104 protein-coding genes (2 of these 104 cut by a window edge) are annotated in these 113,468 nt (G+C 73.0%); 52 read left to right on the forward strand and 52 right to left on the reverse strand.

Annotation, left to right across the window (positions count from 1 at the left end; genetic code table 11):
- The 5 genes in view from ACN265_RS26960 to eno are tightly spaced (at most 46 nt apart) and all read right to left on the reverse strand, a layout consistent with a single transcriptional unit that may run on beyond the window.
- Positions 1-729 carry the 5' portion of a hypothetical protein gene (locus tag ACN265_RS26960; RefSeq protein ID WP_421410417.1) on the reverse strand. Its footprint begins 513 nt before the window's first position, so 729 of the gene's 1,242 nt are visible here — the first part of the coding sequence; its start codon is at positions 727-729; the stop codon falls past the left edge of the window.
- A gap of 46 nt (positions 730-775) precedes the next feature.
- Positions 776-1,282, reverse strand: coding sequence for an amino-acid N-acetyltransferase (locus ACN265_RS26965; RefSeq protein WP_302740766.1), 507 nt, complete (start codon positions 1,280-1,282; stop codon positions 776-778).
- Position 1,283: 1 nt separating this feature from the next.
- Positions 1,284-1,841 (reverse strand): DUF501 domain-containing protein, encoded by a 558-nt coding sequence (locus ACN265_RS26970; RefSeq protein WP_204927538.1) that lies wholly within the window; start codon positions 1,839-1,841, stop codon positions 1,284-1,286.
- A 34-nt stretch (positions 1,842-1,875) separates the two neighbouring features.
- Entirely contained in the window at positions 1,876-2,499 is a 624-nt protein-coding gene (locus ACN265_RS26975) for a septum formation initiator family protein (RefSeq protein ID WP_363654176.1), read from the reverse strand.
- A 32-nt stretch (positions 2,500-2,531) separates the two neighbouring features.
- Positions 2,532-3,815, reverse strand: a complete 1,284-nt coding sequence (gene eno / locus ACN265_RS26980; protein WP_194821928.1) for a phosphopyruvate hydratase — start codon at positions 3,813-3,815, stop codon at positions 2,532-2,534.
- Positions 3,816-4,038: 223 nt separating this feature from the next.
- Between eno and ACN265_RS26985 the strand changes: the two genes are divergently transcribed.
- Entirely contained in the window at positions 4,039-4,731 is a 693-nt protein-coding gene (locus ACN265_RS26985) for a hypothetical protein (protein ID WP_421410422.1), read from the forward strand.
- The gene (gene nudC / locus ACN265_RS26990; protein WP_420115702.1) at positions 4,728-5,552 is read left to right on the forward strand and encodes an NAD(+) diphosphatase; all 825 of its coding nucleotides are present in this window, start codon (positions 4,728-4,730) and stop codon (positions 5,550-5,552) included. The genes ACN265_RS26985 and nudC overlap by 4 nt, the downstream gene beginning before the upstream one ends.
- A gap of 16 nt (positions 5,553-5,568) precedes the next feature.
- Here nudC and ACN265_RS26995 read toward each other — a convergent pair whose 3' ends face one another.
- The 4 genes from ACN265_RS26995 to mfd all read right to left on the reverse strand — a co-directional run bounded on the left by ACN265_RS26995 (position 5,569) and on the right by mfd (position 12,850).
- Complete coding sequence (locus ACN265_RS26995) at positions 5,569-7,188, reverse strand: DUF885 domain-containing protein (protein ID WP_421410425.1); 1,620 nt, start codon at positions 7,186-7,188, stop codon at positions 5,569-5,571.
- A gap of 135 nt (positions 7,189-7,323) precedes the next feature.
- Positions 7,324-8,307 carry a nucleoside triphosphate pyrophosphohydrolase gene (locus tag ACN265_RS27000; protein ID WP_421410427.1) on the reverse strand — a complete coding sequence of 328 codons (984 nt, stop codon included), beginning with the start codon at positions 8,305-8,307 and terminating at the stop codon, positions 7,324-7,326.
- 2 nt (positions 8,308-8,309) lie between these two features.
- Positions 8,310-9,095, reverse strand: a complete 786-nt coding sequence (locus ACN265_RS27005; RefSeq protein WP_420115693.1) for a hypothetical protein — start codon at positions 9,093-9,095, stop codon at positions 8,310-8,312.
- Positions 9,096-9,190: 95 nt separating this feature from the next.
- The gene (gene mfd / locus ACN265_RS27010; protein WP_421410429.1) at positions 9,191-12,850 is read right to left on the reverse strand and encodes a transcription-repair coupling factor; all 3,660 of its coding nucleotides are present in this window, start codon (positions 12,848-12,850) and stop codon (positions 9,191-9,193) included.
- 151 nt (positions 12,851-13,001) lie between these two features.
- Here mfd and ACN265_RS27015 point away from each other — a divergent pair, with 151 nt between their 5' ends.
- Entirely contained in the window at positions 13,002-13,898 is an 897-nt protein-coding gene (locus ACN265_RS27015) for a helix-turn-helix domain-containing protein (protein ID WP_204927508.1), read from the forward strand.
- A gap of 300 nt (positions 13,899-14,198) precedes the next feature.
- On the opposite strand, the gene ACN265_RS27020 is transcribed toward ACN265_RS27015, so the two are convergent.
- Positions 14,199-15,239, reverse strand: a complete 1,041-nt coding sequence (locus tag ACN265_RS27020) for a S66 family peptidase (RefSeq protein WP_421410432.1) — start codon at positions 15,237-15,239, stop codon at positions 14,199-14,201.
- A gap of 82 nt (positions 15,240-15,321) precedes the next feature.
- Between ACN265_RS27020 and ACN265_RS27025 the strand changes: the two genes are divergently transcribed.
- Together ACN265_RS27025 and ppc are read left to right on the forward strand one after the other, a co-directional pair.
- Positions 15,322-16,341: a hypothetical protein gene (locus ACN265_RS27025; RefSeq protein WP_421410434.1), complete on the forward strand. Its 1,020-nt coding sequence runs from the start codon at positions 15,322-15,324 to the stop codon at positions 16,339-16,341.
- A gap of 108 nt (positions 16,342-16,449) precedes the next feature.
- Positions 16,450-19,236, forward strand: a complete 2,787-nt coding sequence (ppc, locus tag ACN265_RS27030) for a phosphoenolpyruvate carboxylase (RefSeq protein ID WP_357929195.1) — start codon at positions 16,450-16,452, stop codon at positions 19,234-19,236.
- Positions 19,237-19,326: 90 nt separating this feature from the next.
- Here the strand turns inward: ppc and ACN265_RS27035 are convergent, their stop codons facing one another.
- A complete protein-coding gene (locus ACN265_RS27035; RefSeq protein WP_204927504.1) occupies positions 19,327-20,121 on the reverse strand; it encodes a hypothetical protein in 795 nt (264 codons plus the stop codon).
- Positions 20,122-20,174: 53 nt separating this feature from the next.
- On the opposite strand from ACN265_RS27035, the gene ACN265_RS27040 reads away from it, so the two are divergent.
- Complete coding sequence (locus ACN265_RS27040) at positions 20,175-21,326, forward strand: DNA recombination protein RmuC (RefSeq protein WP_421410437.1); 1,152 nt, start codon at positions 20,175-20,177, stop codon at positions 21,324-21,326.
- 278 nt (positions 21,327-21,604) lie between these two features.
- Here ACN265_RS27040 and ACN265_RS27045 read toward each other — a convergent pair whose 3' ends face one another.
- Together ACN265_RS27045 and ACN265_RS27050 are read right to left on the reverse strand one after the other, a co-directional pair.
- Positions 21,605-22,066, reverse strand: a complete 462-nt coding sequence (locus ACN265_RS27045) for a hypothetical protein (RefSeq protein WP_421410439.1) — start codon at positions 22,064-22,066, stop codon at positions 21,605-21,607.
- A 290-nt stretch (positions 22,067-22,356) separates the two neighbouring features.
- Positions 22,357-23,340: a 4-hydroxy-3-methylbut-2-enyl diphosphate reductase gene (locus ACN265_RS27050; RefSeq protein WP_357929190.1), complete on the reverse strand. Its 984-nt coding sequence runs from the start codon at positions 23,338-23,340 to the stop codon at positions 22,357-22,359.
- A 125-nt stretch (positions 23,341-23,465) separates the two neighbouring features.
- Here ACN265_RS27050 and xseA point away from each other — a divergent pair, with 125 nt between their 5' ends.
- Complete coding sequence (gene xseA, locus ACN265_RS27055) at positions 23,466-24,680, forward strand: exodeoxyribonuclease VII large subunit (protein WP_421410440.1); 1,215 nt, start codon at positions 23,466-23,468, stop codon at positions 24,678-24,680.
- Between the two features lie 10 nt (positions 24,681-24,690).
- Positions 24,691-24,903 (forward strand): exodeoxyribonuclease VII small subunit, encoded by a 213-nt coding sequence (locus ACN265_RS27060; protein WP_420117580.1) that lies wholly within the window; start codon positions 24,691-24,693, stop codon positions 24,901-24,903.
- Positions 24,904-24,910: 7 nt separating this feature from the next.
- Here ACN265_RS27060 and ACN265_RS27065 read toward each other — a convergent pair whose 3' ends face one another.
- Complete coding sequence (locus ACN265_RS27065) at positions 24,911-25,648, reverse strand: alanyl-tRNA editing protein (protein WP_088642862.1); 738 nt, start codon at positions 25,646-25,648, stop codon at positions 24,911-24,913.
- Positions 25,649-25,687: 39 nt separating this feature from the next.
- Positions 25,688-27,106 carry a PLP-dependent aminotransferase family protein gene (locus ACN265_RS27070; RefSeq protein WP_420117579.1) on the reverse strand — a complete coding sequence of 473 codons (1,419 nt, stop codon included), beginning with the start codon at positions 27,104-27,106 and terminating at the stop codon, positions 25,688-25,690.
- Positions 27,107-27,337: 231 nt separating this feature from the next.
- Here ACN265_RS27070 and ACN265_RS27075 point away from each other — a divergent pair, with 231 nt between their 5' ends.
- From ACN265_RS27075 to ACN265_RS27085, 3 genes are read left to right on the forward strand one after another with little or no spacing between them, the layout of a single operon-like run.
- A complete protein-coding gene (locus tag ACN265_RS27075) occupies positions 27,338-28,387 on the forward strand; it encodes a serine O-acetyltransferase (RefSeq protein WP_377683424.1) in 1,050 nt (349 codons plus the stop codon).
- A 12-nt stretch (positions 28,388-28,399) separates the two neighbouring features.
- Positions 28,400-29,803 carry an EamA family transporter gene (locus ACN265_RS27080; RefSeq protein WP_421410444.1) on the forward strand — a complete coding sequence of 468 codons (1,404 nt, stop codon included), beginning with the start codon at positions 28,400-28,402 and terminating at the stop codon, positions 29,801-29,803.
- 1 nt (position 29,804) lies between these two features.
- Positions 29,805-30,719: a PLP-dependent cysteine synthase family protein gene (locus ACN265_RS27085; protein WP_204927495.1), complete on the forward strand. Its 915-nt coding sequence runs from the start codon at positions 29,805-29,807 to the stop codon at positions 30,717-30,719.
- Between the two features lie 86 nt (positions 30,720-30,805).
- Here ACN265_RS27085 and ACN265_RS27090 read toward each other — a convergent pair whose 3' ends face one another.
- Both ACN265_RS27090 and ACN265_RS27095 read right to left on the reverse strand, forming a co-directional pair.
- Positions 30,806-31,651 (reverse strand): hypothetical protein, encoded by an 846-nt coding sequence (locus tag ACN265_RS27090; RefSeq protein WP_204927494.1) that lies wholly within the window; start codon positions 31,649-31,651, stop codon positions 30,806-30,808.
- A 187-nt stretch (positions 31,652-31,838) separates the two neighbouring features.
- The gene (locus ACN265_RS27095; protein WP_421410448.1) at positions 31,839-32,621 is read right to left on the reverse strand and encodes a DUF4245 domain-containing protein; all 783 of its coding nucleotides are present in this window, start codon (positions 32,619-32,621) and stop codon (positions 31,839-31,841) included.
- 158 nt (positions 32,622-32,779) lie between these two features.
- Between ACN265_RS27095 and glpX the strand changes: the two genes are divergently transcribed.
- Positions 32,780-33,811, forward strand: a complete 1,032-nt coding sequence (gene glpX, locus ACN265_RS27100; protein ID WP_088643985.1) for a class II fructose-bisphosphatase — start codon at positions 32,780-32,782, stop codon at positions 33,809-33,811.
- Complete coding sequence (locus tag ACN265_RS27105; RefSeq protein ID WP_204927492.1) at positions 33,808-34,779, forward strand: DMT family transporter; 972 nt, start codon at positions 33,808-33,810, stop codon at positions 34,777-34,779. The genes glpX and ACN265_RS27105 overlap by 4 nt, the downstream gene beginning before the upstream one ends.
- Before the next feature lie 42 nt (positions 34,780-34,821).
- Here the strand turns inward: ACN265_RS27105 and ACN265_RS27110 are convergent, their stop codons facing one another.
- Entirely contained in the window at positions 34,822-35,775 is a 954-nt protein-coding gene (locus ACN265_RS27110) for an NAD-dependent epimerase/dehydratase family protein (RefSeq protein WP_421410451.1), read from the reverse strand.
- Between the two features lie 142 nt (positions 35,776-35,917).
- Between ACN265_RS27110 and ACN265_RS27115 the strand changes: the two genes are divergently transcribed.
- Positions 35,918-36,604 carry a TetR/AcrR family transcriptional regulator gene (locus ACN265_RS27115; RefSeq protein WP_088643982.1) on the forward strand — a complete coding sequence of 229 codons (687 nt, stop codon included), beginning with the start codon at positions 35,918-35,920 and terminating at the stop codon, positions 36,602-36,604.
- Positions 36,605-36,668: 64 nt separating this feature from the next.
- On the opposite strand, the gene ACN265_RS27120 is transcribed toward ACN265_RS27115, so the two are convergent.
- The 6 genes from ACN265_RS27120 to ACN265_RS27145 all read right to left on the reverse strand — a co-directional run bounded on the left by ACN265_RS27120 (position 36,669) and on the right by ACN265_RS27145 (position 41,992).
- The gene (locus ACN265_RS27120) at positions 36,669-37,637 is read right to left on the reverse strand and encodes an NAD(P)/FAD-dependent oxidoreductase (RefSeq protein WP_088643981.1); all 969 of its coding nucleotides are present in this window, start codon (positions 37,635-37,637) and stop codon (positions 36,669-36,671) included.
- A gap of 132 nt (positions 37,638-37,769) precedes the next feature.
- Complete coding sequence (locus ACN265_RS27125; protein ID WP_088643980.1) at positions 37,770-38,423, reverse strand: rhomboid family intramembrane serine protease; 654 nt, start codon at positions 38,421-38,423, stop codon at positions 37,770-37,772.
- A 114-nt stretch (positions 38,424-38,537) separates the two neighbouring features.
- Complete coding sequence (locus tag ACN265_RS27130; protein WP_204927488.1) at positions 38,538-39,233, reverse strand: transglycosylase SLT domain-containing protein; 696 nt, start codon at positions 39,231-39,233, stop codon at positions 38,538-38,540.
- A 285-nt stretch (positions 39,234-39,518) separates the two neighbouring features.
- Positions 39,519-40,934, reverse strand: coding sequence for a PhoH family protein (locus tag ACN265_RS27135; protein WP_421410454.1), 1,416 nt, complete (start codon positions 40,932-40,934; stop codon positions 39,519-39,521).
- 340 nt (positions 40,935-41,274) lie between these two features.
- Positions 41,275-41,616, reverse strand: a complete 342-nt coding sequence (locus ACN265_RS27140; protein WP_204927486.1) for a hypothetical protein — start codon at positions 41,614-41,616, stop codon at positions 41,275-41,277.
- Positions 41,617-41,647: 31 nt separating this feature from the next.
- Entirely contained in the window at positions 41,648-41,992 is a 345-nt protein-coding gene (locus ACN265_RS27145) for a hypothetical protein (protein WP_088643976.1), read from the reverse strand.
- Positions 41,993-42,257: 265 nt separating this feature from the next.
- Between ACN265_RS27145 and ACN265_RS27150 the strand changes: the two genes are divergently transcribed.
- The 3 genes from ACN265_RS27150 to otsB all read left to right on the forward strand — a co-directional run bounded on the left by ACN265_RS27150 (position 42,258) and on the right by otsB (position 44,129).
- Positions 42,258-42,698, forward strand: a complete 441-nt coding sequence (locus ACN265_RS27150) for an XRE family transcriptional regulator (protein WP_204927485.1) — start codon at positions 42,258-42,260, stop codon at positions 42,696-42,698.
- Between the two features lie 162 nt (positions 42,699-42,860).
- Positions 42,861-43,214 carry a hypothetical protein gene (locus ACN265_RS27155; protein WP_204927484.1) on the forward strand — a complete coding sequence of 118 codons (354 nt, stop codon included), beginning with the start codon at positions 42,861-42,863 and terminating at the stop codon, positions 43,212-43,214.
- A 90-nt stretch (positions 43,215-43,304) separates the two neighbouring features.
- Complete coding sequence (otsB, locus tag ACN265_RS27160; RefSeq protein ID WP_204927483.1) at positions 43,305-44,129, forward strand: trehalose-phosphatase; 825 nt, start codon at positions 43,305-43,307, stop codon at positions 44,127-44,129.
- Positions 44,130-44,182: 53 nt separating this feature from the next.
- Here the strand turns inward: otsB and ACN265_RS27165 are convergent, their stop codons facing one another.
- The 3 genes from ACN265_RS27165 to ACN265_RS27175 form a co-directional block, all read right to left on the reverse strand.
- Positions 44,183-44,953 carry an isoprenyl transferase gene (locus ACN265_RS27165; RefSeq protein ID WP_363654124.1) on the reverse strand — a complete coding sequence of 257 codons (771 nt, stop codon included), beginning with the start codon at positions 44,951-44,953 and terminating at the stop codon, positions 44,183-44,185.
- A 147-nt stretch (positions 44,954-45,100) separates the two neighbouring features.
- The gene (locus ACN265_RS27170) at positions 45,101-45,961 is read right to left on the reverse strand and encodes a hypothetical protein (protein WP_421410459.1); all 861 of its coding nucleotides are present in this window, start codon (positions 45,959-45,961) and stop codon (positions 45,101-45,103) included.
- A gap of 40 nt (positions 45,962-46,001) precedes the next feature.
- Entirely contained in the window at positions 46,002-47,843 is a 1,842-nt protein-coding gene (locus ACN265_RS27175; protein ID WP_204927480.1) for a phosphoenolpyruvate carboxykinase (GTP), read from the reverse strand.
- A gap of 358 nt (positions 47,844-48,201) precedes the next feature.
- Here ACN265_RS27175 and ACN265_RS27180 point away from each other — a divergent pair, with 358 nt between their 5' ends.
- The gene (locus ACN265_RS27180) at positions 48,202-48,738 is read left to right on the forward strand and encodes a GtrA family protein (RefSeq protein ID WP_232378585.1); all 537 of its coding nucleotides are present in this window, start codon (positions 48,202-48,204) and stop codon (positions 48,736-48,738) included.
- A 62-nt stretch (positions 48,739-48,800) separates the two neighbouring features.
- Positions 48,801-49,526 (forward strand): GtrA family protein, encoded by a 726-nt coding sequence (locus tag ACN265_RS27185; RefSeq protein WP_420119444.1) that lies wholly within the window; start codon positions 48,801-48,803, stop codon positions 49,524-49,526.
- Positions 49,527-49,564: 38 nt separating this feature from the next.
- Here the strand turns inward: ACN265_RS27185 and ACN265_RS27190 are convergent, their stop codons facing one another.
- Both ACN265_RS27190 and ACN265_RS27195 read right to left on the reverse strand, forming a co-directional pair.
- A complete protein-coding gene (locus ACN265_RS27190; protein WP_420119445.1) occupies positions 49,565-50,137 on the reverse strand; it encodes a PH domain-containing protein in 573 nt (190 codons plus the stop codon).
- Between the two features lie 115 nt (positions 50,138-50,252).
- The gene (locus ACN265_RS27195; RefSeq protein ID WP_421410463.1) at positions 50,253-51,128 is read right to left on the reverse strand and encodes a biotin--[acetyl-CoA-carboxylase] ligase; all 876 of its coding nucleotides are present in this window, start codon (positions 51,126-51,128) and stop codon (positions 50,253-50,255) included.
- A 110-nt stretch (positions 51,129-51,238) separates the two neighbouring features.
- Here ACN265_RS27195 and ACN265_RS27200 point away from each other — a divergent pair, with 110 nt between their 5' ends.
- On the forward strand, positions 51,239-52,819 hold the full coding sequence (locus tag ACN265_RS27200) for an acyl-CoA carboxylase subunit beta (protein ID WP_421410465.1): 1,581 nt from the start codon (positions 51,239-51,241) through the stop codon (positions 52,817-52,819).
- A 36-nt stretch (positions 52,820-52,855) separates the two neighbouring features.
- Here the strand turns inward: ACN265_RS27200 and ACN265_RS27205 are convergent, their stop codons facing one another.
- The 4 genes from ACN265_RS27205 to ACN265_RS27220 all read right to left on the reverse strand — a co-directional run bounded on the left by ACN265_RS27205 (position 52,856) and on the right by ACN265_RS27220 (position 56,154).
- The gene (locus tag ACN265_RS27205) at positions 52,856-53,758 is read right to left on the reverse strand and encodes a hypothetical protein (protein ID WP_421410467.1); all 903 of its coding nucleotides are present in this window, start codon (positions 53,756-53,758) and stop codon (positions 52,856-52,858) included.
- Positions 53,755-54,252 (reverse strand): SigE family RNA polymerase sigma factor, encoded by a 498-nt coding sequence (locus ACN265_RS27210; protein ID WP_204927473.1) that lies wholly within the window; start codon positions 54,250-54,252, stop codon positions 53,755-53,757. Before ACN265_RS27210 ends, ACN265_RS27205 begins: the two co-directional genes overlap by 4 nt.
- A gap of 72 nt (positions 54,253-54,324) precedes the next feature.
- Complete coding sequence (locus ACN265_RS27215) at positions 54,325-55,317, reverse strand: ketopantoate reductase family protein (protein WP_421410470.1); 993 nt, start codon at positions 55,315-55,317, stop codon at positions 54,325-54,327.
- A 93-nt stretch (positions 55,318-55,410) separates the two neighbouring features.
- Complete coding sequence (locus ACN265_RS27220; protein ID WP_357929141.1) at positions 55,411-56,154, reverse strand: M50 family metallopeptidase; 744 nt, start codon at positions 56,152-56,154, stop codon at positions 55,411-55,413.
- Between the two features lie 360 nt (positions 56,155-56,514).
- On the opposite strand from ACN265_RS27220, the gene ACN265_RS27225 reads away from it, so the two are divergent.
- Positions 56,515-57,267, forward strand: a complete 753-nt coding sequence (locus ACN265_RS27225; protein ID WP_421410472.1) for a GH25 family lysozyme — start codon at positions 56,515-56,517, stop codon at positions 57,265-57,267.
- Between the two features lie 99 nt (positions 57,268-57,366).
- Here the strand turns inward: ACN265_RS27225 and ACN265_RS27230 are convergent, their stop codons facing one another.
- Together ACN265_RS27230 and ACN265_RS27235 are read right to left on the reverse strand one after the other, a co-directional pair.
- Positions 57,367-57,600 (reverse strand): hypothetical protein, encoded by a 234-nt coding sequence (locus tag ACN265_RS27230; protein ID WP_088643959.1) that lies wholly within the window; start codon positions 57,598-57,600, stop codon positions 57,367-57,369.
- A gap of 91 nt (positions 57,601-57,691) precedes the next feature.
- Positions 57,692-59,779, reverse strand: a complete 2,088-nt coding sequence (locus ACN265_RS27235) for a protein kinase domain-containing protein (RefSeq protein ID WP_420119451.1) — start codon at positions 59,777-59,779, stop codon at positions 57,692-57,694.
- Positions 59,780-59,870: 91 nt separating this feature from the next.
- On the opposite strand from ACN265_RS27235, the gene ACN265_RS27240 reads away from it, so the two are divergent.
- The 5 genes from ACN265_RS27240 to ACN265_RS27260 all read left to right on the forward strand — a co-directional run bounded on the left by ACN265_RS27240 (position 59,871) and on the right by ACN265_RS27260 (position 64,501).
- A complete protein-coding gene (locus tag ACN265_RS27240; RefSeq protein ID WP_420119452.1) occupies positions 59,871-60,083 on the forward strand; it encodes an acyl-CoA carboxylase subunit epsilon in 213 nt (70 codons plus the stop codon).
- Positions 60,084-60,209: 126 nt separating this feature from the next.
- Positions 60,210-60,680, forward strand: coding sequence for a hypothetical protein (locus ACN265_RS27245; RefSeq protein WP_421410474.1), 471 nt, complete (start codon positions 60,210-60,212; stop codon positions 60,678-60,680).
- A gap of 1,519 nt (positions 60,681-62,199) precedes the next feature.
- Positions 62,200-63,171: a S8 family serine peptidase gene (locus ACN265_RS27250; RefSeq protein WP_421410476.1), complete on the forward strand. Its 972-nt coding sequence runs from the start codon at positions 62,200-62,202 to the stop codon at positions 63,169-63,171.
- Positions 63,172-63,181: 10 nt separating this feature from the next.
- Positions 63,182-63,838, forward strand: a complete 657-nt coding sequence (locus tag ACN265_RS27255; RefSeq protein ID WP_421410478.1) for a Maf family protein — start codon at positions 63,182-63,184, stop codon at positions 63,836-63,838.
- Positions 63,839-63,847: 9 nt separating this feature from the next.
- Positions 63,848-64,501 carry an O-methyltransferase gene (locus tag ACN265_RS27260; RefSeq protein ID WP_145917890.1) on the forward strand — a complete coding sequence of 218 codons (654 nt, stop codon included), beginning with the start codon at positions 63,848-63,850 and terminating at the stop codon, positions 64,499-64,501.
- Positions 64,502-64,671: 170 nt separating this feature from the next.
- On the opposite strand, the gene ACN265_RS27265 is transcribed toward ACN265_RS27260, so the two are convergent.
- From ACN265_RS27265 to ACN265_RS27275, 3 genes are all read right to left on the reverse strand, one after another.
- On the reverse strand, positions 64,672-65,427 hold the full coding sequence (locus ACN265_RS27265) for an ABC transporter permease (protein WP_145917889.1): 756 nt from the start codon (positions 65,425-65,427) through the stop codon (positions 64,672-64,674).
- A 17-nt stretch (positions 65,428-65,444) separates the two neighbouring features.
- Positions 65,445-66,404, reverse strand: coding sequence for an ATP-binding cassette domain-containing protein (locus ACN265_RS27270; protein ID WP_204927463.1), 960 nt, complete (start codon positions 66,402-66,404; stop codon positions 65,445-65,447).
- A 116-nt stretch (positions 66,405-66,520) separates the two neighbouring features.
- Positions 66,521-67,183: a PadR family transcriptional regulator gene (locus ACN265_RS27275; protein WP_421410480.1), complete on the reverse strand. Its 663-nt coding sequence runs from the start codon at positions 67,181-67,183 to the stop codon at positions 66,521-66,523.
- Between the two features lie 130 nt (positions 67,184-67,313).
- On the opposite strand from ACN265_RS27275, the gene ACN265_RS27280 reads away from it, so the two are divergent.
- Both ACN265_RS27280 and ACN265_RS27285 read left to right on the forward strand, forming a co-directional pair.
- Positions 67,314-69,065 carry an acetyl/propionyl/methylcrotonyl-CoA carboxylase subunit alpha gene (locus ACN265_RS27280; protein ID WP_421410482.1) on the forward strand — a complete coding sequence of 584 codons (1,752 nt, stop codon included), beginning with the start codon at positions 67,314-67,316 and terminating at the stop codon, positions 69,063-69,065.
- Between the two features lie 80 nt (positions 69,066-69,145).
- Entirely contained in the window at positions 69,146-70,585 is a 1,440-nt protein-coding gene (locus ACN265_RS27285; protein ID WP_204927461.1) for a GuaB1 family IMP dehydrogenase-related protein, read from the forward strand.
- 278 nt (positions 70,586-70,863) lie between these two features.
- Here ACN265_RS27285 and ACN265_RS27290 read toward each other — a convergent pair whose 3' ends face one another.
- A complete protein-coding gene (locus ACN265_RS27290) occupies positions 70,864-71,433 on the reverse strand; it encodes a TetR/AcrR family transcriptional regulator (RefSeq protein WP_204927460.1) in 570 nt (189 codons plus the stop codon).
- 85 nt (positions 71,434-71,518) lie between these two features.
- Here ACN265_RS27290 and ACN265_RS27295 point away from each other — a divergent pair, with 85 nt between their 5' ends.
- The 4 genes from ACN265_RS27295 to ACN265_RS27310 are packed head-to-tail and all read left to right on the forward strand — an operon-like array spanning position 71,519 to position 76,278.
- Positions 71,519-71,965 (forward strand): DoxX family protein, encoded by a 447-nt coding sequence (locus tag ACN265_RS27295; RefSeq protein WP_421410484.1) that lies wholly within the window; start codon positions 71,519-71,521, stop codon positions 71,963-71,965.
- Between the two features lie 25 nt (positions 71,966-71,990).
- Positions 71,991-72,521 carry a MarR family winged helix-turn-helix transcriptional regulator gene (locus tag ACN265_RS27300; protein WP_421410486.1) on the forward strand — a complete coding sequence of 177 codons (531 nt, stop codon included), beginning with the start codon at positions 71,991-71,993 and terminating at the stop codon, positions 72,519-72,521.
- Positions 72,515-74,248, forward strand: coding sequence for an ABC transporter ATP-binding protein (locus ACN265_RS27305; RefSeq protein WP_421410487.1), 1,734 nt, complete (start codon positions 72,515-72,517; stop codon positions 74,246-74,248). The genes ACN265_RS27300 and ACN265_RS27305 overlap by 7 nt, the downstream gene beginning before the upstream one ends.
- Positions 74,245-76,278: an ABC transporter ATP-binding protein gene (locus tag ACN265_RS27310; protein WP_421410489.1), complete on the forward strand. Its 2,034-nt coding sequence runs from the start codon at positions 74,245-74,247 to the stop codon at positions 76,276-76,278. Before ACN265_RS27305 ends, ACN265_RS27310 begins: the two co-directional genes overlap by 4 nt.
- Positions 76,279-76,329: 51 nt before the next feature.
- Here ACN265_RS27310 and thrS read toward each other — a convergent pair whose 3' ends face one another.
- Positions 76,330-77,544 (reverse strand): threonine--tRNA ligase, encoded by a 1,215-nt coding sequence (thrS, locus tag ACN265_RS27315; RefSeq protein WP_421410491.1) that lies wholly within the window; start codon positions 77,542-77,544, stop codon positions 76,330-76,332.
- Between the two features lie 195 nt (positions 77,545-77,739).
- Complete coding sequence (locus tag ACN265_RS27320) at positions 77,740-78,018, reverse strand: excalibur calcium-binding domain-containing protein (protein ID WP_421410493.1); 279 nt, start codon at positions 78,016-78,018, stop codon at positions 77,740-77,742.
- Between the two features lie 478 nt (positions 78,019-78,496).
- On the opposite strand from ACN265_RS27320, the gene ACN265_RS27325 reads away from it, so the two are divergent.
- From ACN265_RS27325 to ACN265_RS27335, 3 genes are read left to right on the forward strand one after another with little or no spacing between them, the layout of a single operon-like run.
- On the forward strand, positions 78,497-78,670 hold the full coding sequence (locus ACN265_RS27325; RefSeq protein WP_421410495.1) for a hypothetical protein: 174 nt from the start codon (positions 78,497-78,499) through the stop codon (positions 78,668-78,670).
- Positions 78,634-78,864 (forward strand): type II toxin-antitoxin system RelE/ParE family toxin, encoded by a 231-nt coding sequence (locus tag ACN265_RS27330; RefSeq protein WP_421410497.1) that lies wholly within the window; start codon positions 78,634-78,636, stop codon positions 78,862-78,864. Before ACN265_RS27325 ends, ACN265_RS27330 begins: the two co-directional genes overlap by 37 nt.
- Positions 78,861-79,193, forward strand: a complete 333-nt coding sequence (locus ACN265_RS27335) for a helix-turn-helix domain-containing protein (RefSeq protein WP_421410499.1) — start codon at positions 78,861-78,863, stop codon at positions 79,191-79,193. The genes ACN265_RS27330 and ACN265_RS27335 overlap by 4 nt, the downstream gene beginning before the upstream one ends.
- Before the next feature lie 69 nt (positions 79,194-79,262).
- On the opposite strand, the gene ACN265_RS27340 is transcribed toward ACN265_RS27335, so the two are convergent.
- On the reverse strand, positions 79,263-80,666 hold the full coding sequence (locus ACN265_RS27340) for an NAD(P)H-quinone dehydrogenase (RefSeq protein WP_204927453.1): 1,404 nt from the start codon (positions 80,664-80,666) through the stop codon (positions 79,263-79,265).
- Positions 80,667-80,772: 106 nt separating this feature from the next.
- Here ACN265_RS27340 and ACN265_RS27345 point away from each other — a divergent pair, with 106 nt between their 5' ends.
- Positions 80,773-81,228, forward strand: coding sequence for a gamma-glutamylcyclotransferase (locus ACN265_RS27345; protein ID WP_067304651.1), 456 nt, complete (start codon positions 80,773-80,775; stop codon positions 81,226-81,228).
- Between the two features lie 123 nt (positions 81,229-81,351).
- Here ACN265_RS27345 and ACN265_RS27350 read toward each other — a convergent pair whose 3' ends face one another.
- The 4 genes from ACN265_RS27350 to ACN265_RS27365 form a co-directional block, all read right to left on the reverse strand.
- Positions 81,352-82,308 carry a GNAT family N-acetyltransferase gene (locus ACN265_RS27350; protein WP_421410502.1) on the reverse strand — a complete coding sequence of 319 codons (957 nt, stop codon included), beginning with the start codon at positions 82,306-82,308 and terminating at the stop codon, positions 81,352-81,354.
- 166 nt (positions 82,309-82,474) lie between these two features.
- Positions 82,475-83,224, reverse strand: a complete 750-nt coding sequence (locus ACN265_RS27355) for an SCO6745 family protein (RefSeq protein WP_204927451.1) — start codon at positions 83,222-83,224, stop codon at positions 82,475-82,477.
- 31 nt (positions 83,225-83,255) lie between these two features.
- A complete protein-coding gene (locus tag ACN265_RS27360) occupies positions 83,256-84,236 on the reverse strand; it encodes a hypothetical protein (RefSeq protein WP_421410503.1) in 981 nt (326 codons plus the stop codon).
- Between the two features lie 3 nt (positions 84,237-84,239).
- Positions 84,240-84,869, reverse strand: coding sequence for an MBL fold metallo-hydrolase (locus ACN265_RS27365; protein WP_204927449.1), 630 nt, complete (start codon positions 84,867-84,869; stop codon positions 84,240-84,242).
- A gap of 122 nt (positions 84,870-84,991) precedes the next feature.
- Between ACN265_RS27365 and ACN265_RS27370 the strand changes: the two genes are divergently transcribed.
- Positions 84,992-86,011: a DUF4349 domain-containing protein gene (locus ACN265_RS27370; protein ID WP_421410504.1), complete on the forward strand. Its 1,020-nt coding sequence runs from the start codon at positions 84,992-84,994 to the stop codon at positions 86,009-86,011.
- Here the strand turns inward: ACN265_RS27370 and ACN265_RS27375 are convergent.
- Both ACN265_RS27375 and ACN265_RS27380 read right to left on the reverse strand, forming a co-directional pair.
- Positions 85,968-87,230: an amidohydrolase gene (locus ACN265_RS27375; protein WP_363654064.1), complete on the reverse strand. Its 1,263-nt coding sequence runs from the start codon at positions 87,228-87,230 to the stop codon at positions 85,968-85,970. The genes ACN265_RS27370 and ACN265_RS27375 overlap by 44 nt on opposite strands.
- A 671-nt stretch (positions 87,231-87,901) precedes the next feature.
- Positions 87,902-89,485 carry an acyl-CoA mutase large subunit family protein gene (locus tag ACN265_RS27380; protein WP_204927446.1) on the reverse strand — a complete coding sequence of 528 codons (1,584 nt, stop codon included), beginning with the start codon at positions 89,483-89,485 and terminating at the stop codon, positions 87,902-87,904.
- 230 nt (positions 89,486-89,715) lie between these two features.
- On the opposite strand from ACN265_RS27380, the gene ACN265_RS27385 reads away from it, so the two are divergent.
- From ACN265_RS27385 to ACN265_RS27400, 4 genes are all read left to right on the forward strand, one after another.
- Positions 89,716-91,872, forward strand: a complete 2,157-nt coding sequence (locus ACN265_RS27385) for a protein kinase domain-containing protein (protein WP_421411646.1) — start codon at positions 89,716-89,718, stop codon at positions 91,870-91,872.
- A 91-nt stretch (positions 91,873-91,963) separates the two neighbouring features.
- Entirely contained in the window at positions 91,964-93,640 is a 1,677-nt protein-coding gene (locus ACN265_RS27390; protein ID WP_421410506.1) for a phospho-sugar mutase, read from the forward strand.
- Between the two features lie 635 nt (positions 93,641-94,275).
- Entirely contained in the window at positions 94,276-95,136 is an 861-nt protein-coding gene (locus ACN265_RS27395; protein WP_421410508.1) for a helix-turn-helix domain-containing protein, read from the forward strand.
- Positions 95,129-95,332, forward strand: a complete 204-nt coding sequence (locus ACN265_RS27400; protein WP_357929077.1) for a DUF397 domain-containing protein — start codon at positions 95,129-95,131, stop codon at positions 95,330-95,332. The genes ACN265_RS27395 and ACN265_RS27400 overlap by 8 nt, the downstream gene beginning before the upstream one ends.
- An 87-nt stretch (positions 95,333-95,419) precedes the next feature.
- Here the strand turns inward: ACN265_RS27400 and ACN265_RS27405 are convergent, their stop codons facing one another.
- Both ACN265_RS27405 and upp read right to left on the reverse strand, forming a co-directional pair.
- The gene (locus tag ACN265_RS27405; RefSeq protein WP_204927441.1) at positions 95,420-96,103 is read right to left on the reverse strand and encodes a GOLPH3/VPS74 family protein; all 684 of its coding nucleotides are present in this window, start codon (positions 96,101-96,103) and stop codon (positions 95,420-95,422) included.
- Between the two features lie 193 nt (positions 96,104-96,296).
- Entirely contained in the window at positions 96,297-96,929 is a 633-nt protein-coding gene (upp, locus tag ACN265_RS27410; protein ID WP_088643926.1) for a uracil phosphoribosyltransferase, read from the reverse strand.
- A gap of 150 nt (positions 96,930-97,079) precedes the next feature.
- On the opposite strand from upp, the gene deoC reads away from it, so the two are divergent.
- Genes deoC through ACN265_RS27425 form a run of 3 tightly spaced genes read left to right on the forward strand, consistent with a single transcriptional unit; the run spans position 97,080 to position 100,286 of the window.
- On the forward strand, positions 97,080-98,039 hold the full coding sequence (deoC, locus tag ACN265_RS27415; protein WP_377682699.1) for a deoxyribose-phosphate aldolase: 960 nt from the start codon (positions 97,080-97,082) through the stop codon (positions 98,037-98,039).
- Between the two features lie 5 nt (positions 98,040-98,044).
- On the forward strand, positions 98,045-99,469 hold the full coding sequence (locus ACN265_RS27420; protein ID WP_421411648.1) for an aldehyde dehydrogenase family protein: 1,425 nt from the start codon (positions 98,045-98,047) through the stop codon (positions 99,467-99,469).
- The gene (locus ACN265_RS27425; RefSeq protein WP_421410510.1) at positions 99,462-100,286 is read left to right on the forward strand and encodes an aldehyde dehydrogenase family protein; all 825 of its coding nucleotides are present in this window, start codon (positions 99,462-99,464) and stop codon (positions 100,284-100,286) included. The genes ACN265_RS27420 and ACN265_RS27425 overlap by 8 nt, the downstream gene beginning before the upstream one ends.
- 21 nt (positions 100,287-100,307) lie before the next feature.
- Here ACN265_RS27425 and ACN265_RS27430 read toward each other — a convergent pair whose 3' ends face one another.
- The gene (locus tag ACN265_RS27430) at positions 100,308-103,748 is read right to left on the reverse strand and encodes a fibronectin type III domain-containing protein (protein WP_421410512.1); all 3,441 of its coding nucleotides are present in this window, start codon (positions 103,746-103,748) and stop codon (positions 100,308-100,310) included.
- 214 nt (positions 103,749-103,962) lie between these two features.
- Here ACN265_RS27430 and ACN265_RS27435 point away from each other — a divergent pair, with 214 nt between their 5' ends.
- The 7 genes from ACN265_RS27435 (at position 103,963) to ACN265_RS27465 (ending at position 111,997) form a co-directional block, all read left to right on the forward strand.
- A complete protein-coding gene (locus ACN265_RS27435; RefSeq protein ID WP_204927437.1) occupies positions 103,963-104,445 on the forward strand; it encodes a BlaI/MecI/CopY family transcriptional regulator in 483 nt (160 codons plus the stop codon).
- Between the two features lie 10 nt (positions 104,446-104,455).
- Positions 104,456-105,361, forward strand: coding sequence for a M56 family metallopeptidase (locus ACN265_RS27440; protein WP_421410513.1), 906 nt, complete (start codon positions 104,456-104,458; stop codon positions 105,359-105,361).
- A 97-nt stretch (positions 105,362-105,458) separates the two neighbouring features.
- Positions 105,459-106,709, forward strand: a complete 1,251-nt coding sequence (locus tag ACN265_RS27445) for a cytochrome ubiquinol oxidase subunit I (protein WP_421410514.1) — start codon at positions 105,459-105,461, stop codon at positions 106,707-106,709.
- 12 nt (positions 106,710-106,721) lie between these two features.
- The gene (locus ACN265_RS27450; protein ID WP_421410515.1) at positions 106,722-107,729 is read left to right on the forward strand and encodes a cytochrome d ubiquinol oxidase subunit II; all 1,008 of its coding nucleotides are present in this window, start codon (positions 106,722-106,724) and stop codon (positions 107,727-107,729) included.
- Positions 107,726-109,402 carry a thiol reductant ABC exporter subunit CydD gene (gene cydD, locus ACN265_RS27455; protein ID WP_421410516.1) on the forward strand — a complete coding sequence of 559 codons (1,677 nt, stop codon included), beginning with the start codon at positions 107,726-107,728 and terminating at the stop codon, positions 109,400-109,402. The genes ACN265_RS27450 and cydD overlap by 4 nt, the downstream gene beginning before the upstream one ends.
- Positions 109,399-111,237 carry a thiol reductant ABC exporter subunit CydC gene (cydC, locus tag ACN265_RS27460; protein WP_421410518.1) on the forward strand — a complete coding sequence of 613 codons (1,839 nt, stop codon included), beginning with the start codon at positions 109,399-109,401 and terminating at the stop codon, positions 111,235-111,237. The genes cydD and cydC overlap by 4 nt, the downstream gene beginning before the upstream one ends.
- A gap of 91 nt (positions 111,238-111,328) precedes the next feature.
- Positions 111,329-111,997, forward strand: coding sequence for a permease prefix domain 1-containing protein (locus tag ACN265_RS27465; RefSeq protein WP_357929047.1), 669 nt, complete (start codon positions 111,329-111,331; stop codon positions 111,995-111,997).
- 54 nt (positions 111,998-112,051) lie between these two features.
- Here the strand turns inward: ACN265_RS27465 and ACN265_RS27470 are convergent, their stop codons facing one another.
- A complete protein-coding gene (locus ACN265_RS27470; RefSeq protein WP_204927430.1) occupies positions 112,052-112,393 on the reverse strand; it encodes a PadR family transcriptional regulator in 342 nt (113 codons plus the stop codon).
- 151 nt (positions 112,394-112,544) lie between these two features.
- On the opposite strand from ACN265_RS27470, the gene ACN265_RS27475 reads away from it, so the two are divergent.
- Positions 112,545-113,468: the 5' portion of a DNA primase gene (locus ACN265_RS27475; RefSeq protein WP_421410520.1), read on the forward strand. It continues 132 nt past the right edge of the window; the window shows 924 of its 1,056 coding nt (coding positions 1-924); its start codon is at positions 112,545-112,547; the stop codon falls past the right edge of the window.

Genomic DNA, 113,468 nt, shown 5'->3' on the forward strand with positions numbered 1-113,468 from the left:
GGTGCCCCGGGCCACCTCGGCCGGTGCGCCGGTGCCCGGGTCGACCCGGTGCGGCAGCAGGCCGGTACGCGGGTCGAGCCGCTGGCGTACGCCGTCCAGCCAGCGTGCCACGGTCCGGTCGAACCGGGGCGGCAGCAGGTGGTCGTGCAGCCGCAGCGAGGCCACCGCCACCGTCGAGTCGACCGGCCACGCCTGCCCCGGGTAGGCGGCGAGGTACGGCGTGGCCGAGGCGTCGAACGCGGCGGCCAGCGTGGTCGACGCCTCGGTGAACCGGCGTACCTCGTCCGGGTCCCGCTCCGACACCGGTTGCAGGGCGAGCACCCCGCCGCGCAGCCAGTTGGTCCAGCCGGCGTGGAAGACGCCGTACGCCGGGGTCAGGTCGGCGCTGAACGGGGCCGTGCCGGCCGGGGACTCCAGCCGGGCCAGCGCCCACCGGGCCTCCCGTAGCGCCTCGTCGCGCCCCTGCGGTGGTTGCCGCAGGCCGGTCTCCACCCGGGCCAGCCCGTACAGCGCGTGGGCGAAGAACCAGCCCTCCGGGAACATCGCCTGGGCGTCCTCGCCGGCACCGTCGTCCAGTTCGGTCCGCAGGTAGTCGAGTTGCCGGTCCACCCCGGGCGGTTGGCGGTCGACGCCGCCGGTCGCGGGGGCGATCAGCCGGGCCACACTGACCAGCGCGAACAGGGTCACCAGGGCGGCGGGGACGGCAACCAACCGGCGCAGGATCGTCACCGGCCCAGGGTGCCGGGCCGGGTCAAGACACCGCGACCGTCACGGGCTAGAGGCGCAGCAGCATCCGGGTGTTGCCCAGGGTGTTCGGCTTGACGCGTTCCAGGTCGAGGAACTCGGCGACGCCCTCGTCGTAGGAGCGCAGCAGCTGCTCGTAGACGGGCTGCGGTACCGGGGCGCCGTCGATCTCGGTGAACCCGAACGCGCCGAAGAACGCCGTCTCGAAGGTGAGCACGAAGATCCGGGCGATGCCGAGTTCCCGGGCGGCGTCGATCAGCTCGGTGACGATCCGGTGGCCGAGCCGCCGCCCCCGGCAGGCCGGGTCGACGGCCACGGTACGGATCTCGGCGAGGTCCTCCCACATCACGTGCAGCGCCCCGCAGCCGACCACCCGCCCGTCGCCGGTGACCGCGACCCGGAACTCCTGCACGTCCTCGTAGAGGGTGACGGTGGCCTTGCTGAGCAGCCGTCGGTCGTCGGTGTAGGTGTCGACCAGCCGGCGGATGCCGCGTACGTCGCCGGTGCGGGCCCGGCGTACCACGATCTCGTCGGTCATCTCACCCGGCCGTCGGCACGTCCACGCAGGGCCCGGCCGCCCACCACTTCTCCACCAGGGCGAGCGTCTCGTCGCCGAACGGGTTGACCCCGGGGCCGGCACCGAGCGCGTGGCCCAGGTGCACGTGCAGGCACTTCACCCGGCCGGGCATCCCACCGGCGGAGATGCCGGCGATCTCCGGCACCTCGCCGATCGCGGCCCGGCGGGCCAGGTAGTCCTCGTGCGCGGCCCGGTAGCTGTCGGCCAGCTCCGGGTCCTCGGCGAGCCGCTCGGCCATCTCCTTCATCAGCCCGGCCGACTCCAGCCGGCTGCACGCCGCCGTCGCCTTGGGGCAGGTCAGGTAGAACAGCGTCGGGAAGGGGGTGCCGTCGGCGAGCCGGGGGGTGGTCTCCACCACGTCGGGCAGGCCGCACGGGCAGCGGTGGGCCACCGCCCGGGTGCCGCGGGGCGGGCGTCCGAGCTGCGCGGCCACCGCGGCCAGGTCGGCCTCGGTGGCCGGCTGGTGCTCCGGCGGGGGTACGGAGTCCGCCGCCGGCTCCTGCGGTGGTACGACAGTCACGGTGCCCATCTCTCGTTCGGTACGCGGGTGCTGCTCACTGGTCGGCGGCTTCGCCGTTCGCCGCCCGGACGCTCGACCACAGGGTGTCGTACCAGGGGGCGGGGGCCTTGGGTGCGGCCGGCGGCCGACCGCCGTTGGCGTCGCGGGCCGCGCCGTCGGCGTCGTTGAGCACGATCACCGGGGTCTCGCCCGGGGCCACCATGTAGAACCGTTCCCGCGCCTTGATCTTGATGTATTCGGGGTCCTGCCACTTCGCCGCCTGGGCGGACAGCTCGGCGATCTGCTCGCGCTGGGCGGCCTGGCTGGCCTCCATCCGCTCGATGTCGACCTGCTGGTCGAGGTAGACCCGGACCGGATAGGTGTAGGCCAGGGCGAGCGCGAGCAGCACCGCGAACAGGACGGTGGCCCGCCCGGTGAACCGTCGGGGGTGGGGTGCGGCGAGCCGGCGGATGGTGCCGCCGGCCGCCGTGCGGCGCGCCGCAGCCGGGCGGTTGGCCGACCGGACGCCGTCGACACCGCGCGAGCGGGCCGCGGTGGTCCGCGTCTCGGCGCGGACCCCGCCGTCGCGCAGCGGTGTGCGGGCGCCCCGGGCCCCGCCCGGCCGGCCGGTCGGCCGGCGGGCCGGGCGTTGGCCACCCGGTGTGCGGCGCTGCTGCATCGTCACACCCCTCCCCCCGAGGTTCGCCCGGGTCAGGCCGAACGGTAACGCGGGAACGCGCCGACGCCGGCGTACCGCGCCGCGTCGCCCAGCTCCTCCTCGATCCGCAGGAGCTGGTTGTACTTGGCGACCCGGTCGGACCGGGCCGGGGCACCGGTCTTGATCTGGCCGCAGCCGGTGGCGACGGCCAGGTCGGCGATGGTGGTGTCCTCGGTCTCGCCGGAGCGGTGGCTCATCATGCACTTGAAGCCGGCCCGGTGGGCCAGGTCCACGGCGTCCAGCGTCTCGGTCAGCGAGCCGATCTGGTTGACCTTGACGAGCACCGCGTTGGCGGCCTTCTCGGTGATGCCCCGGGCGATGCGCTGCGGGTTGGTGACGAACAGGTCGTCGCCGACGATCTGGATCCGGTCGCCGACGGCGGCGGTCAGGGTGGCCCAGCCGCTCCAGTCGTCCTCGGCCAGCGGGTCCTCGATGGAGACGATCGGGTAGTCGCCGATGAGCTTGGTGTAGTAGTTGCTCATCTCCTCGGCGCTCTTGGCCGCGCTCTCGAACGTGTAGGTGCCGTTGTCGAAGAACTCGGTGGCGGCCACGTCGAGGGCGAAGACGATGTCGGTGCCCAGCCGGTAGCCGGCCTTCTCGACCGCCTCGGCGATCAGGTCCAGCGCGGCGGCGTTGCTGGGCAGGTTGGGGGCGAAGCCGCCCTCGTCGCCCAGGCCGGTGGAGAGGTCCTTCTTCTTGAGCACCGACTTCAGCGCGTGGTAGACCTCGGCCCCGGAACGCAGCGCCTCGCGGAAGCTGGACGCCCCGATCGGCGCGATCATGAATTCCTGCACGTCGACGTTCGAGTCGGCGTGCGCCCCACCGTTGAGGATGTTCATCATCGGCACCGGCAGCAGGTGGGCGTTCGGGCCGCCGAGGTAGCGGAACAGGCTCAGCTCGGCGCTGCCGGCCGCGGCCTTGGCCACCGCCAGCGAGACCCCGAGGATCGCGTTCGCGCCCAGCTCGCCCTTGTTGTCGGAGCCGTCGAGGTCGAGCATCTTCTGGTCGATCAGCCGCTGCTCGCTGGCTTCGTAGCCGATGAGCTGGTCGACGATCTTGTCCTCGATGTTGGCGACCGCGTTCTCGACGCCCTTGCCCAGGTAGCGGCCCTTGTCACCGTCGCGCAGTTCGACCGCTTCGAAGGCGCCGGTGGAGGCGCCGGAGGGTACGGCGGCGCGGGCGATCGTGCCGTCGTCCAGCCCTACCTCGACCTCGACCGTGGGGTTGCCCCGCGAGTCGAGAATCTCCCGGGCGACGATTCCCTCGATGGTTGCCACTGAGTCGCTCCTCGTTCGTGTGTGCGAATCCGGTTCGGGCCGCGACGGTGCGGCTGAGGCAGGTGTGTTGAACGCAGCGTATCGGGCGACGCCGGACGGCACGGCGTCCGGGGACACGTAGCCCACCCCTAATCGGTACGCCGGGACGGACATTCCCGGATTCTCACCCCTGAACCGGCAACCGGTTTGCGCCGGGTGGACCCGATCGACCACGCTGGTCGCCATGCCCGCCGTCTCGACCACCCTCCGCGTGCTCGCCGTGTCGGTCATCGCGTCGCTCACCGTCACCGGCTGTCAGACCCTCGACGACGCCGGTCGCACCCTCGGCCGCGCCGATCTGATCAACGATCTCGCCACCCGGCTCGACGAGTCGCTGGTGCGGACCTGGACCGCCGAGTACCGGCTCGCCGGTGGCCGGGACTTCACCATCGCCCAGACGAAGGAGCCGGCCCGCTCCGCGTACACCTGGACCGCCGGCAAGATCACCGTCTCCGAGCAGGCCATCACCAGGTGCGGGACCACCGCCGGGCGGACCACCTGCACGGTCGAGCCGCCGGTGCTGATGTCCGGCAAGGCCGCCGTGCCGCTGTTCACCGAGGCCCGCAAGGCCGGCCTGGTCACCCCGCCGGCGGTGATCGGCCTGCTCACCGAGGCCGCCCTCGACCCGGCGGCCCAGGTCAAGCAGACCGACACCACGATCACCGGGCACCACGCCACCTGCGTCGAGGTCCGCCGGGCCGCCGGCGACTTCGACACCTGCGTCACCAGCGAGGGTGTGCTCGGCAGCTTCACCGGGATCCTCGACGGTCAGCCCGTCGAGTTGACCCTGGACCGCTACACCGACTCGGTGACACCGACAGCGTTCGACCTGCCCGCCGGAGCCGGGGTGACCGACCGCCGGCCGGCGACGCCGTGACCGTCCCCCCGCCCGCAGACCCCACCCCCGACCCGTCGCCCGCGCCCGGCGACCTGGGCCTGCTGGTGGCCGGCCACCGGCTCCTCACCACCCCCGGCGGGGGCCTGCCGCGGGTCGGCGAGCTGCCGGCCGGGACCGACTGGGTGCCGGTGGGCACGCTCGACGGCGTGCCGGCCTGGGCGGCGGCACCGGACGGGGCGACCCGACCGGCCGGGCGCTGGCGCAGTTGGCGGGCGCTCGCCGCCGAGCTGCCCGAACCGCTCGCCACGCTCGCCGGGCGGGCGGTGGCCGTGGTCACCTTCCGGCGTACCCACCGCTGGTGCGGGGCCTGCCGGGCGGAACTGGCCGACGTGCCGGGCGAGACGGCCCGCCGCTGCCCCGCCTGCGACCTGTACGTGCCGCTGCGGCTCTCCCCGGCGGTGCTGGCGGCGATCACCCGCCCCGGGCCGGCCGGCGGCCCCACCGAGCTGCTGCTGGTGCGGCACGCGTCCGGTCCGACCGGACTGTGGGCGCTGGTCGCCGGCTTCGTCGAGGCCGGCGAGTCGTTGGAGACGGCGGTCCGCCGCGAGGTCACCGAGGAGGTCGGGCTGGCCCTCGGCAGCGTCGACTACTTCGGCAGCCAACCCTGGGCGATCTCCGGGCCGGGGGTGCTGCTCGCCGGCTTCACCGCCACCGCCGCCGACCCCACCGCCGAGCCGGAGGTGGACGGGCGGGAGCTGGTGCGGGCCCGCTGGTTCCCGGTGGACGCGCTGCCGGCCGAGCTGCCGCCGGCGTACTCGATCTCCCGCTGGCTGGTCGACGCGGTCGCCGCCCGCGGTTGAGCCGGCCCCGGTCGGCTCAGACGCCGAGCAGGGTGCGCAGGTGGCGTGGCGGCGGGCAGTCGTGGGCGAGCATCGCGTCGTGCCACCGGCGCAGCGGCACCCCGGCCGGGCGGGCGGCCGCGATGTCGGCCATCTCGCTGTAGCCGACGAAGTACGTGGAGAGCTGGGTCGAGGTGAGCAGTGCCCGCCGCCACTTGCCGGCCGCCTCGCCCTCCTCCTGGAAGCCGCGTTCGGTCATCAGCGCCAACGCGTCCGCCTCGGTCATCTGGTCACAGTGGACCAGCTGGTCGAGCAGGGCGTTGATGGTCATCCGGAGCTGCATCTTGAGCTGCTGGAGGCGGACCGGCAGGCCGCCGAAGCCGAGCCCGGCCATCAGCTCCTCGGTGTAGACCGCCCAGCCCTCGATGAACACCCCCGACTCGGTCAGCGCCCGGACCCGGGTGGGGCCGGCGTACCGGCGGGCGTGGGCGAGCTGGAGGAAGTGCCCCGGCATCGCCTCGTGCACGGTCAGGTTCCGGATCATGTGGTCGTTGTACTCGCGGTAGAACGAGTCGACCCGGTGGGCGGGCCAGTCCGCCGGGGTGGGCGCGATGCAGTAGAAGGTGGGCAGGTCGGCCGGCTCCAGCGGGCCCGGCGAATCGCAGTAGGCCACCGCGACACCCCGGGCGAACTCCGGCATCTCCTGGATCACACACGGATCGTCGACCAGGCCGACCAGGTCGTGCGCCCGGACGAAGTCGACGGCCTCGTCGAGGGTGACCGAGGCGAGGTCCACGATGGAGTGGTCGTCGGGGTGCTCGGCGGCGAGCAGGTCCAGCGCCCGTCGTACCGTCGCGTCGTCGGCCGGGCCGCCGACCAGCTCGACGGCGGCGGCGCGGATCTCGGCGGTGACCCGGTCCAGGTTGGCCCAGGCGCGGCGCTGCACCTCGGCCGCGCCCAGCTCGGTGTCGAGGGTGTGCCAGAGCCGGGCCTCCCAGCGGCGGCGGCCCAGCCGGGGGTCGCGGCCCGGCCCGGTGTCGGCGGCCAGCCCGGCGCGCAGCCAGCCGACGAACTCGTCGAGCGCGGCGATCGCCGCCGTCGCCGCCGGCTCCACCGTGCCGGCCAGCGCGGGGGCCTGGGCGAGCAGCAGCGGCACCTCGTCGCGGATCAGCGCGGCGCTGCCGGCGAACTGCCCGACCGCCGTCTCGGCGTGCACCCGGGGCATGTCCCGCAGCGTCGCCCGCGCGGTCGCCATCGCGTCGGGTACGGCGGTCAGCCGCCCCACCAGGTGCGCCAGTCGCTGCTCCACCGGCGCGTACGGCCGGGCGAGCAGGGCGTGCAGCAGCGGGCCGGGGTTGTGCACCAGCGGGTCCCACTCGAAGGCCCGGATCTCGCTGCGCTCGAACAGTTCCCGGTCGACCAGGGCGGCGAGCAGCGCGTGGTCGACCTGCTCCTCGACGTCGAGGGAGTCCGCGTCGACCTCGGCGAGCGCGTCGGCGGCCTCCCGCAGCATCGCCTGGTCGGCGGCGACCGCCGGGGCGGACAGATCGGGCAGCCGGTCGTCGTAGCGGTGGTCCCCGGCCGACGTGGCGAACCCGGGCCGGCTCTCCAGCACGGCCTCGACGATCCGCTCCGCCAGCGGCACGAATGCACCCATCCCCCGACCCTACCCACTCCCCACCGCCCCACCCGCCCCGCCGATCACGAGGTTCACGTCACCGCACCCCGCCCCGGCCTCGTGATCAAGAGGTTCGCGTCACCGGAGCGCACGGGGCTGACGCAAACCTCTTGATCAACTCGACGAGGTGCGGGGTTCGGTGGTGCGGAGGGTGGCGGTGTGGGTGAGGGTGGCGCGGCGCAGGGCGGCCTCGGGGTCCAGGCCGGTGTTGCGGGCCTCGGCGACCAGGGCCAGCAGGGTGGCGCCGAGGCGGGACTCCGGGTCGGGCTGGGCGTCGGGGGACGGCAGCGGCACCGTCAGGCCGGCCCGACCGGCGCGGTCCAGCACCTTGGCCGCCAGGGCCAGGGCGGGTTGACTCAGCGCGATGCCGTCGAGCACCGACGCACGAGCCTTCTCGGCCTGCTTGATCCGCTCCCAGTTCGCCTCGATCTCGGCGAGCGAACCCGCCTGCGCACCGGAGAAGACGTGCGGGTTGCGGCGGACCATCTTGTCGACCAGGGTGCCGGCCACGTCGTCGACGCTCCACCGCTCGTCCTCGGGCAGGTTCTCCGCGAGGCGGGCGTGCAGCAGCACCTGGAGCAGCACGTCGCCCAGTTCCTCACGCAGCGCGTCGGTGTCGCCGTCGCTGATCGCGTCGTACGCCTCGTAGCACTCCTCGATCAGGAAGCCGGCGAGGCTGCGGTGGGTCTGGGCCCGCTTCCACGGGTCGCCGCCCGGCGAGGCGAGCCGGTCCATCACCTCGACCGCGTCGAGCAGCCGGGCCCCCGGCGGGTCCCACGAGCCGTACATCAGCTCCAGCTCGGCCAGCCCCGGCTGGCGGGCCAGCCGCAGGCCCACCTCCCGGGCCAGGGTCTCGTCACCGGTCGGGCCGGCCAGCCAGACCGCCGTACCGTGCGCCGCCGCCGCGTCCAGCAGCGCGTCGCCGGCCCCACCGGAGACGACGGTGACCTCGACGCCGGCCGCACGTACCGCCGTGACCTGGGCGCTCTCCGCGCCGGTCAGCACCGGTGCGGAGCGCAGCGTGTCCCAGGCGGCGGCAGTCAGCAGACCGGCCGGCAACCGGGGCGAGGTGACCAGCAGGACGATCCGGTCGGACATGCTCAGGAGGCCGCCGGCCCCTGCTCCGGGGTCGGGCTGGCGACCGGCTCGGGCGTCGACACGTCGGTCACCGGGCCGCTCGCGTCGATGTACGGCAGCGCGTAGAAGACCAGCTCCTGGCCCTTGTTGACCCAGGCGGGGACGCCGAGCGGCCGGTACCGGGGGTTGACCTCGACGTCGACCTTGTCGGCCTGCTCGCCCAGCGCGGCGCTCAACGCCGAGGAGGTGCGCACGAAACCGCCGTCGCCGAAGAGCTGCCGCACCTGCGCCACCGACAGCCCCTTGTCGATGCCGCCGGTCTTCTCGATCGCGTGGTAGACCGCCATCACCGACTCGTCGCTCAGGTCGGCCGGCGGCAACTGCTGGCTGAGCACGACGAACAGGTCGGCCCACTCGCCCCACAGCTTCGCGAACTCCGCCTGCGGCGGCATCTGGAGCTGCTGGGCCAACTGGTCCGGGGTGATCTGGTCGGGGACCTGGAGGTTCTTCTCGGCCGCGACCCGCTTGCCCAGGTCGATGCTGACCAGCAGGTTCACCACGTCCTGCCGGGTCAGCCCGGCCCGCAACTGCTCCGGGCCGGGGGTCTGGCCGGACTGGGCCGCGCTCTGCCGCACCGCCTCGGCGTACCTCGTCTGCGCGTCGGTGTAGATCGCGTCCACCCGGGCCACCGAGTAGCGACTGTCGCCGATGTATGCGGCCACATCAGGAGATGCCTTGCCGCAGGCGGTGAGGGAGAGGACACCCAGGGCCGCGACGCTGGCGGCGGCGATGAGACGGCGTGCACGCATGACGGTCACTCTCTCATGCCTGCCTGTGTACGGTGACGCCGCCCACCGTGCGCCCGGCCCGCCCGACGCCCCGCGCCGGGCGGGCGACGGCCCCCTCATCCCCGCGCCCCCGCCAACCCGGCCGGTTCGCCGAGGACGTCGGAGAGCAGTTGGGCGCACCACTCCAACAACGCCTGGTCGCGCAGCGGCTCGCCGCCGACCCGGCGGGTGCTCGGCCGGGGCACGCTGACCTGGTCGGTGGCCTGCTTGTAGACCGAGTCCGGGTGGTAGCGCTTGAGCCGCAACTGCTTCGAGTCGGGCAGCGGCAGCGGGCCGAACCGCAGGTGCTTGCCCTGCATGCTGACGTCGGTCAGGCCGTACCGGCGGGCCAGCAGCCGGAACCGGGCCACCGCGACCAGGTTCTGCACCGGGGCGGGCGGCTCGCCGTACCGGTCGGTCATCTCGGCCACCACCTCGCGCAGCCGCGCGTCGTCGCGCGCCTCGGCGAGCTTGCGGTACATCTCCAGCCGCAGCCGTTCCACCCCGACGTAGTCGTGCGGCAGGTGCGCGTCGATCGGAAGGTCGATCTTGACGTCGGTCTCCTCCTCGGTGCTCTCCCCCTTGAACGCCGACACCGCCTCGCCGACCATCCGGACGTACAGGTCGAACCCGACGCCCTCGATGTGCCCGGACTGTTCGCCGCCGAGCAGGTTCCCGGCGCCCCGGATCTCCAGGTCCTTCATCGCCACGTACATGCCCGCGCCCAACTCGGTGTGCTGCGCGATGGTGGCCAGCCGCTCGTGCGCGTGCTCGGTGAGCGGCTTCTCCGGCGGATAGAGGAAGTACGCGTACGCCCGCTCCCGACCCCGGCCCACCCGGCCCCGGATCTGGTGCAGCTGGGCCAGGCCGAGCAGGTCGGCCCGCTCCACGATCAGGGTGTTGGCGTTCGGGATGTCGATGCCGGACTCGACGATGGTGGTGCAGACCAGGACGTCGAACTCCTTCTCCCAGAAGCCGACCATCACCTTCTCCAGGGCCTCCTCGCCCATCTGCCCGTGGGCCACCGCCACCCGCGCCTCGGGCACCAGCTCGCGCAGCTTGCGCGCCGTGCGGTCGATCGACTCCACCCGGTTGTGCAGGTAGAACACCTGCCCGTCGCGGAGCAGCTCCCGATGGATCGACGCGGCCACCTGCCGGTCGTCGTACGCCCCGACGAAGGTCAGCACCGGGTGCCGCTCCTCGGGCGGGGTGGCGATGGTCGACATCTCCCGGATGCCGGTGATCGCCATCTCCAGCGTCCTCGGGATCGGGGTGGCCGACATGCTCAGCACGTCGACCGAGGCACGCAGCGTCTTGAGGTGTTCCTTGTGCTCGACGCCGAACCGCTGCTCCTCGTCGATGATCACCATGCCGAGGGACTTGAACCGGGTGGCCGTCTGGAGCAGCCGGTGGGTGCCGATGACGATGTCGACGGTGCCGTCGGCGACCATCTCCAGCGTCCGCTCACTCTCCTTGGCGGTCTGGAAGCGGGAGAGCTGCCGGATGGTCACCGGGAACTGGTTCATCCGCTCGGCGAACGTGTTGTAGTGCTGCTGCACCAGCAGCGTCGTCGGCACCAGCACCGCCACCTGCTTGCCGTCCTGCACGGCCTTGAACGCCGCCCGGACGGCGATCTCGGTCTTGCCGTACCCGACGTCGCCGCAGATCAGCCGGTCCATCGGAACGGTCTGCTCCATGTCCCGTTTGACCTCCTCGATGGCGGCCATCTGGTCGGGCGTCTCCTGCCACGGGAAGGCGTCCTCCAGCTCCCGTTGCCACGGGGAGTCCGGGGCGAACGCGTGCCCCTTGGACGCCTTGCGGGCGGCGTAGAGCTGGATGAGCTGGGCGGCGATCTCCCGGACCGCCTTGCGGGCGCGGGCCTTGGACTTCTGCCAGTCCGAGCCGCCCATCTTGTGCAGGGTGGGCTGCTCGCCGCCGACGTAGCGGGAGAGCTGGTCGAGCTGGTCGGTGGGGACGAACAGCCGGTCGCCGGGCTGGCCGCGCTTGCTGGCCGCGTACTCGATGACCAGGTATTCGCGGGACGCGCCGTTGACGGTGCGCTGCACCAGCTCGACGTACCGGCCGATGCCGTGCTGCTCGTGCACGACGAAGTCGCCGGCCTTCAGCTCCAGCGGGTCGATGGTGTTGCGTCGCCGGCTCGGCATCTTGCGCATGTCCCGGGTGGTGGTGCCCCGGCCGCCGGTGACGTCGTTGCCGGTGAGCAGCACGAACTTCGACGCCTCGTCGACGAAGCCGGCGGTCAGGCGACCGCAGGAGACCAGCACCTCGCCGGGGGCGGGCGCGGCCGGCACCTGCTCGGTGAGCCGGGCGCCCAGCCCGGCGTCGCGGAGCACCTCGACGGCCCGCTGGGCGGGACCGTGCCCCTCGAAGACCAGCGCGACCGACCAGCCCTCACCGGTCCAGCGCTTGAGGTCGTCGACCACCCGGTCGGTCTCACCGTGGTAGAGCGGGGCCGGCTGGGCGGCCAGGTTCACCGCGATCGCGTCGTCGGGGGTCACGTCCGTCCCGGCCGGCGCGTCCTCCCAGGGCTGCCGGGCCGGTGCGGTGGCGTCCGCCTCGACCAGTCCGAACGGGGCGAGGGTCCACCAGGGCTGGCGCAGGGCGCGGGCGGCGGCCCGTACCTCGGCCAGGGACTTGAAGGCGGCCGCGCCGAGGTCGACCGGGGCCTGGCCGCCGACGGCGGCCGCGGCCCAGCTCGCCTGGAGGAACTCCTCCGAGGTACGCACCAGGTCGTGCGCCCGGGTGCGGATCCGCTCCGGGTCGCAGAGCAGCACGTGGGTGCCGGCCGGCATGGTGTCCACCAGCAGCTCCAGGCTCTCGCTGCCGAGCAGCGCCGGCACCAGCGACTCCATCCCCTCGACCGGGATGCCCTCGGCCAGCTTGTCGAGGATCTCGACCAGCTCCGGGTGCTCCCCGGCGAGCGCGGCGGCCCGCCGACGCACCGCCGGGGTCAGCAGCAGCTCCCGGCACGGCGGAGCCCACAGCTGCGGTACGCCCTCGATGGTGCGCTGGTCGGCGACGGCGAAGGTGCGGATCTCCTCCACCTCGTCGCCCCAGAACTCGACCCGGGACGGGTGCTCGTCGGTGGGCGGGAAGACGTCCAGGATGCCGCCGCGTACGGCGAACTCGCCGCGCTTGGTGACCAGGTCGACCCGGGCGTACGCCAGGTCGGTGAGCCGGCGGGCGACCTCCTCCAGGTCGGCCTCCTCACCGGCGGAAAGCTGCACCGGCTCCAGGTCGCCGAGGCCCTTGAGCTGCGGTTGCAGCAGCGAGCGCACCGGTGCCACCACCACCCGCAGCGGGCCGGCGTCGGCGGCGGCGTCGGCCCGGACGGTGTGCGGGCCCGGGGCGTCCGGGTGGGCGAGGCGGCGCAGCACGGCCAGTCGCCGGCCGACGGTGTCGGAACGGGGCGAGAGCCGTTCGTGCGGCAGCGTCTCCCAGGACGGGAAGACCGCGACCTGCCCGGCCGGGAGCAGGCTGCCCAGCGCGGCGGCCAGGTCGTCGGCCTCCCGGCTGGTGGCGGTCACCGCGAGCACCGGCCGGCCGGCCCCACCGGCGGCCGGGTCGGCGGCGACGGCGGCCACGGCGAACGGGCGCAGCGCGGTCGGGGCGGTCAGGTCCAGCCCGTCGACCTGGGCGGCACCGGAGCGCGCCAGGTCACGCGCCCGGGCCAGCCCCGGGTCGGCCAGGGCGGCGGAGAAGAGTCCGGTGAGCATCAGTGATCACTTCCAGGAAAGCCGCCGGTCGGCCCGGGGCGCACGAAGATGCCCCCACGCCCGGCCGGGCCGGGGGGTGCATGGCCGCCAGCCTATCTCGCGAGGGAGACAATCGAGCCCGCAGCGGCGGTGCCGCAACGGGGGAGGACCAATGCCACAGCAGTGGGGCGCGGACCCACGCCAACAGACCGCCCAGGGACGATGGCGGGGTCTGGGCCTGCCCGACGGAATGACCTTCTACGAGGTGCGCTGCCTGATCGACGAGCCGGGCTGGGTCGGCCCGGTACCCAACCTCGGCTACCGGGTCTACCTGGGGCGCTCCGGCGGCTACCTGCGCCGGGTCAACGGTGAGATCGCGTTCGCCGATGCGACGTCGGTGCTGCTCACCCGACCCGGCGACGAGATGAGCGTGGCTCATCCGCTCGGCTGCGGCGACGTCTACTCGTGCCTGGAGATCCGCCCCGAGGTGCTCGAGGAACGCCCGGACGCCCGCGACTGGTTCACCCGGCGCAGCTGGGACGGTCAGCTCGACGCCGCGCTGGATCTGGAGCACCGGATGCTGGTGGCCCGCAGCCGGCGCGGTCTGGACGGCTTCGAGCTGACCGAGCACACCCACCAGTTCCTGGCCACCCTGCTCAGCGGCAGCCCCCTGGGCCGGGGCGCCCCGGGTGCGGACCTGGACCGTGCGGTGGGGCGGCGACCGGCCACCCTGGCCGCCCATCGACGCCTCGCCGACCAGGCCCGCCAGGTGCTCGCCGCCTCGGGTTTCACCCTGGGGCTCACCGAGGTCGCCCGGCTGGTCGGCTGCTCACCGCACCACCTGAGCCGGGTGTTCCAGCGGGTCACCGGGCGCAGCCTCACCGCCTACCGCAACGAGCTGCGGGTCCGGGCGGTGCTGGACCTGTTGGGCCGCTCCGATCCGCCCCGGCTGGTCACGATCGCCGCCGAGTACGGCTTCGCCGACCAGGCGCACCTGAGCCGGGTCGTCCGGGAGCGGGTCGGCCACCCGCCCGCCCGCCTGCGTCGGCTGCTCGCACCCGCCGACTGACCGCCGCTGCCCGGCCCCCGAGTCGCGGGGCGCTGGACGCTGGACGCGGGTCGGGGGTGCCTGTCGCGGCGGGGCCGTCGGCCGGCCGAACCGCGCACGAATCTTCAAGATTTCGACCCCCGTGCCGACCGAGGATGGAACAGCCAGCCCGGTCGGTCGGCGTTGCGCCGGCCGAGGGAGACGCGGACCTGTTCGGGGAGGCCCGCGTACCCCCCAGTCGGGCTGACCGGGGATGCCGTCCGGCACCCGGTGGAGGTGCCGTGCCCCGGTGCGGCACCTCCACGCCCGGCCGCGTTCCGTTCAGTAGCGCACGGTGATGCGTCGTTCGACCGCGTCGACCCGGATCTCCCCGCCGTACGGGATGATCAACTGCGGGTCGGTGTGGCCCAGGTCGACGTCGAAGACCACCACCGCGTCCGGGCGGTACGCGGTCAGCGCCCGGACGACGGCACCCCGCTGGGCGGCGCCCCACGCGAGCCGTTGCGCCACCGGCAGCGGTCGTTCGAAGTCCCACGCCTTGGGCCGGCCGACGACGACCGCCGGGAAGGCGGCGAGCAGTCCCCGCTCGCCCATGTTCCGGATGATCCGGAACACCTCCTGCGCGTCGGGCAGTTCGTTGGAGGTCTCGACGACCAGCACCGAGCCGGCCAGGTCGGCGGCCGACGGGACCCGGTCGGCGGCCATCAGCCAGTGCAGGATCTCCAGACACCCGCCCCAGGTGCGGCCCTCGACGACCGTCGACGGGCCCCGCCAGCGCCAGCCCTCGCCGGGCAGCATCGGCGGTTCGACCGCGAGCGTGGCCGGGTCCCGCCAGTCGCCCGGTTCGTCACCCCACTGCCGCGCGGGGGTCAGCTCGTACCAGTCGGAGGTGAACAGGGCGGCGCGCAGCGAGTCGAGGGTCAGCGGGTGCGGCGCGCCGGGTCGGCCGAGGTGCACCAGCACCGAGCCGCCGTGGTAGGCCACCATCCCCAGCCGGTAGAGGTGGTTGAGGACGTTGGTGTTGTCCGAGTAGCCGAAGTAGGGCTTCGGGTTGGCCCGCAGCACCGCGTCGTCCAGGTGCGGGGTGACCGTGATCAGGTCGTCGCCGCCGACGGTGGCGAGCACCGCGGTGACCGTCGGGTCGGCGAAGGCGGCGGTCAGGTCACGCGCCCGGTCGCGGGGGTCGGCCCGGGTCTGTCGGGTGGTGGGGTACTCCACCGGCTCCAGGCCGAACTCCTCGCGCAGCCGGCGCAGGCCCAGCTCGTAGACGTGGGGGAAGAGACCCGCCAGGCCGGCGGAGGGGGAGACCACCGCGACCCGGTCGCCCGGCTTCGGCTTGGCGGGGTATTCGGGAAGGGTCACGAGCGGAACCTACCGCCCACCACCAGCGACTTTCACCTGACAAAGCATCGCAGGTCGGGCATTGCGGCCATAGGCTGGGCCGGTGGACGAGGAGCCGCGCACCCGGCACTGGCTGCCCCGCACGGCGGCGCTGCTGGTCGGCACGCTGGTGCTGGCCACCGCGTTCATCGCGGCCTACGTCGGCGCGCTGCACCAACCGCACCCCCGGGACGTGCCGGTCGGCGTCGTGACCGGCGACCAACGCGCCGAGGCGCTGCTGAGCGCCGTGCGGGAACGCACCGACACGATCGAGCCCGTCGGGTACGCCGACCCCGGCGCGGCCGACGACGCCCTCACCGCCCGCCAGGTGTACGCCGTGCTCACCTCCGCCCCCGACGGCACGCTCACCCTGGCCACCGCCAGCGCCTCCGCCCCGGCCGCCACCGAACTGGTCACCGGGGTCCTCACCCCGGCCGCCCAGCAGGCCGGACTGCCGCTCACCGTCACCGACCAGGTGCCCGTCTCCCCCGACGACCCGCGTGGGCTGGTGCCGTTCTACCTGGCCGTCGGGCTGGTGCTCGGCGGCTACCTGGCCTCGACCGCGCTCGGCGTCTCGCTCGGCACCGCCCCGCGCGGGCTGCGCCGGGCCGGGCTGCGGATCGGCTCGCTGGCCGTGCACGCGGTGCTGCTCGGGACCATCGGCGCGGTGCTGGTCGGCCCGGTCCTCGACGTCTGGGACCACGACCTGGTCACGGTGGCGGCGGTCGGCATGCTCACCGTCTTCACCGCCGCGATGGTCGCCGCCGCCGTGCAGGGCTGGCTGGGTCTGCTCGGCACCGGGCTGGTGATCCTGCTGCTGGTGGTGCTCGGCAACCCCGGCTCGGGCGGCATCTACGCGCCCGAGTTCCTGCCCGCCGCGCTGCGCGGCATGCACCGGTGGAACGTCCCTGGCCTCGCCACCGACCTACTCAAATCGGCCGTCTACTTCGACTGGCGGTCGGCCCGCTGGCCGCTGGCCGGGCTGCTGGTCTGGACCGTCCTCGGGCTGGCCGGCCTGCTCACCGCCGCCCGGTTCCGGGGACGCCGGACCGGTCGGGCAGGAGTCGGGGGCGACGCGCGGTGATCGTGGGGAAGGTGACACACCGAACCCCTTCCTCCCGGACCGGGCCACGCAGATACCATCCAGGGAGTCGGACAGCGCTGTCCTTCGTACTCACGTAAGGAGCGCACGGTGACCGACCAGCATGATCACGACGGGCCCGACGCCGCACTGCGGGCCGACATCCGTCGACTCGGCACCCTGCTCGGCCAGACCCTGGCCCGGCAGGAGGGTCGACCGCTGCTCGACCTGGTCGAGGAGATCCGCGCCCAGGTCCGCTCCGACGCACCGGCCGCCGCGCAGCGCCTCGGCGGGCTGGACGTGACCACCGGCACCAAGCTGGCCCGCGCCTTCTCCACCTACTTCCACCTGGCCAACATCACCGAGCAGGTGCACCGGGCCCGCGACCTGCGCCGCCGCCGGGCGATCCAGGGTGGCTGGCTGGACCAGGCGGCCAAGATGATCGCCGAGCGCGGGGTGCCGGCCGAGGAGATCGCCGCCGCCGCCCGCCGCCTCGCGGTACGCCCCGTCTTCACCGCCCACCCCACCGAGGCGGCCCGCCGGTCGATCCTGTCCAAGCTGCGCGCCATCGCCGACGAGCTGGACGCCGAGACCGCCAACGCCATCCTCTACGGCGCCAGCGACGAGGCCCCGGCCAACCGCCGCCTCGCCGAACTGCTCGACCTGATGTGGCAGACCGACGAGCTGCGCCTCGACCGGCCCGACCCGACCGACGAGGCCCGCAACGCCATCTACTACCTGCGCGACCTGTACGCCGAGGCCGCCCCGCAGGTGCTCGACGACCTGGCCGACACGTTGCGCACCCTCGGCGTGGAGACCTCGCCGACGTCGCGCCCGCTGACCTTCGGCACCTGGATCGGCGGCGACCGGGACGGCAACCCGTTCGTCACCCCCGTGGTCACCCGGGAGGTGCTGCGCATCCAGCACGAGCACGGCATCACCGCCACCGAGGCGGCGATGGAGCACCTGGTCAACGAGGTCTCCGTCTCCCGCCGGCTGCGCGCCGTGTCGCTGGACCTGTCGGCCAGCCTCGCCGCCGACCTGGACGCGCTGCCCGAGGTGGCCCCCCGGTTCCGCCGGGTCAACGCCGAGGAGCCCTACCGGCTCAAGGCCCGCTGCGTGAAGGCGAAGCTGGCCAACACCCGGGAGCGGCTGCGCGCCGGCACCCCGCACGTGCCGGGCCGGGACTACCAGGGCTCCGGCGAACTGATCGCCGACCTGGAGCTGCTGCGTGCCTCGCTGGCCCGCAACTCCGGGCAGCTCACCGCCGTCGGCCGGCTCGCCTCGACCATCCGTACCGTCTCCGCGTTCGGCCTGCACCTGGCCACCATGGACGTCCGGGAGCACGCCGAGAAGCACCACGAGGTGCTCACCCAGCTCTACGCGGCGGTCGGCGAGGTGTCGGACTACCCGTCGCTGACCCGGCTGGAGCGCACCAAGCTGCTCGCCGACGAGCTGACCGGCCGTCGGCCGCTGTCCGCCCTGGACACCCCGTTGACCGAGGCGGCGCGCAAGACGTTCGACGTGTTCGGGACCATCCGCGAGGCGCAGGACCGGTTCGGCGGCGAGGTCATCGAGTCGTACATCATCTCGATGACCCTCGGCGTGGACGACGTGCTCGCGGCGGTGGTGCTGGCCCGGGAGGCCGGCCTGGTCGACGTGCACACCGGGCGGGCCCGGATCGGCTTCGTCCCGCTGCTGGAGACCCCGGCCGAGCTGAACGCCGGCGGCGAGATGCTCAACGAACTGCTCTCCCTGCCGGCCTACCGGGCGCTGGTCGCGGCCCGGGGCGACGTGCAGGAGGTGATGCTGGGCTACTCCGACTCCAACAAGGAGGCCGGCATCACCACCAGCCAGTGGTCGATCCACCGGGCCCAGCGGGCGCTGCGGGACGTGGCCGCCCAGCACGGCGTGCACCTGCGGTTGTTCCACGGCCGGGGCGGCACCGTCGGGCGCGGCGGCGGCCCCACCCACGAGGCGATCCTGGCCCAGCCGTACGGCACCCTGGACGGCGCGATCAAGGTGACCGAGCAGGGTGAGGTCATCTCCGACAAGTACACCCTGCCGGCGCTGGCCCGGGAGAACCTGGAGCTGACCGTGGCCGCGGTGCTCCAGGCGACGCTGCTGCACACCGCCCCCCGGCAGCCCGCCGAGCAGTTGGAACGCTGGGACGCGGCGATGGACGTGGTCTCCGAGTCGGCCTTCCGGTCGTACCGGGACCTGGTGGAGGACCCGGACCTGCCGGCGTACTTCTGGGCGTCGACGCCGACCGAGCTGCTCGGCGCGTTGAACATCGGCTCCCGACCGGCGAAGCGGCCGAACACCGGGGCCGGGCTCGGCGGCCTGCGGGCCATCCCGTGGGTGTTCGGCTGGACGCAGACCCGGCAGATCGTGCCCGGCTGGTTCGGGGTCGGCTCCGGCCTCGCCGCCGCCCGCGCCGCCGGCCTGGAGGACGTGCTGGCCGAGATGCACCGCAACTGGCACTTCTTCCGCACGTTCCTGTCGAACGTGGAGATGATGCTGACCAAGACCGACCTCAGCATCGCCCGCCGGTACGTCGAGACGCTGGTCCCCGAGGAGCTGCACCCGATCTTCGACAAGATCCAGCAGGAGTACGAGCTGACCAAGCAGGAGGTGCTGGCGGTCACCTCGTCGCCGGCCCTGCTGGAGAACTCGCCGGTGCTCCAGCGCACCCTGGCGGTGCGCGACACCTACCTGGAGCCGCTGCACCACCTCCAGGTGGCGCTGCTGCGGCAGTACCGGGACTCCGGTGCCGCCGGCCGGGCGGTCATCACCGCGCCGGGCGGCCGACGCGCCCCCAGCGACGGTACGGCCCTGGAACGCGCCCTGCTCACCACGGTCAACGGCATCGCCGCCGGGATGCGCAACACCGGCTGACGACCCCGCCCCTGCCGCCGCCCCGGGCGGTGGCAGGGGTCCAGCCGGGCCCGTACCGGCGCGGGCTCACCGCCGACAGGCGGCACCGGATCAGAAGTCGCCGCCCCCGAAGTCCCCACCACCGAAGTCGCCGCCCCCGAACCCACCGCCGCCGAAGTCGCCCCCGCCGAAGTCACCGGCGGTGCCGAAGTCACCGCCGGGATCCCCGGCCGTGCCGAAGTCGCCGCCGAAGTCCGCGCCGTCGCCGAAGCCCTCCTGGTAGCCGGCGTCGTACCCCGGGTCGGCGAAGGCCGGCGAGAAGAGCGCGTCGGCGATCAGCATCCCGCCGACCACCCCGACGCCCGCCCCCAGCGCGGTCTTCCACCACGGCGTCGAGTACCAGCCGGCCGGCACCGGCCGGCCCTGGTAACGCCCGCCCGGGTAGTAGTACGGGGTGTCCCGGCCGGGCTGCGGGCCGGCCCTGAACGTCTGCCCCTGCACGTCCACCTGACGTTCCCGGGTGATCTCCCCGGCCCCCTGCGCGGCGGCCAGCGGGGGCAGCTCCGGGCCCGGGTCCAGGCCGAGCGCCACCCGGGCCGCCCGCGCGTAGGCGAGCCCCTCCAACGCGGTCTCCCGGGCCAGCCGGAACTGGTGCACCGTACGGGCCTGCTCCAGCTGGCTGCCCGCCGCGTTGTACCGCTCACCCGCGTCGACCAGCGCCTGACGTACCGCCGGGTCGTCGCCGTGCAGGTTCATCACCTGGCCGCCGAGGCGTTCGTACCACCGTTGGGCGTCGGCGCGGACGTCGGCGAGGCTGCGCGCCTCCCGGGCCGCCTTCTCCCGCCGCCACCAGACGAAACCACCGGCCAGCATGGCGACCAGGATGAGCACGAGCAGAAATTCCATTCTCCGAACGTACCCGGGGGCGTCGAGTCGTACCCGTTTGGCAAGCTCTGGTGATGGACTTCTCGACGCTGGCCGTGGTGGTGGTGTGCCTCGCCGCCGGCGGGGCGGTCGGTTGGTACGCCGCCCGCGCCCGGTCGGCCACCGAGATCGCCCGGCTGGAGGCCACCCTCGCCGCCACCCGGGAGGGCGAGGGCCGGCTGGAGCAGTCGATGCGGGCGCTGAGCTACGAGGCGACCGCCCAGTCCCAGGAGGCGGTGGCCCGTGCGGTGGCCCCGCTGCACGACACCCTGCGCCGCTACGAGCAACGCGTCGGCGAGCTGGAACGCGACCGCGTCGACGCCTACGCCGAGCTGCGCGAACAGGTCCGCTCGATGGGGGCCGTCTCCGGTGAGCTGCGCACCGAGACCAAGCAGCTCGTCGCCGCCCTGCGCGCCCCGCAGGTGCGCGGACGCTGGGGCGAGCACCAGCTCCGCCGGATCGTCGAGGCGGCCGGCATGCTGGAGCACTGCGACTTCAGCGAGCAGGTCACCGCCGCCACCGACCACCAGGGGGTCCGCCCCGACCTGGTGGTCCGGCTGCACGGCAAGCGGACGGTGGTGGTGGACGCGAAGGCGCCCTTCGACGCCTACCTGACGGCGATGGAGGCACGCGACGAGCGCAACCGGGACACCCACCTCGACCGGCACGCGAAGCACCTGCGCGGGCACGTCGACGCGCTGGCCGCGAAGACCTACTGGGCCGCGTTCGACGACAGCCCGGAGTTCGTGGTGCTGTTCGTGCCGGCCGACCCGTTCCTGGACGTGGCGTTGCAGCGAGACCCGACGCTGCTGGAGCACGCGTTCGCCCGCAACGTGGTGCTCGCCACGCCGGCCACCCTGGTCGCGCTGCTGCGTACGGTGGCGTACTCGTGGCGGCAGGAGGCGTTGGCCCGCAACGCGGTGGCGGTGCACTCGCTCGCCCGGGAGCTGTACGGCCGACTGTCCACCCTGGGCGATCACGTCGGCAAGCTCGGCAGCTCACTCGGTGGCGCGGTGACGGCGTACAACCGGGCGGTCGGCTCGTTGGAGGCCCGGGTCCTGGTCAGTGCGCGCAAACTGGCCGAGCTGGGCGTCTCCGACCAGGAGCTGACCGTCCCGGCCCAGGTCGAGCTGGCCCCCCGCCAACCTCAGGCGCCCGAACTCCTCCCCACCGACGACCGCCCCTGACCCACCCCGGGCGGACGCGCCCCGCCCCGGCCCCGCCGCCGGGCGTCCGGCGGCTGAGGGCGCGATGTCGGCTCAATGGCGGTATCGAAACGGCCGGATACCGCCAAATCGGCGAAAGTGCGTCGACCCGGCGGGCCCCGGACGGGCGCTGGTCCCGGACGGGCGCGGGCCGACGGGCGGCCAGGCGGGCACGGCCCGACAAGCGTCCGGGCGGGCGCGGCCCGACGAGCGTCCAGGCGTGCGCGGGTCGGCGGGCGTGCGGGTGGGTGGGTGGGTGGTCAGGAGCGGCGGGCGGATTCCACCAGGAACGGGACACCCTGCTGGCAGGTGCTCATCAGGTCGGGTTGGGCCCGGCCGGTGACCGTCACCCGGGCTCCCGCCACGAGCACGTCTTTCGGGCCGCCGACCAGTTGGTGGCCGTCGAGCAGCACACACCCCGGCTCGACCCCCGCCTCGACGGTGCCGGTCAGCTCCGTCGCGCCCGGACCGGGCGGCAACCGTGGGCCGCCGGGCGGCGGCTTCAACCCGCCGGGCGGCGCCGACCCGGCCGGCGGTGCGGACGGGGCCACCGAGGCCGGCGGCGTGGACGGCGGCACGGTGCCCGTCGGGGTGACCGTGTCCGTCGGGACGACCGTGGGGGTCGGGGAACTGGTCGGCGTGGCCGGCGGGCCGGTGACGTCGGCACCGTCGCCACAGCCGGCGAGCGCCACACCGGCGGCCAGCAGCACGACGACCGCCATCCGAGGAGTTCTCATACCACTGGGACGCGCCCCACCCGTGATCCGTTCCGTCCGGCGGGAACCCACCGACGAGGGGCACCGGTGCCGGCAGGCCACCGACGGACACGCCGACGCCGACCTGCGGCCGGCGCGTCACCCCGGTGCCCGGGTCGGCGCGAGGCTTCCGTGCCGGGTCAACCCCGCCGGAGCCGGTCCCCGGTCGGCGCGCGGAGCGGGTCCCCGGCCGGAGCGCGGAGCGGGTCCCCGGCCGGCGCGCGGAGCGGGTCCCTGGTCGGCGGGCCCGCCCGGGGTCAGCCGCGGGAGGCGGCCTTCATGTCGCGCTTGAGTTCCTGCGGCAGCGAGAAGGTCAGCCGCTCGTTGGCGGTGACCACCTCGTCGACGTCGGTGAAGCCCCGCGCGGCCAGGTGTGCCAGCACCTCGTGGACCAGTTCGTCGGGCACGCTCGCGCCGGAGGTCAGCCCCACCGTCCGGGCGTCGGCCAGCCAGGCGTCGTCGATCTCGTGGGCGAAGTCGACCAGGTGCCCGGCACGGGCCCCGGCGTCCAGGGCCACCTCGACCAGGCGTACCGAGTTGGACGAGTTGCGCGAGCCGACCACGATCACCACGTCGCAGTCGGGGGCGATCTCCTTGACCACGTGCTGCCGGTTGGAGGTGGCGTAGCAGATGTCGTCGCTGGGCGGCGACTGGAGCAGCGGCAGCCGGGTCTTGAGCCGGGCCACCGTCTCCAACGTCTCGTCCACCGACAGCGTGGTCTGGGAGAGCCAGACCACCTTGTTCGGGTCGCGCACGGTGATCCGGTCCACGTCGTCGGGGCCGTCGACGAGCTGGATGTGGGCGGGGGCTTCCCCGGCGGTGCCGATGACCTCCTCGTGCCCCTCGTGACCGATCAGCAGGATGTCGTAGTCCTCGGCGGCGAACCGCTTGGCCTCCTGGTGCACCTTGGTCACCAGCGGGCAGGTCGCGTCGATCGCCCGCAGCGACCGGGCCCTGGCCTGCTCGTAGACCTCGGGGGCGACGCCGTGCGCGGAGAAGATGACGGTGGCGCCCTCGGGCACCTCCTCGTTCTCCTCCACGAATATCGCGCCCCGCGCCTCCAGGGTCTGCACCACGTGCTTGTTGTGCACGATCTGCTTGCGGACGTAGATCGGCGCCCCGTAGAGCTTCAGCGCCTCCTCGACGGTCTGCACCGCCCGGTCCACCCCGGCGCAGTAGCCGCGGGGCTTGGCCAGGAGCACGCGCTTGCCGGTCTTTGGGGTCGCCTCAGCCTCGGTCACCCGCCCATCGTACGTGTCGACATCTCCCCCGGCAGGAGCTGCGACCCGTACCACAGCGGGGGTACGGGTCGCGGCGGGCGGCCCGGCAGCGCCGGGTCGTCGGAGGCGGACCGTAGGGTGGGCGGGTGACCGACGCCCCCCGCAGCACCCCCGAGGAACCCTGGCCGGTCCGGGTGGTCAGCCAGAAGGTCGGCGCGTGGATCGCCAAGCTCGGCTGGGTCTGGGTCGACGGGCAGGTGGCACAGATCAGCCGTCGCCCGGGGGCGGGCACGGTCTTCCTGACCCTGCGCGACCCGTCGGCCGACCTCAGCCTCACCGTCACCACCAACCGGGACGTCCTCGACTCGGGCGCACCGGAGCTGCGCGAGGGCGCCCGGGTGGTGCTGCACGCCAAGCCGGAGTTCTACGCGGCGCGGGGCACGCTGAGCCTGCGCGCCGACGAGATCCGCCAGGTGGGGCTCGGTGAGCTGCTGGCCCGGCTGGAGAAACTCAAGAAGCTGCTCGCCGCCGAGGGGTTGTTCGACCGGGCCCGCAAGCGCCGGCCGCCGTTCCTGCCGCAGCGGATCGGCCTGGTCACCGGCCGGGCGTCCGCCGCCGAGCGGGACGTGTTGACCAATGCCCGGCGGCGCTGGCCGGCGGTGGAGTTCCGCACGGTCAACGTGGCGGTGCAGGGGCCGGGGGCGGTGCCGCAGATCGTCGACGCGCTGCGGGTCCTCGACGCCGACGAGAGCGTCGACGTGATCATCCTGGCCCGGGGAGGCGGCGGCATCGAGGATCTGCTGCCCTTCTCCGACGAGGCGCTGTGCCGGGCGGTCTTCGCCTGTCGTACCCCGGTGGTCAGCGCGATCGGCCACGAGACGGACGCCCCGCTGGTCGACTACGTCGCCGACGTCCGCGCCTCCACCCCGACGGACGCCGCCAAGCGGGTCGTGCCCGACCTGGCCGACGAGGTACGGCTGATCGGTCAGGCCCGTTCCCGGCTGGAGCGGGCGGTCCGCAACCTGGTCGACCGGGAGTCGCACCGGCTGACCCTGCTGCGGTCCCGGCCGGTGCTGGCCCGCCCGCAGGTGATGGTCGAACAGCGGGCAGCCGAGGTGTCCGCGTTGCGGGACCGGGCGGGGCGCAACCTGCACCACCGGCTCGACGCGGCCACCGGCGACCTGCGGCACACCCTGGCCCGGCTGCGGGCGCTCTCCCCCGCCGCCACCCTCGACCGGGGCTACGCGATCGTGCAGCGGGCCGACGGGCACGTGGTCCGGGCGGCCGGCGAGGTGGCCGGGGGCGACCCGCTGCGGGTCCGCCTCGCCGAGGGCGAGCTGACCGTGACAGTGGACGCATGAGGAGGACGAGATGAGCGACCGGAAACCCGAGGATCAGCTCAGCTACGAGCAGGCCCGCTCCGAGCTGGCCCAGGTGGTGGAGCGGCTGGAGGCCGGCGGCACGTCGCTGGAGGAGTCGCTGGCGCTGTGGGAGCGCGGCGAGCGGCTCGCCGCCGCCTGCCAACGCTCCCTCGACGGCGCCCGCGCCCGGATCGACGCCGCCCGGTCGACCACCGACGCCTGACCCGGGGTCAGCTGACCAGGCGGATGCGGACCCGGCGGTTCTGCTTGCCCTTGCTCTCCACCTTGACCACCTGGATCCGCCCGACCTGCCCGATGGACGCGACGTGGGTGCCGCCGTCGGCCTGCACGTCGAGACCCTCGATGTCGACGATCCGGACCTCCTGCTCGTCCGGCGGGATGAGGTTGGTCTGGGTGCGGACGATGTCGGGGATGGCCAGCGCCTCGTCGCGGGGCAGCACCCGGACGGAGACCCGCCGGTCGGTGGCGAGTTCCTTGTTGACCGCCTCTTCGAGCAGGCCCTTGAAGCCCTCGGGGGGCTGCGGCAGGTTGAAGTCCATCCGGGCCTCGCCCGGCTCCATGTTGCCGCCGGTCACCAGCGCGCCGAAGTCACGGAACACCACGCCGCAGAGCACGTGCAGGCCGGAGTGGGTACGCATCAGGGTGAACCGGCGCTCGTCCTCGATCGCGCCCCGGACCTCGACGCCGACCGGCGGCACCGGGTCGCCCTCGGCGGGGATCAGGTAGAGGTCGTCACCCTTGTGGGTGCCGACGATCCGGGTCTGCACCCCCTGCCACAGCAGCACGCCGTGGTCCGGCGGCTGGCCGCCGCCACCGGGGTAGAAGGCGGAGCGGTCCAGCACGATGCCCCGTTCGGGATCGACGTGCACGACTCGGCAGGTCCACTCGCGCAGGGACGGGTCGGCGAGGTCGAGACGCTCGGTGCGTCCGTGGTGGGAGATGCCCATGGGGGCGCAGCGTACTACCGATCGTCGCGCACCGTGAGACTAGCCACGCCCGGCCTCGGCCCAGTAGCCGGCCAGCCGTCTGACCACCTCGACCAACTCTGCCTCGTCGAGGGTGAAGGGGAGGCGGACGTGGTCCAGGTAGGAGCGTGCCCCCACGGCGAAGTGCGAGCCGAGCATCAACTGCATGCCGTGGTGCTGGGCGACGTGGTTGAGCTGTTGCAGCGGCCGGGGGGTGGCGCACCAGACGCTGAGTCCGCCGTGGGGCGGCTCGTGCCGCCACTGCGGCAGGTGTTCGGCGAGGGCGGCGAGCAGGGCGTCGCGGCGGCCGAGCAGTTCCCGCTGCCGTTCGAGACGGATCTGCGGCAGGTCGTCGAGGAGTTCGACGGCGAGCAGTTGGGTGGGCAGCGGGCAGCCCAGGTCGTACATGGCCCGCAGGTGGACGATCCGTCGCAGCTCGCGGCGGGGGCCGATCAGCCAGCCGATCCGCAGGCCCGGCCAGCAGACCTTGCTGAGGCTGCCGACCGTGTAGATCTGCGCACCGGGGGCGTACGCGCCGATCGGGGGTGGCGGGAGCGGGCCGTCGATCCGGGTGTCGGCGAGGGTGAGGTCCTCCACCAGCGGCACCCCGTACCGGCGGGCGATGGAGGCCAGTGCCGCGCGCCGACGCTCGGTCATCGTCCACCCGGTCGGGTTGTGGTATGTCGGGATGACGTAGATGAAGGAGGGTTCGTACCGGCGGACGGCCACCTCGACCGCCTGCGGGTCGGCACCCTCCCGCTCGATCGGCACGACGACCAGCCGCAACCCGGCGGTACGCAGCGACGCCAGCACCGTGGGGCAGGTCAGCTCCTCGACCAGGACGGTGTCGCCCCGCCGGGTCAGCACCCCCGCCAGCAGGGACAGCGCCTGGGTCGCGCCGTTGGTGACGATCACCTCCTCGGCGGCGGTGACCCGGCCGTCGGCGGTCAACTTGCCGGCGATCCGCTCCCGCAGCCCGGGGTAACCGGCCGGTTCGTACACCCGGCCGGGCAACGCGGCGGCGGCCAGCGCGGGCAGCCGGGACATCGCCGCCATCAGCCACGGGCCGGGCGGCGGCGACGGGACCGTCAGGTCGACGGTCCGGACCCGGTCGCGGACCACGTCGGCGATGAAGCCGCTCGCCGCCGCGCCGTAGTCGGCCAGGGGCGCGACGGCGGGTTGGGCGTGCGCCACCCGGGTCCCGCTGCCCTGGAGGCTGACCAGCCAGCCCTCGTCCTTGAGCAGGCTGTACGCCTGGGCGATGGTCGTCCGGCTGACGGCCAGCGCCACGGCGAGCCGGCGTTCCGGGGGCAGTTCACTGCCCGGGGGTAGCGATCCGAGCCGGATCAGCAGCCGCAGCTGCTCGGCCAGGCCGCGGTAGAGCCGGGTCTGGTCGTCCTTCCACGCACCGATCTGAGCGGCCAACTCTTCCGCGTTCATGCTCTCCCCCCAATGGACTGAGGATTGGCTATTTCCCTCAGCCACTGACTTGAGCAATATTCCATCGTCACGTTAGCGGGGGGCTGTGACTACGATCTGGCACCGCACCTGCCCGCTCTGCGGCCAGGTCCGCTTCCGACGCGTGACGTCGCACCGAGTGTCATCTCACTCGAGCCGCCGAGGGAGACGGTTCCAAGCAGAACGGGGAGCGGGAGCCGCATGGAGTCGTCCTTGCACGCAGCCGCGGGCTCGAACGGCACGGGGCAGCGCGTACCGGCCCCCCGCGCCGCGTCCGGACCGGCCACTCCCCCGGGCGGCCCACCGCCGCCGGCCGACCCGGCGTCGACCGAGGCCCTGACGCCACTGCTGCGCACGGAGATCGTCCGCCTCGTCGAGGCCGAGGCGTCCCCGGCGGTGACCCAGTCGCTGCTGACCCCGCAGCGGCTGCGCGCCATCTGCGAGGTCGCCTCGGAGGACCTGCTCGCGCTGGCCCGCCGGGACCCGGCCGCCGGCGGCTCGTGGCAGTACGTCTGGGACAGCTACGTCGCCTACCGGGCGACCCTCGCCTACCGGGTGGCGCACGCGGTCCACCGGGCCGGGGACACCCCGCTGACCCCGGACGTCCGCCTCGCCGTGGCCCGCCGGGTCTCCGAGGCCGCCAAGGTCCGCACCGGCGTGGAGATCCACCCGGCCGCCAGCATCGGGCGACGGCTGATCATCGACCACGGGCTCGGCACGGTGATCGGCGAGACCACCGAGATCGGCGACGACGCGTACATCCTCCAGGGGGTCGTGCTCGGCGCGCGGGGCATCGCCGACAACCCCAGCGGCCGGCGGCACCCCCGGCTCGGCGACCGGGTCGAGGTGGGCGCGTTCGCCCGCATCCTCGGCGCGGTGACGGTCGGCGACGACGTGCTGATCGGGCCCGGGATCATCGTCACCACCGACGTGCCGAGCCACCGCCGGGTCCGGCTGCTCAACCAGTACCAGGGCGCCTCCGGCGAGTGCAACGTCCGGGTCTTCGGCGTCGTCCCGGTCTGCGAGGGCGTGGTCGAGGTGCACGGCACCGGTCTCGCCGCGATCGAGGTCGACCTGGTGACCAGCACCGGCCAGCACCGTCCGGTGGTGGTCCTGGAGCGCGACGACCGGCGGGTCCGGTGCGCGGTGAACCGTCCCGGCACCGACGAGCGGCTCCGGATCATCGACACCTGCGGGAACGAGACGGTCCTCTACAACCTCCAGCAACTCTGGCGGGCGCTCGACGAGTTCGGCTTCGCGTGACCAGGAGATGAGATGACGAACCACACCGGCGCCCGCGCCGGCCGCTGGCAGCTCGGGCTGCTCTACCTGCTGGTGTGCCTGATCTGGGGCACCACCTGGTACGGCATGAAGATGAGCGTGGAAACGCTGCCGCCGATCACCGCGGCCGGGTTGCGCTTCCTGGTGGCCTTCCCGTTCCTGCTCGCCGTCTGCCTCGCCGCGCCGGGGGTGTCGCTGCTGCCGCCGCCGGGCCGACGCTGGGTGGTGCCGTTCATCGCGGTGGTCTACATCGCCGTCCCGTACGCGCTGATCAACTACGGCGAGCAGCACATCAGCTCCGGCCTGGCGGCGTTGATCTTCTCGTCGGTCGTGGTCTTCCTGCTGCTCTTCTCGGTGCTGATCTCGCGGATCTCGGTGAGCTGGACGCAGTGGGCCGGCGTGGTGGTCGGGCTCGGCTGCCTGGTCGGCATCGTCCAGCTCACCGCCGGGATCAGCGCGCGGGGCGTGCTGGCACCGGCCGCCGTGCTGCTCGCCGCGGTCATGCATGCCCTGACGTACGCGGTGATGGCCCGATACGGCGGCACCGTGCACGTGCTGACCCAGGAGACCCTGCCGATCGGGCTCGGGGCGCTGGGGCTGGTGGTGCTCGGGGCGTTCGTCGAGCGGCCCGACCTGGGCGCGATCTCCGGCCGCTCGCTGACCGGGGTGCTCTACCTCGGCCTGGTCGGCTCGGTGATCGGGTTCGCCGCCTACTTCTACCTGCTCCAGCACGTCGACGCGGTCCTGGTGTCGTACGTCTTCGTGCTCTTCCCGGTGGTGGCGCTGTTCGGGTCGGCGCTGCTGGAGAACGCCACGCTGCCGGCCCTGGCGGTGGCCCTGGCGGTGGTCATGCTCGCCGCGTTCGGGCTGACCAAGAAGGCCACCGGGGACGGTTCGGCGGCCACGCCCGCGCCGGTGGTCCCGGACGACGGGGCGACGCTCGACGGGTCCACCCTCGACACGATCTTCGAGCACGCCCGGGTCGCCTACCCGGGCGAGGCGTGCGGTTTCGTGCACGCCAGCGGGCGGGTGCACGAGGCCCGCAACACGGCCGACGAGATGCACCGCAAGGACCCGGTCCGGTTCCCACGCACCGCCGCGACCGGCTACGTGCTGGCCCCGGCCGACCTGATGTACCTGGAGGACAACCTCGACGTGGACGACCCGGTGGTGGTGCTCTACCACTCGCACCCCAACGGGCGGGCCTACTTCAGCGACGAGGACCGGCGCAACGCGCTCGTCGACGGGGTGCCGCTCTATCCGACGCTGGAGCAGTTGGTGGTCGGCATCGACGACACCGGCGTCCGGGAGGCCCGGTTGTTCCGGTGCGTCGACGGCGAGTACACCGAGCTGCGTTTCCTGCCCGGCCCGGACCGGCGTACGGCGGAGGTGGGCTGAGATGGGCATCCGTGACTCGATCCTGGACACCGTGGGGGGCACCCCGCTGGTGCGGCTCAGCCGGCTCACCGCCGACCTGCCCGGGGAGATCCTGCTCAAGCTGGAGTTGAACAACCCGGGCGGCAGCCACAAGATGCGCATCGCGCTGAACATGATCCGGGCGGCGGAACGGGAGGGTCTGCTCAAGCCGGGTTCCGGGCAGACCATCCTGGAGCCGACCGGCGGCAACACCGGGATGGGGATCGCGATCGCCGCCGCGGTGCTCGGCTACCGGGTGGTGCTGGTCATCCCGGACAACTACAGCGAGTCGAAGCGTCGCCTGCTGGCCAGCTTCGGGGTGGACGTCCGGCTCTCGGACAGCACCCGGGGCAACAACTCACACGGCGAGCTGGCCACCGAGATCCAGTTCGAGCACCCCGAGTACGTGATGCTCAACCAGGCGGCCAACCCGGCCAACCCGGAGATCCACCGGCTGACCACGGTCCGCGAGATCATCGCCGACCTGGACGGCACCCGGGTGGACGCCTACGTGGCAGGCATCGGCACCGGCGGCCACCTGACCGGCATCGGCGAGGTGCTCCGGCAGCACCAGGGCGGGCTGCGCATCCTCGGCGTGCAGCCGCAGGGGTGCGACATGTTCGCCGACGTGTTCGTCCCGCACCGCATCCAGGGACTGTCCATCGGCATGATCCCGCCGGTGCTCAACACGGAGATCATCGACGAGATGGTCACGGTGAGCGAGGCGGACGCGATCGACGGGATGCGCCGCCTGATGGAGTGCGAGGGCATCGGCGCGGGGCCGTCGACCGGCGCGAACATCGCCGCGTGCCGCCGGCTGCTGGCCGCCTCGGACGAGCCGCTGACGCTGCTGACGGTGGCCTACGACCGGGTCAACGACTACCTGGAACTGCTCTGAGCCGGGGCTGACCGCAGCACCGGTGCTGCGGCGGAGACGACGACGGCGGGGTGGCCCCGGGGCCACCCCGCCGTCGGTACACACGCTCAGCTGAACAGGTTGTAGAACTCCTGCGGCGCCTCGACCACCTGGTCGGCGGCGGGCTTCTGGGCGGCGGTGGCGTTGCCGTAGTCCGAGTAGGTGATCTTGATGTCCTGCGCGGCGCTCTGGCCGGCGGCCGGGATCTGGACCACCAGCTCACTGAGCCGGCCCTGCGGGTCCAGCTTCGCGGTGAACGGCACCGACTGCGCCTGCGCGCCCAGTGCGCTGATCACCGTCTGGTCGACGGAACCCGCCTCGGCGGCCTTCGACACGTCCAGGGTGCCGGCATAGCTGCCCTCGCCGGTCTGCCGGACCTCGGTGATGCCCTGGGTCAGCACGGCGCTGCCGGCCGGGTCGACCTTCTCGAAGTCGAACCCGAGCGACTTGTTGCCCTTGATCCGGGTCTGGTCGAGGTGCTGGTACTTGCCGAGGTTGAGCTTCTGCGCGCCGGGGATGCTGCTGGCGGACTTGCCGCCCAGGTCGAGCTTGACCCAGCTGTCCGGCTTGGCGTGGATCAGGTCCAGGTTCATCATCAGGTCCGACGACGCGTCCCCGATGCTCAGCTTCATCTGGGCGCTCTGGCTGGGCTGGTGCACCTGCCCCTCGGCGGTCGACCCCACCCCGCTCATGGTGAACCGGAAGTTGCCGTTGCGGATCTCGTTGGTGGAGTCCAGCAGGGCCTGCTTGGCCTCGGAGGTGCCGGGCGAGGCGCTGCCCGGGGCGACGCTGCCGGAGACCGACGGGGACGCGGAGGACCCCGCCTCACCGGTGCCGGAGTTGTTGCAGGCGGCCAGGCCGGGGGTGAGCAGCGCTGCGGCGAAGACCGCCGTACTGAAACGTCGAATGGTCACGTCGGGTTCTCCAGTCGGGTCGTCCGACCCCCGGCGGGCACCGGGGGCGTGCCGGCACGGGCGTGACACTTCCCGCGCGGCGCACGGCCCCCGCCCGGTCGGGCCGGCCCGGGGTCGTGTCCCTTCTGTTCCCGGACGTCGCCTTCCGCAATCCCCCCCCGGCCCGGTCCACCCGTACCGCCGCCGGTCAGCGCAGTGCGCCGGCCAGCTCCCGCAGCTCGTTGTCGCGGGCGTCGCCCACCACGATCACCGTACGGTTCGGTTCGAGGAGCACCAGCGCCTGCTCGTTGCCCCGCCCGGTGTACCGCTGCCAGTTCGCCCCGCCCAGGTCGGCCGGCCCCTGTGGCTGCCCCTGCGCGGTCAGCTCGGCGGGGATCAGCCGCTGCGGCGGCACGGTGCTCTGCACCAGCTGGGCACCCCGCCCCTCGGGGGTGAGATACCCCACCCGCAGGGTCGCGCCGTCGTCGACGGTACGGAAACTGGCGCTCACCGTGCGCCAGCCGTCGCCCAGCCCGGACGGCTCGGTGACGGGGAAGACGTTCGCGGCGCGGGCCTGCTCGTAGGCGGGGGCGGCGTCGACCGTGGTGGGCTGCTCGCCGCCGAGGAAGCCCCGGTAGAAGGCGAGCAGCAGGGCGATCGGCACCAGCAGGACCAGCAGCGACAGGGCCATGTCCTTGGGCGAACGCTCGGAACGGGGCCGCTCCGGGCGCCCGGGACGCGCCGTCGCCGCCCGGTCCGGCGACCCGGCCCCGGCGACCAACGCCGGTTCGGGCTCCCCGGCGACGGGCGTCGGCTCCGGGTCGCCGCCGGCCACGAGGGCCGGCTCGGGCTCGCCGCCGGCCGGCGTACCCGCGCCGCCGCCGGGCGCGGACCCGGTGGGAGCGTCGTCGGCGGCCGGTGGCACCGGCGGCCGGCCGTCCGGCGGGGTCGGGTCGGCGGGTACGCGGTCGGCAGGCTGTGCGGCTTCCACCGGCCCATTCTCGCAGCCGCCCGGTGGGGCGATCCCGCCCACCATCGCCCCGCCCCGCCCCCGGACCTGGCATCGTGTGAGGATCAGCGACACAGCCGGCAGGGGGCGACCTGCGTCCCCGCCTGCCCACCCCGCACCGTCGCGAGGAGGAAGCCGCCATGACGAACACCAGGACGCGGGTCCCGCAGGACCTCGACCGTAACCTCGCCCTCGACCTGGTCCGGGTCACCGAGGCCGCGGCGATGGCCGCCGGCCGGTGGGTCGGCCGGGGCGACAAGGAGGGTGGCGACGGGGCAGCCGTCGACGCCATGCGCAAGCTGATCAACTCGATCCAGATGCGCGGCGTCGTGGTGATCGGCGAGGGCGAGAAGGACAACGCGCCGATGCTGTTCAACGGCGAGCAGGTGGGCGACGGCACCGGCCCCGAGGTGGACGTGGCGGTGGACCCGGTCGACGGCACCACGCTGATGAGCAAGGGCATGCCCAACGCGCTCGCCGTGCTGGCCGTCTCGGAGCGGGGGGCGATGTTCGACCCGAGCGCCGTCTTCTACATGGAGAAGCTGGCCGTCGGCCCGGATTACGCCGACGTGGTGGACATCGAGGCCGGCCCGGCGGAGAACATCCGGCGGATCGCCAAGGTCAAGGGCACCGAGGTGGCCGAGGTCACCGTCTGCGTGCTGGACCGGTCCCGGCACGACGACCTGGTCGGGCAGATCCGGCGGACCGGGGCCGGCATCCGGTTCATCTCCGACGGCGACATCGCCGGGTCGATCGCCGCCGCCCGCGGCGAGTCGGGGGTCGACGTGCTGATGGGCATCGGCGGCACCCCGGAGGGGATCATCTCGGCGTGCGCGCTCAAGTGCATGGGCGGGGCGATGCAGGCCAAGCTCTGGCCGCAGGACGCGCAGGAGCGGGAGAAGGCGCTCGCCGCCGGGCACGACCTGGACCGGGTGCTCGGCACCGACGACCTGGTCACCGGGGACAACTGCTTCTTCGTGGCGACCGGGGTGACCTCCGGTGACCTGCTGCGCGGGGTGCGGTACCAGGCGGGCGGGGCGTACACCCAGTCGATCGTGATGCGGTCCAAGAGCGGCACGATCCGGGTGATCGACTCGTACCACCGGTTGGAGAAGCTGGCCCTCTATTCGGCGGTGGACTTCGACGGCAGGCCCCTGGCAGAGCAGGAGTGACAGTTTCCGGCACCGCCGCCCCTCCCGTCCTGTCCGCCGCCCGTCGGGTCGCCGGCATCGGGTTGGCCACCGCCGCCGGCGTCGGCGTGGCCGTGCAGTCCCGGATCAACGGCGAGCTGGGCGTACGCCTGGCCGACGGTATCGCCGCCGCGGTGGTCTCCTTCGGCGTGGGGTTACTGGTGCTGCTGGTGCTGGTCCCGGCCCTGCCCGGGGGGCGGCGCGGGCTGGCCGACCTGCGCGCGGCGCTGCGGTCCGGGGCGCTGCGTCCCTGGCAGTTGCTGGGCGGGGTGTGCGGCGCGTTCCTGGTCGCCACCCAGGGGCTCACCATCGGGGCGCTCGGCGTGGCGGTGTTCACGGTGGCGGTGGTGGCCGGGCAGTCGGCCAGCAGCCTGGCGGTGGACCGGGCGGGCATCGGGCCGGGCGGGCGGCAGCCGGTGACGGGCTCCCGGCTGGCCGGTGCGGTGCTGACCGTGCTGGCCGTGCTGCTGGCGGTCGGTGACCGGCTCGGCGACCCGGGCACCCTGGTGCTGGCCCTGCTGCCGTTGCTGGCCGGGTTGGGGCTGGCCTGGCAGCAGGCGGTCAACGGGCTGGTCCGGGCGGCGTCGGGCAGTGCGCTCGTCGCCACCGGGGTCAACTTCGCCGTCGGTACGGTGGCCCTGCTCGTCGCTTTCGGCGTGGACCTGGCGGTCCGGGGTGCTCCCGGTGGCGCGCTGCCGACCGAGCCGTGGCTGTATCTGGGTGGCCCGATCGGCATCGTCTTCATCGCGGTCGCGGCGGCGATCGTCCGGTTCACCGGGGTGCTGCTGCTGGGGCTGGCCACCATCGCCGGTCAGGTCGTCGGGGCCGTCGTGCTGGACGTGGTGCTGCCGACGTCGGCGTCGCACCCGGGCCCGGCCACCCTGGCCGGCGCGCTGCTGACCCTGGTCGCGGTGCTGGTGGCGGCGCTGGGCCCGGTCCCGCGCCGCTGACCCGACCCGACCGTGCCTGCGCTCCACGCACCGGGGCGGCGGTCAGTGGGTCGCGCCCGCCGGGGTGGGCGTCCCGAGGGTGGCGGTGAGGGTGCGGACGGTGGCGGTCAGCGCCTCGTCCAGCGGGGTCGGGGTGATGCCGAGGACGGTGGTGGCCCGGGTCGAGTCCATCACGAACGGCCGGGCGAACTGGTGCGCGGTCTCCCGCAGCTCACGGGCGAAGGGGTCGGTCAGGCCGCCGAGCCAGAGCAGCGGGTAGGGCAGCCGGGTCAGTTTCGGCGGCGGGGCGTCGGCCAGCTCGGCCGCCCGGACGGCCAGCTCGCGAACGCTGGTGGGCGCGGGGCTCGGCACGTGCCAGGCGTGCCCCCAGGCCCGCTCGTCGGCCGCGGCGGCGACCAGGGTACGCACCACGTCCCCGACGTACGTCCAGGTGTGCGCGGCGTCCCAGTTCACCGGCAGGAGGACCCGCTGGCCGGCGAGCACCTTCGGCAGCACCAGCGGCAGCAGGGAGTTGCCCTCGGCACCGAGGTAGTCCGAGCCGCGTACCTCGGTGGTCCGGATCCGGCCGGCGCGGTGGGCGGCGAGCGCCTCGGTCCACATCCGGTTGCGGATCCGTCCTTTGGTGCCGGTGGCGGCGAGCGGGGTGTCCTCGGTCATCGGCGCGTCGACCGGGCCGTAGCCGTAGAGGCAGCCGACGGTGGCGAGCACCGCGCCGGTGCGCTCGGCGGTGGTGAGCAGCGCGTCGGCCAGCGGCGGCCAGTCGGTGGCCCACCGGTGGTAGGCCGGGTTGGCGCAGTTGTAGAGCGCGACCGCCCCGTCGGTGAGGGTGGTCAGCCGGTCGGTGTCGGCGGCGTCGGCGGCGATCCGCTCGATCGCCGGGTCGACGGGGCCGGTGCCCCGCCGGGTGACGAGCCGGACCTGTTCGCCCCGCTCGGCGAGGTGGTGTGCGGTGGCGGTGCCGACCGGGCCGGCGCCGACGATCACGTGCAGCGACATGGGAGAGCCTTTCGAAGCAGTAGACCGGATCGAGAGCACTGCTCTCGTTGAGCTGCGTCCAGCATGACCGGCCCCCACCCGCCGAGTCAAGAGCAGTGCTCTCTATTTTGATTGGCGCTCTGTTCCGTGGCAGAGTGGCCGTATGCCGGCTTCCTCGATCCGCGCCCGGGTCCGCGCCGAGATGATCGACGAGATCAAGGCGGTGGCCCGCCGCCACCTCGCCAGCGACGGGGCCGACCTGTCACTGCGGGCGGTCGCCCGGGACATGGGGATGGTCTCGTCGGCGATCTACCGCTACTTCCCCAGCCGGGACGACCTGCTCACCGCGCTGATCATCGAGGCGTACCAGGCGCTCGGCGACGCGGTGGAGGCCGCCGACGCCGCCGTCGACCGGGCCGACCTGCGTGGCCGCTGGCACGCCGTCTGCCGGGCCGCCCGCACCTGGGCGCTGGCCCACCCCGCCGAGTACGCCCTGCTCTACGGCAGCCCCGTGCCCGGGTACGCCGCCCCCGTCGACACCGTGCTCCCCGCGCAGCGCCCGCCGCTGACCCTGCTCGGCATCCTCCGCGACGGGGTGGCCGCCGGCCGGATCACCCCGCCCGACGACGACCTGCCCGAGCCGGTCCGGGCCGACCTGGCCGAGATCGCCGCCGGACTCTTCCCCGGCCTGCCCGAGGCCCTGCTCGCCCGGGGCATGGCCGGCTGGACCCAGCTCTTCGGGCTGATCAGCTTCGACCTCTTCGGCCGCCTCGACCCGGTCGTCCCGCACCGGGACGCCTACTTCGACCACCAGACCGCCCTGATGGCCGACCTCGTCGGCCTGCCCTGACCCCGCCCGCCGGGCGTCACCGCCCCTGACCGGCCCGCACCCGGGCCCGGCCTGCCCGACCCGGTCAGCCGGCGTCGGAGGAGTGGCCGGGGAAGAGGTGGGCCGCCGGGTCGATGGCGACGGCCGCGTTGTTGACGGCGGTGGCGGCCTCGCCGAAGCCGGTGGCGATCAGCCGCACCTTGCCGGGGTACTCGGTGATGTCTCCGGCGGCGAAGACCCGGGGCAGGTTGGTCGCCATCGCGCTGTCCACCACGATGTGCCGGCGGTCCAGCCGTAACCCCCACTCGGCCAGCGGCCCCAGGTCGGCGGTGAAGCCGAGCGCCGCGACCACCGTGTCGACAGGCAGGGTCTCGGCCGCCCCGCCCCGGACGGTGATCTCGGCGGCGGTGACCGTGTCGTCGCCGTAGAGCCGGGTCACCTCCGCGTTGACCACGACCCGCACCGGCAGCGACAGCACCCGGGCCACGGTCGCGGCGTGCGCCCGGAACCGTTCCCGGCGGTGCACCAGGGTCACCGAACGGGCCAGCGGTTGCAGGGTGGCCGCCCAGTCGAACGCCGAGTCACCGCCACCCACGATCAGCACGTCCCGGTCGGCCAGCGCGGTCGGCTCCGGTACGAAGTAGACGATCCCGCCGCCGACGAAGCTGTCCGCGACCGGCAGCGGGCGCGGGGTGAAGCTGCCCAGCCCGCCGGTGACCAGCACCGCGCCGCAGCGCAACTGCTCGCCGCCGGCCAGGCCCAGCACCGGTCGGCCGTCGGTGTGGGCGAGCTTCTCGGCCCGGGTGCCGAGCAGGTACTCCGGGTGGTAGGGCGCGGCCTGGGCGAGCAGGTTGGCGACCAGGTCCCGGCCCTTGACGGCGGGAAAGCCGGCGACGTCGAGGATCAGCTTCTCCGGGTACATGGCGGTGATCTGCCCGCCCGGCTCGGGCAGCGCGTCGACGACCGCCACCGACAGCCCCCGGAAACCCGCGTAGTACGCGGCGAACAGCCCCGTCGGGCCGGCTCCGATCACGGCGACATCGACCTCGCGCATGGGCGTACCGTCGCTTTCCGCTGGCGATCAACGTGCGCCGCGCCGGTGGCGGGGCGACGCGTGCTGCTGCCGACGGTAGGCCCGGCGCGCGGTCCGGGCAAGCATTCCCGCTCCGCCACGCGGGTCGTCCGCTCAGGGGGTCAGGGTGGACTCCACCCGGTACTCCCGGTACGGGTCGTAGGGGCGGCGACGCCGGAACAGGATCGCCGCGACCACCCCGCCGAGCAGCCCGAACAGGTGCCCCTGCCAGGAGATCCGCTCGTCGGTGGGCAGGATGCCGAGCAGTTGCCAGCCGTAGAGCAGGCCGACCAGCAGCACCACCCCGAAGTTCCACCAGCTCCGCTCGACGACGCCCCGGGTGAACAGCAGACCCAGGTAGCCGAAGATGACCCCGCTCGCGCCGACGACCACCGAGTTGGGCGAGCCGGTGAACCAGACGCCGAGCCCGCTGACCAGGATGATGACCAGGGTGGACCAGAGGAAGCGGCGGGTGCCGGCGGCCAGCACGAAGGTGCCGAGCAGGATCAGCGGGATGCTGTTGCTGTAGAGGTGGTCGAAGCCGTGGTGCAGGAACGGCGAGAAGAACACCCCGTCGAGCCCTTGGACGCGCTGCGGGATGATCCCGGCGGCCACGTCGAGCCCGAAGCCGAGCCCCTGGTCGAGGGCCTCGATGAGGAAGAGGAACGGCACCACCGCGCACATGGCGACGAAGGCCCGGCCGAGGGATGCGTAGAACGCCTCGGTGCCGAACCGGTCGGGGTCGCCGCCCGTCGGGTGCAGGGTCACCCCACCATGGCTATCAGCATTCTTCGCCGACCGCCACCCGGGTCCCGCGCCACCGGGGGTACGCAGACGGCGGGGCGGGTGGTCGCCCACCCGCCCCGCCGTTGCGGTCGTCGCTCAGTACCAGCCGGAACTCTGGCTCTTGGCCCAGGCGCCGCACGGGCTGTCGTACCGGCCCTCGATGTAGCCGAGGCCCCACTTGATCTGGGTGACCGGGTTGGTCTTCCAGTCGCTGGCGACCGAGCTCATCTTGCTGCCCGGCACGGCCTGCGGGATGCCGTACGCGCCGGACGAGGAGTTGCTGGCCTTGGGGTTCCAGCCGCTCTCCTTGTTCCAGAGCTTGTCCAGGCAGGGCATCTGGTCGATCTTGAAGCCCGCCTGGAGGAGCATCGCGCAACCGGTCTTGCGGTGCCCGCTGTACGAGCTGCACGAGGCGGGGACCGGGCCGGCGAAGGACTTGATCTTCCCGTCCTCCTCCTTTGCCTTGGCCTCGGCCTCGCGCTCCTTCTTCCGCGACGCGGCGGCGGCCTCGGCGGCCTTGGCCCGCTGGGCGGCTTCCTTGGCCGCCGCGGCGGCCCGCAGCTTCGCCTGGTACTCGGCGGACCGCTGCTTCGCGGACTCCCGCCGGTGGTCGGCCTGCCGGTCACGCTGGTAGTCGTACTCGGCCTGGTCGACCTGGAGGCCGACCTGCGCGGTCAGGCCCTGTTGCTGGGTTTCCCGGTCTTCGCCCAGATAGAAACCGCCGGCAACGCCCACGGAGAGCAGTGCGACAGCGGCCGTACGGGCGCCGAACCGGCTCCACAGCCGACTCACGAAGTGTCCCTTCGTCGGGGGCAAGGACGCGGCGCGGACCGGCCCTCGACGGACGCGGTCGTGCCACGAGCGCCCCGACCTGAGCCGGTCGCCACCGACGCACCGGCAGGGGGTGGCTGTGCGCCCCCAGGGGGGACGAACGGTCACCAACACCCCCACCGGGACGTGGACGCTCGTGGGACACGATTGCGCACAGTGAGGCTGATGGGAAACCCACCGGCCATTTTGTGACCTGTGCCACAAAGTGAATGCGGACGATGAGGGGCGACCCCCTCCCCGCGACGGTCAGCCCGGGATGTCCTCCAACAGATCCGTCACCATCGCCGCGATCGGGGACCGCTCGGACCTGTTCAACGTGACGTGCGCGAAGAGCGGGTGCCCCTTCAACGCCTCGATCACCGCCGTCACCCCGTCGTGCCGCCCGACCCGCAGGTTGTCCCGCTGGGCGACGTCGTGGGTGAGCACCACCCGCGAGCCCTGCCCGATCCGGGACAGCACGGTGAGCAGTACGCCCCGCTCCAGCGACTGGGCCTCGTCGACGATGACGAAGGCGTCGTGCAGGCTCCGGCCCCGGATGTGGGTCAACGGAAGGACCTCCAGGATGCCCCGCGAGGTGACCTCCTCCAGCACGTTCTCGTGCACCACCGCCCCGAGGGTGTCGAACACCGCCTGCGCCCAGGGCGACATCTTCTCCGACTCGGACCCGGGCAGGTAGCCCAACTCCTGCCCGCCGACGGCGTAGAGCGGCCGGAAGACCACCACCTTCTTGTGCCGGCGGCGCTCCATCACCGCCTCCAGCCCGGCGCACAGCGCGAGCGCCGACTTGCCGGTGCCGGCCCGGCCGCCCAGCGACACGATCCCGATCGACTCGTCGAGCAGCAGGTCCAGCGCGATCCGCTGCTCGGCCGAGCGGCCGTGCACACCGAACGCCTCGCGGTCGCCCCGCACCAGCCGGACGGTCTTGTCGGGCAGCACCCGCCCCAGGGCCGACCCCCGGGCGGAGTGCAGCACCAGGCCGGTGTGGCAGGACAGGCCGGCGGCGGCGTCCAGGTCGAGGCAGTCCCCGGCGTAGAGCCGGCCGATCTCGTCCTCGCCCAGCTCCAGCTCGGCCATCCCGGTCCAGGTCGGGTCGCTGGCCTGGCCGTGCCGGTACTCGTCGGCCCGCAGCCCGACCGAGGCGGCCTTGACCCGCAACGGCATGTCCTTGCTGACCAGCGTCACCTCCCGCCCCTCGGCGGCCAGGTTCAGCGCCACCGACAGGATGCGCGCGTCGTTGGACTCGTTGCGGAACCCGGGGGGCAGGACGCCGTCGTCCGAGTGGTTCAGCTCGACGGTGAGCGTGCCGCCGGACTCGTTGGCGGGCACCGGACGGTCCAGTCGACCGTGCCGGACCCGCAACTCGTCGAGCATGCGCAGGGACTGGCGGGCGAACCAGCCCAGCTCCGGGTGGTGTCGTTTGCCCTCCAACTCCGAGATCACCACGAGCGGCAGGACCACCTCGTGCTCGGCGAAGCGGTGGAAGGCCGCCGGGTCGGACAGGAGCACCGACGTGTCCAGAACGAACACCTGGCCGGCTGGGCCGGGCTCCTCGGGGCCGGGCGGGGCGGCGGCCGCCGAACGGCGGCTCCGGGTGGCTCGGCGGGTCGTGGCAGTCGCGGCCGGGATCTGGTCGACACCGGCGGGCGTACGGCGAGTCGTCACAGGCCTGCTCCGACGGACGGGCATCCGCCATCCGCGTTCCGCCTCCTCCGGTGCCCGGGACACGGGGTCGGATGCGGAACCCCGTGCGCGAGGTCGCAGATCCGGGCGGCCGGCTGACCCGGGAAAACCCCGGGTCATGCCTAGACGCTAGCGGCGCCGGGCCGCCTCGGCTAGAGGGCGGACGAGGATCTCCCGCGCAGCGGGCGCGCCCCGCCCGGTGGGCGGCGCGGACCGGCCGGGATGCCTGCCCCCTGCGCGCATCCCGGCCGGTGCGGCCGCGTCACCGGGCGACGCGGTCGGTGTCGGTACGCCGTACCGACGCTTGTCGGCTCCTGTGGGTTCAGCCGGACCGGCGGACCAGGGTGCCGGTCGGGTGCCGACCCGCGACCGGGCCCGACGGGCTGGCGAACGAGGAGCCGGTGTACGTGGTGCCCTGGCGGACCGCGGGGGCGGGACGCCACGTTGCGTTGGGCGGCACGGCCGGGGCGGTGAGCGCCGAGGCGAGCACGGCCTGGGCGTCGCGCCGCCGCCGGTTCCAGGCGCCCCGGTCCCCGTCGAAGTAGCCCTGCCGGTAGCCGAAGCGGTACCCGATCCGGTAGCTGAGCTGGCCGTGCAACCGGCCGGCGGCGTAGCTGGCCGCCCCGAGGACGAGGACGAGGAACAGGGCGAGCAGGGGGCTCATCGGGCGGCTCCGGTGGGCTGCGGTGGCCGGGTCACCGGTCCTCCGGCTCGGCCGGGCTCGGGTCGACGACCAGCAGCCGTTCCAGGTCCTCGGTGCTGACCTCCTCGACCAGTTCGACGCTGATCCGGCAGCCGTCCAGCACGACCTCGGCCATCGAGGAGCGGCGGATCTCGCCGCCGGCGTCGTAGACCCGGACGCTCATCTCCGGGCAGCCGAGATGGGTCCGCCAGGCGTTCCACTCGTCGCGGTCGCCGACGCTCAGTGACAGGTAGCGGCAGCCCCGGGCGAGGTAGAGCCGCCAGGGCGCGCTCAGCCCGGCGGCGACCCCCTCCGCGATCAGGCCGAAGGCCTGGGCACGGGTCGCGAGTTCGGTCACCGGATCCCCCTCGCACCGGGAGCGTGACGCATGTGAGCACTGATCGTCTCAAGCACGTGACACACCGTAGGTTGTCCCATGAGCGTGACAGTATCAGCTTTTCGTCCGGTTCCCGATCGCCTCGCCTGACGGTATTATGCCCAGGTGAGACCCCTTCGTACCGGTCCCTGAGCGGACACGGTCAACCCGGTGAGGCCGTCTCATATGCGTGACAAAGATCCGCCCCGGGCAGCCCGGACGGGCACTACGGTCGTACGGTTTCGGGGTGACCGAGACCGCCCCCGCCCGGAAGATCGCATTCGCCACCTTCGTTCGTCGGGCGCTCGACGATGCCCGGGCGATGCGCGCCTGGACCGGCACCGAGGTCTCCCGCCGCACCGGCGTCTCCCGCCAGACGATCAACAGGTGGGTCCGCGGCGACTGGGCCAGCGACCCGGAGGCGGAACGGGTGGTGGCGTTCTGTGAGGGGCTGGGCCTCAACCCGGCCGCCGCCTTCGCCGCCCTCGGCTGGGACCGCACCGCCACCCCCCGGGGCGCCCCCGGCACTCCCCCGATGGACCCGGACGTCGAGGCGCTGCTGCGCCGGCTGGTCGATCCCGCCGTGTCGGACGCGGAGAAGTTCCACATCCGAGAAACCATTCGTTACCTCGCATACCGCCCCACTCTCCCGCTCGATGTCCGAAAGGGTGGAGAGCAGGCCGGGTAGTTCCTCAGATGGCGAAAGAACGCCTGAGCAGACCCGATCGTTTCGCTCCGGGCCGGCAACGGGCACGCTAGCGTCCCTATTCGTACTGCTTGGGCTCGTCGTCGGCGGGGGGACGGGACAAGGCCGAACTCAGCCCTGCGGGACAGAAGGAGGGGTCTGTCCATGACCCTGAAGTGGTGGGCAGTCGTGGTCGCGGCAGTCTCCCTGACCGCGTGCGTGACCGCGAACCTGGTGGTCGGCGTGGGCGGGAGCGGGCAGATCCCGCTGGTGTTCAACCTCTTCGCCCTGACCGTCGCCGGCACCGCCGTCGTCCTGGCGGTGGTCGCCGAGCTGCACGACCGGCTCGACGACCGGGTCAGCGCGCTCACCGAGTTCCTGGTGGCGCGGCTCAACGAGATCGAGACCCGCACCGGCGACCGGAACACCGGTTTCGTCGAGGGTTACCTGCTCAACCAGGGCCGGGAGGCCACCGTGGTGCCGTTGGGACGGCGGGGACGGGGAGCCGCCGAACGCTGAGCGGCATTCAGAGACCACACACCCCGGCGGTGTCAAGAAGCCACTCCGAAGCCACGAATCAGCCGCCGCCCCCGGGGTACGCTGTCGCGCGTGCCGCCGTTGAATCTGGGTAACCAGCAGCCACAGACCCCGCTGGATGCTGAGCACGCCTGGCGTACCACCGCCGAGCGGGCCGCCGACACCGTCCTCTTCTTCGACTTCGACGGCACCCTCGCGCCGGTCGACGACGACCCCACCGCGGTACGCCCCGCACCCAAGGTGCTCGCCGCCCTGGAGGCCCTGGCCCCGGTGGTGCAGCGGGTGGCGATCGTCTCCGCCCGTCCCGTCGACTTCCTCCGTGACCACCTCGGCGGCCTCACCGGGATCGACCTCTACGGACTGTACGGACTGGAGCACAGCCACTCCGGCGGCGAGACCGTCACCGAACCCGCCGCGCTGCCCTGGGTGCCCACCATGGCCGAACTGGCCGACCGGGCCCGCGCCGAACTGCCCGCCGGGGCGCTCGTGGAGTTCAAGCGGCTGAGCGTGGCACTGCACTGGCGTACCGCGCAGCAGCTCGGCCCGGCGGTCGAGCAGTGGGGGCGGGCGCAGGCCGAACGGCTCGGGCTGCGGGTGCAGGCCGGCCGGATGGTGCTGGAACTCAAGCCCCCCGTCGACCGGGACAAGGGTCTCGTCATCGGTGAGGTGGTCCGGGACGCCGGTGGCGCGTGGTATTTCGGCGACGACGTCTCCGACATCAAGGCGTTCGCGGCACTGCGCGCCCGGTCCGCCGCCGACCCGGGGTTCCTCGGCATCTGCGTGGCGGTGGCCAACCCGGAGACCGGCCGGGAGGTGGCCGAGGCCGCCGACCTCACCATCGACTCCCCCGCCGCGCTGGGCGACTTCCTCACCCGGGCCGTGGACCACCTGACCTGACCGCGCCCGCGCGGGCGTCGACCGGGCTGCCGGGGGCGGGGCGCGGCGGCGGGTCAGGTGCCGTAGCGGCGTTGCCGGGTGCCGTAGGAACGCAGTGCGCGCAGGAAGTCGACCCGCCGGAAGTCGGGCCAGTTCAGCTCGCAGAAGTAGAACTCCGAGTGCGCCGACTGCCAGAGCATGAAACCGGACAGGCGCTGCTCGCCGCTGGTCCGGATGATCAGATCCGGGTCGGGCAGGCCCCGGGTGTAGAGGTGCTCGGAGATGTGGTCGACGTCCAGCGTGCCGGCCAGTTCCTCGATGGTTCCACCCTTGGCCGCGTGCTCCACCAGCAGCGACCGCACCGCGTCGGTGATCTCGCGCCGGCCGCCGTAGCCGACGGCGATGTTGACCTGCGCGCCGCCGGTGCGTTCCCGGGTGCGTTCCTCGGCGGCCTTGAGCGCCTGGGCGTGCTGGGTGGGCAGCACGTCGAGCGCGCCGACCATCCGTAGCCGCCAGGGGTTGCCCTCCTCGGCCAGCTCGGTGCTGAGATCCTCGATGATCTGGAGCAGCGGGTCGAGTTCCTCCGCCGGCCGGGACAGGTTGTCGGTGGAGAGCAGCCAGAGCGTGACGTGGCCGACACCGGCCGCGTCGCACCAGCGCAGCAGCTCCTTGATCCGCTCGGCACCCATCCGGTGCCCGTCGTTCGGGTCGACGAGGCCCATCTCCCGCGCCCACCGGCGGTTGCCGTCGCACATCACGCCGACGTGGCGGGGCACCGGTCGACCCGCGAGCCTGGCCGTCAGCCGGCGCTCGTAGACGGAGTAGAGGAGTTTCCGCAGAGTCATCACCTTGCAGGGTAGCGACCCACACCGAACATCAGTGCCTCGGTGGCGCACTCCGTGCGTGATCAAGAGAAATACGTCGTCGGCGGGCCGTCCACTGACCGAAATCTCTTGATCACCGGCGCCGGGGCGGGGGCGGGGCGTGCGGTCTCACCGGGGCGGGACGGTGGGGGTGTCGGGGGCGCGGTGCAGGGCGTAGAGGGCCAGGGTGGCCGCGGCCAGCAGGGGTGCGCCGTCGCGGATCAGGCCGTCCAGGCCGAGCAGCCACCAGCACAGCGGCAGGTTCACCGCGAGCACGCCCAGGGTGATCGTCACCAGCAGGCGGCGGGCCCACCGCCTGCCGCGCAGCAGGAACGCCGTACAGAACAGCACCAGGTAGCTGACCACGATGCCGGCGGCGAACCAGGCCAGCACCACCGGGACGACGGCGAGCCGGCCGTCCAGCACCGCACCGCCGGCCACCAGCGCCGGCACCAGCATCAGCGGGCTGTACGTGAACGCGGCCACCCGGCTGGTCAGCAGCCAGGCGGTGACCTGGGGGCGTTTCGGGGCGACCTCCCGCCAGGTGATCGTCCCGCCCTCGACGACCAGGCCCTTGCGGTGGCGCACCAGGTGCCCGGCGACGGCGTCGCTGCGGTAGAGCAGCACGACCACGGCGAGGCAGAGCGCGGTGAGCACGGCGAAGCCGACCAGGCCGGGCAGCGGTGGGACTCCCTGCCGGGGCACCACCAGCCGGCCGACCGCGAAGACGGTGGTCACGGCGAGGATCAGCCCGAACGGCCTCGCCCCGGCCCGCCCCCGGTTCACCTGCCCGATCAGCACCAGGAAACCCAGCGACCGCAGCATCGCCCAACCGGTGCGGACCGCCAGGCCGAACTCCTGCTCCGGGGCGTACCACCAGTTGAGCAGCTCGACCGCGACGGTGGCGGCGGCGGTCGACGCGAGCAGGGTGGTCAGCACCCGGACGGCGGACGGCCGCCGGACCGGTGGGGTCACGGCGGCCGTCCTCATGACTTGCGGTCTTGCCCGGTACGGGCGACCGGCACACCTGTTACCGGGGCTGCTCCGCGTCGAGCCGGGCGCGCAGCGCGTCCAGCTCCGACCAGAGGACGGCCGGCAGCTTGTCACCGAACTTCTCGAACCACTCGGTGACCAGCGGCAGCTCGTTACGCCACTCCTGCGGGTCGACCTTGAGGGCGATCCGGACGTCCTCCGGGGTCATGTCGAGCCCGTCGACGTCCAGCGCGTCGGCGGTCGGGACCATGCCGATCGGGGTCTCGACCGCGTCGGCGCTGCCCTCGATCCGCTCGACGACCCACTTGAGCACCCGCGAGTTCTCACCGAAGCCGGGCCAGAGGAAGTTGCCCTCGGCGTCCTTGCGGAACCAGTTCACGTAGTAGATCTTGGGCAGCTTGGCGGCGTCGCCGTCGACGCCCTTGCCCATCTCGATCCAGTGGTTGAAGTAGTCGCCGGCGTGGTAGCCGATGAACGGCAGCATTGCCATCGGGTCGCGGCGCACCACGCCGACCGCGCCGGAGGCGGCGGCGGTGGTCTCCGAGGACAGCGTCGCGCCCAGGTACACCCCGTGCACCCAGTCGCGGGCCTCGGTGACCAGCGGGATGGTGTCCCGGCGACGGCCGCCGAACAGGATCGCGTCGATCGGTACGCCGTTCGGGTCGAAGTAGTCGTCGGCCAGGATCGGGCACTGGGTGATCGGGGTGCAGAACCGGCTGTTCGCGTGGGAGGAGAGGTTCTCGCTCTCCGGCGTCCAGTCGTTGCCCTTCCAGTCGATCAGGTGGGCCGGCGGCTCGCCCATGCCCTCCCACCAGATGTCGCCGTCGTCGGTGAGGGCGACGTTGGTGAAGATCGAGTTGCCCCGGTCCAGCGTCCGCATCGCGTTGGCGTTGGTCTTCCAGTCGGTGCCCGGGGCGACGCCGAACAGGCCGTACTCCGGGTTGACCGCGTAGAGGCGGCCGTCGGGGCCGAACCGCATCCAGGCGATGTCGTCGCCGATGGTCTCGACCTTCCAGCCGGGGATGGTCGGCTCCAGCATGGCCAGGTTGGTCTTGCCGCAGGCGGACGGGAACGCGCCCGCCACGTGGTAGACCTTCCCCTCCGGAGAGGTGATCTTCAGGATCAGCATGTGCTCGGCGAGCCAGCCCTCGTCGCGCCCCATCACGCTGGCGATCCGCAGCGAGTAGCACTTCTTGCCGAGCAGCGAGTTGCCGCCGTACCCGGAGCCGAAGGACCAGATCTCCCGGGTCTCCGGGAAGTGCGAGATGTACTTCGTCTCGTTGCACGGCCAGGCGACGTCGGACTGGCCGGGGGCGAGCGGGGCGCCGATGGAGTGCAGTGCGTGCACGAAGTCGGCGTCGTCGCCCATCGCGTCGAGCACACTGGCGCCCATCCGGGTCATGATCCGCATCGAGGCGACCACGTACGGGCTGTCGGTGATCTCGACGCCGAACATCGGGTTCTCGGCCTCGACCGGGCCCATGCAGAAGGGGATGACGTACATCGTCCGGCCGCGCATCGCACCCCGGTACAGCTCGGTCATCGTCCGCTTCATCTCGGCCGGCGCCATCCAGTTGTTGGTGGGGCCGGCGTCCGCCTCGTCCACGGAACAGATGAAGGTGCGTTCCTCCACCCGGGCGACGTCCGTGGGGTCGGTGCGGGCGTAGAAGGAGTTCGGCTTCTTTTCCGGGTTCAACCGGACGAGGGTGCCGTTGTCGACGAGTTCGTCGGTGAGACGCCGCCACTCCTCGTCGGACCCGTCCACCCAGACCACCCGGTCGGGGGTGGTGAGTTCCGCGATCTCCCGGACCCAGGCGAGCAGCTTGGGGTGGGTCGTGGGGGCCTGATCGATCCCCCGCACAGTAGCCGGAGCAACCATGACTCATCTCCTTGTGGTCGACGCTGACCGATTTATGGGATGCACGAGTCTCGGCGGACGCGGGCCGCGTCGCCTTCGTGGAAACCTGGGATTGGCCTCAGCGTAAACCGGGCGGACCCGCGAGTCAGTGGGACTGGTTGTGAAGAACTGCACAAGGTGCGGCCCGGCTGCGGTAACACGAGCTGATACCCGCTTTCACGCGCACTTTCACGCAAATCCTTCGACGAACTGTCGACGGACGCGGGAACGCCCCGCGGACGGCGGGGGACCCGGGTCGACCCACGGCGCGGCGGCGGCTCGCCGGTGGCGCCCCGTCCGCGACGCCGGTTACCGGTACGCTCGCGAGGTGGCCGCGACGATGACCGGGGACCAGCCGGGTGCCCCGCAGACCCGCCCGGGTCTGGTTCGTACGCTGCTGGACAGGTTCGGCCACCTGCTGCGTGAGTTGAGCAAGTTCGCCACCGTGGGCGGGGTGGCCTTCCTGGTCGACTTCGCGCTGTTCAACTACCTCACGCTGGGGCGCGGCGTCGAGCCGGTGACCGCGCGGGTCGTCTCCACGGTGATCGCGGCGACCGTCGCCTTCGTGGGCAACCGGTTCTGGACCTGGCGGCACCGGGTCCGCTCCAATCCGGCCCGCGAGTACGCGCTGTTCTTCTTCTTCAACGCGGTCGGCCTGGGCATCGCGGTGGCCTGCCTGGCGGGCAGCCGGTACGGGCTGGGCAGCATCTGGCCCGGCGTGTTCCGCACCCCGCTGGCCGACAACATCGCCAGCTACGTGGTGGGCACCGCCCTCGGCACGCTGTTCCGGTTCTGGTCGTACCGACGGTTCGTCTTCGTCGAAGCGGGAACTCCCGCCGTCACGGAGGCGACCAGCGACCCGTCGTCCGGGTCGTGACCGGTCGCCCATCCCGTCCAGCCGGAGTTCCCGGCACCGTCCTCAGCCCTAAGGTGTTGCGCATGCGTCTTGTCCGTCTGCTGCCCGAGCGCTGGCAGAAGTTCATCCGCGAGGCGCTCAAATTCGGCATCGTCGGGGGCGTCAACACCGTCATCAATTACGCGGTGTTCAATGCTCTGGCACTCACCGTTTTTGTCGACGGTCAACTGAAGGCGACGGTCATCGCCACCATCGTGGCGACGATCACGTCGTATCTGATGAATCGTCACTGGACGTACCGGGATCGACCGAAAGCGGCACTCCAGCGCGAATACGCCCTGTTTTTCCTGTTCAACGGTGCCGGTCTGATCATCGAACTCGGCGTCCTCGCCGCCGCCAAGTACGGCCTCGGGTTCAACAGCCTGCTCGCGCTCAACGTGGCCAAGACCGGCGGCGTGCTGCTCGCCACCCTGTTCCGGTTCTGGTCCTACCGGACCTTCGTCTTCCAGCCGGTCCCCAAGCACGCCGAGGAGACCTGGCACTCCATCAAGCGCGACGAGTGGGACACGATGGCCGAGCTGGACCCGGTCGCCGAGCTGGCCGAATCGGTCAGCGAGCTGGAAGAGGCCCAGAGCCAGGCCGAGGACCACACCACCCCGGCCACCGGGACGCCGGCCCCGACCGCCGAACCGGTGTTCAAGCAGGGCCGGGGCGGCACCCTAGGCCCCGCCGCCGCCGGCGGTGACCTGGGGGCGGAACTGGCCGCCGAGCTGCACGCCGGCACCACCCCCCGCACGCCGCGCCCCTGACCGGCCCCGGGGGACACCCGGGCCGGCGGGCCGCCGAATCAGCCGGTGGTGTCCCGCAACGGCTTGCCCTCGCGCATGTCGGCCAGGATGTCGCGCATCTCCCCGTCGCCCAGCGTGTGCTTGTCGTGCTGCGCCTCCACCAGCTCGTAGAGGGTGGTCTGCACCCGGTCGACCCGGGGCACGTCGACGAGCACCGACTGCCCCCGCTCGCCGGCCGACTCGATGGTGAGCGTGCCGCAACCCAGCAGCCGTTCGGTGAACCGCTGGGTCATCGAGTGGTCGTTGATCCGGGCCAGCGGCAGGTCCCGCCGGTGCCGGGAGAAGACACCCTCCTGGAGCAGCACCCGCTCGTTGGTGAACAGGTAGTGCGTGCTGCGCCAGACCAGGAACGGCCACAACCCCAGCCAGAGCACCGCGATCAGGAACAGACCGGCGAGCACGGCGAGCACGAGCGCGCCACCGTCGCCGTCGGGCAGCAGGAGCCAGCCCGCCACCACCGCCGCGACACCGAGGACCAGCACCAGGACCGGCCGCGACAGCGCCTTCCAGTGCGGGTGCAGGTGCAGGACGACGTGCTCGTCCTCGGTGAGCACGTCTTCGGGGAACGCCACGGGAACCTCCTCGGCGACAATCGGACGCGCTGACCGTAACCGGTCGGGGCGACCCACCGGATCAGCCGGGCGGACCGCCGTGCATCCCGCGCACGAACCGACCGTGGGCCGCCGGTCACCGCAGGTGCAGCACGTCCCCGGCGGCCAGCCTGCGCTGTCCGGCGGCGGTGTCGACGAGCAGGTGCCCGTCGGCGTCCACCCCGGTGGCGAGCCCGGTCAGGTCGGTGCCGTCGGGCAGCAGCACCCGAACCCGGCGGCCCACGGTGACGCAGGAGGCCAGGTACGCCGCGCGCAGGCCGCACGCGTCGGCGTCCCCGCCGGCCAGCCGCCACCGGGCGTACCAGTCGGCGAGCGCGCGCAGCAGGGCCCGCAGCAGCGGGTCCCGGTCGGTCGCGGTGGCCCCGGCGAGTTGCAGCGAGGTCGCCGGCAGCCCGGTCGGGTTCTCCGGCAGCTCGTCGGCGCGCAGCGTCACGTTCAACCCGACTCCGAGCACGATCGCGGGGGGTTCCGCCGCACCGGCGGCCGGCACCGCCTCGGCCAGGATGCCGGCGCACTTGGCGTCCCCGATCAGCAGATCGTTGGGCCACTTCAGACCGGCGTCCAGTTCGGCCAGCCGGGAGACCGCCTCGACCAGCGCGACCCCGGCGAGCAGCGGCAGCCAGCCGTACCCGGTGGGGGCGGCCGGCGGCCAGTCGCGGTCGGCGACGGGCTCGCCCGGCCGCAGCAGCACGCTCGCCGCGAGACCCGCCCGGGGCGGCGACTGCCAGGCCCGGCCGCGTCGGCCCCGGCCCGCGGTCTGCCGCTCGGCGACCACGACCAGGCCCTCCGGCTCGCCGGCCCGCGCGGCGTCGGCCGCGTCGGCGTTGGTCGAGCCGGTCTCCGGCCGCAGGTCCAGCCGACGCCAGGGGCCCGACGGCGCGGTCAGCGCCCGGGACAGCCGCGCCGCCGACAGCGGCGGTCGGTCCAGATCGGTGTACGGCGAACCCGGCATCCCGCCAGCCTACGGGCCCGGTCGACACGCGCGCCCGACCAGCCTCCGGCGGAAGCTACTGAGGCGTACTGCACAGCGGCGTCGGCCTGAACCATCGTTATATTCCCAGGGTGACTACCGAGACCGGGACCAACATCCACAGCACCGCGGGCAAGCTGGCGGACCTGGAGCGCCGGGTCGACGAGGCGGTGCACGCGGGCGCACGCGGCGTCGAGAAGCAGCACGCGCGGGGCAAGAAGACCGCCCGGGAGCGGATCGACATGCTCCTGGACGAGGGCTCCTTCGTCGAGCTGGACGAGTTCGCCCGGCACCGGTCCACCAACTTCGGGCTGGACCGCACCCGCCCGTACGGCGACGGGGTGGTCACCGGCTACGGCACCGTCGACGGCCGGCAGGTCTGCGTCTTCGCGCAGGACTTCACCGTCTTCGGCGGCTCCCTCGGCGAGGTCTTCGGGGAGAAGATCGTCAAGGTGATGGACCTGGCCATGAAGATCGGCTGCCCGGTGGTCGGGATCAACGACTCCGGCGGGGCACGCATCCAGGAGGGCGTCGTCTCGCTCGGCCTCTACGGCGAGATCTTCTTCCGCAACGTGCGGGCCAGCGGGGTCATCCCGCAGATCTCCCTGATCATGGGCCCGTGCGCGGGCGGCGCGGTCTACTCCCCGGCGGTCACCGACTTCACCGTGATGGTCGACCGCACCTCGCACATGTTCATCACCGGCCCGGACGTCATCAAGACGGTCACCGGCGAGGACGTGGCGATGGAGGAGCTGGGCGGCGCGCGTACCCACAACACGCGCAGCGGCAACGCGCACTACCTCGCCACCGACGAGGACGACGCGGTCGACTACGTCAAGGCGCTGCTGTCCTACCTGCCGTCGAACAACCTCGACGAGCCGGTGGTCCTCGACGCGCCGACCGACCTCGACGTCACCGACGCCGACCGGGAACTGGACACGCTGATCCCCGACTCGGCCAACCAGCCGTACGACATGCACCGGGTCATCGAGCACGTCCTCGACGACGGCGAGTTCCTGGAGGTGCAGCCGCTCTACGCGCAGAACATCGTGGTCGGCTACGGCCGGGTCGAGGGCCGTCCCGTCGGGGTGGTCGCCAACCAGCCGATGCACTTCGCCGGCACCCTGGACATCGCCGCCTCCGAGAAGGCAGCCCGGTTCGTGCGCACCTGCGACGCGTTCAACATCCCGGTGCTGACCTTCGTGGACGTTCCCGGCTTCCTGCCCGGCACCGGCCAGGAGTGGGACGGCATCATCCGCCGGGGCGCGAAGCTCCTCTACGCGTACGCCGAGGCGACCGTCCCGAAGGTCACCGTGATCACCCGCAAGGCGTACGGCGGGGCGTACGACGTGATGGGCTCCAAGCACCTCGGGGCGGACCTCAACTTCGCCTGGCCGACGGCGCAGATCGCGGTGATGGGCGCGCAGGGCGCGGTGAACATCCTCTACCGGCAGGAGTTGGCCGCCGCCGAGGACCCGGCCGCCGTCCGCGCCGAGCGGATCGCCGAGTACGAGGACACCCTGGCCAACCCGTACGTCGCCGCCGAACGCGGGTACGTCGACGCGGTGATCCCGCCGCACGAGACCCGGACCCAGATCGTCCGGGCGCTGCGGGTGCTACGGACCAAGCGGGAGACGTTGCCGCCGAAGAAGCACGGCAACATCCCGCTGTAGCCGCCCCGCCGCGCGGGATCGGGGCGTCCCCACGCATCAGCAGGGGGTGTCGGCGGCCGGGCAGAGGCGTTTCGCGGCAGTTCCGCCCAGCGCGAGCAGGTCGGGCTGGCTCATCCCCGGCCCGGTGCCGTCGAACCGGTCGGCGACCGTGTCCGGGGCGGGCACCACCACGGTGACCAGGTCACCGACCCGGACCACCAGGGTGGTCTCGATGCTCGCCGCCGCGCCGACCGGTCGTCCGCCGGTATGCGCCCGGGGTTGCTGCGCGACGTGCCGCAGCAGCACCGACTGGTCACCGGCGAAGTCCCGCGCCGCCGGCTCCCAACGGTGCTTCTGTTCGGTGGCCACCGGCTGCTGGTCGGCGGCGAGGGTGGACGCGTTGAGGGTCCACTCGGCGCAGGCGTTGAGCAGCCGGTCGATCTCGCCGAACAGCCACCGCCCCCGGGGCAGGTCGATGCGGTAGACGTCCTGGCTGAGCACGGGCGTGGCCGGCCGGCCGGCCCGGGTCGTCGGGCGGAGCAGGGTCTGCGACCGGGAGGCGCGGGACACCGACAGTTGGGCGCTGACGTCGCGTTCCCGCCCACACGATTCGAGCAGCGGGTCGATCCGGACGGCCTCCCCCAGGCCGGTGTCGCCGAGCCGCTCGCCGGTCTTGGTGGGCAGGTCGGCGGGGGTCAGCAGGGCATCGAGAGGGATCTCCGTCCGAACCGGGGCGGACATGGGGGCCGCGACCGGGGCGGTGGGCGTCGCCGGCCCGGTGGGCCGCTCCCGTGCCACCACGGCGGCACCGGCCAGCACGACGAGCACCGTCACCGTCGACAGCACCGCCGTACGACGGCTGCGGCGGCGGGCGCGGGCCCGCAGCTCCGCCGGCTCGGGCCAGCGGACCTCGCGCAGGTCCCGGTGCAGCCGGTCGACGAAGGTCAGCTCCTCACTCATCGGACCTCCTCCAGATCGCCACCGGCGAGCAGCCCGGCGAGCGCGGTACGCCCCCGGGAGAGCCGGGCCTTGACCGTGCCCACCGGGGCGGCGGTCTCCCGGGCCACCTCGGCCACGGGCATGCCGAGCAGGTAGTAGAGGGCGAGCGCGGTGCGCTGCTCCTCGGGTAGTTGCCGCAGGGCGGCGACCACCTCCAGGGTTTCGGTGCCGGGGCCGGGCACGCTCTCGGTCGTCACCCCGTGCCGCAGGTAGGCGCGGGCCCGGCTGCGCAGGCTGCGCCACCGGCTCACCGCGATCCGGGAGGCCACCACGCGTACCCAGGCTTCCGGGTCGTCGTAGCCGCTCACCGTCGACCAGCGTTGCCAGGCCCGGATGTACGCCTCCTGCACGGCGTCCTGCGCCTCGGCCAGGTTGCCGGTGAGCGCGTAGACGAAGCCGAGCAGCCGTTGCCGGCTGCCCCGGTAGAACTCGTCGAAGCCGTCGACGTCCGGCACCCTGGTTACCTCCCCCGTGGCGGTCAGAGGTGACACGCGTGCCGCGCCCCGGTGGGTTGCGTGCTCAGCCGGTCATTCTGCCCGCTCCAGCAGGTCGGTCAGCTCGGCGAGCGGGAAGGTGCCGGCGGGGCGGCGTTCCCGGGCCAGCCGCCGGACCGCCGTCTGCACGGCGGCGTTGGCCGGCGTGGGCACCCCGTACCGGCGGCCGAGCAGCACGATCTCGCCGTTGAGGTGGTCGACCTCGGTGGTGCCGGCCGCCCGGGTCAGGCTCTGCCAGGTGGAGCTGCCGCTGCGCGGTTGCCCGTCGACCGGCCGGGTGCCGACCCGGTCCCCGCGTTCGGCGCGTTCCTCCTCGTCGGAGGGGTGGGCGATGCCCGCGGCGGCGAGCACGGCGGCCCCCTCGGCCCGGACCCGGTCGAGCAGCCAGTCCGGCAGGCCGGCGCCGAGCAGGGCCTGCACCCCGTTGCCGAGGTTGTTGAGCAGCTTGCCGTACTTCCACCGCATCACGTCGTCCCGGACGGGGGCGAGGAAACCGGCGGCGGTCAGGTCCGCCGCCACCGCCGCGTCGACGTCGTCGGCATCGCCCGGGTAGCGGCCCACGTGCAACATCCCCGGGTACGGGTGGCCGCTGGCGATCACCACGCCCGGGTCGAGGTGGGTGGCCGGCAGCCACACGCAGACCGGATGTACGTGCGCGAACAGCCGCAGCGCGGTGGGCTCGTTGGCCACCCCGTTCTGCGCGGTGAACAGGGGCAGCCGCTGTCCCGCCGTACCGCCGCCGGCGACCGGGGCGTCCGCCCAGGTGTCCAGGGCCGCCCAGGTGTGCTGCGACTTGACCGTCAGCACCAGCACGGTGTCGGCGGGCAGCGGCTCGGTCCCCGGCCCGTCGGTGGCCGGCCCCCGCCAGGTCACCGACCGTTCGGGGGTGCGCAGGGTGAGCCCGTCGCGCCGGATCGCCGCCAGGTGCGGCCCGCGCGCCACCAGCGTCACGTCCCGGCCGGCCTCCCCCAGCAGTACGCCGATGGTGCCGCCGACCGCGCCCGCTCCGATGATCAGGTATCGCATCCGACCGATTCTGCCCGCATCCGCCCAGGTGGGCGACCCGACGCCGGGGTGCCACCGGTCACCCCGGGTTCGGCGCGGGATGCGCGTCCCGGGTCAGAGCGGGATGCCCGCCTCGGCGAGCAACGGACCGGCGAGCAGGACCGCGCCGACGGCGAGGGCGAACAGGTTGACCAGCCCGAAGACGAACACCCAGAGCAGCGCCGGGAAGGGCGTCAGGTGGGCCAACTGGTCGGCGTCGGATTCGGGCATCCGGCCCCGGCTGCGCAGCCGTTGCAGCTCGAAGACCGGCCGGACGCCGCCGAACAGCAGGAACCAGACCGAGGTCCAGGCGAACACGGCCTGCACCTGCGCGGTGGCGTACCAGGAGACGACGAGCACCACCCCACCGGTGACCAGCAGGGACAGCACCCCGAAGACGTTGCGGACGAGCAGCAGCATGGCGAGCAGCAGCGCGACCGCGACCCAGAGCAGCAGGGTGATCCGGTTGCCGCCGAGCAGCCAGGCACCGCCCAGGCCGACCAGCGACGGCGCGACGTACCCGGCGAGCAGGGTGAGGATCATGCCGGGGCCGGTGGGGCGGCCGGCGCTGAGGGTGAGGCCGGAGGTGTCCGAGTGCAGCCGGATGCCGTGCAGCCGCCGTCCGGTGAGCAGCGCCGCCAGGGCGTGACCGCCCTCGTGGGCGATGGTCACCGCGTTACGGGCGACCCGCCAGGACGACCGGACCGCGACGACCACCAGCGCGGCCACGGCGGTGAGCACCACCAGCAGGGGCGGCGGGTCGGGTTGGGCGCTGAACAGCCGGTCCCAGAGGTCGCCCAGCCCGTCGATCGACACCATGGCCGGGGAGCCTACCCGGCCGGTTCGTGTCGCTCGACGGTCGTCGCCTCGTATCGTGTGAGACTGACCGGGCGGCGAGCGGAACGGGAGGTGAGGGCCGGTGAGCGCGACTCCCCTGGAACACCACGTCGGCCGGCGAGACGCTGACCCTGGCCGAACCGTTCCGGTGGCAGCTCGACCCGGCCGCGCTGCGCTGAGCCAGCCCGCCGTCTGATACCACCTCCGACCTGCCCTGACCGGTTCGGATCACCGCACATCGACTCGACCGTTGTCGATGAAAGTTTCCTTAGGGCCCCTTGCGATCAAGGGCAGGAATCTCCAAAGATTGGCGTCAATCGATTGGCGTCCCTGGAGGAATCCATGACCCGTACCAGATTGTCGTTGCGCCGGCTGTTCGCCGCCGGTCTCACCGTGGCCGCCACCGCGGCCGCGGCCCTCGTCGTCACGGCCGGACCCGCGGCCGCCGCCACCACCGCCGGCGTCGACGTCTCCCACTACCAGGGCTCCATCAACTGGACCAGTGCCCGCAACGCCGGAATCGAGTTCGCCTTCATCAAGGCCACCGAGGGTACGAGCTACAAGGACCCGAACTTCAACGCCAACTACGTCAACGCCTACAACGCCGGGGTGATCCGGGGCGCCTACCACTTCGCCCGGCCGAACATCTCCTCCGGGGCCACCCAGGCCGGCTACCTCGCCAGCAACGGCGGGGCCTGGTCGGCGGACAGCCGCACCCTGCCGGCCGCGCTCGACGTCGAGGCCAACCCGTACAGCGGCGGCACCTGCTACGGGCTGTCCACCACCGGGATGCGCAACTGGATCCAGGACTTCCTCAACACCTACCGCTCCCGCACCGGCCGGTACGCGGTCATCTACACCACCACGAGCTGGTGGAACCAGTGCACCGGCAGCTGGACGGGCCCGTGGGGCAACCACCCGCTCTGGCTGGCCCGCTGGTCGAGCTCGCCGGGCACCCTGCCGGCCGGCGCCCCGGTCTGGAGCTTCTGGCAGTACACCAGCACCGGCAGCGTCCCCGGGATCAGTGGCGGCGTCGACCGCAACTACTGGAACGGCGACCGCTCCCGGCTGATCGCGCTGGCGAACAACACCTGATCGCCCCCGGACACGGCTCGGCGGCAGCGGGACCGGTCATCACCGTACGGTCGATGGCTGGTCCGGCTGCCGCCGTCGCGGTTCGTGGACCCCGTCGGGTCAGGCACTCTTCCGGCTGGTCAACGGCATGGTCACGGCATCCGTGGCGGTGGGCATCGCGGTCCGTCGGCTCAGCCGCCAGGCGGCGACCCCGGCGGCGGCGACCGTCACGACGGCGATCGACACGACCAGCGCGGCCACGCCGGCGCTGAGCAGCAGCAGGACGACATCGCCGAGGGCGACGAGCATCCACAGTGCCAGTCTCGGCCGGGCATCCCTGCGTCGGTAACTCATCTCGCTACCTCCTTCCGTCGTCCCGGGTCAGATACCCCGGATGACGGAAAGTCATGCGAAACGATTTCACCCCGGGCGGGAATCCCCCGGGTCAGTTCTTCCGGTCCGGCACGAACCGGCTGGTGATCAGGGCGAAGTTGGCCAGGTTGGCGTTCCAGTCCTTCGCCGCCACCTCCCACCGGATCGCGTACCCCCGGTTGGTGGCGGTGACGAAGCCGCGGTTGCGGACGTGGATGCGGGTGTTGTCCCGGCTCTCCAACCAGTCCCAGTCGGCGCAGGTGCGGTAGCCGCCGCACGCCTTGATGTCGAGGTACTGGTAGTTGTTGACGTAGTTGCTCCGGTTAGGTTCCTGCTCCTTCCAGTCGGCGACCGCGTCCTTCTTCGGGCTGGGCGTCCACTGGATGAACAACTCCCGCACCCCGTTCGGCTCGGTGATGACCACCGCGTCGGAACGGACGCTGCGCCGCCAGCCCTTCGGCACCGGGACCTTGAACGTCGGCCCCTGGTACATCTCCCAACCCTCAGGCAGCGCGTTCGGGTCGGTGGAAGGGGTGGCCGACGGCGTCGGGCTGGGCGCGGCGCTCGTCGGGGGCGGGGGTGCCGGAGCCGACGTGGGAGCGGCGGAGGACGCGGCGGCGCTCGTCGGGTCGGTGGCCTGCGGCGTGCCGTTCCCCGGGTCGTCGGAGCGGGTGAGCAGCGGGACGGCCAGCGCCAGGCCCACCAGCAGCACCGCGACCAGCGCGCCGATCAGCAGGTTACGGCGCTTGTGGTCCGGCGGCGTCCCGTCGTACACCGGAACGGAGGCGACCCCGGCGGACCCGGCGGGCGGGCTGACCGGCGCGTCCAGCACGGCGGTGGGGTTGGCCGGCGCGGGCTGGTCGGCCCGGACCGGAGGGTCGATCTTGCTGGTCGGTGCGGCGTCCGCGTCGGCCGGTGCGACCGCCTCGCCGCTCGACGCAGCGTCCTCGCCGGTCGCAGGAGCATCGGCCGAATCTCCCGGGCCGGTCGACGCGGCGTCGGCTCCGGTCGGCGGGGTGACCTTCGTGGTGGGTCCGGCGTCCACCCCGGCCGGCACCATGGCGGTGGCGTCCGTACCCACTGTCGACGCCCCGGTGACGACCGTCGGCTCCGCCGCGCCACCCGTCGTGGTGGCGCTGTCCGCCGCCGCCTTGGCGGCTGCCGCCTTCGCGGCTGCGGTGCCGGTGGCGGCGCCCGCAGCGGCGGCCAGGGACGACGAGGTCTTCGCGCCGGTCCCGCCCTGCGCCGGTCGGGGCGCCGGCACCACCGGGGTACGCGGCTCACGCGGGCCGTTCGGCCCCGGCCGGCGTACCCCGTCGAGTAGGGAGATGCCCCGGGCCCGCTTGCCGGCGGCGCGGCGCAGCATGCGCTCGGCGACCTCGGCGGTGATCCGCTCGGTCGGGTCCTTGCGGAGCAGGCCGGTCAGCACCGGCTTCAACGGGCCGGCGTTCTTGGCCGGCGGCAGCGGCTCCGTGGCCAGCGCGGCCAGGGTGCCGATCGCCGACGGCCGAGCGTACGGCGACTTGCCCTCCACGGCAGCGTAGAGCGTCGCCCCCAACGACCAGAGGTCCGCCTCCGGCCCGGCGGTGCCGTCCCGGGCCCGCTCCGGCGCGATGTACGCCGGCGAGCCGAGCACCATGCCGGTACGGGTGACGTTCGGGTCGCCGGGGATGGTGGCCAGTCCGAAATCGGTCAGCACCACCCGGCCGTCGGTGCCGAGCAGCACGTTGCCCGGCTTGACGTCCCGGTGCATCACCCCGGCCTTGTGGGCGGACTTCAGCGCGCCCAGCACGCCCAGGCCGATCTCCACCGCGCGGGCCGGCGACACCGGACCGTCCTCGGCGAGGGTGTCCTGCAACGACTTCGACGCCACGTACTCCATGACGATCCACGGGTCGCCGTCGGTGCGCAGCACGTCGAAGATGCGGACCACGTTGACGTGGTTGAGCCGGGCGATCGCCCGCGCCTCACGCAACGACCGCTCCCGCATCTCGCGGCGCTCGTCGTCGGTCAGGCTCGGCGGCGGGACGAGTTCCTTGATGGCGACGTCCCGGTGCAGCACCTCGTCGCGGGCCTTCCAGACCCGGCCCATGCCGCCCTGACCGAGCGGCGAGAGCAGCCGGTACCGGTCAGCGACGAGTTGGGAAGGCACGTCAGACATCGGTGAGACGGTACCCGGCCCCACCAACGCGTACACCGCCGGCACGCCACTGTGCGACGTGGGTCAAGTTGTCGACGCGTACCCTGGCGTCATGTCTGCCGAAGAGCCGCTGTTCCGGGTCGTCAGGGGAGTCCCGACCGCCGAGGAACTGGCCGCGCTGGTGGGCGCGATCGCGCTCCGTTCCCGGCCGGCCGGTCCGCCCCCGCCGGTGGCGAGGTCCGCGTGGGCGCGCAGCGCCCGCCCGGCCGGCGCGGCCCCCGCGCCCGGTCACGGTGCCTGGCGCGCCTCCGGCCTGCCCCGCTGACGCTCTCCCCCGCTGCGCGGCCCGGGTACGCCCAGCCGCCCCGCTGCGCGGGGCGGGGCTGCCGAGACCGACACCTTGCCACTAATCTCACTCTGGGAGATGGCGTCGTGACGGTCGGGAGGGCCAGTGATCCCAGAGGAGGGCCGCCCAGCTTCCGGGGTGGGTGACTACGGCGGCATCGAGGCCGACATCCGACAGATGAGGGAGTTCGCCGACCGGCTCCAGAACGAGGTCGACCGGAACTACACGCCGCACCTGCGCTACATCGCCGACGACATGACCGCCGCCGTGCCCAACCCGTGCGACGCCTTCATCGAGCTGGTGCACTTCCTCCAGGCGCACTGGGAGACCCAGCAGGCCACCTCCGACCTGGTGCACGGGCTCGCCGGCAACACCGGCCGGCTGGCCGCCGCAGCGCACCGGATCGCCACCGACTACCAGGGCTCCGACGCGTTCGCCGACGCCCGGGTGGCCGACGTCGAACGCGCCCTGCACAACCCGCGGATCGCCGCGTCCGCCCTGCTCACCGACCGTTCCTCGTGGACGGCCCCCGAACCCAACAGCCCCGAGAATCCGGGCCCGGTGGTGCTGCCGTGATCGAACGGGGCAGCGGCCGGACCTCCGGCCTCACCGACTGGCAACTGATGGACGTGCTCAGCATGTGGGCGTGCCTCCAGGACCAGGAGACGCCGGGGCACTGGAAGCACGTCGCCGGCTGGCGCAAGGTCTGTGAACTCGCCCAGAACCACCTGCGGCAACTCCGGCAGTACCGCGCCGGCCTCGCCGAGGCCTGGCCACCGGCCACGAACGCCGCCGCCAGGACGTACCTCGGGGAACTCGACGCGCTGATCAACAAGGTGCAGCGCACCCACGACACGGCGGCCGCCAACCACGACGCCCTCGCCGCCGTCGCCCGCGCCATCGACAGCACCAGGCCCGAACTCAAGCGGATACGCGACGACTACGCCGAGAAGCTCGCCCGCAAGCGCGGGTACGAAGCGACGTTGGCCGACCCCCGGGCGGCGGCGGGCAGTCGGGTGGTGGACCCGCCGGTGACCGACGCGGACCTCGAACGGCTCAACGTACAGGCACGGGGGTTGATGTTCGGGCTCAGCGGCGAACTCCAACAAGCCCAAGCCATGCTCCAAAGACCCCCTGTTGCTCGACCTGTTCCAAAGGTTGACGATGAGGTGCGCACAACTAGCCCCGACGGCCAGCCGGGACCCCTTATTCCTCCGATCGTTCCCGCACCTGTCACGCTTACGACAGAGGCTAATAGTTCATCATTAGGTAGGCGATCCGCTCCCCCTTTGGCAGCGGCCAGCGCTGGGCCAGTGCTGGGTGGGGCTGGCGCGCCGGGCAGCTCTCAATTGACGAATCCAGTCCTACCTAGCACCAGCTCGACAACGCCGTCCAACAGCAACTTGGGTCCTCAGATAAATGGGTCCTCCATATTGCCCCCGCGACTCCCGACTCAGATGCGCGAGCCCGGAATACCCACAGCATCCGGTCCGAAAACAAGGCCGCATTCCGCACCTCCCCAACCAACACCCCCCAACGGAATAATCGGCAGCCCTTCTAGCGTTAGCCCATGGTCACCACGCAGCGCAGCCTCAACTAGACGCGTGAATCCGATCGGCGGCGTGATCGGAGGCGGGTCGGCCGGCACTGCCCCAACCGGCGCAGCCGGCACTCGGCCCGGCATCGGCCGCACCGCCCAATCCGGCGGTATCCACGGCCTACCACCGTTCGGAGGGGCAGCCAATTTTGGAACAAACGCTGGTACGGGGAGCAACGATAACCGATCCCACCGACGTAACCCTAGCGAGGCTGGGCCACGCGGCTGGGATAGGGATCATCCATGGGAGACAGATGAAGGGGTTGCCCCAATCGTATTACCACCCGAAGATGACGGACCGATCGATCCCGGCCCAGTAATCGGCTTCAGTCGGTGATGCTAAGAGCATCTTTTCTCGCGGCAGCCTTCATAGCAACTGCGGGACTAGGCACCCCACCACAAGGCTACGAAAGTGCCGATCGCCACCGCAAAGAACAATGGCATACTTCGTATCTGAAAACTGCAGCAGCACAAGAAATAAGTCAAGGCTCCGGGGTCGTGATCGCAGTTCCGGATAGCGGAGTTGATCGTCACCCCGACCTCGCCAGGAACATCCTGCCCGGAATAGACTTAGTCCCCGGAGGCAGCGGCGACGGCAGGGGTGACCGAGATGGTCACGGTACGGGAATGGCGGGCCTAATAGCCGCCCACGGCCAAGGGCGCGGCCACGGCATCATTGGAATTGCCCCGAAAGCAAAGATACTCCCCATATTCTACTCACCACCCCACGAGGACGGAGATATCGATAATCTAGCCGCAGCAATCGAGTACGCGACCGCAAAGCACGCAGACATTATTAGCATCTCCGGCGTAGCGTCAATAAGTGTCCGCCTCCAACAGGCCGTTAAGGCTGCACTTGACGCAGACATCATCGTCGTAGCCGCTGCGGGAAACCAGCCGAATTCATCAGTGGTTGGGTACCCAGCCAGCGAACGCGGAGTTTTGTCGGTCGGAGGAATTGGACGCGACGGTAAGCATGCACCGATTTCTGTGAGTGGGCCGGAGATTGATGTCGTCGCTCCGGCGGTGGACATCTACAGCACCAGCATCAACGGCAGATACCGCAAGGGCACCGGGACGTCCGATGCCACCGCCATTGTGGCCGGGGCTGCGGCGTTGGTCCGGTCGAAGTACCCCTACCTCCCCGCCGCCGAGGTCGTCCACCGGCTCACCGCGACCGCTGTCGACAAGGGGCCACCCGGCCGGGACGACGAGTACGGCTACGGCGTCATCGACCTGGTGGCCGCGCTCACCGCCGACGTACCCCCGGTGGGTTTCGAGGGTGCGACGGTGACCCCGCCGAGCGGCGCGACGAGTGCCGCCGCGCAGCCTGCCGGCGGTGACGGCGACGGCGGTGCCACCGTGCGGGGGTGGGTCACGCTGGGGGTGATCGCGGCGACCGGCGGTGGATTCCTGGTGTGGCGTCGGCGTCGACGTGCCGGCGACCCGCCGCCGAGAATCAGCCGGTAGCGTCGGCCCCGTGTCGAACTCCCTGCCGCTCCGTCTCGTGCTCGCCTCACAGAGCCCTGCCCGCCGCAAGTTGCTCCAGGCTGCCGGGATCGAACCCGACGTGCTGGTCAGTGGCGTCGACGAATCCCTGGTGGTCGCGGAACGGGCCGAGGATCTGTGTCTGGAGTTGGCCCGACGCAAGGCGCAGGCCGTCGCCGACCGGCTGCGTTCCACTCCGGACGCGCGGATGCTCGTGTTGGGTTGTGACTCGGTGCTCGCGTTCGACGGCGACATCCTCGGCAAGCCGGCGGACGCGGCTGACGCGACCCGCCGGTGGGAGCGGATGCGTGGACGCAGTGGGGTGCTGCACACCGGCCACCACCTGGTCGATGTGGGGAACGAATCGCAGGTCGGGGCGGTGGCCTCGACGGTCGTGCACTTCGCCGACGTCACCGATGCGGAGATCGCGGCGTACGTGGCCACGGGCGAGCCGTTGGCGGTGGCCGGCGCGTTCACCATCGACGGGTTGGGTGGGGCGTTCCTGACCGGGATCGAGGGTGATGCGGGCACGGTGGTCGGGTTGTCGTTGCCGCTGCTCCGTCGACTCCTGCACGATCTGGGGCTGAGCATCACGGACCTGTGGACGAAGGTCGCGCCGGGCGCCCAGGAGGTCGAGCCGCTCGGCTAACGTCCGGTCATGACCACGAAGCCGTTGCCGCTGACGCCGGAACTACAGGCCTACATCGTCGCCCATGGTTCCCCGCCGGACGAGATCATCCGTGACCTGGCAGAGGAGACGCGGGCGGTGCTGCCGGCGCACGCCGAGATGCAGGTGGCGCCGGAGCAGGCGGCGTTCCTCACCTTCCTGACCCGGTTGCTGGGCGTCCGGCAGGCCGTCGAGGTGGGCACGTTCACCGGGCTGTCGTCGTTGGCGATCGCCCGGGGGTTGCCCGAGGACGGCCGGTTGACCTGCTTCGACATCTCGGAGGAGTTCACCGGCATCGCGCGGTCGTACTGGCAGCGGGCGGGGGTGGCCGACAGGATCGAGCTGCGGATCGGCCCGGCTGCCGAGACGCTGCGGGAGTTGCCGCACGAGCGGCACCTGGACTTCGCCTTCATCGACGCCGACAAGGTCGGCTATCCGGTCTACTGGGCGGAGTTGGTGCCCCGGATGCGGGCCGGCGGGGTGATCGCGGTCGACAACACGCTGCGCGCCGGCCGGGTGCTCGCCCCGCGCGACGAGGCCGACCGGGCGATCGCCGCCTTCAACGACGAGGTGCTTGCCGACGTACGCGTCGACGCGGTGCTGCTGCCCCTCGCCGATGGCGTCACCCTCGCCCGGGTGCGTTGATCGGCCGGTCGGGGGAGCCCGGCACGATCGACTCCCCTGGGCCGATGTTGCGGTGTCCACCTCGCACCGATACCGCTACATCGGCGACATAAAGTCGATCACCTCCCCGGGACGGGGCGCCGGTCCGACGCGACGGGCGCGTGACCGGGCCCCGCCCCGGGGTGGGATCGTCAGCGGACGCTGCGGGCGAACTGGCGGGCCGCCCAGAAGACGCCGGCGGCGGCGAGCACCGCGATGATGGCCAGCCCCTGCCACACCTTGTCGTTGGCGAGGTCACCGGCGAACAGCGCCCGGGTGCCGTCGACCGCCCAGGAGAACGGGTTCCACTCGGCGACCCCCTGCAGCCAGCCGGGGGCGAAGGTGAGCGGCAGCAGGATGCCGGAGAGCAGCAGCACCGGCTGGGCCACGGTGTTCATCAACGGGGCGAGCGCGTCCTCGCTCTTGACCTTGAGCGCGACGCCGTACGAGACGGCCGAGGTCATCAGCGCGATCAGGGCCAGCATCAGGTATGCCAGCAGCAGGTCCCCGATGAAGACCCGCAGGTCGAACAGGAGCGCCAGCAGGGTGATGATGACCGCCTGCACGATCAGTGAGACGACGTCGCGCAGGGAGCGGCCGAGCAGCAGGGCGAGCCGGCTGATCGGGGTGACCCGGGACCGCTCGATGACCCCGGCGCGCAGCTCGGCGATCAGGCCGAAGCCCTGGAACAGCCCGCCGAAGATGGCGAGCAGCACCAGCAGGCCGGGTACGAAGATCTTGTACGCGGCGGCCTGGGTGGGCGCGTTCAGTGCCGGCTTGAGCAGCGGGGCGAAGAGCAGCAGGTACATCACCGGCTGGAAGACGCCGACGAAGACCCAGACCGGGTTGCGCAGCAGCAGTTGAAGTTGGCGTTGGAAGATCAGCCAGGTGTCGCGGGCGAATTTCATCCGTGGTCTCCGGTGTCTCAGGACTCGCGCAGCGAGCGGCCGGTCTTGGTGAGGAAGACGTCGTCGAGGCTGGGGCGGTGCAGCTCGATGGAGCTCATGACCAGCCCGGCGTGGTCGAGCCGGCGCAGGACCTGCGGGATGGCGGTGGCGCCCTCGTCGACGTAGAGGCGCAGCCCGCCCTCGTCGACGGTCTCCAGCTTGTTGAGGTATTCCTCGCTGTCGAGGAGTTGGGCGGCCTGCGGGGTGCTCGCCACGTCCAGGCCGACGAGCACCACGTCGCCGGAGATCTCCCGCTTCAGCTCGGCCGGGGTGCCCTCGGCGACCACCTCGCCGTGGTCCATGATCGCGATCCGGTCGCAGAGCGCGTCGGCCTCGTCGAGGTAGTGCGTGGTGATGAAGACGGTCATCCCCTCGGTACGCAGCCGACGGATCTCGTCCCACATGTGCGCACGGCTCTGCGGGTCGAGGCCGGTGGTCGGCTCGTCGAGAAAGACGATCTTCGGCTCGTGGATGATGCCGAGGGCGATCTCCACCCGTCGCCGCTGGCCGCCCGAGTAGGTCTTGCACTTGCGGTCCGCGTACTCGGTGAGCTGGAAGGCTTCCAGGGCGCGGACCGCGCGGCGGTGCGCGTCGGCCTTGCCGATGCCGTACATCCGGGCGTGCAGGACGAGTTCCTCGCGGGCGGTGCTCTCGTCCCAGGTGCTGCCGCCCTGGGCGACGTAGCCGATCCGGCGGCGTACCTCGGCCGGGTCCTTGCGCAGGTCGGCGCCGGCGATGGTGGCCTCGCCGCCGTCCGGCTCGATCAGCGTGGCGAGCATCCGCAGGGTGGTGGTCTTGCCGGCGCCGTTGGGGCCGAGGAAGCCGAAGATCTCTCCCGCCGGGACCTGGAGGTTCACCCCCCGGACGGCGTCGACCGTTTTCGTCTCCCGACCCTGCCGGGAGCGGAACGACTTCCGCAGCCCTCTGGTCTCGATCATCTTTACTCCTGGTCGTCCGGGCCGGGTGGTGCCGGCCGTCGTCTGCCCCCGTGACGCCATGCGGCGCGCTCCCGCCAACGGGCCGGAAGCAGGCTAACGCGATATAGCTTTTCTAGTCAACGTTGATTATTGCTTTTCTCGCCTGGTGACGGAGCGTCGTCGGTCGTGTCGCCCTGCGGAGCGCCGTCGGTAAAGCCGGGCCAGACGTCCGCCCCCGTCAGCCCAGCAGGCAGGTACGACACCCCGGAGTCGATCCGCTCGGCGATCCGCCCGCACCACGCCATCTCCGCCTCGGCACGGGCCAACCACAGCTCGAACATCCAGGTCACGTGCACCGGTTTGCTGTTGCGCACCCAGTCGGAGTCCAACGAGGCACGCATCGCCTCGACACCGGCACGCAGCAGATTCGCCCGGTTGCGCAGCGCCGCCGCCGCCTCCTCGCGGGGCATCGCCGGCAGGAACGAGAAGGCCGACGCGAACGGGTCCGGCACCTCGTGCAACTGCCACCACTGCGCCCGCAGCAACGTCTCGAACTCCTCGTCCCCCTTGGGCGTCACCTCGTACGTGGTGCGCGCCGGACGGGCTCCGACCTGCTCGGTGGCGACCGTCCGCAACAGGCCCTCCTCGGTCAGCTTGCGCAACGCGTGGTAGATCGAGCCGGGCTGCACGTTCGCCCACTTGTCGGCACCCCAGCTCAACAGCTCGCGGCGCACGTCGTAGCCGTGCACGGGCTGCATCCACCGGACCAGCCCCAGGATCATCAACCGAGTCGCAGACACCACACAAGCGTAATAACCAAGTTTGACTAGTCGAGCACCCCACAGTGCGACATCCCACACTGAGTGATCGTTAGGGGGCCTCCGGGCTGCCGATACACTCCCGAGGCAACGACCCCGGGAGGAGCACCAGGTGCGCAAGGTACTCATCGCGAACCGTGGCGAGATCGCCGTCCGTGTCATCCGGGCCTGTCGCGACGCCGGCCTGGGCAGCGTCGCCGTCTACGCCGACTCCGACCGGGACGCCCTGCACGCCACCCTCGCCGACGAGGCGTACGCCCTCGGTGGTGACACCGCCGCCGACAGCTACCTGCGCATCGACAAGCTGATCGAGGTGGCCCGGCGGGCCGGCGCGGACGCCGTACACCCGGGTTACGGCTTCCTCTCCGAGAACGCCGACTTCGCCCAGGCCGTGCTGGACGCGGGCCTGACCTGGATCGGACCGACCCCGCAGGCGATCCGCGACCTCGGCGACAAGGTCACCGCCCGGCACATCGCCCAGCGGGCCGGCGCGCCCCTGGTCCCCGGCACCGCCGATCCGGTCGCCGACGCCGACGAGGTGACCGTCTTCGCCGTGGAGCACGGCCTGCCGGTCGCCATCAAGGCCGCCTTCGGCGGGGGCGGGCGGGGCCTCAAGGTGGCCCGCACCCTGGAGGAGATCCCGCACCTCTTCGAGTCGGCCACCCGGGAGGCGGTCGCCGCGTTCGGGCGCGGCGAGTGCTTCGTCGAGCGCTACCTCGACCAGCCCCGGCACGTCGAGGCGCAGGTCCTGGCCGACCGGCACGGCAACGTGGTCGTCGTCGGCACCCGGGACTGCTCCCTGCAACGACGGCACCAGAAGCTGGTCGAGGAGGCCCCCGCGCCGTTCCTCACCGACGCGCAGCGCCGCCAGATCCACGACAGCGCCAAGGCGATCTGCCGGGAGGCCGGCTACCACGGCGCGGGCACGGTGGAGTACCTGGTCGGCGCGGACGGCACCATCTCCTTCCTGGAGGTCAACACCCGGCTGCAGGTGGAACACCCGGTCACCGAGGAGACCGCCGGCGTCGACCTGGTCCGCGAGCAGTTCCGGATCGCCGACGGCGAGAAGCTGCGGTTCACCGCGGACCCGACCCCGCGCGGGCACGCCATCGAGTTCCGGATCAACGGCGAGGACCCGGGCCGCAACTTCCTGCCCGCCCCCGGCACCATCACCGCGCTGCGCCTGCCCACCGGCCCCGGCGTCCGGGTCGACACCGGGGTGGGCGCGGGCGACGTGATCGGCGGCAACTTCGACTCGCTGCTGGCCAAGGTGATCGTCACCGGCGAGACCCGCGCCGAGGCGATCGAACGGGCCCGCCGGGTGCTCGACGAGATGGTCGTCGAGGGGATGGCCACCGCGCTGCCGTTCCACCGCCTCGTCGTCCGCGACCCGGCGTTCACCAGCGAGCCGTTCACCGTGCACACCCGGTGGATCGAGACCGAGTTCGACAACACCGTCCCGGCGTTCACCCCGACCGCCGGCCCCGCCGAGGCGGCGACGGCACGCGAGACCGTCGTGGTCGAGGTGGGCGGCAAGCGGCTGGAGGTCACCCTCCCCGCCGGCCTCACCGGGGGTACGACCACCGCCGCCCCCGCCGCCCGCAGGCCGGCCCGCCGGGGTGGCGGCACCGGCACGGGTACGGCGGTCAGCGGCGACGCCCTCACCTCCCCCATGCAGGGCACCATCGTCAAGATCGCCGTCGCGGACGGGGACACCGTCGCCGAGGGGGACCTGGTCGTCGTCCTGGAGGCGATGAAGATGGAACAGCCGTTGCACGCGCACAAGGCGGGCACGGTCGCCGGGCTCGCCGCCGAGGTCGGTGCGGTGCTCACCGCCGGCGCGGCGATCTGCACCATCTCCTGAGCCGTACGACCCCCGCATGGGCAGGGTGGTGTGAGCCACCGACGGCGGCGGGACGGGCCGGAAGCGGGAATGATGGCGGGGTGAGGTTCCTTCATGGCGCGGTGCCCGCGCACGACCTGACCTACAACGACGTCTTCATGGCCCCGGCCCGGTCCGAGGTCGGTTCGCGGCTCGACGTCGACCTGTCCACCGGTGACGGCACCGGCACCACCATCCCGCTGGTGGTGGCGAACATGACGGCGGTGGCCGGCCGGCGGATGGCCGAGACGGTGGCCCGGCGCGGCGCGATCGCGGTCATCCCGCAGGACATCCCGATCGAGGTGGTCGCCACCGTGGTCGAGTGGGTCAAGCAGCGGCACCTGGTGCACGACACCCCGATCACGCTCGGCCCGACCGACACCGTCGGCGACGCCATCCACCTGCTGCCCAAGAAGTCGCACGGCGCGGTGGTGGTGGTCGACGAGGCCGGCCGGCCGGTGGGGGTGGTCACCGAGGCGGACACCCACGAGGTGGACCGGTTCGCCCAACTCCAGCACGTGATGTCGACCGAGCTGCACACGGTGCCGGCTGACGCGGACCCGCGTACCGGATTCGAGCGGCTCAACGCGGGACGACGGCGACTGGCCCCGGTGGTCGACGACGACGGCCGCCTGGTCGGGGTGCTCACCCGGCAGGGTGCGCTACGCGCCACCCTCTACAAGCCGGCCGTCGACGACCGGGGGCGGCTGCGGATCGCGGCGGCGGTCGGCATCAACGGTGACGTCACCGGCAAGGCCGAGGCGCTGCTCGCGGCGGGGGTCGACACCCTGGTGGTGGATACCGCGCACGGGCACCAGGAACGGATGATGTCCGCGTTGCGGGCGGTCCGCAAGCTCGACCCCCCGGTCCCGGTGGCGGCCGGCAACGTGGTCACCGCCGAGGGGGTACGCGACCTGGTCGAGGCGGGCGCGGACATCATCAAGGTCGGGGTGGGGCCGGGCGCGATGTGCACCACCCGGATGATGACCGGGGTCGGCCGGCCCCAGTTCTCCGCCGTGCTGGACTGCGCGGCGGCGGCCCGCGCCCTCGGCCGGCACGTCTGGGCCGACGGCGGGGTACGCCACCCCCGGGACGTGGCGCTGGCGCTGGCCGCCGGGGCGTCCAACGTGATGGTGGGCTCCTGGTTCGCCGGCACCTACGAGTCGCCCGGTGACCTCTACACCGAGCCGGACGGCCGACGCTACAAGGAGAGCTTCGGGATGGCCTCGTCCCGTGCGGTCAGCGCCCGGACCGCCGAGGACAGCGCCTTCGACCGGGCCCGGAAGGCGATCTTCGAGGAGGGCATCTCCACCGCCCGGATGTACCTGGACCCGGCCCGCCCCGGCGTCGAGGACCTGATCGACGAGATCGTCTCCGGGGTACGCAGCGCCTGCACCTACGCCGGCGCCCGCACCCTGGACGAGTTCCACGAGCGCGCCCTGGTCGGCGTCCAGAGTCACGCCGGCTACACCGAAGGCATGCCCCTCCCCACCAGCTGGTAACTCCCCCTACCCCCTCTCCTGCCCCCTGTCCGGCCCCCGTCCCGGTCTCTGCCTCGCCTCGGCCTGACCCTGGTGATCAAGAGGTCTGCGTCACCCACACCTCCCCCGTTGACTCTTTCCTCTTGATCACCGCACCGGCCGCCCCGCCGGCCCCGATGATCAAGAGGTTTGCGTCAACTCGGAGCGGTGATCTGACGCGAATCTCTTGATCACCGGGGCGAGGGAGGCGGGGCGTGGGGGGCGGGGGCGTGAGGCGAGACGCGGGGCTCGGGAGGAGGTCAGGGTGGGGGGAAGAGGCGGCGGATGACGGTGCGGGCGGCGGTGCGGGGGTCGGCCTCGACGTCGGGGGGTAGTGCGCCGGAGAGCCACAGGGTGGCGAAGCCGTGCACGATCGACCAGGCGGCCAGCGCGTCCGTGCGCGCCTCGCCCGGCTCGGCCCGGTCCGGCGGCAGGGTCGCCACGCCGGTGTGCAGCGCCGCGCCGGACCGTTCCCGGGCGGCCCGGACCTCGGGGGCGTCGGCCCGGTAGAGGTCGGGTCGGAACATCACCTCGAAGTGCGCCCGGTGACGGACGGCGAAGTCCACGTACGCCACGCCCACGTCGAGCAGGTCGTCGCCGGCTGCGGTCAGGGCGGCGGCGAGCAGGTCGAACCCCTCGACGGCGAGAGCGGTGAGCAGTCCCGCCTTGTCGCCGAAGTGGTGGGTCGGGGCGGCGTGGGAGACGCCGGTGCGACGGGCGAGGTCGCGCAGGCTCAGGGCCGCCGGCCCGGCTTCCTCGATCGCCGTCACCGCCGCCTGGAGCAGGACACGGCGCAGGTCGCCGTGGTGGTAGGGCCGGGTGACGGTCATGACACCAGGATAACTTTGCATTGACAAGAAGACCATCGGCGATCAAATCTTGTCAGCATAAAGATTTGCCACCGAGGAGGCATCCATGGTTCCGTTTATCGCTCTGCTCGCCGGAGCCACCGTCGCGCGCCTGGCCGGACTGGCCGGCGTGGACGCGCTCGACGGCTGGCACCCCGCACTCCGCGTCGGGCTGGCACTACTGTTCGTCATGACCGGTTTCGCCCACTTCGCGGCACCCCGTCGGGAGGATCTGATCGCCATGGTCCCGCCCCGGCTGCCCCGACCCGCCATGCTGGTCACCGTCACCGGGGTGCTGGAACTGGCCGGCGCGGTCGGGTTGCTGATCCCGGCCACCGCCCGCCCGAGCGCCGCCGGGTTGGCACTGCTGATGGTCGCGATGTTCCCCGCGAACGTCTCGGCGGCCCGGCGACGCCTGACGCTGGCGGGCCGCCCGGTCACCCCGCTGGGCACACGTACGGCGATGCAGATCCTGTACGTCGGCACCGCTCTGACCATTCTGTTTGGCCCCTGACGGTTTGGGGGCTAACATACTCAACGTGCAGAGGGAACCACTCATCGTCTTCCCCGCCGTGCTCCGTGACGTCCCGCTCGGGCGACTGCTGTCGGTCGCCGGCCACCTCGTCGACCAGCACTGGGGTCGTTACCTGGCCGAACACCACGGCCTCACCCCGGCCGGGATGCGGGTGCTGTTCACCCTGAACCACCTCGACGACGCCACCCACCGGGACGTCGCCGACCGCTGCTTCGTCCGGCCCGCCACCCTCACCGGGATCGTCGACACCCTCGAACGGGACGGCTTCGTCGAGCGTCGCCGCGACGAGGCCGACCGGCGCAGCGTACGACTGGCGCTGACCGACAAGGGGCGGGAACACATCCGCTCCCTGGTCGACCGGATGCGCACCGACACCCCGCTCACCTCCGTCGACGCCGACCCGGCCCGACGCGCGGTGATCCGGGATTTCCTGATCGAGGTCATCACGACCATGTCCGACGGGGAGGACAAGAGGTTGTCAACACAGCACCAGGACACGACCGACCACCCGAGGCCCGGGAGCCATCCGTGCTGATCAGTCTGTTACGCCGCTACCTGCGGCCCTACCACCGGCCACTGGGCGCGGTGGTGCTGCTCCAGTTCGTCGGCACGATGGCCTCGCTCTACCTGCCGAGCCTCAACGCCGACATCATCGACCTGGGGGTGGCCCGGGGCGACACCGACTACATCATCCGTACCGGCGGTTGGATGCTGCTGGTCAGCCTGGTCCAGATCGCCTGCGCGGTGACGGCGGTCTACTTCGGCGCGCGGACCGCGATGGCCTTCGGCCGGGACGTCCGGGCGGCGATCTTCGGGCAGGTCAACCGGTTCTCCGCCCGCGAGGTGGCCCGCTTCGGCGCGCCCTCGCTGATCACCCGCAACACCAACGACGTGCAGCAGGTGCAGATGCTCGTGCTGATGAGCTGCACCATGCTGGTCGCCGCGCCGATCATGAGCGTCGGCGGGGTGGTGATGGCGCTGCGGGAGGACATCGGCCTGTCCTGGCTGATGCTGGTCAGCGTGCCGGTGCTCGCCGTCGCGCTCGGCCTGGTCATCCGCCAGATGGTGCCCGGTTTCCGGCTCATGCAGACCCGCATCGACACGGTCAACCGGGTGCTCCGCGAGCAGATCACCGGCATCCGGGTGGTCCGGGCGTTCGTCCGCGAGCCGTACGAGACGCAGCGGTTCGGGGTGGCCAACGCCGACCTGACCGCCACCGCCCTGCGGGTCGGCCGACTGATGGCGCTGATCTTCCCGGTGGTGATGCTGGTGCTCAACGTCTCCAGCGTCGCCGTACTGTGGTTCGGCGCCCAGCGGGTCGACTCCGGGCAGATCCAGATCGGCGCGCTCACCGCCTTCCTGGCGTACCTGATGCAGATCCTGATGGCCGTCATGATGGCCACCTTCATGCTGATGATGGTGCCGCGCGCGGCGGTCTGCGCCGAACGCGTCACCGAGGTGCTGGACACCGAGTCCTCGGTGGTCCCGGCGGCCAACCCGGTCACCCGGGTCGAGGGCCACGGTGAGCTGGAGCTGCGCGGCGTGGCCTTCCAGTACCCGGGGGCCAGCGCGCCGGTGCTGCACGACATCTCGTTCCGGGCCACCCCGGGGCGGACCACCGCCGTGATCGGGTCGACCGGCGCCGGCAAGACCACCCTGCTGACCCTGATCCCCCGGCTGGTCGACCCGACCGCCGGCACCGTGCTGGTCGACGGGGTCGACGTCCGCGAGCTGGCCCCGGAGGAGCTGTGGCGGCGGATCGGCCTGGTGCCGCAGAAGCCGTACCTGTTCACCGGCACGGTGGCGAGCAACCTGCGCTACGGCAATCCCGACGCCACCGACGAGGACCTGTGGACGGCGTTGGAGATCGCCCAGGCCCGCGACTTCGTGGCCCAGATGCCCGGTGGCCTCGACGCGGCGATCGCGCAGGGCGGCACGAACGTCTCCGGCGGGCAGCGGCAACGCCTCGCCATCGCGCGGGCACTCGTCCGTAAGCCGGAGATCTACCTGTTCGACGACTCGTTCTCGGCGCTCGACCTGGGCACCGACGCCCGGTTGCGGGCCGCGCTGCGCCCGGTCACCGCCGACGCGGCAGTGGTGATCGTGGCCCAACGGGTCTCCACGATCATCGACGCCGACCAGATCATCGTGTTGGAGGACGGAGGCGTGGTCGGGATGGGCCGACACGACGAGCTGCTCGACACCTGCCCGACGTACGCCGAGATCGTGGCGTCGCAGCAGACTGCGGGGGTGCCGGCATGACCGCCGTACCCGAGCAGAAGAAGGCCCCGGAGGAGACCACGCCGAAGCGGCTGCCGGCGGCCGGCCGGCGCGGCGGTGGGCCGCCGTGGATGAGCGCCGGCATGCCGGCGGAGAAGTCGATGAACTTCGGGCCGTCGGCCCGCCGGCTGCTCGGCCGGCTGCGACCGCACCGGGTGACGCTGACCGGCATCATCGCCCTGGCGGTGACCAGCGTGGGGTTCAGCGTGATCGGGCCGAAGATCCTCGGCCACGCCACCGACATCATCTTCGCCGGGGTGATCGGCCGGCAGCTTCCCCCCGGCACCACCGTCGACCAGGCGGTGTCCGGGATGCGGGCTGCCGGCAACGACAACCTCGCCGACATGGTCGCCCGGATGGACGTGGTCCCCGGGGCGGGCATCGACTTCGACGCCCTCGGCCGGACGCTGCTGTTCGCCCTCGGCCTCTACGTGGCCGCCAGCCTGCTGATGTGGTGGCAGGGTTGGCTGCTCAACGGGGTGGTCCAGGCCACCGTGCTGCGGCTGCGCGCCGAGGTGGAGGAGAAACTCAACCGGCTGCCGCTGCCCTACTTCGACAGGCAGCCACGCGGCGAGCTGCTCAGCCGGGTCACCAACGACATCGACAACATCTCGCAGACCCTGTCGCAGACGCTGAGCCAACTGCTCACCTCGCTGCTGACCGTGGTCGGCGTGCTGGCGATGATGTTCTGGATCTCGCCGCTGCTGGCGCTGGTCGCGCTGGTCGCGGTTCCGCTGTCGGTGATCGTGACGCAGCAGATCGCCAAGCGGTCGCAGCAGAAGTTCATCGCCCAGTGGACCCACACCGGCGAGCTGAACGGCCAGATCGAGGAGGCGTTCACCGGCCACGAGCTGGTCAAGGTCTTCGGGCGCTCCCCGGAGGTGGAGGCCAGCTTCCGTGCCAAGAACGAGGAGCTGTTCCGGGCCAGCTTCGGTGCCCAGTTCATCTCCGGGATCATCATGCCGGCGATGATGTTCGTCGGGAACCTCAGCTACGTGGCGATCGCCGTGGTCGGTGGGCTGCGGGTGGCGTCGGGGGCGATGAGCCTCGGTGACGTGCAGGCGTTCATCCAGTACTCGCGGCAGTTCACCCAGCCGCTGACGCAGGTCGCCTCGATGGCGAACCTGCTCCAGTCCGGGGTGGCCTCCGCCGAGCGGGTCTTCGCCGTGCTCGACGCCGACGAGCAGAGCCCCGACCCGGCCACGCCGGCCCGGGTCGTCGAACCGCACGGGAGGGTCGAGTTCGAGAACATCTCCTTCCGGTACGACCCGCAGACCCCGCTGATCGACGACCTGTCCCTGGTCGCCGAGCCGGGTCACACCGTGGCCATCGTCGGCCCGACCGGCGCCGGCAAGACCACCCTGGTCAACCTGGTGATGCGCTTCTACGAACTGGACTCCGGGCGGATCACCCTCGACGGGGTGGACATCACCACGCTGCGCCGCGACGACCTGCGCGGCCGGATCGGCATGGTGCTCCAGGACACCTGGCTGTTCGGCGGCACCATCCGGGACAACATCGCCTACGGCCGGCCGGACGCCACCGAGGAGGAGATCCTCGCCGCCGCGCGGGCCACCTTCGTGGACCGGTTCGTCCGTAGCCTCCCCGACGGGTACGACACCGTCATCGACGAGGAGGGCAGCAACGTCAGCGCCGGTGAGAAGCAGCTCATCACCATCGCGCGGGCGTTCCTGGCGGAGCCGTCGCTGCTGATCCTGGACGAGGCGACCAGCTCGGTGGACACCCGCACCGAGGTGCTGCTGCAACGGGCGATGGCGGCGCTGCGGTCCGACCGGACCAGTTTCGTCATCGCGCACCGGCTGTCCACCATCCGCGACGCCCACCTGATCCTGATGATGGAGAACGGGCGGATCGTCGAGCAGGGCACCCACCAGCAACTGCTCGCCGCGCGGGGGGCGTACCACCGGCTCTACCAGGCGCAGTTCGCCGCAGCGGTGGTCGAGGACGAGGCCGCACCGGCAGCGGCGGCACCGGCACCGGCCCGGGGCTGAGTGACGAAGCGGTGCGGGGGCCGGGGGCATCCTCCCCCGACCCCCGCACCGTCAGCCGGCGGGAAGCAGTTGCGCCGAGCGGGCCGCCACCACCGCGTCGATCAGCCGCACCGCGTCCGCCGCCGGCATCGGGTCGAGGCTGCGGCCGTCGCGCAGCCGCAGGGCCACCGCGTCGTCGGCGGCCTCCCGGGCACCGACCACCCCGACGTACGGCACCCGGCGGCGGGCCGCGTCGCGGACCCGGGCACCCAGCGAGCCGCCCGCGTCCACCTCGACCCGCAGCCCGGCGTCGATCGCCCGCCGGGCCACCCGGGCCACCGCGTCGGCCTGCCCGGCGTCGACCGGCAGGAGCAGCAGCTGCACCGGGGCGTACCAGGGCGGGAAGGCGCCCTCGTGCGCCTCGATCAGGTAGGCGAACAGTCGCTCCATGCTCCCGACCAGGCTGCGGTGCACCAGCACCGGCCGTCGCCGGGCACCCGCCGCATCGGTGTACGACAGGTCGAACTTCTCCGGCTTGTCGAAGTCGATCTGCACGGTGGAGATGGTCGACTCCCGGCCGGCCGCGTCGACCACCTGGATGTCGATCTTCGGGCCGTAGAAGGCGGCCTCGCCGGGCGACTCCACGTGGTCCACCCCGTCGAGGGCGGCCCGCAGCAGCTCCTCGGCCCGTGCCCAGGACGCGTCGTCGCCGACGTACCTCGCGCCCGGCCCGCGCAGCGACAACCGGAACCCGGACGGGCGGACGCCGAGCGCCGCGTGCGCCTGGCGGATCAGCCGCAGGATCTCCCGCACCTCGTCGCCGACCTGCTCCAGGGTGCAGAAGTTGTGCGCGTCGTTGAGCGAGATCGCCCGCACCCGGGCCAGCCCGCCGAGCACCCCGGACCGTTCCGCCCGGTACATCCCGCCCAGCTCGCCGACGCGCAGCGGCAGCTCCCGGTAGGAGCGGCCCCGGGCCCGGTAGACCAGCGCGTGGTGCGGGCAGAGCGCCGGCCGGAGCAGCAACTCGTCGTCGCCCATCCGCATCGGTGGGAACATCTCGTCGGCGAAGTGGCCGAGGTGCCCGGAGAGCGCGAACAACTCGCGCCTGCCCAGCGGCGGGGAGTACACGTGCTGGTAGCCGGCCCGGCGTTCCAGCTCGCGGACGTACTCCTCGACGGCGTGCCGGGCCGCCGCGCCGGCCGGCAGCCAGATCGGCAGCCCGGCGCCCGCCAGCGGGTCGGAGACGAACAGGTCCAGTTCGCGGCCGAGCCTACGGTGGTCGATCATGTCGCGCTCCTTGATCGGGTACGACCCGGAGGCGACCGTGCCCGCGACGCCACGAGGCCCCGGGCGGATCGCCCGGGGCCTCGTCGACGGAAGACGTCAGTGCGGCGCGCCGGGATCTCCCGGCGTCGTGGTCACCACAGCACTGCGCATGCGGTCACCGTACGACCTCCGCGATGACCCGGGCGAGCGCATTTTTCAGCGCTTCTCGCAGGCGACCTTGTCCTTGTCCCGGTCCAGGTGGGTGTTCTTGGCATAGACCGAGTCGGACACGGTGAAGTTCGTGACGGGTTTGGTGCTGCCCCGGACCTTGTCCTTCGCCCCCTTCCTGCCCACCCCGTGCTTGTACTTCTTGTTCAGCGCGGTGCAGTTCTTGTACCTCGTCGCCCCCGCCTCGACCGGGCCGGTCACGACGACGAGGGTGCTGCCGAGCGCCAGGGTCACGACGAGCGCACCCCGCACCAGCGTGGAAAGCATCTACGAGCCTCCGAAAGAATGTCGGTTGGGCCCGGGACGCTATCCGAGCGGCACCCGTGGGCGGAGCCTGCTGTCCGCGTGCCGACAACCGCTGTGCCCGAACGGCGATCATCCCTCCGCCAAATTCGGCGCGGATGCGCCGCACCGGCAGTGACACGCGTACCCGTCGTGGTGGCGGTACCGGAAAGGGGGAGGGTCGCCGGCACGGGACCTGCCGGCGACCCTCGGCGGCCCGCTCGTCAGGAACGGGGGACCTGACGGTGTGGGGACCGCGTACTCAACGGTACGCCGACGCCCTCCGCTTCGCCGACCCCCTCCCGACGGCCGCGCCGGGCGGCAGCCGCCGTGCGGCGGGCGGCACACCACCCTGGTATGCGCAGCCACGCGGTCACCGAAGGTGGCCGTGGTCAGCGCGACCGGCCCGGTCTCCGGTACGGGAAACCTCGGCAAGCCCATAAGGTTCGCTTATATTGGGCAGGTGTGGGACGTCAGGCTGCATCCCGAGGTGGAGGCGTGGTTCCTCGACCTGTGCCGCGTCGATCCGGCCAGCGCGGATCTGGTGGGTGAGGCCATCGACCTGCTCGCCGAGCACGGCCCGGCACTGGGCGTCCACTGGTGGACCGGCTCAAGGGCAGCTCGTTCCATCACATGAAAGAGCTGCGACCAGGGTCGAGTGGCACCACGGAGATCAGGATGATCTTCGCCTTCGATCCGCTACGTGAGGCGGTCTTCCTGGTCGCCGGCGACAAGTCGGGTCAGTGGCAGAGTTGGTACCGGAAGGCCGTGCCACTCGCCGACGCAAGGTTCGAGGAACACCTGATCGCACCGAAGGAAGCGCAACGATGAGCAACGGTTCCGATTGGCGTGAGGTCAGGGCCAAGGCGCGTGAGATCGACCCCTCCTGGGACGACCCCGAGCGGGTCGCCCGTCGTGGTCGATTCCGGGAAAGGATGCTCGCCTCCGTCAGCGGCGCGCAACTGGCCGACATCCGCCGGCAGCTCGGCATGACCCAACAACAGCTCGCCGAGGCCGCCGGCCTGTCCCAGGCCCGGATCAGCCAGATCGAGAACGGCGAGCACACCAGCCTGGAATCGCTCCGCGCCTATGTCACCGGCCTAGGCGGCCAGGTGGACGTGGTCGCCCGCATCGGAAACATCCGGCTCAACGTGGCCTGACCACACGCCGTCCCGGCCCGGGTCGGATATCGGCCGAAGCACGACCGACGCCCGACCCGGGTCAGGGGGTCATTCGAGTTCGTGGAGCATGAGCTGACGGGCGGCCTCGGTGATCGAACCGGACAGGCTCGGGTAGATCGTGATGGTCTGGGCCAGCTCGTTGACGGTGAGGTTGTTCTCGATCGCCATGGTGATCGGCAGGATCAGCTCACTGGCCTTGGGAGCCACCACCACGCCGCCGACCACCTGGCCGGTGGACGGGCGGCAGAACAGCTTGACGAAGCCGTCCGCCAGGTCGTCCATCTTCGCGCGGGCGTTACCGGTCAGCGGCAACATCACCTGGCGGGCCAGGGTCCGGCCGGCGTCCGCCTCATCCTGGGAGACGCCGACGGTGGCCAGTTCCGGGTCGGTGAAGACGTTCGCGGCGACGGTACGCAGCCGCAACGGCCGGACCGCCTCACCGAGGGCGTGCCACATCGCGATCCGACCCTGCATGGCGGCGACGCTGGCCAGCGGCAGGACCCCGGTGCAGTCGCCGGCGGCGTAGATGCCGGGGACGTTGGTACGCGACACCCGGTCGACCGTGACGTAACCGCCCTTGGCCAGCTCGACGCCGTACTCGGCGAGGCCGAGGTCGGCGGTGTTCGGGATCGAGCCGACGGCGATCAGGGCGTGCGAACCGGTCACCACCCGGCCGTCGGAGAGGACCACCTCGACGCCGTCGCCGACGCGTCGGACCGCGTCCGCCCGGGAGTTGTTGAGGATGGTCATGCCCCGGCTGCGGAAGACGTGCTCGATGGCCATCGCCGCGTCGGCGTCCTCGTGCGGCATCACCCGGTCCCGGCTGGACACCAGGGTCACCTCGACCCCCATCGCCAGGTAGGCGCTGGCGAACTCGGCCCCGGTGACGCCGGAACCCACCACGATCAGGTGGGCGGGCAGCTCGGGCAGGTCGTACACCTGCCGCCAGGTGAGGATGCGTTCCCCGTCGGGCAGCGCGGTGGGGAGCTGACGCGGGGTGGCGCCGGTGGCGACCAGCACGGTGGAGGCGTCGATCGCGTACTCCGCGCCGCCGTCGGCGGGGGTGACGACGACCCGGTGGGTGTGACCGAGAGTGTCCTCACCCATCCGGGCGGTGCCCGCGACGAAGGTCACGCCCGCCTTGATCAGCTTGGCGTGGATGTCGGCGGACTGGGCCAGGGCGAGCCGCTTCACCCGCGCGTGCACGGCCGGCGCGTCGACCGTGACCGCCTCCAGGCCGTCGGAGTGGATGCCGAACTCGTCGGTGTCCCGGTAGCCGGTCACCACCTCCGAGCTGGCGATGAAGGTCTTCGAGGGGACGCAGTCGGAGAGTACGCATGCCCCTCCCGCGCCCTCGGCCTCCACCACGGTGACGTCGGCGTCCAGCTGGGCGGCGACCAGGGCCGCCTCGTAGCCGGCCGGCCCCCCGCCGATGATCACGATGTGGCTCACAGCCCTCGCCCTTCCTCGGTGCTCACAGTGACTTTCTTCTCCCGAACCCGTCCGACACGCACTGTCGTATTCTCCCCCACCCGTTCGCCGGGCTATCGTCATCGCCGTGCGTCACTACGCGGCCTACGGCTCAAACCTGGACCCCGCCCGGATGCGGGCCTACTGCCCGCACTCGCCCATGGTGGGCGTCGGCTGGTTGGAGGGGTGGCGGCTGACCTTCGCCGGTGAGGACGTGATCGGCTGGGAGGGTTCCGTCAGCACCGTGGTGGAGTCCCCGGGTGACCGGGTCTTCGTGGCGCTGTACGACATCGACCCGTACGACGCCGCCCAGCTCGACGAGCTGGAGGGCGTCACCGCCGGCACGTACCGCAAACTCACCGTGCGGGTCTCGACGCTGGACGGGGACGTGACCGCCTGGGTGTACGTCTTCGACGGCTACGAGGGCGGCCTGCCGACCGCCTGGTACCTGTCGGAGATCGCCAACGCCGCCGAGAAGGCGGGCGCGCCCGACGACTACGTCTCCGAGCTGCGGTCCCGCCCCACCGGCACCGCCTCGGCGTAACGCGTATCGCACCCGTCCAGTGTGCTCCCGGCGGCGGGGCCACCCGACGGCGACCCCGCCGGGCGTCGGCCGGCCCACACCGGGCCGGCCGACGGTGACCGGCCCGCACCCGGGCCGGTCCGCTCAGGCGGCGGGCACGCTGCGCTCGTACAGGTCGATCCAACGGGTCTCGTGCAGCCCGACCGACCGGTAGAGGGTGACCGGGGTGGTCGGGTTGGCCAGGTCGAAGCCGAGCCCGGCGTGTCCCCGGCCCTTGGCCGCGTAGACCGCGAACGCCCGTCGCAGCAGCGCCGCACCCACCCCGCGCCGCCGGTACGCGGGCAGCACCGACAGCGTGCGTACCCAGCCCGAATCCTGTTCCAGCGCCTGGTCCGACGAGTTGAGCGCGCCGGCCGGCTCGCCGTCGACCTCGGCGATGAACCACTCGTCCCAGACCCGCCCGCCGTCGGTGAGCCGGTCCCGCCAGCCCTCGAACCCGGCCGGCTCGTAGTCCGGGGTGTCCCGGAAGGCGGTGTCGTGGATGTGGTGGAACAGCCGCAGGTCGGCCTCGTCACCGGCCCGCACCGGCCGGACGGTCACCCCGGGCGGGGGCGGCGGCTCGGCGGGCAGGTCGGCCAGGGACCGGCTCATCCGCACGTACCGTTTGGCCCGGGTGAACCCGGCGTCGGTCAGCTCGCCGGCCCAGCGGGTCTCCGGCGCGCAGACGGCGGCGCGGACGGTCAGCGCGGGCCGGCCCCGCTCGGTGGCGCGTTCGGCGACCCGGTGCAGCATCCGGTCGAGCAGCACGGCCCGCAGCGCCGTCGCCCGCTCCGGGTCGACGAAGACGTCGAGTTGTTCGCGGCCCACCCCGGTCGGGTTGTCGACCACGCTCCAGCCGACCACCCGATGATCAGGATCGGTCAGCACCCAGGAGTCGTGCTGCGGGTCGAAGAACGGCGCGGTCAGCGCGGCCCGGACGTCGTCGGCGTCGAAGTCGGGGTAACCGATGGCGAACGTGTCGGCGGCGTGCACCACGGCGAGCAGCGCGGGCACGTCGTCCAGGGTGGGGCGGCGGGCGGTCCAACCGGCGGGAAGTGTCACGCCGCAGATCCTGGCAGCCCCGCCCGCCACCCCGCCGCCGATTTTCCGGGCCATCGGCCGGTCACGCCGGTACCGGGCCCGGCCACCGGCTGACCGGGCGGGCCGGGCCGCGTCAGACCGGCCAGCGCCAGACCGGGCCGCCGTCCGACCGGACCCGGTCGGCGGGTCAGCCGTCCGCGTCGGCGCGCAGCCGGGCCCGTACGTCGGTGAGCAACTCGATCAGCTCCCGGCCCTCCGCCGGACGCAGCGCCCGGAACCCGGCTGCGGCCAACCGGTCGGTCACCGCCTCGGCCCAGAGCCGACGCCGCACCAGCGGCCCGACCGGCGGATACGGCGGGGACCACCCGCAGGCCGCCGCCCCGGCCTCCCCCTCCGGCCCGGCCAGCACCGCCTCCAGCGGGGTCATCCCGGCGGCCCGTACGGCGAGCAGGTAGGCCCCGGTGAAGTGTTCCCGCAGCAGCAGCAGCGCCACGGCGGCCCGGGCACCCTCGGCGTGCGCGGGCAGCGGCATCGCCCGCCAGGCGGCGAACAGCGGCATGCCCGTCGCGTCGGCGGCGGCCACCACCCGTTCCAGCAGGGCGGTCAGCCGGGGTGTGCCGGGCAGGTCGTCGAGATGCTGGGCACCCCACCGGCAGCACTCGGTCAGGTGGGCGGTGGCCACCTCCAACGGCCGGACCACCCGCACGGCGGTGTCCCATCCGTCGGCGACCGCCTCCGGGGCGAGGAAGCCGAGCGCCGCCGCCACCGTCTCGGCCCGGATGTCGCCCAGTGCGCCGGCCCGCCCGGTGACGTAGAACGCCCAGCCCGGGATGCCCATCGTCCTGGCCCGGCGCAGGGTCCCCGGGCAGCGGGTGAACAACTCCCCCAGTTCCAGCACGGCGGGTTTGCTCCCGGCGGCCACCTGCTCCGGCGTCATCCCGCACGCCCGCAACACGCATTCATCGCGTTCAGTCTGCCTCCTCACCGCCCGCCGTGGGGTCCGCCTCCTCGGCATCCACCGCCTCGATCGCGCCCTGCACCTCACCGGTGCGGCGGCGGGCCACGGTCAGCGTCCGCTCGGCCGCCCGGCGGGCCAGTTTCGCCCGGCTCAGCTCCTGTTCGGCGACGGCCCGACGACGCTCCAGTTCGGCCAGTTCCCCCTCGATCCGGTCGAGCGCCGCGACGCTGTCCCGCTCGGCCGTCGTCGTGCCGTCCAGGTCCCGTTCGGCCTGCCGCTGGGCGGCCCGCGCGGCCGTCAGCTCCCGGTCCAGGGCGCGGCGGCGCTTCGCCCGTTCGGCCCGCGCGGCCCGCGCCGCCGCCTGCGCGTCCCGGGCCCGTCGCGCCCCGCCCCGGTCGGCCTCCCGCTGCGGTACGACGTCCGCCTCCCCGCCGCCGGCACGCTCCGCCCCGCCACCGGCAGCCGCCTCAGCGCCGCCGGTGACCAGTCGGAGCTGCGGGCGGGGCACCTCGCCGAAGCCGGAGTGGTGCACCGCCTTCAGCAGCCGTCCGGTGCGGACCTGTTCGGCGACCGTGGCGTCGGCGAGCGCCGCGTGCAGGGTGGCCTCGACCTCGGCCAGCGGGAGCCGGGCGGCGGGCGGCGCCTCGGGAAGGCCGGCGGCGATCCGGCGTACCTCGGTGACCAGGGCGGCGACCAGTTCCCGCCGCTGGGCGGACAGTTCCCGCAGCCGGGGGCCCTTGAGGTCACGCTGGGCGGTGCGCAGCGCCTCGGCCAGCGGCCCGAGGTCGGCGACCAGTTCGGGACGGTCCAGGGCGAGCAGGTTCACCAGCCAGGCCGCCACCGTGGGTCGTTTCCAGCCGGCGATCCGCCGGGCGGTGGCCGGGTCGCCGGCCTGGCGGGCCTCGGCGACGGCGGCGTCCCGGGCGGCGACGAACCGGTCGGGCGGGGTGCGGTAGAGCTGCCGGGCCAGCTCGGACTCGTCGACGGCCACGGTTCAGGCGTCGATCCGGCTGCCCGGCTCCAGCCGCTGGTAGTCGGTGCGGGACAGCGCCGTGTACTGCCGGTCGAGCACGCCGTAGCCGTTGTCGTTGAGCAGCGCGTCGTGCAGGGCGTACGCCCGGCGCGGGGCGACCGCCCGGATGAAGTCGACCACCTCGGAGAACTTCGACCAGGGCGCGTGGATCGGGGCGAAGAGGGTCTGCACCTCGACGTCGGTGGGGACGTGCAGCGCGTCGCCGGGGTGGTAGACCGTGTCGTCGAACAGGTAGCCGACGTTCTCCACCACCGGGATGTCGGGGTGGATGACGGCGTGCCGGCCGCCGACGGCGCGGACCGGGATGCCGGCGGCGGTGAAGGTGTCGCCCGGGGCGACCGGGGTGAGGGCCTGCGCCGCGTCGCCGAGGACCGCCCCGAGCGCGGCCGGCCCGTACACCGGCAGTGGTGCCCGGTCCAGCCGCCGGGTGAGCGCGGCCACGTCGAGGTGGTCGGGATGTTCGTGGGTGACCAGCACCGCGTCCGCCCCGTCCAGCGCCGCCGCCTCGCTGAACACGCCGGGGTCGACGACCAGCACCGCCCCGTCGCGTTCGATGCGGAGGCAGGAGTGCGTGTACTTGGTGAGCCGCATCGTGACTCCTCGAATATCGAATCGTGATGTCCTCAGCGCAGTCTGCCGGAACCGGAGCGGCCGTGCGCCGCGTCCGAGCTATCGCCCCGGAACCGGGGGGACGGACGACGACGGGAGCGGGGATGACACTGAGGACGGCGAGAACCGGGGCGCGGGCCCTGGCGGCGACGGGGCTGGCGGCGCTGCTGCTGGCCGGGTGCGGGGCGGCCGACCGCGACGGCAGTTCGGCCGGTTCCGCGCCGCAGGAGAAGGCGCCGGCGCAGGAGGCGCCGGGGGGCGCGGCACCGGACCGGGACGCGGCGGCGGGACAGGCCGGTACGGGCGCTGCCGACCTGCGCGTCGACCAGCGGGCGATCATCTACACCGGAACGATGCGGGTGCAGGTGGACGACGTGGAGGCGGCGGCCCGGCGGGCGGTGGCGGCGGTCACCGCCACCGGCGGGTTCGTCGGCGGCGACCAGCGGCGCAGCGTCTCGGCGTCCGCGCAGGCGGAACTGGAGCTGAGGGTGCCGGCGGCGAAGTTCACCGCGCTCGTCGACGAACTGGCCACCTACGGACGGCAGCAGCGCCGCGAGATCCGTACCCAGGACGTCACCGAGGAGACCGTCGACCTGGACGCCCGGATCACCACGCAGCGGGCCCGGGTGGACAGTGCCCGGCGGCTGTTGGCCCGCGCCAACACGGTGTCCGAGCTGGTCTCGCTGGAGAACGAGGTGAGCCGCCGGGAGGCGGATCTGGCCTCGCTGGAGGCGAAGAAGCGTCGGCTGGCCGACCTGACGGCGCTCTCCACGGTCACGGTGACCTTCGTCGGCCGGGACGCCTCGACGGCCGACGACGGGCAGAAGGAGGACCGGACCGGTTTCATGGTGGGCCTGCGCGGTGGTTGGACCGTCTTCCTCGCCTCGATGGGCGTGCTGCTCACCGTGCTGGGGGCGTTGCTGCCCTGGCTGCTGCTGATCGGGGTGCCCGTGACGGTGGCCGTGGTGCTGCTGCGTCGGCGACGCCGCCAGCGGCGGCCCGCGCCGCCGGTGGGACCGGGCGGCGGGGGACACCCGCCGATGCCTGGTGGACCGGGCGGCGGGGGCCACCCGCCGGTGCCTAGCGGACCGCCGCCAGTGCCCGCAACGCGGTCTGCACCATGAGCCGCACCCCGACCGGGATGGCCCGCTCGTCGACGTCGAACGACGCGCGGTGCAGGTCGACGGTGGGGCCGCCGACCCGGCCGACGCCGAGCCGGGCCAACGCGCCGGGGACGTGTTCGAGGTACCAGGAGAAGTCCTCACCGCCCATGCTCTGCGGCGTCTCCGCGATCCCCTCCGGGCCGAGCGCGGCGGCGGTGGCGGCGGTGAGGATGCCGATGGCGCGGGCGTCGTTGCTGACCGGCGGCCGGCCGCGCAGGTATTCCAGGTCGACGGTGGCGCCGGTGGGCGCGATGACGTCCCGGACGACCTGAGCGACGATCTGGGGGGCCCGCTCCCAGGTGTCGCGGTCCATCACCCGCAGGGTGCCGGCCGCGCACGCCTCGGACGGGATGACGTTGTACCGGGTGCCGGCCGAGGCGTGGCCGAACACCAGCAGCAGCCCGCTGTTGGCCGGCACCCGGCGGGTGACCAGGGCCGGAACCTCGGTGACCAGGCGGCCGAGCGCGTCGACCAGGTCGACGGTCAGGTGCGGACGGGCGGTGTGCCCGCCGGGCCCGCTGAGTCTCACGGTGACGTTGTCGGCCGCCGCGGTGATCGGGCCGACCCGCAGCCCCACCTTCCCCACCGGCTGGTTGGGGTCGCAGTGCAGCGCGAAGATCTGGACGACGTCCTCCAGGCCACCGGCCTCGATGACCTCCAGCGAGCCGCAGGGCAGGATCTCCTCGGCCGGCTGGAAGATCAGCCGGACCCGGCCGTCGAGCTGGCCCGCGTCGGCGAGCTGGGCCAGCAGCATGCCGACGCCGAGCAGCACCGCGGTGTGCACGTCGTGACCGCAGGCGTGGCAGACCCCCTCCACGGTGGACCGGTAGGGGACCTCCTTGGGGTCGGTCAGCGGCAACGCGTCGATGTCGGCGCGGAGCGCGACGACCGGACCGTCCGGCCGCCCGTCGATGTCGCAGATCACCCCGTTGCCCTTGGGCAGCAGTCGGGGGTGCAACCCGGCGAGGGTGAGTTCCCGGGCGATCAGCGCCGCCGTCTCGAACTCCTCCCCGGACAGTTCCGGGTGGGAGTGGAGGTGGCGGCGGGTGGCGATCAGACCGGGCACCCGCAGCGCGAGCAGGTGATCCAGATCGTGGGGCAGGGGCTGGGACCCGGACGGCGCCTCCGGCCAGGACGACGCCAGCTGGCTGCCGTTCGGCAGCGTCAACGCACTCGTCACGTCGAATTCTCGATCACTAGAAATGGATGGATCTTCAGGGAGGACAGCAGACAGCCTAGACCTCCGATGGTGACGCTGCGCAACCTCGTTACGGTAGCGATCAGAGCGCACAGCGTCACGTAAGCCCTGGTGGGAGGGCTCGAATATCTGCGGGACAGCAGGTAGATCGCGGTCGGACGCCGTCATCTGCCCCCCACCTCCTACAACGCGTAACCGATTGGGCGGTCGCGAAATCGGCGTCGATCCGGGGCCGTCGTATCCGAATTGTCGCATTGGTCGCCCCGGTTGGCCGCCGGTCCGACAATTAGCCGACGCCGCCGGGTGGTCAACCGGTTCCCGACGGTGACACGGCGTCTCCGGGCCCGCCCGGACATGCTGTCCGTCCCGTTCACCCGCACGGGTTTACCCACGAACCCCGCACCGCACGCCCCGGCCGCGCGGACCACCCACCAGCCGGACGAACCGACCGTCACACCACCGCCAGGTTGTCACCGACGGTAGCCCCGCCCCTCTCGCCTGGCGACCCCTAACGGCCCCGACCGGACGACGACGGCGACCCCTGCCGGCAGCGGGCTGCCGGCGGAGGTCGCCGTGTGGATCAACGTCGGGCGGCGGTGCGCCCGCCGGGTCGCGGGCGGCGCACCGGCCGGACCGCGGCGGTCCGGCCGGGATCAGAAGCGGTCGCTCGGGCGGTACGTCCCCCAGACCTGGCGCAGCGTGCCGCAGACCTCGCCCACCGTGGCGCGGGCCCGCAGCGCCTCCTTCATCGGGTAGAGCACGTTCTCGTCGCCCTCGGCGGCGGCCCGCAGCTCGGCCAGGGCCCGGTCGACCGCCGCGCCGTCCCGCTCGGCCCGCAGCCGGGCCAGCCGCTCCGCCTGGGTCGCCTCGATCGTCGGGTCCACCCGCAGCGGCTCGTACGGCTCCTCGGTGTCGATCTGGAAGCGGTTCAGCCCGACCACCACCCGCTCCCCCGCGTCGATCTGCTGGGCGAACCGGTAGGCCGACTGCTCGATCTCCCGCTTCTGGAACCCGGCCTCGATCGCGTCCACCGCCGAACCGTGGTCGAAGACCCGGTCCATCAGGTCGTTGACCGCCGCCTCGATCTCGGCGGTCATCGCCTCCACCACGTACGACCCGGCGAACGGGTCGACGGTGGCGGTCAGGTCCGTCTCGTACGCCAGCACCTGCTGGGTGCGCAGCGCCAACCGGGCGGCCTTCTCGGTGGGCAGCGCGATCGCCTCGTCGAAGCTGTTGGTGTGCAGCGACTGGGTGCCGCCGAGCACCGCGGCGAGCCCCTGGATCGCCACCCGGACCAGGTTCACCTCGGGCTGCTGGGCGGTGAGCTGCACCCCCGCCGTCTGGGTGTGGAACCGCAGCATCATCGACTTCGGGTCCTTCGCGCCGAAGTCGTCACGCAGCAGCCGGGCCCAGATCCGCCGGGCGGCCCGGAACTTCGCGATCTCCTCCAGCAGGGTGGTGCGGGCCACGAAGAAGAACGACAGCCGAGGGGCGAAGTCGTCCACCGCCAGCCCGGCGGCCAACGCGGCCCGGACGTACTCCACGCCGTTGGCGAGGGTGAACGCGATCTCCTGCGCGGGCGTCGCGCCGGCCTCCGCCATGTGGTAGCCGGAGATGGAGATGGTGTTCCACTTCGGCACCTCCTTGCGGCAGTACGCGAAGGTGTCGGCGACCAGCCGCAGCGACGGCTTCGGCGGGAAGATGTACGTCCCCCGGGCGATGTACTCCTTGAGGATGTCGTTCTGGATGGTGCCGTTGAGCGCCGAGCCGGACAGGCCGTTCTCCTCGGCGACGAGCTGGTAGAGCAGCAGCAGCACCGAGCCGGGCGCGTTGATGGTCATCGAGGTGGAGACCTTGTCCAGCGGGATGCCGTCGAAGAGCAGCCGCATGTCCTCGATGGAGTCGATCGCCACCCCGACCTTGCCCACCTCGCCGCTGGCGATGGCGTCGTCGGAGTCGTAGCCCATCTGGGTGGGCAGGTCGAAGGCGACCGACAGGCCCATCGTGCCGGCCTTCAGCAGCTGGTGGTAGCGCGCGTTGGACTCGGTGGCGGTGCCGAAGCCGGCGTACTGCCGCATCGTCCACGGCCGGGAGGTGTACATCGTGGGGTAGACCCCCCGGGCGTACGGGTAACGACCCGGCTCGCCCAGACGGGAGTCCAGCTCCGGGGGGAGGTCCGCAGCCGTGTACACACCCTTGATGGGGAACCCCGACTCGCTCGCCCGCGCTTCACTCATCCACGGATGGTAGGACGCGCGGCGGCATCGGTGGGGTGAGGGATGGCGCACATCTCGGTTCGGCATCGGTCGACGGGAGGTGAACGGCCAGGTACACACCGTTCGACCCGACGGTGGGTACGGTCGGATAGCACAAAGGTCCGCCGCGTCGGGTTTCGCATCGGGCGTCGGAACCAGCAAGATAGAGAGGTTGTGTCCCAGCCCCCTCGACTTTCCCGGTGGCTTTTCCTGTGACTCAGATCCCGACGTGGAGCGGCGGACCAGTGAGTCCCCCCAACGGACGTGCAGCACCCGGCACCACCATCGGCGGCCGGTACGAGTTGCGCTCCTCGGTGGGCAACGGCGGCATGGGCACGGTCTGGCGCGCGACAGACACCCTGCTGCGACGTGACGTGGCGGTCAAGGAGGTCGTCCTGCCGCCGGGGCTGGCCCCCAGCGACCGGGACGCGATGTACGAACGCACCCTGCGCGAGGCGCGCGCCGCCGCCGCGATCCAGCACCCGGCCGTGGTCCAGGTGTACGACGTGGTCACCGAGGGTGGCCGGCCGTGGATCGTGATGGAGCTGCTGGACGCCCGCAGCCTCGCCGACATGGTGATCGAGGACGGCCCGGTGGCCGGGCGCGCGGTCGCCAAGATCGGCATCGCGCTGCTCGGCGCGCTGGAGGTGGCGCACGCCAACGGGGTGCTGCACCGCGACGTCAAGCCGGCGAACGTGCTGATCTGCACCGACGGCCGCTGCGTGCTGACCGACTTCGGGGTGGCCCGGATGCCCACCGACGTCCAGCTCACCACCCCCGGGATGGTGCTCGGCTCGCCGCACTTCATCTCCCCCGAACGCGCCATGGGGCAGGATTTCGGCCCGCCCAGCGACCTGTTCTCGCTCGGCGTGACCCTCTACACGGCGGTCGAGGGGCGGCCCCCGTTCGACAAGGGCGACCCGATCGAGACGATGCACGCGGTGGTCGAGGACCCGCCGGCCACCCCGCAGCGCAGCGGCCCGCTGACCCGCGTGCTGATGGGCCTGCTGGAGAAGGACCCGGCCCGCCGGCTCGACGTGCACACCGCGCGGGCGATGCTGCGCGAACTCCTCGCCGGCCCGCTGACCAGCACGGCGACGGCGGTCAACTCGATCACCGACCCGTACTCGGTGGTGCCGGTGCAGCGCCCGTCGGGGCCGCCGGCCATCGCCGCTCCGCCGGCCGAGTCGAAGCCGAGCGGGCAGATCGGTGGCCGGGCGATGCTGGCCGCCGGTGAGTCGCTGACCGACCGGCTGGCGAAGCTGCGCCGGGGTGAACGCCCCGAGCCGGTGGCCACCTCCTCCGCCGGTGCCCTCGACGACACCAGCGCCGACGCGCTCGCCGGCCCGCTGCACACCCCGACCGGCGCGATGCCGCCGACCGGGCCCACCGCCGGTGCGTTGCCGACCGGCCCGACCGCCGGGACGTACGGCAGGACCGAGGCCACCCAGCGGATCACCCCGGACGCCACCCAGCGGATCACCCCGGGCACCCCGCCGGAGGCCACCCAGCGCATCGGTGGCGGCACCGCCGACGCCACCCAGCGGATCGGCACGGGCACCCCGGCCGGCCGGCCCGCCTACGGGGCGGCGGAGCCGACCCAGGCCATCTACGGCGGCGGCGGGAACGCCGAGCCGACCCAGGCGGTGTACGGCGGGCAGTGGTCCATCCCCGGCACCGGTCAGTCGTGGACGTCGCCGCCCCCGCCGCCGGGCGGGGACGGCGGTGGCGCGCTCGGCCGGGCGAAGGGTGCCGGCGGTCGCCTGGTCGGCACGGTGAAGGGCTGGCCGCGCAAGCTCCAGCTCGCGGCGGCCGGCGGCCTGGCCGTGGTGTTGCTGATCGGCGCGGTGGCGCTGTTCAGCGGCGGCGACCCGGAGTCGACCCCACCCCCGCAGGCCGGCCCGAGCGCACCCGCCGGTGGGGGGTTCGAGACGCAGGCGCACGACGCCAAGGGCATCCGGGTGAACGTGCCGAAGGGGTGGGCACGCAAGAGCGCCGGTGACTGGGTCGACTACATCGACCCGCAGGACGACACCCGCAAGGTCCGCATCCTGGTCGAGCGGGGCGGCAGTTCCTCGGTCCGCTGGGCCGAGGTGGCCGGCGACAACCTGCGTACCCGGTCCCGGTCCTGCGTGGAGCCCTACCAGCAGGTGGGGATCACCGAGAACACGCTGGCCGGTAAGCCGGCCGCCGAGCTGGAGTACACCTGCGGCAAGGGCGACACCAAGCGGCACGGCGTGTGGCGGGGTCTGGTGCACGAGGGCCGGATCTACTCGTTCTACCTCACCGCCAACGACGCCAGGTTCACCGAGAGCAAGCCGATCTTCGACGAGATGGTCAAGTCGTTCCAGCTCACCGGGTCCAGCTGAGCCGGTCGCGGGGCGGGCCGGTCCGGTCCGCCCGGCGAGGTGATCCGGGTCGACCGGGCCCGGCGAACCACCGCCGTGCTATCAAGGGGCAATGGCGGCGGAAACCACTGACCTCGACCGGATTCGCGACCAGGCTCGACGCTGGCTCGACGACGACCCCGACCCGGCCAGCCGGGACGAGCTGCGGGCCGTGCTCGACCGGCTGCCGGCCAGCGCGCCGGAGCTGGCCGACCGGTTCGCCGGCCCGCTGACCTTCGGCACGGCCGGGCTGCGCGGCCCGCTGCGCGCCGGGCCGAACGGCATGAACCTCGCGGTGGTCACCCGGGCGGCGGCCGGGCTGGTCGGCTGGCTCGCCGCCGAGGGCGGCGAGGGCCCGCTGGTCATCGGGTACGACGCCCGGCACGGTTCCCGGGAGTTCGCCGAGCGCACCGCCCGGGTCGCCACCGGTGCGGGCCGGCCGGCGCTGCTGCTCCCCCGGCCGCTGCCCACCCCCGTGCTGGCGTACGCGGTGCGCAAGCTCGGCGGGGTGGCCGGGGTGATGGTGACGGCCAGCCACAACCCGCCGCAGGACAACGGCTACAAGGTCTACCTGGGTGCCCAGCTCGGTGGAGCGCTCGGTGCGGGGGCACAGATCGTGCCGCCCGCCGACGCCGGTATCGAGGCGGCCATCCGGGCGGTCGGCCCGCTGGCGCAGGTGCCGTTGGGGCCGCCCGGCCAGGTGCTCGGCGACGACCTGGTCGCCGCGTACGTGGAGCGGGCTGTCGCGGTGATCACCCCGGGCGGGCCGCGTGACCTGCGGGTGGCGTACACCCCGTTGCACGGGGTGGGGGCGGCGGTGCTGACGGCGGCCTTCGCCCGGGCGGGTTTCCCGACCCCGGGGGTGGTGCCCGACCAGGCGGAACCGGATCCGGCCTTCCCCACCGTCAGTTTCCCCAACCCGGAGGAGCCCGGCGCGGTGGACCGGTTGGTGGCCCTCGCCCAGGCCACCGACGCCGACCTGGCGATCGCCAACGACCCGGACGCCGACCGCTGCGCGGTGGTGGTCCGCGAGCCGGCCGGCACCGGGACGGGGTGGCGGATGCTGCGCGGGGACGAGGTGGGGGTGCTGCTCGCCGACCACCTGATGCGCCGCGGCGTCGACGGCCTGTACGCGACCACGATCGTGTCGTCGTCCCTGCTCCGGGCGATGTGCACGGCCCGGGGCCGGGCGTACGACGAGACGTTGACCGGGTTCAAGTGGATCGTCCGGGCCGGAAGCGGGACGCCGCCGCTGGCGTACGGCTACGAGGAGGCGCTCGGCTACTGCGTCGCCCCCGAGCACGTACGCGACAAGGACGGCATCACCGCCGCGCTGACCGTCGCCGAGCTGGCCGCCGGGTTGAAGGCGCAGGGGCGCACGCTGACCGACCGGCTGGACGAGCTGGCCGCCGAGTTCGGCGTGCACCACACCGACCAGTTGTCGGTCCGGGTGGACGACCTGCGGATCATCGCCGACGCGATGGCCCGGGTGCGGGCGGCCACCCCGACCACGCTGCTCGGTGCGCCGGTCACCGGGGCGCAGGATCTGCTGCCCGACGCCGACGTGGTGATCCTGCGGACTGCCGCCGCCCGGGTGGTGATCCGTCCCTCGGGCACCGAGCCGAAGCTCAAGGCGTACCTGGAGGTGGTGGAGCCGGTCGCGGCCGGCGACGTGCCGGCGGCCCGGACCCGCGCGGCGGCGGCGCTCACCACGCTGCGCGCCGAGGTCGCCACCGCCCTCGGCATCTGACCCCGCCCCGCCTGCCGCGTCTTCCGCCGCGCGTCCGGCGCGTGATCAACTCGATGTGGCCGATATGGCGGTATCCGAACGGGGTGGATACCGCAATGTCGGCGATACTGCGGCGGCCTCCCCGCCGAATCGGCCGACCGGGATATTGCGCTTCCGGTCGGGATGCGGGGCAACCTGCCGCACGATCAACTCGATGTGGCCGAAATAGCGTTATCCGAGCCTGGGGATGCCGCTATTTCGGCCACATGGCGCGACTCTCCCCGAATTCCGCACACGACCCGGGAGGGTTGTCGAACGGGGCGTCCCGGCCCGGCCCGCTGGCCGGGAAACGGCAGCCCTCTGTGGTCGGGCGGGCGTGCAGGTCCTCCGCGCGATCCCGCCGTGGGGTCGGTGGGCAGCCTGCCGAGGGCGGCGGGGTGTCGCGCTCGTGACCGGCCAGCCGGGACCCGACACCAATGTCGCCCTGGGTCACCCCTTGCACACCAAACGCTCGCGCGATTAGCATCGGCGCATTGCCCTCGCCATTTTCCTGACGTCACCGGTATGCGTTCTCTCCGATGTTGCATCGGCGGCGACCCGTTGTTTCATTTCAGCCGGAAAGGTGTTGCACGGTGCGTGAAACAAACAGTTCGACCGTGCCGCGACGGCAGCTCGGCAGGCTGCTCACCCAATTGCGGGAGGACGCCCGGCTGAGCATCGAAGCAGCGGCCGGGGAGCTGGACTGCTCACGGCAGAAGCTATGGCGCATCGAGCGGGGTCTGACGTCGGCCAAGATGCCGGACGTCCGGGTGCTCTGCGAGCTTTATCGGGCCACCCCCGACCAGACGAGCGTGCTGCTGGGGCTGGCCGAGGTGAGCCGGGCCGAGGGGTGGTGGCACGCCCACGGGAGCGCCGTGCCGGCCTGGTTCTCGCTCTACGTCGGCCTGGAGAACGTCGCCAGCAGCATTCGCTACTACAACGCCGAGCTGGTGCCGGGGCTGTTGCAGACTCCCGGCTACGCCACCGCGCTCTTCCAGCACAACCGGCCCGAGCTGGGCGAGGAGGAACGAAGGAAGATCGTCAGCCTCCGCATTCAGCGGCAGGGGCTGCTGGCCCGGCGGCTCCCACCGGCCCCCGCGCTGACGGTGATCCTCAGCGAGGCGGTGCTGCGCCGCCCGGTGCCGGGCCGGTCGGTGATGGCCGACCAGCTCCGGCACCTGCTGGCCGTCGGCGAACGGCACAACATCACGATCCGGGTGCTGCCGCTGGCCGCCGGGCCGCCACTGGCGGCCGAGGCCGGCACCTTCGTGCTGCTCGACTTCCCGCCCTCGGCGCTCGGCAGCCCGAGCGAGCCGCCGACCGTCTACGTCGAGGGGCTCACCGGCGCGCTCTACCTCGACCAGCCGGCAGAGATCGCCGCCTACGAGCGGGTCTGGAAGGGGCTGGATTCCCTCGCCCTCGACGCGGGACAATCGACCGAGCTGATCGACGCGATCCGGGGAGAGTGCCATGAGTGACCTGACCGGCGCCCGCTGGCGCACCAGCACCCGCAGCGGCACCAACGGCGGCGAGTGCGTCGAGGTGGCCGACAACCTCCCCGGCATCATCGGCATCCGCGACAGCAAGGACCCGACCGGCCCGACCCTCACCGTCCCACCCGCCGCCTGGTCCGCCTTCGTCACCCACGTCAGGGCCCACCGGCTCACCCGCTGAAGACCGGCCCGCTCATCCACTGAAGACCGGCTCACCCGCCCAGAGCCGGTCCCCGCTCGTCCGCTGAGGCCGCCGTGCCCGCCCGGCTCAGCCCACGGCGCGCTTGCCGAGCGCCTGGTCGACGGCCTGCCCGAGGGCGGTGACCACCAGGGCCACCGACGGGCGGACCACCGACTCCTCCAGGCTGATCGTGCCGGAGAACCCGGCTCCGCCCGCGATCTCCTCCAGCCGACGCCGGGCGTCCTGCGCGGCGCTGCCGGTCAGGCCGAGCGCCGGTTCCATCCGCAGCACCGCCACCAGGGTGGCCAGCGCCGCCGTCCGCTCGTCGGGAAGCTGCTCGCCGGCCAACGCCTCGGCCAGCCGCCGCCGGCTGTCCTGCTCCACCGACGGGTCGGTGGTCGGGTAGCGGTGCACCACGATGAAGTCCAGCTCGGTCTCCTCGACGTCACGCACCACGCCCCGCTCGACGAGGTCGCCGAGGATGCGGTCACGCAGGCCGTGCCGCAGCCGCTGTACCCAGGAGGAGGGGCTGTGCGGGGTGTCGGCGGCCATCCGGCCCAGCACCCCGTCCAGGATCGGTTCGCCGACCGGCGTCGGGTCGGTCACCGCCAGGTTCCCATCGACGTACGCGATCCGGCCGGCAAGTGCCAGCTCGACCAGGACGGCGGCGGCCATCCCCAGGTCGAGGCTGATCCGGGGCATGGTCGCCTTGCCGGTCTCATCGTCATACGCGAGGAGCAACAACTCCTCCGCCAGCGCAACACCAGTCATGGCCCGAGACGGTAGCGCCTGAACGCACCCCGCGCTCACCGACTCGCTCGGGGTGGGAGGGCAACGCCCACGGCCGCTCCGACCGCTCCCCCGCGACCTGCCGGCCGCCCGCCTGCTCACGCCGGTCGCACCGACGGTGGGCAGGTGAGAAGCACCGGCGCTGGGCAGGTGAGAAGCACCGGCGGCGGGCCGGTCAGAAGCGGGGCATCCCGCCGAACTGGCGGTCCCCGGCGTCGCCGAGGCCCGGGACGATGAACATGTTGTCGTTCAGCCCCTCGTCGATCGACGCGGTGACCAGCCGCAGCGGCAGCCCCGACCGCTCCAGACGGGCGATGCCGACCGGCGCGGCGAGCACGCAGAGCACCGTGATGTCGGTGCAGCCCCGGTCGGCGAGCAGCCGGCAGCAGTGCTCCAGCGAACCACCGGTGGCCAGCATCGGGTCGAGCACCAGCACCGGCAGGCCGGCCAGCTCCCGGGGCAGCGACTCCATGTACGCGCGCGGCTCGTACGTCTCCTCGTCGCGGGCCAGGCCGACGAAGCCCATCGACGACTCCGGCAGCAGCCCGAGCGCCGCGTCGGCCATCCCGAGGCCGGCCCGCAGCACCGGCACCAGCAGCGGCGGGTTCGCCAACCGGGTCCCCTCGGCACCGGTGACCGGGGTCTGCACCGGGTACTTCTCGACGGGGAAGGTGCGCGCGGCCTCGTACACCAGCATGGTGGTGAGTTCGTGCAGCGCGGCCCGGAACGACGACGAGTCGGTCCGGGCGTCCCGCATGGCGGTCAGCCGGGACTGGGCGAGCGGGTGGTCAATGACGTGTACGTCCACGATCGCTCAACCTACCGGTCCCGGTCGGTCGGCAGTACGGGTGCGCGGCGGGCGGCGACGTCGCTCACCCCCGGCCCGGCGGGCCGGGCCGGTCACCCCGAGGGGTTGTGACCAGGATCACCCGACTCGCGGCTGCGTAGTATTCGGGGCATGACGGCGACAACGACGTCGGCCCGGTCGGACCTGTCCGAGCTGGGGCGATCCGAGACCGCTTTGCGGACCTTCCTGCACGGCCTGCCCGGGGTGGACCAGGTCGGCGCGGAGCAGCGGGCGGCACAGCTCGGCACCCGCTCGATCAAGACCACCGCGAAGGCGCAGGCGATCGACCTGGCCATCCGGATGGTCGACCTGACCACCCTGGAGGGGGCCGACACCCCCGGCAAGGTCCGCGCCCTGGCCGCCAAGGCACTGCGGCCGGACCCGGCCGACCCGACCTGCCCGCACGTCGGCGCGGTCTGCGTCTATCCGGCGATGGTGCCGCACGTGGCCGAGGTGCTGCGCGGCAGCGCCGTGCACCTGGCCAGCGTGGCGACCGCGTTCCCGTCCGGGCAGGCCCCGCTGGACGTCAAGCTCGCCGACACCCGGTCGGCCGTCGCCGCCGGGGCCGACGAGATCGACATGGTGATCAACCGGGGCGCGTTCCTGGCCGGCCGCTACGCCGAGGTCTACGACGAGATCGTCGCCACCAAGGAGGCGTGCGGGGACGCCCACCTCAAGGTGATCCTGGAGACCGGCGAGCTGGCCACCTACGACAACGTCCGGCGGGCCTCCTGGCTGGCGATGCTGGCCGGCGGCGACTTCATCAAGACCTCCACCGGCAAGGTCCCGGTCGCCGCGACCCTGCCGGTGACCCTGGTGATGCTGGAGGCGGTCCGCGACTTCCGGGCCGCCACCGGGCGGCAGGTCGGCGTCAAACCGGCCGGCGGGATCAAGAACACCAAGGACGCGATCAAGTACCTGGTGATGGTCAACGAGACCGTCGGCGCCGACTGGCTGAGCCCGGACTGGTTCCGGTTCGGCGCGTCCAGCCTGCTCAACGACCTGCTCATGCAGCGCACCAAGCTGACGACCGGCACCTACTCCGGTCCCGACTACTTCACCCTGGACTGAGCATGATGTTCGAATACGCCCCTGCGCCCGAGTCGCGCGCGATCGTCGACATCAGGTCGTCCTACGGGCTGTTCATCGACGGCGAGTTCGTCGACGGCGAGACCCTCGACAAGACGGTCAACCCGGCCACCGAGGAGGTGCTCGCCGAGGTCACCTGGGCCGGCACCCGGGACGTCGACCGCGCGGTCCGCGCCGCCCGCAAGGCGTACGAGAAGGTCTGGGGTCCGATGCCGGGCCGGGACCGGGCCAAGTACCTGTACCGGATCGCCCGGCTCGTCCAGGAACGCTCCCGCGAGCTGGCGGTGCTGGAGTCGCTGGACAACGGCAAGCCGATCCGGGAGTCCCGGGACGTCGACCTGCCGCTGGTAGCCGCGCACTTCTTCTACTACGCCGGCTGGGCCGACAAGCTGCCGTACGCCGGTTTCGGCGCGGAGCCGCGACCGCTCGGGGTGGCCGCGCAGGTCATCCCGTGGAACTTCCCGCTGCTCATGCTCGCCTGGAAGGTCGCCCCGGCGCTCGCCGCAGGCAACACGGTGGTGCTCAAGCCCGCCGAGACCACCCCGCTGACCGCGCTGCTGTTCGCCGAGATCTGCCAGCAGGCCGACCTGCCGGCCGGCGTGGTCAACATCGTCACCGGCGCGGGCGACACCGGCCGGGCGCTGGTGGAGCACCCGGGCGTGGACAAGGTCGCCTTCACCGGCTCCACCGAGGTGGGCAAGGCGATCGCCCGGTCGGTGGCCGGCACCGGCAAGAAGGTCACCCTGGAGCTGGGCGGCAAGGCCGCCAACATCGTCTACGACGACGCGCCGGTCGACCAGGCCGTCGAGGGGATCGTCAACGGCATCTTCTTCAACCAGGGCCACGTCTGCTGCGCCGGTTCCCGGCTGCTGGTCCAGGAGAACGTCGCCGAGCAGGTGCTCGACGCGCTCAAGCGGCGGATGGCGCTGCTGCGGGTCGGTGACCCGCTGGACAAGAACACCGACGTAGGGGCGATCAACTCGGCCGCCCAGCTCGCCCGCATCCGGGAGCTGTCCGACGCCGGGGCCGCCGAGGGCGCGCAGCGCTGGTCGCCGCCGTGCGAGCTGCCCGAGCGGGGGTTCTGGTTCGCGCCGACCATCTTCACCGGGGTCACCCAGGCGCACCGGGTCGCCCGCGAGGAGATCTTCGGCCCGGTGCTGTCCGTGTTGACCTTCCGTACCCCGGCCGAGGCCGTGGAGAAGGCCAACAACACGCCGTACGGGCTGTCGGCGGGGATCTGGACCGACAAGGGCTCGCGCATCCTGTGGACCGCCGACCGGCTGCGCGCCGGGGTGGTCTGGGCCAACACGTTCAACAAGTTCGACCCGACCTCGCCGTTCGGCGGCTACAAGGAGTCGGGCTACGGCCGCGAGGGTGGCCGGCACGGGCTGGAGGCGTACCTCAATGTCTGAGCGGGTCGCGGTACGCAAGACGTACAAGCTCTTCATCGGCGGGAAGTTCCCGCGCAGCGAGTCGGGACGGTCGTATCTCGTGCAGGACTCGAACGTGTCACTGGCCTCCCGCAAGGACGCGCGGGACGCCGTGGTCGCCGCCCGCGCCGCCGTGAAGGGCTGGGCCGGGGCGACCGCGTACAACCGGGGTCAGATCCTCTACCGGGTGGCCGAGATGCTGGAGGGCCGCCGCGAGCAGTTCGTCGCGCTCGGCGTGCCGGCCGACGAGGTGGACGCGGCGGTCGACCGCTGGGTCTGGTACGCCGGCTGGGCCGACAAGCTCCCCCAGGTGTACGGCGGCGCGAACCCGGTCGCCGGGCCCTACTTCAACCTGTCCGCACCCGAGCCGACCGGGGTGGTGGCGGTGGTGGCCCCCGAATCCCCGGCGCTGCTCGGCCTGGTCAGCGTGATCGCCCCGGCCATCGTCACCGGCAACACGGTGGTGGTGGCGGCCTCCCCGTCAGCTCCGCTTCCGGCGGTGACCCTGGCCGAGGTGCTGGCCACCTCGGACCTGCCCGGCGGGGTGGTCAACCTGCTCACCGGTCGGATCACCGAGACCGCGCCGACGCTTGCCGCGCACCTGGACGTCAACGCGATCGACCTGGCCGGGGTGACCGACTCCGAGCTGGCGACCGACCTGGAGGCCAGGGCGGCGGAGAACCTCAAGCGGGTGCTCCGGCCGGCCCCGGCCGACCACGACTGGACGGGCGACCCGGGCCTGGGCCGGATGACCGCGCTGCTGGAGACGAAGACCGTCTGGCACCCCAAGGGGGTGTGACGGCCCGGGTCACGGTGTCGGTCAGCGGCCCACCGCCAGCGCGACGACCGGGCGGTCGAACGTGATCGGGGCGGGGGCCGCACCGTTGGCCGCGTTGACCCGGTAGACGGTGCGGGAGCTGTTTCCCGACTGGCAGCCGAGGTAGAAGACGGACTCGCCGTCCCGGGCCCAGGACACCGGATAGCCGGTGCAGTAGTTGGCCGGCGTCAGGCTCCACAGCCGGGCGCCGGCCGGCGAGTAGCCGTACACCCGGCCGTTGACCGTGCCGAAGGCGATCGTCGCGCCGTCCGGCGACCAGGCGGCGGGGCTGAAGCCCTCGTCGCGGCCTCCGGTGTAGAGGGTCTTCTTCCCGCTGCCGTTGGGGGCGCTGGTGTAGAGCGTCGCCGGCTGGGTGGCGGTGGTCACCGCCCACCGGTCGCTGGTCGGGTTCCAGGACGGCGGCCCGTCCCACCGGTTGGCGCTGACCCGGGTCGGGGTGCCGCCACCGGCGGGGACGACGTAGACGCCGTCCGACGGGCAGGTGTAGTTACCGAAGCTGCTGCTGCGGGAGAAGCTGACGGTCGCGCCGTTCGGGGACCACACCGGGAACGTGTCGAACGTGTCGATGCCTGTGCACTTCGGGTCCTGCGCGGTGAGCTGACGGTCCTGCCCGGTCGCCACGTTGCGGACGAAGAGCGGCTTGCCCCGGCCGGAGAAGGTCCGCTGGTAGATCACCTCGGTGCCGGCCGGGTTGACCGCCAGGCCCATCACGCCGCCGGAGAAGGTCCCGCCGATCTGCCGCCGCGCGCCACCCCGGTCGTCGGTCTGCACCAGGCGCAGCGTGGTGTAGCAGTCGCTGCTCACGCACTCCACCGCGTAGAGGTGCTGCGGCCAGGGGGCGTGGGCGAGGGTCCGGCGGTAACGCAGGATCGACGGATTGCTCTGGTCGAAGCCGAGCGAGGGCAGGGCGATGCCCGCTCCGGCGTCCAGGCCACCGGTCAGCGTCCACCACGGTTCGGCCGCCGGATTCGCCGACAGGCCGACGGTGCCGTCCGCCGTCAGGTACGGGCCGGCCACCCCGTACAGGAAGAGTTCGAGCCGGGGGCCCACCCGCGCGGCCACCGACGCGCCGCCGGTCGGGGTGGGCGTCGTGTAGGTGAAGCTGCTGTTCGTACGGGCGATCGGTCGCAGGCCGTTGGCCCCGGACCAGGACAGCCCCAGCGTGCCCTCGGCGTGCTGGGTGGCACCGGCGGTGACCTGGGCGCTGACGGTGCCCTCGGCCGACAGGTAGAACTGCACCTGCGGGGTGACCACCACCGGCACCGGCCCGATGCTGAACGTGATCGGCGTGAACCGGATCGGCGTGGGCAGCAGCGGCACCGGCCCGAGGTGGCAGCCGCTCGCCGCCTTCGCGGTGGCGGTCAGCGCGGCGTCCTGGGAGAGGGTGCCGGTGAACGTCACCGACTGCACCGAGAACCAGCCCCACTCGACCGCCAGGTCGACCGACGGGCTGACGCTGACACTCCCCACCACCGCGACCGAGCCGCCCCCGGAGCAGCTCACCGTCCGGTTGATGCCCTGCCCCACCGGGCTGGTCGCCTCCCGACCGGCGAGCCTCCGCCGTAACCGGTCCGGGGTCAGGGCGGCCGGCCCCGCCCCGGCCGGGGTGCCGGCGGCCACGACGTCGTCGGCGGACAGCGGGGCCGACATCGCGAAGTGCCCGGCCCCGAACGCCTCCTGCAACGTCGCCGGTTCGGTGGCCAGCACCCGGTTGCCCTGGGCGTCGGTGCCCGTGTCGACGACCCTGACCAGCAGCCCGTCGGGGGTCGCCGCGCCGGGCCCGGCGGACAGCACCTCACCCGGTTGCGGCGTCGCCGCCGTCGGGGCCAGCACCACCTGGCGGTCACCGTCGGGTGCGCCGGTCACCGCGCGGACGTCACCGGCGCTCACCTGGCGGGTGCTGCTGGGCACCGCCGTGTCGCCGAGGAAGTAGCCGACCACGTCCACGACGACGTGGGTGGCACCGGCCGAGTTGTGCACCAGCGCGCCGCCGTCGACACCGAGCGGGGCGACGGAGAGGTTGGGCACCACCGCGCCCGGGGTGAAGTTGAGGTCCGAGGCGGTCGGTCGGGCGGTGACGGACGGATAGACGGTCAGGAACCCGGCGCTGGTCGGCTGGACCGCCGTCACGTTGGCGACCAACCCGGTGGGTGGCAACGCGGCGGTGGCCGCCGGAAGGCCGGCCCGGCCCGCCACGGCCACCGGGAGCGAGGCACCCCCGGTGACCGGCCCCTTCGCGGCCCCCAGGCCGCTGCGGGTGTCGACGATCCGGGTCGGTGGGACGCTGGCCAGGTAGGCCCCACCGACCGACGGGTCCGACCCGTCGCTGAACCAGCCGGTGACGTCGACGACGAGCGGGGTCGACCCGGCCCGGTTGTAGAAGCTCACCCTGCCGTCGGCCCCGACGGGCACGATGACCCGGTTGGCGAGGACCTGCCGCGCCACGAAGTTCAGCGTCGAGGCGGTCGGGCGGGGCTGCCCCGCCGGGTAGGCCGTCACGAAACCGGCGGTGTCGGCGCCGGCCACGGTGGTGTTGAGCACCACGGCCGACACCCCGGAGGCGGGCACCCCGCCGGCCCCGGTCACCTGGACGTCGAGCTGCCCGTCCGGGCCGGGGGTGGTTCCGCCGAGCCCGCTGCGGGTGTCGACCAGGCGGGCGGGGGCAAGGCCGTGGAACAGGCCGGCGGCGGGTGAGGCCGTACCGGCCGTGGAGAACCAGCCGGCGACGTCGGCCACGAGGTGGGTCGGGGCGGACGAGTAGAGCACGACGGTGCCGTCCGCGCCGACCGGCACCACGACCAGGTTGGCCACCGTCTGCCCCCGGGCGTAGTTCACGTTCGAGGCCGTCGGTCGGGCCGTACCGCCCGGGTACGCCGTGACGAAGCCGCCGCCGGCCGGGGCGGTGACCGTGACGTTCAACGCCACCGCCGCCACCGCCGTAGCGGGGACGCCACCCCGCCCGGCCACGGTCAGGGTCACCTGCCGGGTGGCACCGGCCGGCGCGCCCAGCCCGGCGCGGGTGTCCAGCAGCCGGGCCGGGGGCACCGCGACCAGGGAACCGCCCGGCGCGGTCACCGTGACGGCCCCACCGGCCCGGGTGGGGGTCGACTGCTCGGCCCCGGCCAGGGCGGTCACCTGGGCGACGTAGCCGGTGTTCGGGCGCACCCCGGCGAGCACGGCGCGGTGCGCGTCGGCCGGAAGGTCGAGGGAGAGCCCGGCGGGGACCGTGCTCACCCGGTAGCCGGTGATGCCGCTGCGGTCGGTGGGAGGTGTCCACTCGACCCGCAGGGCCAGCCCGTCGACCTCGGCCGCGACGGAGACGGGGGCGGCCGGCACCCCGGCGGCGGACGCCGGCACGGCCGGGAACGACCCGAGAGCCGTCGCGGCGAGGACGACGGTCAGCCGACGGACGTGAGCCTTCACGGTGCCTCCTTCACAGACTGGAGATCGTCTACCAGCCGGGGTCGGACCTCCGACAGTGGACGGTCCGGCAACGGACAGCGCCGGGCCGGATCAGGTCCGAACGGCCCCGGTCGGCCTCGATCGACCGGCGTCCGCACCGGCCCGAGGGGCCACCCGCCTCCGGGTCGTCAGGTGGTCCGACAACCGGTCGTACTACCGGGGGTAGGATTACCTGGTGACTCGGTTGGGCGATCTTGAGCGGGCGGTGATGGACGTGCTCTGGGACGGGGTCCCGGGCACGTCGGACGGGGTGACCGTGCGCGAGGTCGCCGAGGCGCTGGACGGGCGCGAGTTGGCGTACACGACGGTGATGACCGTGCTGGACCGGCTCGCCGGCAAGGGCATGGTGCAGCGCGAACGCGAGGGGCGGGCCTGGCGCTACCGGGCCGCCGCCAGCCGCGAGGCGCACATCGCCCAGCTCATGCTCGACGCCCTCGACCTCGGTGGCAGCCGGGACGCCGCACTGGTGCGTTTCGCCCGCTCGGTGACCGGCACCGAGGCCGAGGTGCTGCGGGCGGCGCTCGGCGCGGAGGCGGGGCTGACCGACCCGGCACCGGCCGGGCCCGACGCCGGGTCGACCGGGGCCGGGCTGACCGACCGGGTCGGGGATCCGCGCGCCGGCCGGGCCAGGGCCGTCGACGAGGCCACGGACCGGTAGGGCGGCCGCCGTGGCGTACGCCGTGCACTTCGCCGGGGCGGTCCTGGCCTGCTGGCTGACCGCCCAGGTGCTGGCCCGCGCCACCTGGACGTGGCGGGCCCCCCGGGTGGCGATCGTCTGCTGGCAGGCGGTCGGGTTGGCGCTCGGCCTGTCCGCGATGGGCCTGCCGATGGCGCTGGGACTGACCGCGTACGACCGGCCGACCGGCGGGGCGCTGCTGGCCCTCGCCGACGACCTGGCCCACGGCACCCTGCCGGCCGGGGTGACCGCCGTCCACCTGGGCCTGGTGGGGGTGGGTTTCGGCATCGGCGCGGTGCTGCTCGGCACGACCGTCCGCAGCGTGCACTCCACGGTGCGGGCGCAGCGTCGGCACCGGGACCTGCTCACCCTGGTCGCCCGCCGGGACCCGGCGATCCCCGGCGCGCTGGTGCTCGACCATCCCGGTGCCGCCGCGTACTGCCTGCCCGGGGTGCGGCCCCGGGTGGTGGTCAGCGCCGGCACCCTCAGCCTGCTGGACCGGGCCGAGTTGGCGGCGGTGCTCGCCCACGAGCGGGCGCACGCCCAGGAGCGGCACGACCTGGTGCTGTTGCCGTTCACCGCGCTGCGCCGCGCGCTGCCGTGGTTCCGCTGGGTGGGCGCCGCCCACGAGCGGGTCGCCCTGCTGGTCGAGATGCGGGCCGACGACAAGGCCCGTGCGCTGCACGCCGAGGCGCCGCTGGCGGGGGCGCTGCGCCGGTTCGCCGCCGCCGGGCACCGGATCACCCCGGCCGGCACGCTCGGTCTCGGTGACCGGGACATCGACGTACGGGTGCAGCGGCTGCTGGTCGCGGACCGGCCGCCCCGGCTGCTCGGGGCCACCGCGCTGGTGGTGACGACCACCCTGGCCGCTTTGCCGATCTCGCTGTTCCTGAGCTGACGCCCCGGGTACCGGGCGGCGCTTCCGCACGCGCCTATAGGTAGCCAAGCTACGTGTAGCATTGCTACGACAAGCGGGACTACCAGTGGAGAGGTTCATGGACACCCTGCTCCTCGCGCGCCTCCAGTTCGCCACCACCACCTCCCTCCACTTCCTCTTCGTGGCGGTCACCATCGGCCTGGTCACCCTGCTGGTCGGCCTCCAGACGACCTGGGCACTCACCGGGGACCCGAAGTGGGAGCGGATGACCCGCTTCTGGGGCCAGCTCTACGTGATCAACTACGTGCTCGGCATCGCCAGCGGCCTCGTGCTGGAGTTCCAGTTCGGGCTGAACTGGAGCGGGCTGTCGCGCTACGTCGGCAACGTCTTCGGGGCCCCGCTGGCGATCGAGACGCTCGTGGCGTTCTTCCTGGAGTCGACGTTCCTCGGCATGTGGATCTTCGGCTGGCACCGGCTGCGGCGCGGCGTACACCTGGCGCTGCTCTGGGGGGTCGCGCTCACCGCGTACGCCTCGGCCTTCTGGATCATGGTGGCGAACGCCTGGCTCCAGCACCCGGTCGGTTACCGGGTCCGGGACGGGGTCGCCCACCTGACCGACTTCGGAGCGCTGCTCACCAACCCCACCCTCGGCATGGCGCTGGGCCACGTGATCGCCGCCAGCCTGCTCACCGGCGGCATGCTGATGGCCTCCGTCAGCGCCTGGCACCTCATCCGACGGACCGCCGACTTCGCCCTGCACCGCACCTCACTGCGGATCGGGCTGGTCACCGCCGCCCTGTCGGTCAGCCTGGTGCAGGGGTTCGGCTTCGCCCAGTTCGGCCCGGTCGGCGAGCTGCAACCCACCAAGTTCGACGCCGGCCCGACCGCCGACGCCCGGATCGCCGAGTGGACCACCCGGTTCGGCCCCGGCGACTACACCCCGCCGGTGCTGTCCAACGTCGGGCTCGGCTTCATGATCCTCATCGGGTTCACCCTGGGCTGCGTCTGGCTGCTGCTGCCGCTGCTCTGGCGGGACTGGATGATCCGGCTGCGATTCCCGCTCTGGCTCGTCCTGCTCGCCCTGCCGCTGCCGTTCGTCGCGGTGATCCTCGGCTGGCTCGCCCGGGAGGTCGGCCGGCAGCCCTGGGCCGCGTACGGGCTGCTCCCCAGCGACGAGGCCGTCTCCCGCGTCGACCCGGGCCTGATGTTCGCCTCACTGATCGGCTTCAGCCTGCTGCTCGGCGCGCTCGCCGTCACCAACTGGACGCTGCTCGCCCGGCACGCCGCCCGGGGCGCGGTCGACCCGGCGCTCGGCCGCCCGCCCGGCACGCCCGACGACGCGCGTCACCCCACCCCCGCCTTCGCCTGACAGGACCCCCCGATGCCCCTGCTCTGGTACGCCCTGCTCGGCCTCTTCTTCGCCGGCTACCTCGTCCTCGCCGGCTACGACTACGGGGTGGGGTTGCTGCTCGCCCGGCGCGACACCCCGACCGCCCACCGCGCCCGGCTCACCGCGCTCGGCCCGTTCCTCCTCGGCAACGAGGTGTGGCTGGTGGCCACCGTCGGCATCCTCTTCGGCGCGTTCCCCACCCTGGAGGGCGAACTCCTCTCCGGCCACTACCCCGCCGTGGCCGGGGCGCTGGCCGGGGTGATCCTGGTCACCGTCGGGGTGCAGCTCCGCAGCCGGCCCGCCGGCCCGACCGCCCGCCGGGCCTGGGACCGGGTGATCGTGGCCGGCAGCGCGCTGGCCGCCTTCGGCTGGGGCGCCCTGCTCGCCGGGCTGCTCCAGGGCCTGCCGATCGACGCCACCGGCCACGTCGCCGGGCAGACCCACCTGGCCACCCCGTTCGTCGCCGCCACCGGGCTCGCCCTGCTCGCCCTGGCCGCCGCACACGGTGCGACGTTCCTCACCCTGCGCCTGCCGGCCGCCGACGCCCCGGCGACCGCCCGGCTGGCCCGTCGGCTGCTCGTCGGGGCGCTCGTCGCGGTCACCACGGCCACCACGCTGGGCCTGCTCTCCGACCGGGTACGCGCGGCGACCCGCCAGCCGCTGCCCGCCGTACTGCTGGTGGTGGTGCTGGTCGGGGCGCTGCTGGCGGCCCGCGCGGCGCTGCGCCGGGGTCGGCCCGGGGTGGCCCTGGCCGCCACCGGCGCGACCCTCGCGCTACCGGTGGCCCTCGTCGGTGCCGCCCGCTGGCCGGCGGTGCTGGTCTCCACGGTCGACCCGGCAGCCACCCTGACCGTCACCGACGCGGCGGCCAGCGGGCCGACGTCGCAGCTGCTGGGCTGGCTGCTGCTGCCCCTCCTGCCGGCCCTACTAGGCTTCCAGGCGATGTGCTGGTGGGTGTTCCGGGGACGGACCGACGGCAGGGCACCGGTGTACTGGTGAACCGCCGTCCCTTCGACCCGCGTCTGCTGCGCCGGGTCCCCGCGGCCCGGCGCGACCTCGCCGTGCTCGCGGCCCTCGGCGGGCTCACCGCGCTGCTGGTCGTCGGGCAGGCCACCGCCCTGGCCACGGTGCTCGCCGCCGGCATCGACGGCCGGCTGGACACCGGCGCGCTGGCCGGCTTCGTCGCCGCCGTCGGCGGCCGGGCCCTGGTCACCTGGGGGCAGGGCACCGTCGCCGCACGGGCCGCCGCCACCGTGAAGGCGACGCTCCGCGCCGACCTGCTCGCCGCCGTCGGCCGGCACGGGCCCGGCTGGGTCGCCGGCCAGCGGGCCGGACAGCTCGCCACCCTCACCGGGCGCGGCCTCGACGCCCTGGACGCCTACTTCACCGGCTACCTCCCCCAACTCGTGCTCAGCGTCACCGTGCCCGCCGCCGTGCTCGCCCGGCTGGTCTTCGCCGACTGGAGTTCGGCGCTGATCATCGTGCTGACCCTCCCGCTGATCCCGGTCTTCGGCGCGCTGCTCGGCTGGCAGGCGCAGGCCGCCACCGAACGGCAGTGGCGGCGGCTGTCGATGCTCGGCGGGCACTTCCTCGACATGGTCGCCGGGCTGCCCACCCTGCGCGCGTTCGGCCGGGCCCGGGCGCAGACCAGGGTGGTCCGCCGGATGGCCGACGGGCACCGCGTGGCCACCATGGGGACGCTGCGGATCGCCTTCCTCTCCGCGCTGGTGCTGGAGCTGGTCGCCACCCTGTCGGTGGCGCTGGTCGCGGTGCCGGTCGGCATCCGGCTGCTCGACGGCGGGATCACCCTGGCCACCGCGCTGCTGGTGCTGCTGCTCACCCCGGAGGCGTACCTGCCGTTGCGGGCCGCCGGCAGCCGGTTCCACGCCAGCATGGAGGGGCTGACGGCGCTGGACGAGGCACTGACCGTCTCCGCCGTACCGGCCGGGGATGCCCCGGTGGCCACCGGACGCGTCCGGACGCCGTCCGGCGACGGCGAGATCGTCTTCTCCGGCGTCACCGTCGCCTACGAGCGCACCACCGCCCTGCGGGACGTCACGCTCACCATCCGGCCCGGCGAACGGATCGCCGTCGTCGGGCCGAGCGGCGCCGGCAAGAGCACCCTGCTCGGCCTGCTGCTCGGCTTCGTCACCCCGACCGCCGGCCGGATCACCGTGGCCGGGGTCGACCTGGCCGACGTCGACTGCGACGACTGGCGTCGGCAGATCGCCTGGGTGCCGCAGCGGGCCCACCTGTTCGCCGCCACGCTTGCCGACAACATCCGGCTCGGCGCACCCGACACCCCCGACGCCGACCTGGCCCGCGCGGTCACCGACGCCGCGCTGGACGAGGTGGTGACGGCCCTGCCCGACGGGCTGGGCACGCTGCTCGGCGAGCGCGGCCACGGGCTGTCCAGCGGCCAGCGGCAGCGGGTCGCCCTGGCCCGTGCCTTCCTCCGGGACGCCCCGCTGGTGCTGCTCGACGAGCCGACCGCCCGGCTGGACACGGCGAGCGAGACGATCGTCCTGGACGCCACCCGGCGGCTGGTCGCCGGGCGTACCGCCCTGCTGGTGGCGCACCGGCCGGCCCTGCTGGCCGACGCCGACCGGGTGCTGCACGTCGACGCCGGCCGGGTCACCGAGCTGACCCCGACCGCGGAGGCCGGCCGATGAGCACCGCCCCTCCCCCCGGCGCGGGAGGCCCGCCGCCGAGCACCGGACCCGAGCGGGTGGTGCTGCGGCTGGCCCGGCCGTACCTGGGCCGGCTGGTCGGGGCCGGGCTGCTCGCGTCGGCCACCGAACTCGCCGGGCTGGCCCTGATGGCCACCGCCACCTGGCTGCTGATGAGCGCCGCCGGCCAGCCACCGCTGGACCGGCTCACCGTCGCCATCGTCGCCGTCCGGGCGCTGGCCGTCAGCCGGGGGGTGCTGCGCTACACCGAACGGCTCGCCGGTCACGACGCCGTGCTCCGCATGATCACCGACGTCCGGGCCCGGGTCTTCGCCAGCCTCGCCGCCCGTCGGGGGCCGGCCGGCCAGCGCAGCGGGGACGCCCTGAGCCGGCTGGTCTCCGACGTCGAGGCCGTCCAGGACCTGCTGCTGCGGGTGCTCGTGCCCGGGGCGGCGGCCGCCCTGGTCGGGGTGCTGGCCGTCGGCGGGACCGCGCTGGTCTCGCTGCCCGCCGCCGGGGTGCTCGCGGTCGGGTTGCTGGTCGCCGGGGTGGCGCTGCCGGTGCTGGCCACCGCGCTGACCCGCCGGGCCGCCGACGAGGTCGCGCCGCTGCGCGGCGCACTCGCCACCGACGCCGTCGACCTCACCCACGGTGCCGCCGACCTGGCCGCCTTCGGGGCCACCGGGCAGGCGCTGCGGGCCGCGACCCGGCGCGCCGACCGGTTGGCCCGGCTGGAGCGTCGGCTCGCCGCGACCGGGTTCGCGGTGGACGCGGCCGGGGTGCTGGTGGCGGGGCTGACCGCCGCCGGGGTGGTGCTCGCCGCGCTCCGCGCCGACGTGTCCGGGGTGCTGGTGGGGGTGCTCGCCGTCGGCACCCTCGCCGCGGTGGAGATCGCGTTGGCGCTGGTCGGCGCGGCGCGTCAGCACACCCAGCTCCGCGCCGGCCTGGCCCGGGTGGCCGCCCTGCTCGACGACGCCCCCGACGATGATCCCGCGGTCGGGCCCGGTCGGCAGCGGCCGACCCCGGAACCCGGCACCGACGCGGCGGACAGCGTCCCGGTGGACGCGACCACGACCGGGCCCGACGTGCGGTTCGAGGGGGTCGTCGTCCGGTACCGGGAGGGGGCCGCCCCGGCGCTGGCCGGGTTCGACCTCGACCTGCCCGCCGGACGCCGGATCGCGGTGGTCGGGCCGAGCGGGGCGGGCAAGAGCACCCTGGCCGCCGTGCTGACCGGGGCGGTACGACCCGACGCCGGCCGGGTCACCCTCGCCGGCCGGGACGTCTCGGCGTACCCGCCCGAGGAGTTGCCCCGGGCGGTCGGTGGCCTGCTCGCCGAGGCGTACGTCTTCCACGCCTCGGTCCGGGAGAACCTGCTGCTCGGCCGACCGGACGCGGGCGAGGCGGAGCTGGTCGACGCGACCCGCGCCGCCGGCCTGCTGGACTGGGTACGCGAACAGCCGGACGGTTGGGACACCGTCGTCGGTGAGGAGGGCGGTCAGCTCTCCGGTGGGCAGCGGCAGCGGCTCGCGCTGGCCCGGGCACTGCTCGCCGCGCCCGGCGTCCTGGTGCTGGACGAGCCGACCGAGGGGCTCGACCCGGTCGCCGCCGACGCGGTGCTCGCCGGGACGCTGGCGGCCACCCCCGCCGGACGCTCGGTGCTGGTGATCACTCACCGGCTCAGCGGCCTGGCCGGGCTGGACGAGATCGTGGTGCTCGACGCCGGGCGGGTCGTCCAGCGGGGACGGCACACCGAGCTGGTCGCCGCCCCCGGCTGGTACCGGGACCAGTGGCTGCTCCAGGCGGCCGCCGAACGCGGCTACCTGGCCCTGACGCCCTGACCCGGCGCGGCGTCCCGGGCCCCGGCCCCGGGGCGCGGGTCCGGGGATCTCCCCGACGCGCGGGCGCACCGGCACGTGACAGGGTGGTGCCATGCGTGCCTGCGACGGGACGGCGATCGACGAGCGGCTGCGGGATCTGGGGTCCCGGCTGCGGGGTCCGGCACGGCTACGGACCGAAATGCTCCGCGAGGTACGCGACGCGCTGGACGACGCCACCGAGGCGTACCGGGAGCGGGGGCTGCCGGCGCGGGAGGCCGAGCGGCGGGCCGTGGCCGACTTCGGCACACCTGCCGAGCTGGCCCCGACGTACCAGGCGGAACTCGCCGCCGGGGCGTTGCGCGGGCTGTCCCGGCGGGCGCTGCTGATCGCCGTGGTGCTGACCCTCGGCGGTGACCTGACCTGGCAGGGGTCGAGCTGGAGCGGCGGGCCGCCCCCGCCGCCGGGCTACCAGGTGCTCGCCGCTTCGGTGGACGGGATCTGGCTGGTCGTGGCCGGGTTGGCGCTGGCGGCCCTGCTGGGCGGGCGCTGGGCGGCCCGGCGGGGCCGCAGCGGCCCGCCGGCCGAGCGGCTGCTCGGGCTCGGGCTGGCCGGCACGCTGGTCGTCGGCGCGGTCGCCGGGGTGGCGCTGTTCGCCTGGTCGGCCGGGCTGTGGGACGCGGCCCTGACCTGGCCGCCGATGATCATCGGGTCGGTGCTGGCCGGTGCCGCCTACTTCACGCTCTTCCGGGCCACCCGGCTGTGGCTGGTGGCCACCCGCTGACGCCGCGTCCCCGGCGACGGCCCGGCCGCGGCCAAGTCGGGGCCGGGCCGGCGGTCAGGCCGGGCCGGGGGGTGGGGCGGCGGGGTCGAGGAACCGGCCGACGGTCGCGCTGAACTCGCGCCAGCCGGCCCGTTCACCGGCCAGCGACGCCCGGCCGGAGTCGGTGAGCCGGTAGGTGCGCCGCTCCCGACCGTTGACGGTGCTCCAGGAGCTGGCCACGTGGCCGGCCCGCTCCAGCCGACGCAACGCGGGGTAGATGGTGCCGGTCGGCAGGTCGAGCTGCCCGTCACTGCGGACGCGCAGTGCCTCGATGACGGCGTATCCGTGCAGCTCCCCCTGCTCCAGCACGGCCAGGAGCAGGGCGTCGAGGTGACCGTGCAACGCCTGAGCCTTCATGTGTAGTTACGCTACTTGTCGACCCGCCGGACCGCCAGCGGGACACGGGCCCCGGACGCCACCGGGGTGCGGGTTCACAGCGCCGCCGAGGTGCGGGTTCGCGGTGCCGCCGGGGTGCGGGGTCCGCCGACGCAGGGACGCCCATTAGGGTATGTGCCCAGAGTCACTCGGCGACCGCGCGGTCGCCGGATGGTTAAACCCGACGCACACGGAGGTCAGCGTGGCCCGCCAGTCGCCCCAACGGCCCGACGCCGACGAACCCGAGCTCGGCGACACCGATGGGCCGACCGGGCCCGACGTGGAGCCCGGCCCGGTCGACCGCTCGCTCTGGGACGAGCTGAACATCGATCCGGTCGAGATCGCCCTGCCCGCCGGCACCGGCTTCACGCTCCGGGCGTACCGGCCGGCACGCGAGCTGACCCCGACGGACGTCGTCGAGCGCGACGAGGACGACCCCTTCCTGGCCCGGCGTCAGGTCGTCGAGGCCGAGGACGACGACGAGGTGATCATCCTCGACGAGGAGTTCGCCGCCCTCACGGCCGAGGACGACGAGGCGGACACCAAGGCCGAGGGCGACGGCAAGCGGGCCGACCGCAAGCGCGACGCCGCCGACGCGGACACCGACACCGTCGACCCGGACGCCGATGCCACCGACGACGACACGGACACCGACGGCGACGGCGACGGCGACGGCGACGAGGAAGCCGACGCCGAGGGCGACGAGGAGGTGCCGGTCTTCCTGAGCCACAAGGGCCGGCTGCTGCTGTTCAAGACGCCCGAGTCGTTGGTCAGCTTCATCCGCTCCGGCGCGCCCAACGACCTGTCTCAACTGGACGGTTGGAATGAACTGTCCGAACGGGTGGAGCCCGCCGACATCGCCCCGCGCGACGAGGACACCTACGAGCTCGACCTGGTCGTGGAGAACCTGCGCGGCGGGCACGACACGTGGGACCCGACCCTGCTCATCGAGGCCGGTGAGGTCGCCCGCGACCTGTCGTACGCGCTGCGGCTACCCGCCGTGCTGGACATGCTCTCGGCCGGTTCGAGCCTGGACGACCTCGACGAGGCGCTCCGC

It is taken from the genome of Micromonospora sp. WMMD730 (assembly GCF_049178955.1).
Lineage (GTDB): Bacteria > Actinomycetota > Actinomycetes > Mycobacteriales > Micromonosporaceae > Micromonospora > Micromonospora wenchangensis.

Coding starts and splice junctions, on each gene's coding strand:
- ACN265_RS27005 (WP_420115693.1), bottom strand. CDS start 9,095: ATGCGTGCACGCCGTCTCATCGCCGCCGCCAGCGTCGCGGCCCTGGGT.
- ACN265_RS27225 (WP_421410472.1), top strand. CDS start 56,515: ATGACCCGTACCAGATTGTCGTTGCGCCGGCTGTTCGCCGCCGGTCTC.
- ACN265_RS27235 (WP_420119451.1), bottom strand. CDS start 59,779: ATGTCTGACGTGCCTTCCCAACTCGTCGCTGACCGGTACCGGCTGCTC.
- glpX (WP_088643985.1), top strand. CDS start 32,780: ATGACGAACACCAGGACGCGGGTCCCGCAGGACCTCGACCGTAACCTC.
- ACN265_RS27310 (WP_421410489.1), top strand. CDS start 74,245: ATGACCGCCGTACCCGAGCAGAAGAAGGCCCCGGAGGAGACCACGCCG.
- ACN265_RS27115 (WP_088643982.1), top strand. CDS start 35,918: ATGCCGGCTTCCTCGATCCGCGCCCGGGTCCGCGCCGAGATGATCGAC.
- ACN265_RS27390 (WP_421410506.1), top strand. CDS start 91,964: ATGGCGGCGGAAACCACTGACCTCGACCGGATTCGCGACCAGGCTCGA.
- ACN265_RS27040 (WP_421410437.1), top strand. CDS start 20,175: ATGGACTTCTCGACGCTGGCCGTGGTGGTGGTGTGCCTCGCCGCCGGC.
- ACN265_RS27230 (WP_088643959.1), bottom strand. CDS start 57,600: ATGAGTTACCGACGCAGGGATGCCCGGCCGAGACTGGCACTGTGGATG.
- ACN265_RS26985 (WP_421410422.1), top strand. CDS start 4,039: ATGCCCGCCGTCTCGACCACCCTCCGCGTGCTCGCCGTGTCGGTCATC.
- ACN265_RS27425 (WP_421410510.1), top strand. CDS start 99,462: ATGTCTGAGCGGGTCGCGGTACGCAAGACGTACAAGCTCTTCATCGGC.
- ACN265_RS27290 (WP_204927460.1), bottom strand. CDS start 71,433: ATGACCGTCACCCGGCCCTACCACCACGGCGACCTGCGCCGTGTCCTG.
- ACN265_RS27295 (WP_421410484.1), top strand. CDS start 71,519: ATGGTTCCGTTTATCGCTCTGCTCGCCGGAGCCACCGTCGCGCGCCTG.
- ACN265_RS27260 (WP_145917890.1), top strand. CDS start 63,848: ATGACCACGAAGCCGTTGCCGCTGACGCCGGAACTACAGGCCTACATC.
- ACN265_RS27320 (WP_421410493.1), bottom strand. CDS start 78,018: ATGCTTTCCACGCTGGTGCGGGGTGCGCTCGTCGTGACCCTGGCGCTC.
- ACN265_RS27195 (WP_421410463.1), bottom strand. CDS start 51,128: ATGCCGGGTTCGCCGTACACCGATCTGGACCGACCGCCGCTGTCGGCG.
- ACN265_RS27405 (WP_204927441.1), bottom strand. CDS start 96,103: ATGACTGGTGTTGCGCTGGCGGAGGAGTTGTTGCTCCTCGCGTATGAC.
- ACN265_RS27180 (WP_232378585.1), top strand. CDS start 48,202: ATGACCGGGGACCAGCCGGGTGCCCCGCAGACCCGCCCGGGTCTGGTT.
- ACN265_RS27400 (WP_357929077.1), top strand. CDS start 95,129: ATGAGTGACCTGACCGGCGCCCGCTGGCGCACCAGCACCCGCAGCGGC.
- ACN265_RS27045 (WP_421410439.1), bottom strand. CDS start 22,066: ATGGCGGTCGTCGTGCTGCTGGCCGCCGGTGTGGCGCTCGCCGGCTGT.
- ACN265_RS27035 (WP_204927504.1), bottom strand. CDS start 20,121: ATGGAATTTCTGCTCGTGCTCATCCTGGTCGCCATGCTGGCCGGTGGT.
- ACN265_RS27420 (WP_421411648.1), top strand. CDS start 98,045: ATGTTCGAATACGCCCCTGCGCCCGAGTCGCGCGCGATCGTCGACATC.
- ACN265_RS27205 (WP_421410467.1), bottom strand. CDS start 53,758: ATGAGTGAGGAGCTGACCTTCGTCGACCGGCTGCACCGGGACCTGCGC.
- ACN265_RS27000 (WP_421410427.1), bottom strand. CDS start 8,307: ATGTCCGACCGGATCGTCCTGCTGGTCACCTCGCCCCGGTTGCCGGCC.
- ACN265_RS27470 (WP_204927430.1), bottom strand. CDS start 112,393: ATGAAGGCTCAGGCGTTGCACGGTCACCTCGACGCCCTGCTCCTGGCC.
- ACN265_RS27355 (WP_204927451.1), bottom strand. CDS start 83,224: ATGACGCCGGAGCAGGTGGCCGCCGGGAGCAAACCCGCCGTGCTGGAA.
- ACN265_RS27060 (WP_420117580.1), top strand. CDS start 24,691: ATGAGCGACCGGAAACCCGAGGATCAGCTCAGCTACGAGCAGGCCCGC.
- ACN265_RS27155 (WP_204927484.1), top strand. CDS start 42,861: ATGACCCTGAAGTGGTGGGCAGTCGTGGTCGCGGCAGTCTCCCTGACC.
- cydC (WP_421410518.1), top strand. CDS start 109,399: ATGAGCACCGCCCCTCCCCCCGGCGCGGGAGGCCCGCCGCCGAGCACC.
- ACN265_RS27165 (WP_363654124.1), bottom strand. CDS start 44,953: ATGACTCTGCGGAAACTCCTCTACTCCGTCTACGAGCGCCGGCTGACG.
- thrS (WP_421410491.1), bottom strand. CDS start 77,544: ATGATCGACCACCGTAGGCTCGGCCGCGAACTGGACCTGTTCGTCTCC.
- ACN265_RS27170 (WP_421410459.1), bottom strand. CDS start 45,961: ATGAGGACGGCCGCCGTGACCCCACCGGTCCGGCGGCCGTCCGCCGTC.
- ACN265_RS27335 (WP_421410499.1), top strand. CDS start 78,861: ATGAGCAACGGTTCCGATTGGCGTGAGGTCAGGGCCAAGGCGCGTGAG.
- ACN265_RS27465 (WP_357929047.1), top strand. CDS start 111,329: ATGCGTGCCTGCGACGGGACGGCGATCGACGAGCGGCTGCGGGATCTG.
- ACN265_RS27365 (WP_204927449.1), bottom strand. CDS start 84,869: ATGCGGCTCACCAAGTACACGCACTCCTGCCTCCGCATCGAACGCGAC.
- ACN265_RS27270 (WP_204927463.1), bottom strand. CDS start 66,404: ATGATCGAGACCAGAGGGCTGCGGAAGTCGTTCCGCTCCCGGCAGGGT.
- ACN265_RS27220 (WP_357929141.1), bottom strand. CDS start 56,154: ATGGTGTCGATCGACGGGCTGGGCGACCTCTGGGACCGGCTGTTCAGC.
- ACN265_RS27370 (WP_421410504.1), top strand. CDS start 84,992: ATGACACTGAGGACGGCGAGAACCGGGGCGCGGGCCCTGGCGGCGACG.
- ACN265_RS26995 (WP_421410425.1), bottom strand. CDS start 7,188: ATGGGTGCATTCGTGCCGCTGGCGGAGCGGATCGTCGAGGCCGTGCTG.
- ACN265_RS27380 (WP_204927446.1), bottom strand. CDS start 89,485: ATGAGTGAAGCGCGGGCGAGCGAGTCGGGGTTCCCCATCAAGGGTGTG.
- ACN265_RS27080 (WP_421410444.1), top strand. CDS start 28,400: ATGACGAACCACACCGGCGCCCGCGCCGGCCGCTGGCAGCTCGGGCTG.
- ACN265_RS26965 (WP_302740766.1), bottom strand. CDS start 1,282: ATGACCGACGAGATCGTGGTACGCCGGGCCCGCACCGGCGACGTACGC.
- ACN265_RS26975 (WP_363654176.1), bottom strand. CDS start 2,499: ATGCAGCAGCGCCGCACACCGGGTGGCCAACGCCCGGCCCGCCGGCCG.
- ACN265_RS27175 (WP_204927480.1), bottom strand. CDS start 47,843: ATGGTTGCTCCGGCTACTGTGCGGGGGATCGATCAGGCCCCCACGACC.
- ACN265_RS27265 (WP_145917889.1), bottom strand. CDS start 65,427: ATGAAATTCGCCCGCGACACCTGGCTGATCTTCCAACGCCAACTTCAA.
- ACN265_RS27015 (WP_204927508.1), top strand. CDS start 13,002: ATGCCACAGCAGTGGGGCGCGGACCCACGCCAACAGACCGCCCAGGGA.
- mfd (WP_421410429.1), bottom strand. CDS start 12,850: ATGCTCACCGGACTCTTCTCCGCCGCCCTGGCCGACCCGGGGCTGGCC.
- ACN265_RS27120 (WP_088643981.1), bottom strand. CDS start 37,637: ATGCGCGAGGTCGATGTCGCCGTGATCGGAGCCGGCCCGACGGGGCTG.
- ACN265_RS27085 (WP_204927495.1), top strand. CDS start 29,805: ATGGGCATCCGTGACTCGATCCTGGACACCGTGGGGGGCACCCCGCTG.
- ACN265_RS27240 (WP_420119452.1), top strand. CDS start 59,871: ATGTCTGCCGAAGAGCCGCTGTTCCGGGTCGTCAGGGGAGTCCCGACC.
- ACN265_RS27445 (WP_421410514.1), top strand. CDS start 105,459: ATGGACACCCTGCTCCTCGCGCGCCTCCAGTTCGCCACCACCACCTCC.
- deoC (WP_377682699.1), top strand. CDS start 97,080: ATGACGGCGACAACGACGTCGGCCCGGTCGGACCTGTCCGAGCTGGGG.
- ACN265_RS27110 (WP_421410451.1), bottom strand. CDS start 35,775: ATGTCGCTGCACGTGATCGTCGGCGCCGGCCCGGTCGGCACCGCCACC.
- ACN265_RS27070 (WP_420117579.1), bottom strand. CDS start 27,106: ATGAACGCGGAAGAGTTGGCCGCTCAGATCGGTGCGTGGAAGGACGAC.
- ACN265_RS27065 (WP_088642862.1), bottom strand. CDS start 25,648: ATGGGCATCTCCCACCACGGACGCACCGAGCGTCTCGACCTCGCCGAC.
- ACN265_RS27450 (WP_421410515.1), top strand. CDS start 106,722: ATGCCCCTGCTCTGGTACGCCCTGCTCGGCCTCTTCTTCGCCGGCTAC.
- ACN265_RS27140 (WP_204927486.1), bottom strand. CDS start 41,616: ATGAGCCCCCTGCTCGCCCTGTTCCTCGTCCTCGTCCTCGGGGCGGCC.
- ACN265_RS27215 (WP_421410470.1), bottom strand. CDS start 55,317: ATGCGATACCTGATCATCGGAGCGGGCGCGGTCGGCGGCACCATCGGC.
- ACN265_RS27185 (WP_420119444.1), top strand. CDS start 48,801: ATGCGTCTTGTCCGTCTGCTGCCCGAGCGCTGGCAGAAGTTCATCCGC.